The sequence below is a fragment of the Pseudomonas sivasensis genome, from assembly GCF_052938085.1.
Window position 1 is genome coordinate 3,521,131 of the sequence record NZ_CP176442.1, and the last position, 114,930, is coordinate 3,636,060.

The following is a 114,930-nucleotide window of genomic DNA, read 5'->3' on the forward strand; positions in this document are numbered from 1 at the left end:
ATCATTCGACGGCCACCGGAATCACCGAACCGGCGTATTTCTCAGTAATGAACTTGGCCACCGCTGGCGAACGCAGATCGTTGGCCAGTTGTTGGATGCGCGGGTCTTGCAGCAGCTTCGGTGTGGTCACCAGGATATTGGCGTAGGGGTTGCCCTTGGCCTGCTCCAGGCCCAGTGCATCCTTGGCCGGTTCCAAGCCAGCTTCGAGGGCGAAGTTGCCATTGATCACAGCCAGGTCTACATCGTCCAGAGCGCGAGGAATTTGCGGCGATTCGATTTCCAGAATCTTCAAATGCTTGGGGTTTTCGGCAATGTCCTTAGGTGTGGCCTGGTCCTTGGAAGCGTCGTTGAAACCGGGCTTGAGCTTGATCAAGCCATTGGCTTGCAGCAGGTACAGGGCACGGCTGAGGTTGGTGACATTGTTCGGCACAGCGACGGTGCCTTTGTCCGGCACCTGAGCGAAGTTGGTATGGCGGCGGGAATAGATGCCCAGTGGCTCGATATGCACGGTGGCGGCCACCGCGAACTTCTGGCCCAGGGCCTGCTCCTGGGAATTGAGGTACGGCAAGTGCTGGAAGTAATTGGCGTCCACATCGCCATGGGCCAGCAATTCGTTGGAATTCACGCCGCTGGGGATTTCGATGATCTTCAGGTTCAGGCTCGGGTCGAGCTTCTGCACGTATTCAAGGATCTGTGCATGGGGAATCGGGTCAGCGGCCACGCGCAATGCATCAGCGGCCGACACACTGAATGAGGCCAGCAACGCCGCCAGGGTAAGGGTGGTGGTTTTCAACATGGATGATCTCCTGATCAGGCGGACAGTGCGTGGGGTAACGTGGCGTCGGCGTAGAAGCGTTGGGCGACATCGGGGTGGGAGCGCAGGCGGCCCTTGAGGTAATTCCAGCCCACGTCACGCAGTAATGGGTTGCGCGGATCGCTCTCTGGGCCATGGGCGTCGCGCAACAGTTCGGGCGTCAGTTGGTACACCGGCACCACCGCGTCCAGTTGCGCACCAAGGAAAAACGCCAGGGACAAGCGCTCGCTGCCCACCGGCGGCGACACCACCCGGTGCACGGTGGCGCGCAGGTAACCGTTACTGGCCAGTTCAAGCAGCTCGCCGATGTTGACCACGAGGGTGTCGGGGCGCGGCGCGGCATCGATCCAACGGCCCTCTTCCACTTCCACCTGCAAACCGGCCTGCTGGTCTTGCAGCAGAAAGCTGAGGAAACCCGAGTCCTTGTGTGCGCCCACGCCTTGGCGACTTTGCTGGGCGTGGCGGCCGGGGTAGCGGATCAGCTTGATGTGTTCGTTGGGTTTGTCGCCATACAACGCGTCGAAAGCGTTTTCCGGCAGGGACAAGGCCTGGGCGAAGGCGCGCAGCAGGCGCAGGGCCATTTGTGTCATCGCCTGTTGCCAGCCCAGTACCAGCGGTTTGAGTTGGGGTAACGCGGTCGGCCATTGGTTGGGGCCTTGCAGGCGTGCCCAGGCGGCCGGGTATTGACCCAGCGCCAACGGCTCTCGTTCTGCGCCGACGTCGAACTGTTCACGCAGGTCCGGCTGGCCACGGGTGATCTCGGACGCCGCGCGGTTGTAACCGCGAAAATGCGGCGAATTGAGCATGCCCACCGCCAGCTTGTCGGCCTCGGGCAAGGCAAAAAATGCGCGCGCCTGCTGCTGCACCTCGGCCAGCAGCGACGGGTCGATGCCGTGGCCGGTGAGGTAGAAAAATCCGATATGCCGCGCTGCCAGGCGCAGCTCATCGAGAAACTGCTGGCGCTGCTGCGGGCTGCCGTCGAGTTGCGACAGGTCCAACAGCGGCAAGGTGGTGATTGACTGCACGTGGGCCATCGGCGGCTCGCTCCTTGAACAGAATCCGTTAGAAGCATCCAAGCTAAACGATCTTAAAAACCACCAATAAATATCTTTTTGGAATTAGCTTAGGCGCGCCGTAGAGCCTTCCCGCGGCCCATGGCCCCTGCGACAGTCAAGCCATTGTTGTTCGTTGACCAACCTTGTTACACACCATATAGTGTGCCCACAAACAAAACAGACCACTACATAGTGTGCAGTATCGGTATTTACCGACCACACTATGCGCACTATTTCAATGCCTAGTAGCCTGCAAATCGCATATTTTTTGGACGGCTTTACAGGCCGTCAAAACAGAACAGAAGGGAGTATTTCAATGCTGAGTTGGGATGAAGTCGACAACGAAGACACCGGTGCAGCGGTGATCAAGGGCGCCAACGCCGGCCACGCCAGTGAAGCCAACATGGACCGCCTCGACGGTGCCGGCGCCGCTGCCGCGCTGGAAGCACGCCATGTGACTGCCAACGACTCCGCCGCCATCGTGCGCGCCAAGGCTGCCCTGGACAAACTCGACGTCGCCGAAGGCCTCGCCGAACTCGAAGGCGCCTCCGCCCGCGTCGCCGTTGACGAAAAACGCATGATCAACTGCCGCGCCGACCTCAACCAACTCGTGCCCTTCAAGTACGACTGGGCCTGGCAGAAGTACCTCGACGGCTGCGCCAACCACTGGATGCCGCAAGAGGTCAACATGACCGCCGATATCGCGCTGTGGAAAAACCCCGAAGGCCTGACCGACGACGAACGCCGCATCGTCATGCGCAACCTGGGCTTCTTCTCCACCGCCGACTCCCTGGTTGCCAACAATCTGGTGCTGGCCGTGTACCGCCTGATCACCAACCCGGAGTGCCGCCAGTACATCCTGCGCCAGGCCTTCGAAGAAGCGATCCACACCCACGCCTACCAGTACTGCATCGAATCGTTGGCCATGGATGAAGGCGAGATCTTCAACATGTACCACGAGATCCCATCGGTCGCTAAGAAAGCGGCTTGGGGCCTGAAGTACACCCGTTCGATCTCCGATCCGAAGTTCGAAACCGGCACCGTTGAGACCGACAAAGAACTGCTGCGCAACCTCGTTGCTTACTACTGCGTGCTGGAAGGCATCTTCTTCTACTGCGGCTTCACCCAGATCCTCTCCATGGGCCGCCGCAACAAAATGACCGGCGTCGCGGAACAGTTCCAGTACATCCTGCGCGATGAGTCGATGCACCTGAACTTCGGTATCGATGTGATCAACCAGATCAAAATCGAAAACCCACACCTGTGGGATGCCGAGATGAAAGAAGAAGCGACCCAGATGATCCTGCAAGGGACTCAGCTGGAGATTGAATATGCTCGCGACACCATGCCGCGCGGCGTATTGGGCATGAACGCGGCGATGATGGAGGATTACCTCAAGTTCATCGCGAACCGTCGTCTGTCGCAGATCGGTCTTAAAGAAGAGTATCCAGGGACCACTAACCCGTTCCCGTGGATGAGCGAAATCATGGACTTGAAGAAAGAGAAAAACTTCTTCGAAACCCGTGTGATCGAGTATCAGACTGGCGGCGCGCTGAGCTGGGACTAATTAACAGCACAGATCCAATGTGTGGGAGGGGGCTTGCTCCCGATAGCAGTGGCTCAGTTAAAACACCTTTGACTGATACACCGCATTCGGGAGCAAGCCCCCTCCTACATTGGGAACGCGGTGTTCCATCAACTTTGCAAATTGCCTTTTATGCCCAACCAAACCATTAAAACCCCGTGCGTCGGCCTGTGCTCTACCGTTTACGGTGACCTGGTCTGCCGAGGCTGCAAGCGTTATCACCATGAAGTGATCCAGTGGAATGGCTACAACGCCGAGGAAAAGCAGGCGGTATGGCTGCGCCTTGAGCAGTTGCTGGTGCAAGTGATGACCAGCAAGCTGGAAGTGTTCGATCCGCAGCGCCTGCGCCAGCAACTCGAAGACCGCAAGATTCGGTTCATGCCGCATCAGTCGCCGTATTGCTGGGCTTACCAACTAATTGCCCGAGGTGCGCGGGTGATTTCCAAACTCGACGCTTACGGGTTGGCGTTGTTGCCGGAGTTTCGTGAGCGACACCTGGCGGATTTGCGCGATGCGATCGACCGCGAGTTTTTTCTGCTGTCAGAAGCGCATTACGAGCGGTATATCGCCCCGGGTTTTATCCGCGAGGCATTTGGTCCACCGTTGATCGCTGCCTTTTAAACCCTCAATTGTGGTTAAAATGCCGCCCGCTCAACGACCGACGCTCAACGATGACCCCAGACGCACTTGCCACTCTGCACGCCCACCTGCTTACCGCCCTGGCCAGCGCACCGGCTGAAACCCGACGCCTATTCCATGGCCGTGGCCGCTGCTGGCCTGGGCTGGAACAGTTGACGGTGGACTGGCTGCAAGGGGTTATTCTGATCGCGCTGTTCAAGGAGCCCGAGCCGGCGCACCTGCAGGCGTTGCAACAGCTGCTGATCGACTTCGACTGGGCTCGATTCGGCGCCCACACCGTCGCGCTGCAACACCGCTACCTGCCGCAAAGCACCACCGAATGGCTGGTGGGCGAGGCCATCGACGAATTGACCATCACCGAAGGCGGCCTGCGCTACCTGATTGACTTGGGCAAAAAGCAGAACAGTGGGCTATTCCTCGACATGCGCTACGGTCGCAACTGGGTGCGCGAACAAGCCAAGGGTCAGCGCGTGCTCAATCTGTTTGCCTATACCTGCGGTTTCTCAGTGGCAGCCATCGAAGGCGGCGCCGACCACGTGGTTAACCTCGACATGGCCCGTGGCGCCCTGAGCCGCGGCCGTGACAACCATCGCCTGAACGGTCATGACTTGAGCAACGTCACCTTTCTGGGCCACGATTTGTTCAAGTCTTGGGCCAAGGTCACCAACAGCGGTCCCTACGACCTGGTGATCATCGACCCGCCGTCCTTTCAGAAAGGCAGCTTCCTGCTCACCAAGGACTACCAGCGAGTACTACGCCGCCTGCCGGATTTGCTCACGGCGCAGGGCACGGTGCTCGCCTGCATGAACGACCCGGCCTTTGGCGAAGACTTCCTGATCGACGGCGTGACCCGCGAGGCTCCAGGCCTGCGATATGTAGAACGCCTGGAAAACCCGCCGGAATTTCCGGATATTGACGCGCAAAGTGGCCTCAAGGCCCTGGTGTTCCGTCAAGGCTGATGCCGAAACGTCCTACGCTTGCTACGCTAAGTGATACGCCGGGCGGTGAACCTTATGACCCCCTTCCCGGTCGATACCTGCATTCCCCGGCCAGACTCGACGGCGTCACGTTGTCGGCTGCCCCGTTTCACCCTTTGGAGAACCGCCCGTGATATCGACCCTGCATGTAGCCAGAATCAAAGCCTGGGGCGCCCACGGCTTCACCGCCACCGGCGTGGTGCTGGCGTTTTTGGCCACTCTGGCGCTGCTGGAGAACTCACCCAAGGCCTGCCTGCTGTGGCTGGGCCTGGCGCTGGTGGTGGACGGCGTGGACGGTTCCCTGGCGCGACGGTTGAATGTCAGCACGGTACTGCCCAGCTTTGACGGCTCGGTACTGGACCTGGTGATCGACTACCTCACCTATGTGTTCATCCCGGCACTGTTCATCTACCGCTACATCGACCTGCCGGAATTCACCCATCTGTTCACGGTGTCGGTGATCCTGGTCTCGTCGCTGTTCTGCTTCTGCAACGTCAACATGAAGAGCAAGGACAACTACTTCGTCGGCTTCCCCGCCGCCTGGAACGTGGTTGCCCTGTGCGTATACATCATCCAGCCGGAGGCCTGGGTCACGCTGCTGACCGTGATCGGCCTGGCCCTGCTGACTGTGACGCCGATGAAGTTCCTGCACCCGTTCCGGGTCAAGCGCTTCATGCCAATCAATATCGCCGTGACCACGATCTGGTTGCTGTGCAGCTTTTTGATGGTGGTGGATTACCCCAATACCAACCCGTGGACGTTCGGGTTGTGGTCGCTGATGTCGGCGTATTTCCTGGGGATTTGCATCTGGCGCACGGCGCTGGAATGGTTGGGCACCCACAAATAGCCAACCGGACACGGTAAAACATGTGGGAGGGGGCTTGCCCCCGATGACGGTGCATCAGTGACAGATAAGCTGACTGGCACACCGCAATCGGGGACAAGCCCCCTCCCACATTTGGTTCTGCGTCCCTCTGGGAGGTAAGATGGCGGCCCTTCGCACAGCGCTTTGCTGCGCACTGCCAACCATAAGCCCTGCCCAATGCCTTTCGAACTTAGCGTAGACCTCACCACCCTCGCCATTCTCGCCGTCGTGGCCTTTGTCGCCGGTTTCATCGACGCCATCGCCGGTGGCGGCGGCCTGCTGACCACGCCCGCCCTGCTCACCGCAGGCATGCCACCGCACTTGGTATTGGGCACCAACAAGCTCAGTTCCACCTTCGGTTCCGCCACCGCCAGCTTTACCTTCTACCGCCGCAAGCTGTTCCACCCACGCCAGTGGGTTCATGCCATCGTCGGCACGTTGATCGGTGCATTGACCGGCGCGGTCGTCGCCCACTACCTGCCCGCCGAAACCCTGAACAAAATGCTCCCGGTAATCGTCTTCGGTTGCGGCCTGTACCTACTGTTTGGCGGAACGCCCAAGGCAGCGCTGGATAACGACGCGCCGATCAAGAAGAAATGGCAGTCCACCCAAGGCTTCGGCCTGGGTTTCTACGATGGCGTGGCCGGCCCCGGTACCGGCGCGTTCTGGACGGTCAGCACCATGTTGCTGCACCCCATTGACCTGGTGAAGGCCAGCGGCGTTGCGCGCAGCATGAACTTCGTCAGCAACGCGGCAGCGCTGTCGGTGTTTATCTTCAACGGGTCAGTGGACTGGATAGTCGGGCTGGCGATGGGCGTGTCGGTGATGTGTGGCGCATTCTTTGGCGCGCGCAGCGCAATCAGCGGCGGCGCCAAATTCATTCGCCCGGTGTTCATCACCGTGGTCCTCGGCCTGACGGTGCGCCTAGCCTGGCAGCACTGGTTCAGCGTGGCCTAAGCGACGGGCCAAATAGAGGTCGATCAGGTAGCGCGCAATCGAACGTGAAGCGGGCAACGGCGGCAGATCGTGGATGTTGAACCACTGCGCGTCCTCGATCTCGTCAGCCTGGGGCACGATATCGCCACCGGCGTACTCGGCGTGAAAGCCCAGCATCATCGAATGGGGGAACGGCCAGCACTGGCTGCCCATGTACTGAATGTTCTTGACCTCCACCTGCACTTCCTCGCGCACCTCGCGAATCAGGCAGTCCTCGGCCGACTCGCCCGGCTCGGCAAACCCCGCCAGCGTGCTGTACACGCCAGTGACAAAACGCGGTGAACGCGCCAACAGAATCTCGTCGCCGCGGGTCACCAGCACGATCATGCTCGGCGAGATCCGCGGGTAACTGCGCAGGTCGCAGGCCTGGCAGAACATCGCTCGCTCCCGCGGCACCTGGACCATGGCCTGGCCGCAACTGCCGCAAAAACGATGCTCCCGCGCCCAGGTGCCGATCTGGGCGGCGTATCCGAGCACTTTGTACAGGGTGTGATCGCCTTGCAGCATAAAGCCGCGCAGGCCTTGCCAGCCGCAGCCCGGCACGTCAGCGGCGGAGTTAAGTTCCAGCAAGTACACCGGCTCCCCGTCGAGGTGTCCGATACCGTGCTCGGCGAACACCGACAAGTCCTGGCGCTTGAGCCATTCCCGAGGGAACAGCGGGCCATTGGTGTCATGTAAAAAGCCGTCGCGGCTGCGGGCGACAGCCCAGCCGCCGGGAGTGTCGTTGTCCAGCAACGTTGTGGTAATCCAGCCTTGGGTCATGTCAGTCAATCCACGAATTCGGGTTTCTGCTTACTCATATGGGCCGCGATGGCCACGCGCAGGTCGTTGGATTGCAACATAGCCGAGTTCCAGGTGGCAACGTATTCGAGACCATCATTGACCGTATGGTCACGCATATAACTGATCATGGCCTTGGTGCCGGTCACAGCAATCGGCGACTTGGCGGCGATCTGATGGGCGATTTCCATTACGCCGGCCAGCAGTTGCTCGTGATCGGGATAAACGCGGTTGACCAGGCCAATGCTGCGCGCTTCCTCGGCACCGAATTGGCGACCGGTATAGGCCAGCTCACGCAGCATGCCGTCACCGATGATGCGTGGCAGGCGTTGCAGGGTGCCGACGTCGGCAGCCATGCCGATGTCGATTTCCTTGATGGAAAACTGTGCGTCTTCAGCCGCGTAGCGCATGTCGCAGGCGCTGATCAGGTCGATGGCGCCGCCGATGCAGTAGCCGTGGATCGCCGCCAATACCGGCTTGCGGCAGTTGTCGACCGCGTTGAACGAGGCTTGCAGCTCCAGGATTTTGCGGCGCAGCAGCCGCGCGTTGCGGCCCACGTCCTTGCCAAAGGCGTTGGCCACGGAGGCCAACATCATCAGGTCGATACCGGACGAGAAATGCTTGCCGGCGCCGCTGAGCACCACGGCACGCACGGCGTCGGTGTCTTCGACCCATTGGAAAATGTCGATGATCTCGGTCCAGAACACCGCGTTCATCGCGTTGATCTTTTCCGGGCGGTTGATCTGCACATGGGCAACGTTGCCAGTGACTTCGACGACGAACGCTTGGTATTCGGACATGGCAGTGATCCCTGACTGGCGAGTGATAAGGCCCGAACTATAACAAGGGTCCACCACGGCGCATCGGCCAAAAGCGGGACTGGCAAAAAACCCTGCCAGGCGCCATCCTTGGCGCTTTAAGCCGCCTTCTGTGCGGCGCTCGACGTTTTAAGGAAATGCCATGCACGCCCAACCCCTTGCCCCCGCCGATTTCGACTTCATCGAAGAAACCCTGCTCAAGTACGGCGATGACCATTCGGTGCTGAACCTGGCGGAGCTCGACGGTTACTTCACCGCATTGGTGTCCAGCCCGGCACAGGTGGATGTAGCCGAGTGGTTCCCGGCAATCTGGGGTGGTCAGAACCCTGAATGGGACAGCATGGACGACGCCCAGCGCTTTCTGGAGTTGTGCGTACGTCACAGCAACACCCTGGCCGCCCAACTGGCGACCGACGCACAAGGCTTCAAAGCACGCTTCGACGACACCGAACATCAAGGCCAAACCGTAACCCTCGCGGAAGAATGGTGCTTTGGCTATATCCGAGGCGCAGCCATCGGCAACTGGCCGCAACTGCCTGCCGAACAGGCCGCGCAGTTGGAGAAAATCTCCTGGTGCGCCGAGCAGGACAACTTCGAGTTGCCGGCCGACTTGGATGTGCAGGCTCACCAGCAACGCGTCAGCGAGATCGAACCGGCCGCGCGGGCCCTGCATGATTACTGGTTGAGCCGGCGCTAAACCTCGACAAGCACTGCACCTTTGGCCGATTATTCGGGTCCGCCCGTCGGCCACTCCGTCCCACCTTGCCTTGATCAGGAGCCTTGTACCTTGAGTTCGCAGAAAACCGTGACCGTTACACCGCCCAACTTCCCCCTGAACGGCAAGGTCGCACCGCCCGGCTCCAAGTCCATTACCAACCGCGCCCTGCTGCTGGCCGCCCTGGCCAAGGGCACCAGCCGCCTCAGTGGCGCGCTGAAAAGCGACGACACCCGCCACATGTCGGTGGCCCTGCGCCAAATGGGCGTTACCATCGATGAGCCGGATGACACCACCTTTGTCGTCACAGGCAGCGGCAAGCTTCAGTTGCCTGCGCAACCGCTGTTCCTGGGCAATGCCGGCACGGCGATGCGCTTTCTCACCGCCGCCGTCGCCACCGTCGAAGGCGCCGTGGTGCTGGACGGCGACCACTATATGCAGAAGCGCCCGATCGGCCCGCTGCTGACCACCCTCAGCGAGAACGGCATCCAGGTCGACAGCCCGACCGGTTGCCCACCGGTGACCGTGCACGGCGTGGGCAAGGTCCAGGCCAAGCGTTTTGAGATCGACGGCGGTTTGTCCAGCCAATACGTCTCGGCCCTGTTGATGCTGGCCGCGTGCGGTGAAGCTCCGATTGAGGTGGCGTTGACCGGCAAGGACATCGGCGCCCGTGGCTACGTGGACCTGACCCTGGACTGCATGCGTGCCTTCGGGGCGCAGGTTGATGAGGTCAACGACACCACCTGGCGTGTAGCCCCCACTGGCTACACCGCCCATGACTACTTGATCGAACCCGACGCGTCCGCTGCCACGTACCTGTGGGCTGCTGAAGTGTTGACCGGTGGCCGTATAGACATCGGCGTGGCCGCGCAGGACTTCACCCAACCGGACGCCAAGGCCCAGGCCGTGATCGCCCAGTTCCCGAACATGCAGGCCACCGTGGTCGGCTCTCAGATGCAGGACGCGATCCCGACGCTGGCCGTGCTGGCCGCGTTCAACAACACCCCGGTGCGCTTCACAGAGCTGGCCAACCTTCGGGTCAAGGAATGTGATCGCGTGCAGGCACTGCATGACGGCCTCAATGAAATCCGTCCGGGCCTGGCGACCATCGAAGGCGATGACCTGCTGGTGGCCGCTGATCCTGGACTGGCCGGTACATCCTGCAACGCGCTCATCGACACCCACGCCGACCACCGCATCGCCATGTGCTTTGCCCTGGCTGGTTTGAAAGTGTCGGGTATCCGCATCCAGGATCCGGACTGCGTGGCCAAGACCTATCCTGAGTACTGGAAGGCCCTGGGCAGTCTTGGGGTCGCGCTGAGCTACTGAGTCAGCGGCGCCGAAATGGGGAGGGAATGCACATGACAATTCGCCAACCCTGCCCACCCGGCGCCTGTGTCTGCGACCGCGAGCAATTGCTTGAAGCCCCCGGCGCCGACCTGCGCATCCTCAACCTCACGCGCCAGGAAGAAAAACGCCTGCTCGACCGCCTCGAAGACCTCAAGAGCCTGCAAGACCTGGAGCGCATGCAACAGCTGATGTACCAGCAACTGGGCATTCGCGTGCATATCGCGCCGGGACACACCGAGGTCAAAAGCATGCGCGGGATCCAGATCGTTATCGACGAACTACCGGGCATGTGCCGCAAGACTCGGCAATCGATCCCGGCGGCGATTCGCCGAGGCCTTGAGAAACGCCCGGAAATCGCCTACCGCCTGCTGGATGCCCACGACCTGTTTCGCGAAGGTTGACTCAACCGGCGACTGTCTCGGCTTCGAACAGCCGCTGCCCGATGGCCTTTGCCGTTTTCAGATGCGCCTCGGCTGCTCCGCCCTCTGAGTCCAACAACAACTCGGACGTCACCACCTTCGCCCCACAGTAATCAAAGATGCCGTAGTCGATCTGCGTGCGCATCGCCGTGGCATAGCCGTGGCGGTCAAACGCGCCGGCATCCGCAGCGCCGAGGGCCAACAGGTGCACCTGCAAATGCCGCAGTTTTTTCACCACTGGGGTATCCGGGCCGTAGTCGATCGCCCAGCCATTGACGAACACTCGATCGACCCACCCCTTGAGCAGCCCCGGCAGCGACCACCAGTAGATAGGGAAAGCGAGTACCAAGGCGTCGGCGCGGTCGAGGCGCGCCTGTTCAGCGAGCACATCGGCCGGTGGCGTGGCGTGGTTACGGTGTACGCGGTGGTCGGCGGCGGTGTAGCGCGGGTCGAAACCTTCGGCGGCGAGGTCGGCGATTTCGTAGGTGTGGCCGCAACTGCTGAGGCCTGCAGCGACTTGCGTGGCGATGCTGTGGGTGAGGGATTGTGGGTCGTGATGAGCAACAACGATCAGTGCGTGCATGACATTGACTCTCTTTCGGTTTAGGCTGGGCTTAGTTACTTTTGGTAAGTTAATTCAAATAAGTTACTTTTGGTATATAAGCATGTCAAGCACTGAATCCCCTGCCCCACGTCGTCGTTTGTCCCGTGAGGATCGCCTGCATCAATTGTTGGAAGTGGCCTGGCAACTGGTGCGCGAGGAAGGCACCGACGCCCTGACCCTGGGCCGCCTGGCGGAACTGGCGGGCGTGACCAAACCGGTGGTCTATGACCATTTCGTCACCCGTGCGGGGTTGTTGGCGGCGCTGTATGAAGACTTCGACGGGCGTCAGAACCAAGCCTTCGCCGATGCCATCGAGGCCAGCCGTGCAACCCTGCAAGACCGCGCCTGGGTCATCGCCGCGTCCTACGTGGACTGCGTGTTATTGCAGGGTCGGGAAATTCCGGGCGTGACCGCCGCGTTGAGCGGTTCACCGGAATTGGAAGCGCTGAAGCGCAAATACGAGGCCATTTTTCTCGACAAATGCCGTGACGCCCTGGCGCCCTTCGCCCCCAACGGCACGCTGTCACAAGCCGGCCTGCGGGCCATGCTGGGCGCGGCGGAAGCCTTGTCCCACGCAGCGGCCGACGGCGAAATCAGCCGAGAAGAAGCCCAGCACGAATTGTTGGCGATCCTATTGGCGATGGTTAACCGCGCGCCTGTTTTGTCGCCTGACCCACTGTAATCGCTGCCTCGCTAAAGCTCGGGAGCGCCTACAGGGGATCGGTGGTTGGCGCTCTGTTTCAGCCCCGCTCCTGCAAGAACAACCGGACTTTGCGCGTCAATTGGTCAAGATGCCGATCCCGCTGCTTCTCCGCGTCGACCATCGCCCGCTTGCCGTGTTTTTGCAGCAGGTAGGTATGGATCTGCCGCACTTCGAGGGAGCTATAGATCGCGGCTACGTCCAGCACGCCCATCAGGCCATCCGTGCCGTAGTCGCGGGTGTTCATCAGCACCTGGGTGCCACGTGCGGCGCGTACTTGAAAGCCCAGGGCTTCGAACGCAGGCACCTTTTCCACGACACACGCCAATTCGGCATGGGGATAGCGCGCCAGCACGTCTTGCATCATCCCCCGTGCCACGCCCTGGCGGCGCAAACCGGCTTTTACAGCCATGAAGGCAATGCCACAGGCTTCGGGATCATCCTTCACCGGTAGGCAAAGCAAAAAACCGATGACGGTCTCCGAGTCCTCGGCGTCGGTAGCCACGATCAGTTCGACGTCAATGCCCTTCTCCCCATTCAGCGCCTGCAGGTAAAGGTGCACTTCAAAGCCAACCGCATACTGGTAGATGTTGTAGAGCAGGTTACTCGGCGGCAACGCGACGCTGCTGATGTCAGTGAGGTTGTCTACCACCATCTGCAGGATCTGGCCGTTGATGGGCTCGGGGCATGGTGTGGTGTAGCGGGTAAGGCTGAACATGCAAATTCCTGGGGGTTCACGTCTAGGCAGCGGGGATTGTACCTGTTGCGCACGGTCTATTGCCCGCAGACCTCACGCAGGCATCCGCGCAGCCAGCGGTGCGCCAAGTCCGCGTTCAGCCGTGGGTGCCAGAGCATCGCCACAGTAAAGGTCGGCAACGTCAGCGGCAGGGCAAAGCAAAACAGGTCGCGACGGTGGGCGGTGTAGCGTTCCGGCACACTGGCGATCAGGTCGGTGTCGCGGGCCAGGGAGATGGCAGTGGAGAAACCCGCGACGATGCTGGTGATCTGCCGCGTGAAGCCCAAGGTTTCGAGCGCATCGTCGATCTGACCGCGCGCCTGCCCACGCCGCGAGACATAGACGTGCTGGCCCTCGGCATAACGCGCGACGCTGATTTCACCGCGACTCAGGGGATGGCCGTTACGCACTACGCCAATCAAGCGGTCGCGGAACAAAGCCTGGGTCAGCACTTCAGGGCTGGCAGTGGGATCGACCACGCCGGTTTCCAGATCGACACTGCCGTCGCGCAACAGCGTGCTGTCCTTGTCGTTTTTATTGATGAAACGCAGGCGCACGCCGGGCGCCTCTCGGGCGATGCGTGCCAGCAGCGCCGGGCCAAAGTTTTCGACGAACTCTTCACTAGTGCGCAAGGTGAAGGTGCGCGCCACCACCGCCATGTCCACAAACTGCGCAGGCCGCAGCACCGCGTGGGCAGCCTGAACCAAATCACTGACCTGTTCACGCAGCTCCACCGCCCGTGGCGTGGGCACCAGGCCGCGACCGGCGCGCACCAGCAATGGGTCGCCGGTGGTTTCACGCAGGCGGGCCAAGGCGCGACTCATGGCCGAGGGGCTCAAACCCAGGCGCTTGGCCGCGCCGGCGACGCTGCCTTCGGCAAGCAGCACATCCAGGGTGATCAGCAAATTCAGATCAGGCATAAGAGGTTCTCATCAGGCGTTTGGTGCAGGTATTCACTGCAACTCCTGCGTCTTCCGCCATGTTAGGCGACGCCGTAGATTTGTGACAATTGCCTTCATTCAAGGAATTGCCCATGTCTACGTCCCCGCGCGGCAGCCTCATCAGCCTGTCGCTGTCCATGCTGCTGGCCTCACTCGGCACCAGCATCGCCAATGTGGGCCTGCCCAGCCTGACGCAGGCGTTCGACGCGTCCTTCCACGCCGTGCAGTGGGTGGTGCTGGCGTATCTGCTGGCGATCACGGCGGTGATCCTCAGCGCCGGTCGCCTGGGTGATCGCCTGGGGCGGCGTCGGTTGTTAATAGGCGGCTTGCTGCTGTTCAGCCTGGCCTGCGGGCTGTGCGGCGGCGCGTCCTCGCTCAACGCGCTGATTGCCGCGCGCAGCCTGCAAGGCCTTGGTGCAGCCATCATGATGGCCATGACCTTGGGCATGGTCGGCGATACCGTGCCCCAGGGCCGCACCGGCCGAGTGATGGGTTTGCTGGGCACCATGTCGGCGGTCGGAACCGCCATGGGCCCCAGCGTCGGAGGCGTGTTGCTGAGCCTGTGGGGCTGGCGTGCATTATTTCTGGTGGGCGTGCCGCTGGGCCTGCTGGCCGTCGCCCTTGCCTGGCGTTTTCTGCCGGTGGATCAGCGACACACGCCGGCATCCAGCGACCTGGGTATCTGGGCGTTGTTAAAGGATTCGTCATTGCGCACGGGCTTGGCGATGAGCGCGCTGGTAGCGGCGGTGATCATGGCCACCTTTGTTGTCGGGCCGTTTTACCTGTCCCGTGGTTTGGGGCTCGACCCAGCCTCGATGGGTCTGGCCATGGCGGTCGGGCCCTGTGTCGCAGCAATCACCGGCATACCGGCGGGCCGCCTGACCGACCGCCTGGGCAGCCAACGCATGACCTGCAGCGGACTCGGCATTCTGCTGTGCGGCGCCCTGCTGCTGACGTTGGCTTCGGAGTTGTTCACCTACCTGGGCGCGCTGATTGTTTTGACGGCGGGCTACAGCCTCTTCCAGGCGGCGAACAATACCGCCGTGATGCGCAATGTCGCTGCGATTCGGCGCGGCACGGTCTCGGGTCTATTGAACCTGTCGCGCAACCTCGGCCTGATTGTCGGTGCTTGGGCACTCAGCGCCGTATTCGCCTGGACTGCACCCGATATAACCCACGCCACCCCACAATCACTGGCGAATGGCCTGCACGCCACCTTCGCCGTCGCGTGCGGCCTGATCCTCCTGGCCGCAGTGATGGCATCGGGCCGCAACCGCGCCGTGAACGGCCTTCATAACCCCCACTGAGGCAAAAAAACAAAAAAGGCGTTGCGCCAGATGGGGTTACATCGCGCATCATGGGCACTTTCAAGCTCAAGGGTAACGTCCATGCGCGTTCTGTCATTGATGATGGGTCTTACGACGCTGGCCGCCAGTACGGTGTTCTGCGCCAGCGCGATGGCGAATGAAGAAAGTCAGCTGGTGCAACAGATCAACGAGTACCGCAGCCAGGTGCAGCGCTGCGGTGACCAGGGTTCCCAGGAACTGCCGCCACTGGCGAGCGACACACGGCTGGTGCTGCCGGCCACTAACGTCGGCGACCTTCAGCAGGCGCTGGCCCGGGCCGCGTATCCGATGGTGAACGTGCAGGCCATCAGCCTGTCCGGTCCCAAGGATGCTCAGTCCGCCATGAAGGCGGTGCGCGAGAGCTTCTGCCGGGTGGTGCTGGATCCGCAATTTATCGACATCGGCGTGAGCAACAGCGGTCAGGACTGGCGCATCGTGCTGGCCCGGCCCTTACTGTCCAGCGGACTGGGGGATTGGCAGACTGAAGGCCGGAAACTGCTGGACTTGATCAACGCCGCCCGTACACAACCTCGCCAATGCGGCACCCAGGCATTTACCGCGACCACCCCGTTGTCGTGGAACGACACCCTGGCCAGCGCCGCCAACAGCCACACGCGCAACATGGCCAACGGCAATTTCTTCGACCATCTGGACCACGACGGCCGCACGCCCGGCGACCGCGCCGAGCTGGCCGGTTACATCGCCAAAAACATCGGCGAAAACATCGCCGCCGGTCTGGACACCCCGCGCAAGGTTGTCGATGGCTGGCTCGCCAGCCCCGGTCATTGTGCCAACCTGATGAACCCGCAATTTCGAGAACTGGGCGCGGCCTACGCCATGGACCCGAAGAGTGATGCGGGCATTTACTGGACCGGTTTGTTCGGCACGCAATGAAGGTTGGGCAAGCGCCCAACCTCGGCGGATCCAAACGACTCAAATGAGTAAAGCATCAAAACGCCATCTATCGGATAATTGCGCTGAACTGGCAGCGTTCAACCGGGTCTGTAGCTTTGCGCCACCCACTGAAAGGCGCGCTGAAGACTCTCGATAACAAGGTGTTCCCCCAATGATGAATTGGCTGCAAAGCAGCAGCGACATGGCTGAACGGGTAATTCAGCATGATTGGGCCAACACGCCTCTCGGTCCGCTGGAGCAATGGCCGGACGTTCTGAAGACCACCGTCGCGCTGTGTTTCGCGTCGAGCTTTCCCCAGGCCATTGTCTGGGGGCCCCAGTTGATCACGATCTACAACGACGCCTTTATTCCGATACTGGGCAATAAGCCCTATGCCTTGGGAAGACCGTTCAGTGACATATGGCGCGAGGTGTGGGCTGACGTCAGCCATATCGCCGACGCGGCGTTCCAGGGGCATGCCACCTATATCGAAAACTTTCCCCTCGTGGTTGAACGCGGCCAGGCGCGGGAACAAGCCTACTTCACTTTCTGCTATAGCCCGATCCGTGATCCCCAAGGCCACGTGGTCGGCTTGCTCGACACCGTGACCGAAACCACTGCCACGGTGTTTCTCGCCAGACGCCTGGAAGTGCTGGATGCCATTGGCAACGCCGTGGTCAATGCGGCCGATGCCGAAGCCATCATGACCCGCACTACCCAGTTGCTCGCCGAACACCTGCAAGTGAGCAATTGCGCCTACGCCGACATGGACGCCGATGAAGACGGCTTTACCATTCGCGACAACTGGACCGCGCCCGGCTCGCCGAGCATTGTCGGTCGCTACAGCCTGGCGGCGTTCGGCGAGGCGGCCGTCAACTGCCTGCGGGCTGGCGAGCCTCTGGTGATCTGCGACAACCTGCGCGAGCTGCCACCCGAAGAGTCTGCGGCCTTCCAGTCCCTGGGGGTGACTGCGACTATCTGCATGCCTCTGATCAAGAACGGACGCCTGACTGCATTGATGGCCGTCCACGACAAATCCCCACGCCCATGGTCACCCTACGACCTGGCCTTGTTGAGGGAAGTCACCGAGCGCTCCTGGGCCCATATCGAACGCGTGCGCGCCGATGCCGAGGTCCGTGAAGGTCTGGCAGCGTATGCCGAGCTGAACACCTACCTGGAACAGCGGGTGGAGGAACGCACGCAGGCGCTGGCCCAAGCCGAAGCCGCGTTGCACCAATCCCAGAAACTCGAAGCCATCGGGCAGTTGACCGGCGGGGTCGCCCATGACTTCAACAACCTGCTCACGATCATTCGCTCCTCGGTGGATTTTTTGCGGCAGCCAGGCCTGTCGGAAGAGCGCCGCCAGCGCTACATGAGCGCCGTTTCGGATACCGTGGAGCGGGCCAGCAAGCTGACCAGCCAGTTGCTCGCCTTTGCCCGTCGACAACCGCTCAACCCGGAGGTCTTCGACGTAGGCCAGCGGGTACAGAACATTGGCGAGATGCTGGAAAGCGTCACCGGCGCACGCATTCAGGTGCAGGTCGAGATGCCGTCACAGGCCTGTTTCGCCCGCATCGACGCGAGCCAGTTTGAAACCGCGCTGATCAACATCGCCCTCAATGCCCGGGACGCCATGGGCGGCCAGGGTACGCTGAGCCTACGGGTGGTCGGGCGCAAGCCGCTGCCACGTATCCGTGGCGATGCGGGGTCACGCCAACCCTATATCGCCATCTCCATGGCTGATACCGGGCCGGGTATTGCCGCCGACACCGTGGAGCGGATTTTCGAGCCGTTCTTTACCACCAAGGCCGTCGGCAAAGGCACCGGCCTGGGTCTGTCGCAGGTCTTCGGGTTCGCCAAGCAGTCGGGGGGCAATATCGATGTGTCCAGCACGCCCGGCCAAGGCAGCGTATTTACCCTGTATTTGCCCCAGGTCGAAGCACAGGATGTGCCGCCCCAAAGCCCTCAGGGAACGCTCGCCATGCCCCACGACACAACCCAGTGTCGGGTGCTGATCGTGGAAGACAACCTGGAGGTCGGCCGGTTTGCCCGACAAATCCTTGAAGACTTGGGCTATCAGACCGCCTGGGCGACCGATGCCGAACAAGCCCTGAGCTTGGCCGGCCAGGATGGAATGGCCTTTGACGTCATCTTCTCCGACGTCGTGATGCCCGGTATCACCGGCGTCGCCATGGCCAAGCTGCTACGCCAGCGTCGTGCCGACCTGCCGGTGGTGTTGACCTCGGGTTACAGCGAGGAGCTGGCAGAAAGCGGCTATGAAGGCTTCGAGTTTCTGCCCAAGCCTTACTCGGCCGAACAACTTTCGCAGGTATTGATCAAGGCAACACTCAAGGACTGAGCGTCGCCCTACTCCGCCACGGCCACTTGGTTGCGGCCCAGCGCCTTGGCCCGGTACAGCGCCTTGTCGGCGGTGTTCATCAGGCCATGCAAGTCCCCATCCAGCGCATGGGCCGAGGCAACACCCAAGCTGGCTGAAAGCCCCGTGACCGGTTCGGCCGGCAATCCGGAAATAGCCTTGATCAATTGCTCGGCGATACCCCGTGCGGTTTCCAGCGAGGTATTGGGCAGCAATACCGCAAACTCCTCACCACCCAGACGACCATACACATCAGACTTGCGAAACGACGCACTGATCACCCCTCCAATCTGGCGCAACACTTGGTCGCCGGCCTGGTGTCCGTAGGTGTCGTTGATGTGCTTGAAGTGGTCCATGTCCAGCATCAGCGCGCACAGCGGCTGTTGGTTGTGTCGGCATTGTGCGTACAGCGAATGGGCATGTTCGAAGAATGCACGACGGTTCATCAGCCCGGTCAGCTCATCGGTCTGTGCGGCACGGGTTGAAATGTTGTGGGCTCTTTCCATTTGCCGAGTCAGGCGAAACGCCTTTTCCAGCGCATCGGACAATTTGCGCGTGGCGCTGGCGACAAAGGTCGTGAACACCAGCACCGCGATGGCAACACCCACCTGCATGGGAGCCGGCTGGAACAGCAGCCAGAAGGTGCACGGCAGCAATACCAGGCCGATAGACGCCAGCGTCATGTAGCGATAGGCCGAGTAACACGACACCGCGCTGACCGACATGCCCACGGTGAACAACATCACCAGCACCTGGGACAGCCGATCATCCGCTGGCATCACCGCTAACGCACCGGCGCCCCAGATACCGGCAGAGAGCACGAGAGTGACCCAGTAGCGGCGCTCCCAGCGAGCCGGCGTGCGCTCGCTGTTGGGGCAGCGAAACCAGTCCATGAACATCTTCACTCGCAGCAGCGACGACGCTGTGAGCAACAGCATCCAGACCAGCATAACGTCGTGGTCGAAGCGATCCCAACACAGCCAGCAGAGCATGGTAGCCGCCAGGTAACTGCCCAAAATGGCGGCAAATGACTGCCGGAACAGCTGGTGCAGACGGTCAGTCCGCACCTGCTCCTCTATAACGCAATCCTGGTCCTGCTCACGCCCAAGGCCATTCATGAAATTCGCCTGATTCGACTGCCATGACAAAGGCGCCATTGTGGCACCCTGCCAGCACCGCGGACAACTGAATCCCGCGCGGCAGAGCGGTTAACCCCCTTCAGGTCGCAGAATCAACACCCCCAGCGGCGGCAAATTCAGCGACAGCGACACCGGTTGCCCATGGCGCGGTTCATCCTGGGTAAAGACTTCGCCGCCATTACCGAAGTTGGAACCGGCATACATGTCCGCATCACTGTTGATCACCTCACTCCAGCGCCCGGCAAACGGCACACCAACGGAATAGGACTCGCGCGGCACCGGTGTGAAGTTAGCCACCACCAGCACGGGCTTGCCGTCTTTGCTCCAGCGCAGCCACGCGTAGACACTGTTGATCGCGTCATCGCCGATCAGCCATTGGAAACCTTGCGGCGCATCGTCCTGCTCGTGCAGGGCCGGCTCTTCGCGGTACAGACGGTTCAAGTCGCCGACCAGCTTCTGCACGCCTTTGTGCTCGGCGTACTGCAACAAGTACCAGTCCAGTTGCTGGTCGTGGTTCCACTCGCGCCACTGGCCGAATTCGCAGCCCATGAACAACAGCTTCTTGCCGGGATGCATCCACATGAACGCCAGGTAGGCACGCAGGTTGGCAAATTTCTGCCAGCGGTCGCCGGGCATCTTGTCGATCAACGAGTGCTTGCCGTGCACCACCTCATCGTGGGAAATCGGCAGGATAAAACGCTCGGACCAGGCATACACCAGGCCAAAGCTCAGCTCGTTGTGGTGATGGGCGCGATACACCGGGTCTTGCTGGATGTAATGCAGCGAATCGTGCATCCAACCCATGTTCCACTTGTAGTTGAAGCCCAGGCCGCCCTGTTGGGTCGGCTGGCTCACACCGGGCCAGGCGGTGGATTCCTCGGCGATCACCAACGCGCCGGGAGCTTCCAAGGCCACTACGTCGTTCAGGTGACGCAGGAAGTCGATGGCTTCCAGGTTCTCCCGACCGCCGTGGCGGTTGGGCACCCATTCACCAGCCTTGCGCGAGTAATCGCGGTACAGCATCGACGCCACCGCATCCACACGCAGCCCGTCGATATGGAAGTGTTTAAGCCAATGCAGGGCCGACGCCAGCATAAAGCCGTGAACTTCGGTGCGGCCCAGGTTGTAGATCAGCGTGTCCCAATCCTGGTGGAAACCTTCCAGCGGGTTGGCGTATTCGTACAGCGCCGTGCCGTCAAACTGTGCCAGCCCGTGGGTATCGGTGGGGAAATGCGCCGGAACCCAGTCAAGGATCACGCCGATATCGGCCTGGTGCAGCGCATTGACGAAATAAGCGAAATCTTCCGGCGAGCCAAAGCGCGCACTCGGGGCGAACTGCGACAACGCTTGATAGCCCCAAGAGCCACCAAACGGGTGCTCCATGATCGGCATCAGTTCGATATGGGTGAAACCCAGTTGCTGCACGTACGGGATCAGCCGTTCCGTCAGTTCACGCCAGCCGTATTGGCGGGCGACTTCGCCGGCATCGTCCAGCTCGCATTGCCAGGAACCCACGTGCAACTCATAGATCGACAGCGGTGCAGTGGATTTCTGCTTTTCGCTGCGCGACTGCATCCACTCATGGTCCTGCCAATCCACCTGCAACGGCGGAGCGACTTTCGACGCAGTGTCCGGCGGCAGTTGAGTGGCCAATGCCATGGGGTCAGCCTTGAGCGGCAAAATCCCATTGGCACCCAGGATCTCGTACTTGTAGGCCGCACCCGGTTGCAGACGCGGGATAAACAGCTCCCATACGCCCGAAGGATGGCGCAGGCGCATCGGATGGCGGCGACCGTCCCAGATATTGAAATCGCCCACCACCGACACCCGCCGCGCATTCGGCGCCCACACGGCAAAGCGCACACCCTGCACGCCATCGACGCTGGTCACCTGTGCACCCAGGCAGCTGCTGAGGTCGCGATGGTTGCCTTCGGCAAACAGGTACAGGTCCATTTCGCCCAGCAACAACTGGCTGAAACTGTAGGGGTCTTCGGTAATTTGCTCACCGCCGGCCCACTGGATCTTCAGCAGGTAGGCCTGGCGCGTGGTGAAGTGCCCGACAAACAAGCCCGGCACCTGGGTCGCGTCCAGGCTGCCGATCGGCTCGCCACTGTCCTGCGCCAACACCTGGACGCTCAGAGCTTCCGGCAGGAATGCGCGGATAAATTGCCCACCCTGCTCGTCATCATGTGGCCCGAGGATCGAGAACGGGTCATGGTGCTCGGCGCGCACCAGCGCTTCGACGTCCTTGGACGCCGGCATGGCAGTCAACTTGGGCTGCAGCGGTTCTTTATGCGTGTAATTCATGACGTCTCCCCACCGCGTGCAGTTTTAGATAGAGGTGCTAGCCCGCTGAGCAACCCGTGCAGCCCTTGCAGGGGCACCGGTAGCCAGGTCGGGCGATTCTCCGCTTCGTAAGCCACTTCGTACGCGGCCTTCTCCAGGCTGAACAAGGTCAGCGCGGCGTCCTGGCCTTTGGCATCCTGCCAGTCATGCGCCAGTGTAGACGTAGCTGCCTGATAAGCCTGGATAAATGCCTCGCGTGCTTCATTCAGATAGCGATCGGTCACGCGCCTGCGGGCCAGATCGGCTTGCGGCGAATGATCCACACCTTGCACATTCAAGGCCATGGCCGCCGCGTAATCAAACGAGCGCAGTACGCCGCTCACATCTTTATACGGGCTGTGCTTGCCACGCCGCTCATGCAATGGCCTGGCTGGCTCGCCTTCAAAGTCGATCAGATAAGCATCGCCCTTCACCACCAGTACCTGGCCCAGGTGCAAATCACCGTGAACCCGAATACGCAGCCCGCCCAACGTGGCTTTCGCCAACGCCTGGACATGGGCGCCGATGGCTTTTTTCTGCGCCAGCAAGTCACTGACCAGTGCCTGATCCGCCGGGTTCAATGTGTGTTGATGCAACTTGAGCAATTGCAGCGCGCGGTCAAGCTGTGCGCCCACGTCCTTGGCCCAGGCCTGAGTGTCCTTGGCCGTAGTGACCTCGGGTTTGAAGTCCTTGTTGTCAGTCTTCGCGCCTAGCACCAGGTGCATTTCCCCCAAGCGCTGGCCGAGCAACCCGGCAAAGTCCGCCAGTTCACCCAAGGCGTTGTAGTGCTGTTCCTGCTCGGAGATGGCCTGCGCCAGTTCATCGCGAATCGCGCGTTCCAGGTTGTTCTGAGTCCAGCTCCAAGCGTCGCCCTGATTGCTCAAGTAACCCTGGGCAATCATCAGCAGGTTGTCCTGGCCGTCGGCGTCGCGACGAATCATCGAGCCCAGCAGCGGCGAGATATTCGGGTAATCGGCGGCGGTGAGGTAGGCGCTCATTTCCAGCTCCGGGTGTACGCCGGCGCTGACTTTGCGGATCAACTTGAGCACCAGGCTCTCGCCTACCACCACCGAACTGTTGGACTGCTCGGCGGACAAGTAGCGTACTTGGGCGTCGTCCGTCAGTTGCAGCGGGGCCAGGTGCGGCGTGGCTTCAAAGCGTAAATCGCCTTCGCTGGAAGTGAGCACCGTACCCGCCTGCAGACCCTGGATCACCGCGCGGATGAAGTGCTCCAGGCTGAAGGCATCGGTGACCAGCCCCACCTGCCGCGTACGCCGCACACGAGCCAGGGCCAATTGTTGCGGCAAGGCACTGGTGAACTGATCTTCACCCAGGAAGCCAAAGGGCAGTTGATAGCGACTGACTTGGCCGCCGCTGGTGACATCAATTTCACTGAGCAACACCGGATGCTCCGGGTCGCCAAACCGCACGCCGTAAGCGATGTTCACGCTGTCGATGGCGGTGTCCTTACCGGCGAACCAGCGCCGCTTGGGCAGCCAGGCCGGCAACGAGGTCTGCTCCAGGGTGGTGCGACAAGGTTCTTCGAGCAATTCTTCCATGCGTTTTTTCAGTACCAGAGTGGTGAAGTCAGGGATGCTCTGCGCCGGTTCCACATGCCAACTGGGCATCTGGTTTTCCGCCGCCAGTACAAACCAATAGAAGCCGTAGGGCGCCAGCGTCAGCAGGAAATTCAACTGGCCAATCGGCGGGAAAGCGTTTCCGCCAAGCATCTCCACCGGCACCATTCCCGCGAAGGCAGAGAGGTCCAATTCCGCCGCCTGGGCGCTGCGGGACACGTTGGCCACACACAGGATAATTTCCGTACGGCCGTCTTCCCCGGTGTATTCACGGGTATAGGCCAGGATGCGGCGATTGCTCGGCGAGAGCATTTTCAAACTGCCCCGCCCAAACGCCTTGGATTGCTTGCGCACCGCCAACATGCGCCGATTCCAGTTGAGCAGTGAGTGCGGGTCTTGAGTCTGGGTTTCGACATTGACCGACTGGTAGCCGTACAGCGGGTCCATGATCGGCGGCAGCACCAGGCTGGCCGGATCGGCGCGGGAGAAGCCGCCGTTACGGTCGATGGACCACTGCATCGGCGTGCGCACACCGTCGCGGTCGCCGAGGTAGATGTTATCGCCCATGCCGATTTCATCGCCGTAATACAACGTCGGCGTACCGGGCATCGACAGCAGCAGGCTGTTAAGCAATTCCACGCGACGGCGATCCCGCTCCAGCAACGGTGCCAGTCGGCGACGAATCCCCAGGTTGATGCGCGCGCGCCGATCTGCGGCGTAGTAATTCCACAGGTAATCGCGCTCTTTGTCGGTGACCATTTCAAGGGTCAACTCATCGTGGTTGCGCAGGAAGATTGCCCATTGGCAGTTGGCAGGAATCTCCGGGGTCTGGCGCAAAATATCGGTGATGGGGAAGCGATCTTCCTGGGCCAGGGCCATGTACATGCGCGGCATCAGCGGGAAGTGGAACGCCATGTGGCATTCATCGCCGTCGTCGCCCTTTTTGTCACCGAAATACAGCTGAGTGTCTTCCGGCCATTGATTGGCTTCGGCGAGCAACATGCGGTCCGGGTAGTTGGCGTCGATTTCGGCGCGGATCTGCTTGAGCACATCGTGGGTTTCGGGAAGGTTCTCGTTGTTGGTGCCGTCGCGCTCGATCAAGTACGGGATGGCGTCCAGGCGCAGGCCATCAATGCCCATGTCCAGCCAGTAACGCATCACCGACAGCACGGCCTTCATCACTTGCGGGTTGTCGAAATTGAGGTCGGGCTGGTGAGAATAAAAACGGTGCCAGAAGTACTGGCCGGCGACCGGGTCCCAAGTCCAGTTGGACTTCTCGGTGTCGAGGAAAATGATGCGCGTGCCATCGTACTTCTGGTCGTCATCGGACCACACATAGAAGTCCCGCGCCGCCGAACCTGGCTTGGCCTTGCGGGCGCGCTGGAACCACGGGTGCTGGTCGGAGGTGTGGTTGATCACCAGCTCAGTGATCACCCGCAATCCACGCTTATGGGCCTCGGCGATAAAGCGCTTGGCGTCGGCCAGGGTGCCGTAGTCGCTGTGTACGCCACGGTATTCGGCGATGTCGTAGCCGTCATCGCGGCGAGGCGAGGGATAAAACGGCAATAACCAAATGGTATTCACGCCGAGGTCGGCGATGTAATCGAGCTTGGCGATCAACCCGGGGAAGTCACCGATGCCGTCGTTGTTGGAGTCAAAAAAGGATTTGACGTGAACCTGGTAGATCACCGCGTCCTTGTACCAGAGCGGGTCTTTGATAAAGGTGGCAGGGTTAGGTTTCTTCGCCATTGGAAACTCCTGAATGACTTAAATTCTGCGGACGCGATGCGATCGTTGTGGGAGTGGGCAAGCCCCCTCCCACAATGGATCTGCGCAAGACTTAGGCAACCGTGATGCGCCAGATTCCAAACGGCATCTGCGGATCAAGGCGTGTCCATTGGGTCTTGCCATACCAGGTCCAGCGATGGCCGTTCATCAGGTCTTCGCCTTGGGTCTGCGCATCATCCGGCAGCCCCAGTTCCCACAGCGGCAACTCAAAGTGCGCTTCCTGGGCGTTGAATGGATCGAGGTTGATCGCCACCAGAATGAAGTTACTGCCATCCTCACTGCGCTTGCCGAAGTACAGGATGTTGTCATTCCAGGCGGTGTAGAGCTTCAACCCCAAATGCGTCTGCAACGCCGGATTTTGCCGGCGGATACGGTTGAGCTGGGCAATCTCGGCAATGATGTTGCCGGGCGCGGTGAAGTCCCGTGGGCGGATTTCATATTTCTCCGAGTCCAGGTATTCCTCTTTGCCCGGCACCGGCGCTGATTCACACAGTTCAAAACCGGAATACATGCCCCACAGGCCCGAGCCCATGGTCGCCAGCGCGGCCCGGATCAAAAAGCCTGGGCGGCCGGACTCGTGCAGGAAGGCTGGGTTAATGTCCGGCGTATTGACGAAGAAGTTCGGCCGGTAGCACTCGCGCCACGGCGACTGGTTCAACTGAGTGAAGTACTCGCTCAGTTCAGCCTTGGTATTGCGCCAGGTGAAGTAGGTGTAGCTCTGGGAATAACCGACCTTGCCCAGCCGCGCCATCATCGCAGGCGTGGTGAAGGCTTCAGCCAGGAAGATCACCTCGGGGTACTTTGAACGAACATCGCTGATCAGCCATTGCCAGAACGGCAGCGGTTTGGTGTGGGGGTTGTCGACGCGAAAGGTCTTCACGCCCTCTTCCACCCAGCCCACTACGATGTCGCGCAACTCCGTCCAGAGACTGGGAATCGCGTCCGCCGCATAGAAGTCGACGTTAACGATGTCCTGGTACTTTTTCGGCGGGTTTTCGGCGTATTTGATCGTCCCGTCCGGACGCCAGTTGAACCAACCCGGATGCTGCTTGAGCCACGGGTGATCCTGGGAGCACTGGATGGCAAAGTCCAAGGCGATTTCCAGGCCATGATCAGCGGCAGCCTGGACCAGGCGGCGGAAATCATCGCGACTGCCCAGTTGCGGGTGGATGGCTTCGTGGCCGCCCTCCTCACTGCCAATGGCGTACGGGCTGCCCGGATCGTCAGGGCCGGCGGTGAGGGAATTGTTCCTGCCCTTGCGGTGGCTGCGGCCGATGGGGTGGATCGGCGGGAAGTACAGCACGTCGAAGCCCATGTCATGGATCATCGGCAGGCGTGCGTGCACATCGTTGAAGGTGCCGTGACGGGCCGGATCATCAGTGATCGAGCGCGGAAACAGCTCGTACCAGCTGGCGAATTGCGCCGCTTCACGCTCCACATCAATCGGGTATACGGCACTGATGCTCAAATAGGCGCGGTGATCGGCCTGAGTCATCAAATGTGCACTGTCTTCGTGCAGAAACATTGCGACCTGCTCGGTTTCCAGCAGGCCGGACAGTTCGTGGTGCAGCAGCATCAAGCGATCGCGCAGTTCGTTGTCACTGCGTTCCGCGGCCTGCAACACCAGGCTGCGGCCTTCCTGCAACTCCAGGCTGACCGGCACACCGGCCTCGTGTTTTTTGCGCAACTCGTAGCAAAAGCTGGCGAAGGTATCGATCCAGGCTTCGATGCAGTATTCGTGAGGGCCCTGGTCGGTGACGGTAAATGCGCCCTCCCAACCGTTGTTGCCCACATCCGCCATCACCACGCTGTGCCAGCTTTCGTCCTGCAGCGGGCGCCAGCGGATTAATACCGCGAGTTTGTCATGGCCATCGGCGAACACCTTGCTGGTCACGGTAACCCGCTGGCCCACTGCGGCCTTAACGGCGAATTCACCGCCATCAATCACAGGCATGGTGCTTTCGATTGCAATCCTGGGCAGCAACAGCGCCTGGGACAGCGGCAATAAGGAAACATCTGGAACCTGAGTTTCAGCAGTCATCGAGCATCTTCCCCTTACGCCCTGTGGACGCTCTTTGCTTGATCCGAATTCTGAGACGGCGACGCTCTCCCTGAGCAAGGCCGTAATAGGTCCGAGCCTGAGGCTTGGTCAAAAGTTCAGGTGGATGTTCCGCCATTGAGCGGGGAATCAAATCGCCCGGGCGGTTGTCCACCGGTAGAGCAAAGCACAAAGGAGGCCACACCGATGAATATCCCGATCCCGGCTGAAACCCCTGATCCTAATATCGACAATCCGACCCTGCCGCCCACCGAACCGGAGCCGATTCCAGAAAAAGAGCCGCCCGAAAATGAGCCGCCACCGGTGGAAGAGCCGCCGACAACCATGCCCCCTGTGATCGTCAGTCCTTCTCGAAACGCTTGACGATTTTCGGCATCACGCTGAACACCGCCAAGGCCAGCAACGTACTCAGGACCGCTGTCGATTCCCGGCCCAACCCGGCCGAGACCCCAATCGCAGCGGTCATCCACAGGCCGGCGGCGGTGGTCAGGCCTTTGACATGCCCCTCCTCATCATCCTTGCCTTTGATAATCGTGCCTGCGCCGAGAAAGCCGATCCCCGCGATCACGCCCTGCACCACGCGACTCATAGCATCCGCCTGATTACCTGACATCTGCGGCACCATCACAAACAGCGCGGCGCCCAACGCCACCAGCATGTGGGTCCGTACCCCGGCGGCCTTGCCCTTGCTCTCGCGCTCAAAACCCAGGATGCCGCCGAGTACGGCGGCGATCAGCAGGCGCACGGTGATCTGGGTCAGTTGTTTGGCATCGCCGATATCGGCGAACTCGGCCTGCAGGGTTTGCCACACTTCATGCCACCAAGCGTCCATGGATCCTGTCCTTTAAAGAAGCGGTTAAGTCATGGACAGCGCCTACCGCCAGTCAGTTGCCTTGAACCACGCCACGGCACCATCCCCTAAGGTTCATAGCCGATGAGAAAGGAGTTCGACATGACCCTGCGTATTGAAAACCACCTGTGCTATTTCACGCTCGACGACAATGGCCAGGAACAGAGCGTCCCCGCCACCCGAGTGAAGATATTGACGGACGATGACAAGTCCATGTCCTACGTAGAACTTGCGGGCGAGCGCACCTACATCACCGAAGCTGAAGCAGACGCCTTGACCGTCGAAGGCGCGACAGACGGACGCAACCATGTGAAGGCCACTGAGCCTGGTTCGCTGATTTGATTGATCTGTATCATTACCGCTGAAATGCCCCTGCACCCCAGGCGCGCCGGGGTGCAGCAGATTGTCGCAGAGCTCACCACACGGACCATCTGATCCGCTTTTTATCGCGCTAGCTGAGTCTGTTATGCAAACAGTCCCCGGCCCATAGTTCATCCGCCTGATGGAGGCTGATGAGCGAACGACCATGAGCGAACGAATCCCAACCGTGGAAACCTTTGAGCCCATACACCCAAAGAAGGTGAAGGCCAAATCCAGCGACACCCTGATCCATACCCGCAGCTTCACCGGACTGTTCCGCACCTTGCGCGTAGCCGGTGCCGGCTTTCTGTTCCTGGCGTTTTTCGGCACCGTGTGGCTGAACTGGGGCGGGCGCCAAGCCGTGCTGTGGGATCTGGCGGAAAGCAAATTCCATATTTTTGGCGCGACGTTCTGGCCCCAGGATTTCATCCTGCTGTCGGCGCTGCTGATTATCTGCGCCTTCGGCCTGTTCGCGATCACCGTGTTCGCCGGCCGCGTGTGGTGCGGCTATACCTGCCCGCAAAGCTCGTTCACGTGGTTGTTTATGTGGTGCGAAAAGGTCACTGAGGGCGAACGTAACCAACGCATCAAGCTGCAAGCCGCGCCCTGGAGCCTCAACAAACTGGCAAGGCGCTCGGCCAAGCACACGCTGTGGCTGGGCATCAGCGTGCTGACTGGGCTGACCTTTGTCGGATACTTCACGCCTATCCGCCCGTTGGCCGAGGACCTGCTGACTTGGCAAATGGGGGGCGTGAGCCTGTTCTGGGTACTGTTTTTCACCGCCGCGACCTACATCAATGCCGGTTGGCTGCGTGAGGCGGTGTGCATGCACATGTGTCCGTATGCGCGGTTCCAGAGCGTGATGTTCGATAAAGACACCCTGACCATTTCCTACGACAGCGCCCGTGGCGAGAACCGTGGCCCGCGCAAACGCGAGGTCAAGCCGGCCGATGTCGGCCTGGGTGACTGCATTGACTGCCACCTGTGCGTGCAGGTCTGCCCCACCGGCATTGATATCCGCGATGGCCTGCAAATGGAATGCATCGGCTGCGCGGCCTGCATCGACGCCTGTGATTCGATCATGGACAAAATGGGTTATGCCCGTGGTCTGGTGAGCTATACCAGCGAGCATCAACTGCAAGGCGGCAAAACCCGTCTGCTACGGCCCCGTCTGATCGGCTACAGTGCGGTGCTGCTGGTGATGATTGCCGCGCTGGTAGTAGCACTGGTGGAGCGGCCGATGGTGTCGCTGGACGTGACCAAAGACCGTGGCATGTTCCGCGAAAACGCCCAGGGCCAGATCGAAAACATCTACAGCCTCAAGGTCATCAACAAGACCCAGCAACGCCAGGATTATCGGGTGGAGCTCGTGGAGGCCGACGGCTTCCAACTGCAAGGCAAGACCGAGATCAGCCTGGCGCCGGGGGAAATCATAGATGTGCCGGTGTCGGTGGCATTGCTCGCGGAGAAACCCGCGAGCAGTTCCCAGACGTTGCGCTTCAAAGTGATGGATCTAGATGAGCCGGGGATCTATAGCGTTGCCGACAGCCGCTTTGTGGCGCCGTTGAACCGCTGAGATCTATCTAAATCAGTGAGAATCCGATGTGGGAGCGGCTTGCCCTCTCCCGGATTGGATCTGCGCTCGTATAAACATTGTTAAGGCCCCTATGAAACGCTACGAAAAATTCGCCGAAGACATTGCCGAACTGATCCGCTCTGGCGTCCTGGGGCCTGGCCAACGTGTGCCGTCGGTGCGCTACGCCAGCCAAACCTACGGCGTCAGCCCGTCCACGGTGTTCCAGGCCTATTACCTGCTGGAACGCCGCGGCCTGATCCGTGCGCGGCCGCGTTCCGGCTACTTCGTCAACACCCATGCACCGAGCCCGTTCTCTGAGCCGGCGGTGAGCGAGCAGGTGCACGAGTCCACCGAGGTGGATGTCAGCGAGTTGGTGTTTTCCGTGCTCGACTCGATCAAAGACCCCAATACAGTGCCCTTCGGCTCGGCGTTCCCCAGCCCGATGCTGTTCCCGTTGCAGCGCCTGGCCCGATCCCTGGCCAGCGCCAGCCGTGAAATGGACCCGCGCCTGGTGGTCACCGACATGTCGCCGGGCAATCCGCAGTTGCGTCGACAAATTGCCCTGCGCTACATGGTCGGCGGCCTGATGCTGCCGATGGAAGAACTGCTGATCACCAATGGCGCCCTGGAAGCCCTGAACCTGTGCCTGCAAGCCGTGACGGAACCCGGCGATCTGGTGGCCATCGAGGCTCCGGCGTTCTATGCCTGCCTGCAAGTGCTGGAACGCCTGAAGCTCAAGGCGGTGGAAATTCCGGTGCACCCGCGCGACGGCATCGACCTCGGCGCCCTGGCGCAAGCCCTTGCGCGTTATCCGATCAAGGCCTGCTGGACCATGACCAGTTTCCAGAACCCCATGGGCGCAACGTTGCCGGAAGAAAAGAAGCAGGCGCTGGTTGAGCTGTTGCGCAGTCACCAGGTGCCGCTGATTGAGGACGATGTGTACGCCGAGCTGTATTACGGGCAACAGGCGCCCAAGCCGGCCAAAGCCTTCGACACCGAAGGACTGGTGATGCACTGCGGTTCCTTTGCCAAGAGCCTGGCGCCCGGCTACCGCGTCGGCTGGGTCGCCGCCGGGCGCTATGCGCAAAAGGTCGAACGTCTCAAGCTGATGACCTCGCTGTGCCCGTCAATGCCGGCCCAGGCGGCGATTGCCGACTACCTGCAACATGGCGGCTATGACCGCCACCTGCGCAAATTGCGTTATGCCCTGGAAGAACAACAAAGCGCCATGCTCGCCGCCATCGCTCGGTATTTCCCGGCGCAAACCCGCGTCAGCCAGCCGGCCGGAGGGTATTTCCTGTGGCTGGAATTGCCGGAGCAAACGGACTCATTGAAGTTGTTCCAGATGGCGCTGGCGCAAGGCATCAGCATTGCACCGGGGCCGATTTTTTCGGCGACCCAGCGCTTCAGAAACTGTATTCGCCTGAACTATGGCAGCCCGTGGACCGAGGCCTCGGAGAAGGCGATGGAGACGTTGGGGCGGATTGTGCGGTCGTTTTGAGGGAGGGGGGTTGCTCTTTCTGACGCCATCGGGAGCAAGCCCCCTCCCACACTTGGACTGTGTGAACCCGATCAAAATGTGGGAGGGGGCTTGCTCCCGATGGCGCCCGCACAGACGCTGCCGACTCAACGGCCGCCACCCAAATCTAAAAAAGTCCCGGTGGCATACGACGCCTTATCCGACAACAACCAGATAATCGCTTCCGCCACTTCATCCGGCCGCCCTCCACGGGCCATGGGAATGCCGGACTCCAGCTTGCTGACCCGATCCGGGTCGCCGCTCAGGGCGTGGAAGTCGGTAAAGATATAGCCGGGGCGTACTGCGTTGACGCGGATACCCTCACCTGCCACTTCTTTGGAAAGGCCGATGGTGAAGGTGTCGAGGGCGCCCTTGGAGGCTGCATAGTCCACGTATTCACCCGGCGAACCCAGGCGCGCCGCCACCGAGGACACGTTGACGATGCTGCCACCCTGCCCGCCATGTTTGGGCGACATGCGCAACACCGCGTGCTTGGCACACAGGATCGGCCCCAGCACATTGGTCCTCATGATGTTAAGGATGCGGAATTCGGACATCTCATCGACCCGAGACTTGTGCGCCACGGTGCCGGCATTGTTGACCAGGGCGGTCACGCGGCCCAACTCGGCGTCGACGCGATGAAACAACGCAATCACTTCATCTTCGATGCTGACATCAGCTCGCACAGCAATCGCCTGGGCACCCAGGCCACGGACCTGCTCCAGTACGCCCAGGGCGGCTTTTTCATCGGAGCGGTAGTTGATGCAGATGCGATAGCCTTCGCGCGCCGCCAGCAGTGCCGTTTCGGCGCCAATACCGCGACTGCCCCCGGTGATGATGACAACTTTGTCCATGCGTACGGTCTCCTGATCCAACCTGGCGTTAGGGTTGGATCCGATACTAACCGTCAGGCACTGTTTTTGTCAGGCGCCTGTGCGTCCTCGGCCCGCAGAATATCCGCCATGAAACCATCGGCCGGCAGCGGATGCCCCAGCAAGTAACCCTGCAGGGAGTTACAGCCCAGCCGCGTGAGGAAACTCTGCTGCACGTCCGTTTCCACGCCTTCGGCGACAATCCGCAATCCCAAGGCCTGGCCGAGGGCAACGATGGCCGAAACGATGGCGGCGTCATCGCTGTCGTGCTCAAGGTCGCGCACAAAACCGCGGTCGATCTTCAACTCGTTGGCCGGCAGCCGCTTGAGGTACATCAGGCTGGAATAGCCGGTGCCGAAGTCATCGATGGACAGGTCGACGCCCATGTCCGAGAGCTGCTGCAACACCGTCATACTCGCGTCGGCATCGCTCATGGCGGTGGTTTCGGTGATCTCCAGGGTCAGGCTGTTGGCCGGCAACTGATGACGATCAAGGGCGTCGGCCACACTCTTGACCAGCCCCGCATGGCAGAACTGCAACGCCGACAGGTTCACGGCGATGCGCCAATGCTCATAACCCAGCGCGTACCACACGCTCATCTGACGGCAGGCTTCATTAAGCACCCACTCGCCGATGGGAATGATCAAGCCAGTCTTTTCCGCCAGTTCGATAAAGGTGGCCGGCAACAACAGGCCCTGCTGCGGATGCTCCCAGCGCACCAGCGCTTCGGCGCCCACCGCAATACCACTGACCGCATCGAACTTGGGTTGGTAGTACAAGCGAAATTGCTCTTGGTCGAGGGCGTTGCGCAGGTCCTGCAACAACTGCAATTGCTTGCGCGCATTGGTGTTCATCGACACGTCGAAAAAGCTGTAGCCGTTCTTGCCCATGCCCTTGGCGTGGTACATCGCGGCGTCGGCGTTCATCAACAATTCCTGGGGGTTGCCACCGTTACCTGGGAACACAGCGATGCCGATACTGGCCGAGATTTTCAGCTCATGCTCGGCCACCTGGAATGAGCGGTTGATCAGCCCGACCTGCCGCTCGGCCAAGCGCAGGGCATCGTCTGGCTGGCTCAGTTGCACCAACAGCACAAATTCATCACCGCCGATGCGCGCCAGGGTGTCGTGGCCGCGCAAGTCTTCGCGCAGGCGCAGGCCGACTTCGCGCAGCAACTGGTCGCCCATGTGATGGCCAAAGGCATCGTTGACTGGCTTGAAGCCATCCAGGTCGATAAACATCAAGGCGAAGCAACCGCCCTGCTCGTTAACCGCCTGTATGGCCTGTTGAATCCGATCGGCCAGCAACGTGCGGTTAGGCAGACCGGTGAGCATGTCATGCAGGGCCAGGTGGGTCAGCTCCTGATTGGCCAGGCTGAGGGAATCGGCGAGCACCGCGGTGCGGGCCTCCAGCCGAGCGTCGAGCAACGAGGTCAGCAATGCGATGGCAAGCACCGCCAGGGTGGTGACCAGCACCAAGTTATCCAGGCCCTTGCCGGTCAAGCCGTCCAACGCGGCAGCGCAGTAGCTTTCATCGGCAAAGCGTGCTGCGGCCATTCCGGTGTAATGCATACCGACGATGGCAAACCCCATCACCACCGCCGCCCCGCCGCGTGCCAGGCGTACATACGGCGTGTTGCGCCGCAGGTTGAAAGCTATCTGCAAAGCGGCGCCCGAGGCCACGACCGCTATTAACAGAGAAGCTCCAAACAAGGTGGGGTCGTAGTCGATACCGGGGGTCATGCGCATCGCGGCCATGCCGGTGTAATGCATGGTGGCAATGCCGGTGCCCATGACCAGCGCGCCAAACACCAATTGCCAGGCGGGCAAGCGCGGTTGGCTGACCAGCCATAAGGCAAAGCCGCTGGACATCACCGCGATCAACAACGACAGCGCGGTAATGCCGATATCGAAGCCCAAGGCAAACGGCAGGCGCAGGGCCAGCATGCCGATGAAGTGCATCGACCAGACGCCCACGCCCATGGCCAATGCCCCGCCGGCCATCCACAAATAAACCGCGCGGCCCTTGGCGGTCGCAATGCGGCCAGTCAGGTCCAGCGCGGTATAAGAGGCCAGGATCGCAACGCACAGGGAGATCACGACGAGGGAGGTTGAATAACTACCGATGAGCATGGGATTTCTCGCGGGCAACAGTTTTGAGACGTCCGTGCCAGGGTGGCAAAGCGCGCGATTGTAGCGAGATTAATTCTGGTGCAGGTGATTAATTATCATAGGGCCATCACCTGTAATTTGACGTCAAACTACTGGCCAGGTCCGGAGTGGTCTATAGCTCGTGTGCGACGTCACCTGCGTATCAAAGGCAGTGTGTCGCTTCAGTGTTGGCGGGTCTCGGGATAACAAAAACTAAAAATTTTAGAGAATTGTTACCCCTTTTCCAGTATAGACGCCCGTATTTAGAAATCGGGTTTAACACAAACTCCCAGCATCCTGCACTCCATAAAATAAAATTTTTATTCCGTAAGGATATATAAAACTGTCATATCTTACAGGTGACTTTCATGCTGAGAGCGATAAACTTTACTCCACATGACATTCGGAGTTTCAGAAATGGCCATCATCGCACTTCTATACCCTAATAACACTGAGAACACTGGCCACCTGAAAGGCACTCAATGTATTCGAGACAAAGGCGGCGAAATCAAGTCTTATAGAATCGAAAACATCGGAGATGCTCAAGCAGTGACCGATATAACACCCTATGTAGAGCGAAAAATTGCTGAACGCGGCACTTTCCCCATTGACGATGGCGAGTACGTAGTAAGCACTCATCTATGTTATGACAAACAAATATGTTATGAAAAACAAAAAATATATGAAGTCTGGGGGAGAATCGACGCTTTCGAGGACACGGTCATTACCTATCATTTTCCCGGTGGAAAAGAATACCAATTAACCGACGGAGATAACCGAGTATTGAAATTTCGAGTCGCTTGTAAAGTTGACCAAATTCTAAAATACCTACCACGGTACACAAAAATAATTCTGGAATACAAAGGTCGCTCTACAACAGAATTTGGGAGTTTGATATCGTATAACCATGACTCTTTAGAGCTGCATGTTGAGAACAACTCCAAGTCATACAAATTTGCTGATTTAATATCTCTCAGAGCCATTTAACTCAGGTTGGCAAACAATGATGAGTGAGCCGAACAAAGAGCCCTTTCGTTCGGCTATCGCGCGTTGGCCTGTTGATCTTCGCTCAGCAACTACAGACTCAATTGGCTAAGACCGCACCAAGTGCGCGCAACAAGTCCTGACCACGTAGCATTATTCCCCCTCACGCCTACTCGGCTATTGACGTCTGCCCATCCCAACCGCCCCCCAACGCGGCAATCAGTTGCACGCTGGCTACCAACCGGCTCTGCAGCAGCGTTAACACCGTGCGTTCATTGCTGAGTGCGGTCGCCTGTACCGTCACCACATCCAGGTAGGCAATCAACCCCGCCTTGTACTGGTTCTGAGTCAAGCGCAGGGATTCGCGCGCCGCTTCCAGCGCTTCGTTACTGACCACCGCCTCGTCTTCCAGCACCTTGAGTTGCACCATGTAGTTTTCCACTTCACGGAAGCCGTCGAGCACCGTCTGGCGATACTTGGCCACGGTTTCGTCGTAGGACGCCACAGTGCGGTCGACTTCCGCCGAGCGCTGGCCGCCGTCGAACAAGGTCATGGCCAGCTTCGGGCCCACTGACCAGAAGCGGTTTGGCAGGCTGATCCAGTCAGCGTACGTGCTACTGGAATAACCACCGGCCAGGCTCAGGCTCAAGTCCGGGTAGTAGGCGGCCTTGGCCACGCCAATATTGGCGTTGGCAGCGATCACCGAGCGCTCGGCCGAGGCGATGTCCGGGCGGCGCTCCAGTAACTGCGACGGCAGGCTCACCGGAATCTGTGGCAGTGCCGGGATGTCCTTGCTCACGGCCAGGTTGAAGTTGGCCGGCGCTTCACCGATCAACACCGCAATGGCGTTTTCCAGCTGCGCACGCTGCCAGATCAGGTCGATCAGACTCGCCTGGGTGCTCTTGAGCTGGGTTTGCGCCTGGGCCACCGCATCTTTGCCGGAGACACCAGCGCGGTATTGGTTTTCGGTCATTTGCAGGGAGCGCTGGTAAGTGTCCAGCGTGGCTTGCAGCAAGCGGGTCTGTTCGTCCATTACGCGCAATTGCAGGTAGCTCTGCACCAGCTCCGATTGCTGGCTCAAGCGCATGGCCGCCAAGTCCGCAGAGCTGGCTTCGGCGCTGGCTTCATTGGCTTCCAGACCACGGCGCAATTTGCCCCAGATGTCGGCTTCCCAGCTCACGCCCAATTGCGCGTTGAGGGTGTCGCGGATACCACTGCTGGAACTGCTGAGGCTTGCGCTGCTGCTGCCGGTGCCCTGGCTGGCGCGGGTTTTACCGGCGCTCAGGTCGACAGTCGGGTAAAACGCCCCGCGCGAACTGCGCACCAGAGCCTGGGCCTGGCGAAAACGCGCCTCGGCCTGTGCCACCGTCTGGTTAGCCGTATTCAGGCGCACCACCAGGTCGTTGAGCTGGCGGTCGCCGTACAACTCCCACCAAGCGCCACGGGCCAAGGAATCACTCGGCGTGGCCTGACGCCAGCCCTGGGCCTCCTTGAATTGCACGGGTTCGATAACATCCGGGCGCTTGTAGTCCGGGCCGACGGCGCAGGCGCTGAGCAATACGCCGCAAAGCACCAGGCTCGCGACACGGGAACCGCGGGTCATGGCCAATTTGGCAAAGGTTGAATCGGTCATAGCGCAGTGTCCAGGGCAGCATCGGTACGCACGCCGCGCCATTTATTGAAACGATGGCGCGCGCGGTCGAGATAAAGGTAAACCACCGGGGTGGTGTAAAGGGTCAGGACCTGGCTGAAGACCAGGCCGCCAATGATGGTCAGGCCCAGGGGGCGACGCATTTCGGCGCCGTCGCCGGCGCCGAGCAGCAAGGGCAAGGCACCGAGGATGGCCGCCAGCGTGGTCATCAGGATCGGCCGCAGACGCAACAGGCAAGCGCTGCGAATCGACTCCAAGGGGCCCAAGCCGTCGTTACGCTCCAGTTGCAGGGCCAGATCGATCATCAGGATTGCGTTTTTCTTCACCACGCCGATCAGCAGGAACAGCCCCAGCAAGGAGATCAGGCTGAACTCGCCCCCTGTCAGGTAGATCGCGAGCATGGCGCCGACGCCGGCCGACGGCAGGGTCGAGAGGATCGTCAGCGGGTGAATGTAGCTCTCATACAGAATGCCCAACACCAGGTACACCGCCACGAGCGCGCCGAGGATCATGAACGGCTGGCCTTTCTGGGTGGCTGCGAAGGCATCGGCAGTGCCGGCCATCTTGGCGATCACGTCCTCGGGCAAACCGACCTTGGCAATCGCCCGTTCGATGGCGGCCGTGCCCTGCTCCACCGTCACCCCTTCGGCCATGTCGAAGGCGATGTTTTCCGAGGCGAACTGGCCTTCGTGACTGACCCGGTCATCGGCCAGGCTGTTCTCGTAATGGGCAATGGTCGACAACGGCACCCGTGCGCCATCGGCAGTAATCACCTGCATCTGGTTGAGGGTGATCGGGTCCTGGGCGTATTTGGGGTTGACCTCCATGACCACCTGATACTGGTTAAGGCTGTCATAGATCGTAGAAATCTGCCGTTGGCTGTAGGCGTTGTTCAACACCCCGGTGACCATGTCCATGTCGATGCCCAGGCGCTTGGCCTGGTCGCGGTCGACTATCAGCGTGACCTGGGCTGCGCCCCGGCCTTCACGGGCGTCGATGGCGGTGAGTTGCGGCAGTTCACGCAACGCAGCGACGACTTTCGGGTACCACAGGCGCAATGCGGCCAGATCACCGCTTTGCAGGATGTAGGAGTACTGCGCGCTGGTCTGGTCGCGGCTGCCGCCAAATTGCAGGTCTTGGTCAGCCATCAGGAACAGGCGCCCGCCCGGCACCAGCGGCACGTCCTTGCGCAGGCGCTCAATCACCGCCTGGGCAGAAATCTTGCGTTCGCTGATCGGCTTGAGGCGTACCAGCATTACCGCGTTGTTGGTGCCGTTGTTGCCGCCGATAAAGCCCGCCACGCTGAGCACCGCCGGGTCCTTGAGCACCGCCTTGCGGAAAGTCTCCATCTTCGGCTGCATCACGCTGAACGACAGCCCGTCATCGCCGCGCACAAAGCCGATTAACTGGCCGGTGTCCTGCTGGGGCATAAAGGTTTTTGGCACCACCACGTACAACGCCACGTTCATGCCGATGGTCAGCAACAAGCTGAGCAAGGTCAGGCGTCGATGGCGCAGTACCCAGTCCAGACTGGTGGCATAACCGGCGACCATCCGGTCGTTGATCCTCTGGCTCCAACGCTGCAAACCGGTCATCCGGTCTTTGACGTGGGGCTTGAGCCAGCGAGCGCAGAGCATTGGGGTCAAGGTCAGCGAGACAATCAACGACACAATGATCGCTGCGGACAAGGTGATGGAAAACTCGCGGAACAGGTTGGTGACAATCCCGCCCATAAACAGAATGGACAAGAACACCGCCACCAGCGACACGTTCATCGACAGCAAGGTAAAGCCGACTTCCTGGGCGCCCAAGTACGCCGCCTTCATGGGCGGCACGCCATCGTCGATATGCCGGGAAATGTTCTCCAGCACCACAATGGCATCGTCCACCACCAGGCCGGTGGCCAGGATCAACGCCATCAGCGAAAAGTTGTTCAGCGAGAACCCGTACAAGTACATCACCGCGAAAGTGCCCACCAGCGACACCGGCACCGCCAGGGTCGGGATCAGCGAGGCGCGGAAGTTACCGAGGAACAGGTAAACCACCAGAATCACCAGCCCCACGGCAATCAGCAGGGTCATCTCGGCTTCGTGCAAGGTGGCGGTGATGACCGGCGAGCGGTCCATGGCCAGGCTGAGCTTGACGCTGGACGGCAGCACCGCCTGCAACGCTGGCAGTTGAGCCTTGATCTGTCGGACGGTCTCGATGATGTTGGCGCCGGACTGGCGGTTGATCACCAACAGCACCGCCGGCTCGTTGTTGAAGAAGCCGCTGTTGTAGCGGTCTTCAACGCCGTCGCTAATCTTCGCCACATCCGACAGGCGCAAGGCCGCGCCATTCTGGTAGCGAATCAGCAGCGGCTCGTAGTCCTTGGCTTTTTCCAACTGGTCATTGGCCTGGATCTGCCAGTTGCGCTCGCTGTCTTCCAGCGACCCCTTGGGCCGCCGCTGGTTGGCGTTGGCAATGGTGTTGCGCACATCGTCCAGAGCCACGCCGTACTGGTCGAGGGCCTTGGGCTCCAGCTCGATGCGCACCGCTGGCAGGGAACTGCCGCCGATCTGCACTTCGCCCACACCCGGCACTTGGGACAGGCTTTGGGACAGGATGGTCGAGGCCAGGTCGTAGAGCTGGCCCTTTTGCAACACGTCCGAGGTCAGCGACAGCACCATGATCGGCGCCTGGGACGGGTTGATTTTCTTGTAGGTGGGCATGCTGCGCATGCCGCTGGGCAGCAGGTTGCGTGACGCGTTGATCGCCGCCTGCACTTCACGCGCCGCGCCGTTGATATCACGGTCGGAGTCAAACGCCAGGATCACTCGGGTAGAGCCCTGGCTCGACGAACTGCTCATGGTGGTGATGCCGGCAATCGCGCCAAAGGAGCGCTCCAGCGGCGTGGCCACCGTGGACGCCATCACCTCGGGGCTGGCACCCGGCAAGCTGGCCGAGACCACGATCACCGGGAAGTCGATCTGCGGCAGCGGCGAGACCGGCAACAGGTTAAAGCTCACCCCGCCCAACAGCATGATCGCCAGGCTCAGCAGCAGGGTCGCTACCGGTCGGCGGATGAAAGGTCCGGACAGGTTCATGACTCAACCGGCTCCAGGCTTTGCGGTTCTTTGCGCCAGCGACGACCCAGGCGATCGAAATACAGGTAGATCACCGGTGTGGTGAACAGCGTCAACACCTGGCTCACCAGCAGGCCGCCGACCATCACCAAACCCAGCGGCTGGCGCAATTCAGCACCGGAGCCGGTGGCCAGCATCAGCGGAACCGCACCGAACAGCGCGGCCAGGGTGGTCATCAGGATTGGCCGGAAGCGCAACAGCGCGGCCTGGTAGATCGCGGTCTGCGGGTCGAGACCCTGGTTGCGTTCGGCGTCGAGGGCGAAGTCGATCATCATGATCGCGTTCTTTTTCACGATACCGATCAGCAGGATGATGCCGATGATCGCGATCATGCCCAGGTCATTACCACTGAGCAGCAGGGCCAGCAATGCCCCCACCGCCGCCGAAGGCAAGGTCGACAGGATGGTGATCGGGTGGATATAGCTCTCGTAGAGCACGCCGAGCACGATGTACATGGTGACCACCGCCGCCAGGATCAGCAGCAAGGTGCTCGACAGCGAGGCTTCGAACGCCTGGGCTGCGCCCTGGAACTGGGTCTGCACGCCCACGGGCATGCCGATGTCTTTCTGCGCCTGGTTGATCAGCTCCACGCCCTTGCCCAGCGCCACGCCGGGAGCCAGGTTGAACGACATCATCACGGCCGGAAACTGGCCGATATGGGCAATGGCCAACTGCGCCTGACGCTGTTCCACACGGGCCAGGCTCGACAGCCGCACTTGGCCGCCGTCGGTGGTTTTCACATGGATCTGGTTCAGTGCATCCGGGCCGAGGGTCTCGCCGGACTGGGCCTGCAACACCACGCGATATTGGCTGGCCTGGGTGTAGATGGTGGAAATCTGGCGTTGGCCGAAGGCGTCGTACAGCGCGTCGGTGATGGTCGACACACTGACGCCCAGGCGCGAGGCCGCATCGCGGTCGATCACCAGGTACACCTGCAGGCCTTTGTCCTGCAGGTCGCTGGCGACGTCGGTAAGCTCCGGCAACTGGCCGAGGGCGTGCACCAGCTTGTCACTCCACAGCGCCAGCAACTCAGAGTCCGGGGAGGACATGCTGAATTGGTACTGGGTGCGGCTCACACGGTCTTCGATGGTCAGGTCCTGCACCGGCTGCATAAACAGGCGGATACCCACCAACTTGTCGATTTCCGGTTGCAGACGCGTGATTACCTGGGCTGCGCTCAAGTCGCGCTGGCCGTGGGCCTTGAGGTTGATCAGCAAGCGTCCGCTGTTGAGGGTCGCGTTATCGCCATCCACACCGATGTAGGACGACAGGCTTTCCACCGCCGGATCCGCCAGGATGATTTTGGCCAACGCCTGCTGGCGCTGACTCATGGCCGCAAAGGAAATCGACTGCGGCGCCTCGGAAATACCCTGGATCACCCCCGTGTCCTGCACCGGGAAAAAGCCCTTGGGCACCACCAGGTACAGCACCACGGTAAGACCCAACGTGGCGATGGCCACCAGCAGGGTCAGCGGCTGGTGCTTGAGCACCCACTGCAACTTGCGCCCGTAGGCTTCGATCATCCAGTCGATCCAGGCGCCACTGGCCTTGTAGAAGCGGCCCTGTTCTGCCTCTTTCGGCTCACGCTTGAGCAACCGCGCGCACATCATCGGCGTGAGGGTCAGGGACACCACCAGGGAAATCAGGATCGCCACCGCCAGGGTGATTGCAAATTCGCGGAACAGACGCCCCACCACATCGGCCATGAACAGCAGCGGAATCAGCACCGCGATCAGCGAAAGGGTCAGGGAAATCAGGGTGAAACCAATCTGCTTGGCGCCCTTGAGGGCGGCGGCCAGGGGGGTCTCGCCTTCTTCGATGTACCGGGAGATGTTCTCCAGCATCACGATGGCATCGTCCACCACAAACCCGGTGGCGATGGTCAAGGCCATCAGCGTGAGGTTGTTGATGGAGAACCCAGCCAGGTACATCACGCCGAAGGTGCCCACCAGAGACAACGGTACGGCGATGGACGGAATAATCGTGGCGCTGACGCGGCGCAGGAACAGGAAGGTCACCATCACCACCAGGGCAATGGCGATCAGCAATTCATGTTGTACGTCCTTGACCGAGGCGCGGATGGTCTGAGTGCGGTCGGTGAGGACGGTGACGTCGAGGCCTGCAGGCAGATTGTCGGTGATGCTCGGCAGCAACGCCTTGATGCGGTCCACCACCTCAATGACGTTGGCACCCGGCTGGCGCTGGATGTTCAGCAGCACCGCCTGGTTTTCATTGGCCCAAGCCGCGAGGCGCTCGTTTTCGGCGCCGTCGACGATCTGTGCCACATCTTTAAGGCGCAACGGCGCGCCATTGTTGTAGGCCAGGATCAGTTCGGCGTATTGCTGGGGCGAGACCAACTGGTCGTTGGCGTCAAGCATCGACACCCGGGTCGGGCCGTCGAAGTTACCCTTGGGTTGGTTGACGTTGGACGCCGCGATCAAGGTGCGCACATCCGACAAGTTCAGGCCATTAGCCGCCAGGGCTTCGGGGTTGACCTTGATACGCACGGCCTGACGCTGGCCACCAGCGATGCTGACCATGCCGACGCCACTGATCTGGGCAATTTTCTGCGCCATGCGCGTGTCGACCAAGTCATTGAGCTTGGGCAGCAACATGGTCTTGGAGCTGATAGCCAGGGTGAGCACCGGGGTATCCGCCGGGTTGACCTTGTTGTATACCGGCGGCGCCGGCAGGTCCTTGGGCAGCAAATTGGTGGCGGCGTTGATCGCGGCCTGCACCTGTTGCTCGGCGACATCCATATTAATGTCGAGGTTAAAACGCAGGGTCAGTACCGAAGCGCCGCCGGAACTGGTGGACGCCATCTGGGTCAAGCCGGGCATCTGCCCGAACTGGCGCTCAAGGGGCGCGGTAACCGCGCTGGTCATCACGTCGGGGCTGGCGCCGGGGTAGAGGGTCATCACCCGAATGGTCGGGTAATCCACCTGGGGCAAGGCCGAGACCGGCAGCAAGCGGTACGCGATGATGCCGGCCAGGACAATGGCCAGCATGCTCAACGTGGTGGCGACAGGGCGAAGGATAAACAGCCGCGACAGGTTCATGCGCCGACCTTTTGCGCCTTGCCAGCGTCAGCGCCGGTCTCCCCTTTCGCTGCCGGTTTGCCTTGCAGGTGCTCAGTCGGGGTGGTCGGGACTTCAGTGCTGTCGTTGACCACTTCGATTTCGCTGCCTTCCTTGAGGCGGTCGGTGCCTTCCAGCACCACACGGTCGCCAGCGACCAAGCCTTCCTTGATCACGGTGTTTTCACCGTCGGTATCACCGACCACAAGGGGCTGTACCTTGACCTTCTTGTCGCCATCAAGCTTGTAGACAAAGGTGCCAGCATTGCCGAACTGAATCGCCGCGGACGGCGCCAGCACCACGTTGTGCAGGGTGTCGGCCAGCAGGTGCACGTTGACGAACTGGTTGGGGAACAGCGCTTTGTCCTTGTTATCGAAACGCGCCTTGAATTTCAGAGTGCCGGTGGTGACGTCGATCTGGTTGTCCAGGCTCTGCAACACGCCGACGGCCTGCTGTTTCACGTCGCCACGGTCCCAGGCTTCCACGGGCAGTTTGTTGCCAGCGTGGTAACGGGCGAGCACGGTTTCCAGGGTGTTTTCCGGCAGGGTAAAGGCCACGCTGATCGGCTGGGTCTGGGTGATCACGGCCAGGGCGGTGGTGTCGTTGGCGGCCACCAGGTTGCCGACGTCGAGCTGGCGCAAGCCGACGCGACCAGCGATCGGCGCGCGGATCTTAGTGAATTCAAGGTTGAGCTTGGCGTCGTCGACCGCGCCCTGATTGGTCTTGACCGTGCCTTGGTATTGCAGGACCAGCGCTTCGGCGGTGTCCAGGGTCTGCTTGGCGATACTGTCCTGGGCATACAACCCACGATAGCGTTCCACATCGACCTGGGCATTTTTCAGCTGGGCCTGGTTCTGCATCAGCGTGCCCTGGGCCTGGAGCAAGGCGTTCTGGTAGCTGCGCGGGTCAATCTCGGCCAGCAGATCACCGGCCTTGACCATCTGCCCTTCTTCAAAGGCGATCTTCATCAATTCCCCGCCCACCCGGCTGCGTACATTAATGGTGTTGAGCGCAGTAACAGTGCCCAATGCCTTGTAGTACACCGGAAACTCTCCCAACACCGCCGGCGCCACGCGCACCGGTATCGGGCCCGTGGAACCGCCGAAACCAGGGCGTGCCATGCCGGTTTTGCTGGTGTGCCCGGCCGGTGCGTCTTTTTGGGCCGCGCCGCCGGGCCAGAATTTCCAGCACAGACCGGCGATAACCAGCAGCACAAGCAGGCCGAACAGCCAGCGACGGGAGTTGCGGGGGGAGGATTGCATGGAATGATCAACCATTGGGCGCGAGAGCTTCTTCTTTGGGAGGCTGAAAGATAAGCACTGGGGCGCATTAAGAAAAGCGCCTTTACCGGCTATTTACCTTGGGCTTACAACTTTTAACGTCTGGGTCTAGTCCGTCGGCTATTTGCCTAAACGTCTGAAGCACAAATGAAAACGGCCTGGACTAGGCCAGGCCGCAATCATGTATCACGCGTGTTACTGCAAAACGACAGCATCCACGCAAACAGTTACTTCAGAACAGCCAGAACGGCTTCGTAGTTTGGTTCTTCAGCGATTTCAGAAACCAGTTGGGTGTGCAGGACGTTGTTGTTTTCGTCCAGAACCACCACGGCGCGGGCGGTCAGGCCGCGCAGCGGGCCATCAGCGATTGCCACGCCAAAGTCCTGAGCGAAAGCAGGATCGCGGAAATCCGACAGGTTCTTCACGTTTTCCAGGCCTTCGGAGCCGCAGAAGCGTGCTTGGGCGAATGGCAGGTCGGTGGAGATGCACAGTACAACGGTGTTGTTCAGTTCGTTGGCCTGGGCGTTGAACTTGCGAACCGACGTCGCGCAAGTCGGGGTATCAACGCTTGGGAAGATGTTCAGCACTTTGCGCTTGCCGGCGAAGGTCGCCAGGGTGGCGTCCGACAGGTCGTTGGCAGTCAGGATGAAGTCTGGAGCCTGGGTGCCGACTTGCGGCAATTCGCCTTCAACCTTGACCGCGTTGCCTTTAAGGGTGACTTGAGCCATGAACAGAATCCTTATGCTGGGTTTAGTTAAACGAATTCGAGAGGCGGAAGTTAACCACAAAGTGCCGTGCCTACCTACCGCCAGACACAAATTGTCATGCCCACAGGTTGTGGTTTAATTGCGCGCTTTTCGCCTGCCTTTAAAGGAAACCGTCGTCGATGAATCCGCCTGCCACCAAAGTTCTGGTCATTGGTTATGTCTGGCCGGAGCCGCGTTCTTCGGCCGCTGGTGGGCATATGATGCAGATTCTTGAGACCTTTCTTACGCAAGGTTGGGACATTACCTTCAGCAGCCCTGCTGCACTCGGCGAGCACAAAGCCGACCTGCTCGCCCTGGGCATTGCCGAATGCGCCATCGAGCTCAATAACAGCAGTTTCGACGACTTTATCCGCGAGCTCGCTCCGGATATCGTGCTGTTCGACCGTTTCATGATGGAAGAGCAGTTCGGCTGGCGCGTGGAAAAGTGTTGCCCCGACGCATTGCGCGTGCTGGAAACCTGCGACCTGCAAAGCCTGCGCGACGCCCGCCAGCAACGGCTCAAGAACCACCTTAAGAGCCATCCCGACAGCGACGACTTCAGCGCTCTGTTTGCGCCCGCCCTGGAAGATGAGTTCCAACTGATGGCCGACACCGACGTGGCCAAGCGCGAGATCGCGGCGATTTACCGCTGTGACATCAACCTGATGATCTCCGACGTGGAAATGCGCCTGCTGACCGAGCAGTTCAAGGTGCCGGCCGCCCTGCTCCACTGGTGCCCGCTGATGCTGGAGCCCGTGACCGAAACCTTCGTCCCGTTTGACGACCGCGCGCATTTCCTCAGCATCGGCAACTTCCGCCACGCGCCCAATTGGGACGCTGTGCTGTGGATGAAGAACAGCCTGTGGCCGCTGATTCGACAACAATTACCCGGCGCGCAGCTGCATATCTATGGCGCTTACACCCCACCCAAGGCCACCGCCCTGCATAACCCGGCCCAGGGCTTTCATGTGATGAACTGGGCTGAAGATGCGCTACAGGTGATGAGCGCAGCACGCATCTGCCTGGCCCCCCTGCGCTTCGGCGCGGGCATCAAGGGCAAACTGGCGGACGCGATGCTGTGCGGTACGCCGAGCATCAGCACGCCGATCGGCGCCGAGGCCATGGGCGATGAGCAACCATGGCCCGGCATGATCGAAACCAGCGCGCCTGCCTTGGCCGCCGCTGCCGTGGCTTTGTACCAGGACCGCGAGCGCTGGACCCAGGCCCAGGAAGACGGCCGCCAGTTGATTGCCCGCCGCTATGACCAGAACGTCCACGGGCCTGCGCTGGTGGAATGCCTGGAGCACTGCCGTCGCCACCTCGCCGCCCATCGCCGCGACAACTTTACCGGCAGCATGCTGCGCCATCACGCCCACAAAAGTACCCAGTACATGTCCCAGTGGATCGAGGCAAAAAACCGCGTGCTGTAAACACCGGCGCTGGCAGGGTCGCGCACAAGGGGGCATTATTCGGGTCGCAACCAACAATAAAAGCGACGGCAGCATGACCCGAGCAGCGCGAATCACCGACCCTTCCTACGAGCTGATGGACGATCACAACGGTCTGTCCATCATCTATCGCCAGCATGGTTTCCCCTGTCCGCTGGTGCGCTGGCATTTCCACAAGGAATACGAACTGCACCTGATCGTCGCCAGCTCGGGCAAGGTGTTTATCGGCGACTACATCGGTAATTTCTACCCTGAAAGCCTCTTCCTCACCGGCCCCAACCTGCCCCATAACTGGATCAGCCAGGTGGAAGAAGACGAGGTGGTGCCCAAGCGCGACATGCTGGTGAACTTCACCGATGAATTACTGGAAAACGGCAGCCATATCTTCACCGAGCTGAAAACCCTCACCCCACTGCTGGAACGCGCCCAGTACGGCATCGAGTTTCGTTGCAGAAAGACCATTGCCCAAGCCATGACCCTGATGCAACGCATCGAGGACGCCCAGGGTATGGCGCGCCTGGGGCACTTCTTTATCTTGCTGGAAGTGTTGAGTACCTGTGAGGACTACCAACTGCTGTCCGGCGTGACCACGCCGCAACTGGCCGATGAACACAGCATCGACCGTACCAACCGGGCGGTGGATTACATCTTCGCTCACTACGCGCGGGAGTTGCCGCTAGAGGAAGTGGCGGAACACTTGGGCATGAAGCCCACGTATTTTTCCCGGGTGTTCAAGCAGGCCACCGGGCGCACATTTATCGAATTCGTCAACAGACTGCGCATCAGCAAGTCATGCGAGTTACTGGCAGATGGCGACAAGGCCGTCACCGATGTGTGCTTTGAGTCGGGTTTCAACAATATCTCCAACTTCAACCGACGTTTTCAGCAGCTTAAAGGCATGACCCCTTCCCACTACCGGCGCCTGGCGGTGCAACGGCTGACCGAGCAGAACCTGGCTTGAAGGTTTCAAAGGCTGTGTGACCGAGTGCAAAAAAGTATCAGTCCAAGTGCTCCCAAGGATTTGTCACAACCCCATTTGAAGGCTGTAATCAACGCACACTCTTCCTGACTCCTCGTAGGAAGACACAACAACAATAACTGTCCTTCTGTAGCCCCTGGGCGCGGAAATGGAGTGCGCGATGAAGTTCACAGCAAAAGCACTGCTTGTCTCCACCTGCATGACAACCTGCATGACCCTCAGCGCCGTCAGCTTTGGCGCGCAGACCCTGACCATTGCCACCGTCAACAACAGCGACATGATCCGCATGCAAAAGCTCTCGAAGACCTTCGAGGCCGAGCATCCAGAGATCAAGCTGAATTGGGTGGTGCTCGAAGAAAACGTGCTGCGCCAACGCCTGACCACCGACATCGCCACCCAAGGCGGACAGTTCGACGTGCTGACCATTGGCATGTACGAAGCCGCACTCTGGGGCGCCAAAGGCTGGCTGGAACCGATGAAGGATCTTCCGGCTTCCTACGACCTCGACGACGTTTTCCCTTCTGTGCGTGACGGTTTGTCCGTCAAAGGCTCGCTGTACGCCCTGCCGTTCTACGCTGAAAGCTCGATCACGTATTACCGCACCGACCTGTTCAAGGACGCCGGGCTGACCATGCCCGAGCATCCGACCTGGACCCAGATCGGCGAATTCGCGGCCAAACTCACCGACAAAACCAAAGAGCAATACGGCCTGTGCCTGCGCGGCAAAGCCGGTTGGGGTGAAAACATGGCGCTGATCACCACCCTGGCCAACGGCTATGGCGCGCGGTGGTTCGATGAAAAGTGGCAGCCTGAATTCAACGGCCCCGAATGGAAAGACGCGCTTAACTTTTACGTCGACAACATGAAGAAATCCGGCCCGCCGGGTGCGTCCAGCAACGGTTTCAACGAAAACCTGGCGCTGTTCAACAGCGGCAAGTGTGCAATTTGGGTCGACGCCAGCGTGGCCGGCTCGTTTGTCACCGACAAGTCCCAAAGCAAGGTGGCCGACAGCGTAGGCTTCACCTTCGCGCCCCACGAGAAGACCGACAAAGGCACTTCGTGGCTGTACTCCTGGTCCCTGGCGATCCCGACCAGCTCCAAGGCCAAGGACGCCGCCAAGGTGTTCACCAGTTGGGCAACCTCCAAGGAATATGGCGCATTGGTCGCCAAGACCGACGGCGTGGCCAACGTACCGCCTGGCACCCGCAAGTCGACCTACAGCGACGAGTACATGAAGGCTGCACCGTTCGCCAAGGTGACCCTGGAATCGCTGAAAGTCGCCGACCCGACCAAACCGACGCTCAAGCCGGTGCCGTATATCGGTATCCAGTTGGTGACCATTCCTGAGTTCCAGGCGATTGGTACCCAGGTCGGCAAGTTCTTCTCCGGTGCGCTGACCGGTCAGCAAACGGTCGATGCTGCACTGACCGCCGCGCAGACCACCACCGAGCGTGAAATGAAGCGGGCGGGTTACCCCAAATAACCCGGGTCTCACCACAGTCAAATGTGGGAGGGGGCTTGCTCCCGATAGCCATCTACCAGTTGATGATTCAGTGACTGATACACCGCTATCGGGGGCAAGCCCTCTCCCATCCTGACCGCATTCCGATCCTTGCTTCGCAATGGCCTTGATTATCATGAATACACCACCCAAAAACCGCCTGGCCAACCCCGGCTGGTTCCTCGTCACGCCCTCGGTCGCCATGCTGTTGCTTTGGATGATCGTGCCCCTGGGCATGACCCTGTACTTTTCCCTGATCCGCTACAACCTGCTCTACCCCGGCGAAAACCAATTCGTGGGGCTGGAGAACTTCACCTACTTCATCACCGACTCGGGCTTCTTGCCCGGTGCCTCCAACACACTGTTGCTGGTAGGTAGCGTATTGCTGATCAGCGTGGTGTTCGGCGTGCTGATCAGCGCGCTGCTGGAAGCCAGTGAATTCTTCGGTCGCGGCCTGGTGCGGGTGTTGCTGATTTCTCCGTTCTTCATCATGCCCACCGTCGGTGCGCTGATCTGGAAGAACCTGATTTTTCACCCGGTGTCGGGAATCCTCGCTGCCGTGTGGAAGTTCTTTGGCGCAGAACCTGTTGACTGGCTGGCGCACTACCCGCTGCTGTCGATCATCATCATTGTGTCGTGGCAATGGCTGCCCTTCGCGATCCTGCTGCTGATGACCGCCATGCAGTCCCTCGACCAGGAACAAAAGGAAGCGGCACGTCTGGACGGTGCCGGCGCCATTGCGATTTTCTGGCACCTGACCCTGCCCCACCTGGCCCGCCCGATTGCCGTGGTGGTGATGATCGAAACGATCTTCCTGCTCTCGGTATTCGCCGAAATCTTCACCACCACCAACGGTGGCCCCGGCTACGCGTCGACCAACCTGGCCTACCTGATCTACAACCAGGCGCTGGTGCAATTCGACGTGGGCATGGCCTCGGCCGGCGGCTTGATTGCCGTGGTCATCGCCAATATCGCGGCGATCATCCTGGTGCGGATGATCGGCAAAAACCTGACTGACAAGCCTTGAGGGCCGCGCCATGACGCTTCAACAATCCCGCCGCCTGCAAAGCCTGTTGCTCGGCACGTTGGCCTGGGCCATCGCAATCCTGATTTTCTTCCCGATCTTCTGGATGGTGCTGACCAGCTTCAAGACCGAAATCGATGCGTTCGCCACGCCGCCGCAGTTCATCTTCACGCCGACGCTGGAGAACTACCTGCACATCAACGAGCGCAGCAACTACTTCAGCTATGCCTGGAACTCGGTGCTGATTTCCTTCAGCGCTACCGCCCTGTGCCTGCTGGTCTCGGTGCCGGCGGCCTACTCCATGGCGTTCTACGAAACCAAGCGTACCAAGGGCACGCTGCTGTGGATGCTCTCCACCAAGATGCTGCCGCCGGTAGGCGTGCTGATGCCGATCTACCTGCTGGCCAAGAGTTTTGGCCTGCTGGATACGCGCATTGCGCTAATCATCATCTACACCCTGATCAACCTGCCGATCGTGGTCTGGATGGTTTACACCTACTTCAAAGACATCCCCAAAGACATCCTCGAAGCAGCACGCCTGGACGGCGCCACCCTCTGGCAGGAAATGGTCCGGGTACTGCTGCCGATCGCCAAGGGCGGCCTCGCTTCCACGGTGTTGCTGTCGCTGATCCTGTGCTGGAACGAGGCGTTCTGGTCGCTGAACCTGACCTCATCGAACGCGGCGCCGTTGACCGCGCTGATCGCCTCCTACTCCAGCCCCGAAGGTTTGTTCTGGGCCAAATTGTCGGCCGTCTCGACCCTCGCCTGTGCGCCGATCCTGATCTTTGGCTGGATCAGCCAGAAACAGCTGGTGCGCGGTTTGTCCTTCGGCGCAGTTAAATAATAATTTCTAGCGGAGGGCCCATCATGGCCAACCTCAAAATCAAGAATTTGCAAAAAGGCTTCGAAGGTTTCTCGATCATCAAAGGCATCGACCTGGAAGTGAACGACAAGGAGTTCGTGGTCTTCGTCGGCCCGTCGGGCTGCGGTAAGTCCACCCTGCTGCGCCTGATCGCCGGCCTGGAAGAAGTTACCGAAGGCACCATCGAACTCGATGGCCGCGACATCACCGAAGTGACCCCGGCCAAGCGCGACCTGGCGATGGTGTTCCAGACTTACGCGCTGTATCCGCATATGAGCGTGCGCAAAAACATGTCGTTTGCCCTGGACCTGGCCGGCGTCGACAAGAAGCTGGTGGAGAGCAAGGTCAACGAAGCGGCGCGCATCCTCGAACTGGGCCCGCTGCTGGAGCGCAAGCCCAAGCAACTCTCCGGTGGCCAGCGTCAGCGCGTAGCGATTGGCCGCGCCATTGTGCGCAACCCGAAGATCTTCCTGTTCGACGAACCGCTGTCCAACCTCGACGCTGCCCTGCGTGTGCAAATGCGCCTGGAGCTGGCGCGCCTGCATAAAGAGCTGCAGGCGACCATGATCTACGTGACCCACGACCAGGTCGAGGCCATGACCCTGGCTGACAAGGTGGTGGTCTTGAACAGCGGCCGTATCGAGCAGGTGGGTTCGCCGCTGGAGCTGTATCACCAACCCGCGAACCTGTTTGTGGCAGGCTTTCTAGGCACGCCGAAAATGGGCTTCCTCAAGGGCAAGGTCACGCGTGTCGAGTCCCAGACCTGCGAAGTGCAACTGGACGCCGGCACCTTGATCAACCTGCCGCTCAGTGGTCCGACCTTGAGCGTCGGCAGCGCGGTCACCCTGGGCATTCGTCCGGAGCACTTGGAAATCGCGTCGCCTGGCCAAACCACCCTGACCGTCACCGCCGACGTCGGCGAACGCCTGGGCAGTGACACCTTCTGCCACGTCAACACCGCCAACGGCGAGCCGTTGACCATGCGCATCCGCGGCGACATGGCCAGCCAGTACGGTGAAACCCTGCACCTGCACCTGGACCCGGCGCACTGCCATCTGTTCGACACCGATGGCGTGGCCGTGGCCCGTCCACTGCGCGCTGCCGCCTGATTTCGCGAGTATTACGTTATGAAATTGAACACACAGAACCTCACGCAACTGGCTGAGCAGGTGAAAATCCCGGCCTACGCCATTTCCGACACCCGTCAGGGCATCGCCCATATCGGCGTCGGCGGCTTCCACCGCGCGCATCAGGCGTATTACACCGATGCGCTGATGAACACCGGTGAAGGCCTGGACTGGAGCATCTGCGGCGTCGGACTGCGGGCCGAGGACCGCAAGGCCCGCGACGACCTGGCCGGCCAGGACTACCTGTTCACCCTGTATGAACTGGGCGACACCGACGACACCGAAGTGCGCGTAATCGGTGCCATCAGCGACATGCTGCTGGCCGCAGACAGCGCCCAAGCCCTGATCGACAAGCTCGCCAGCCCTGAAATCCGCATCGTCTCGCTGACCATCACCGAGGGCGGTTACTGCATCGACGACAGCAACGGCGAGTTCATGGCCCACCTGCCGCAGATCCAGCACGACCTGGCGCACCCCATGGCGCCGAAAACCGTGTTCGGTTTTATCTGCGCGGCGCTGACCCAACGCCGCGCCGCCGGCATTCCCGCGTTCACCGTGATGTCCTGCGATAACCTGCCCCACAACGGCGCCGTCACGCGCAAGGCATTGCTGGCGTTTGCCGCCCTGCACAATGCCGAGTTGCATGACTGGATCGAAGCCAATGTGAGCTTCCCGAATGCCATGGTCGACCGCATCACCCCCATGACCAGCACCGCCCACCGCCTGCAATTGCACGATGAACACGGCATTGACGATGCCTGGCCAGTGGTGTGCGAACCCTTCGTGCAGTGGGTGCTGGAAGACAAATTCGTCAACGGCCGCCCGGCGTGGGAAAAGGTCGGCGTGCAGTTCACCGACGATGTGACGCCCTATGAAGAGATGAAGATCGGTTTGCTCAACGGCAGCCACCTGGCCCTGACCTACCTGGGGTTTCTCAAGGGTTATCGGTTTGTGCACGAGACCATGAACGACCCGCTGTTCGTAGCCTACATGCGTGCCTACATGGACCTCGACGTCACGCCAAACCTCGCGCCGGTACCGGGCATCGACCTGACCGACTACAAGCAGACGCTGGTGGATCGCTTCTCCAACCAGGCGATTGCCGACCAGTTGGAGCGCGTATGTTCGGACGGCTCGTCGAAGTTTCCCAAGTTCACCGTGCCGACCATCAATCATCTGATTGCCGATGGGCGTGAAACAGAGCGCGCGGCGCTGGTCGTCGCAGCCTGGGCCTTGTATTTGAAGGGTGTGGATGAGAATGGGGTGAGCTACAAAATCCCCGATCCGCGGGCGGAATTCTGCCAGGGGTTGGTGACTGACGATGCGCTGATCAGCAAACGCCTACTGGGCGTAGAAGAGATTTTTGGCACGGCTATTCCCAACTCGCCGGCGTTTGTGGCAGCGTTCGAGCGGTGCTATGAGAGTCTGCGTGATAACGGCGTCACCGCTACCCTGAAGCACCTCCTGAAGAAACCGGTTTAAATGTGAGAAGGGGCTTGCCCCCGATGAGGGTGTGTCAGTCAAATATCCTTCACTGACCCACTGCCATCGGGGGCAAGCCCCCTCCCACACTGGACCGGGTTGCCAATCCAAAAAAAATAACACTGCTGAGCACACCATCATGACCCAGCAAAACCTGTTCCTCGGCATCGACTGCGGCACCCAAGGCACCAAAGCCATCGTCCTCGACGCCTCCAGCGGCAAGGTGCTGGGCCTGGGCGCCGCCGCGCACACGTTGATCAGCGGCGCCAATGGCCGTCGCGAACAGCACACCCAGGAGTGGCTGGACGCCTTTACCGAAGCCACCCACCGCGCCCTGCAACAGGCTGGCGTGGACGGCCAGGACATCCTTGGTATCGGCGTTTCCGGCCAGCAGCACGGGCTGGTGCTGCTGGATGACCAAGGCCAGGTCTTGCGCCCGGCCAAGCTGTGGTGCGACACCGAAACCGCGCCGGAGAACGACCGCCTGCTGCAACATCTGGGCGGCGAAAGCGGTTCACTCGAACGGCTGGGCGTGGCCATCGCACCGGGCTACACCGTGTCCAAGCTGCTATGGACGCGCGAACAACACCCGGACATCTTCAAGCAAATCGCCCATATCCTGCTGCCCCACGACTACCTCAATTACTGGCTCACCGGCCGTGCCGTCGCAGAATACGGCGATGCGTCCGGCACCGGCTATTTCAACGTGCGCAGCCGTGACTGGGATGTGGCACTGCTCAAGCACATCGACCCCAGTGGTCGCCTGGAACAAGCCTTACCGCAACTGATCGAAGCCGATCAAACCGTGGGCAGCATCCTGCCTGCCATCGCCGAGCGCCTGGGCATCAACCCCAACGCCATCGTCGCCAGCGGCGGCGGCGATAACATGATGGGCGCCATCGGCACCGGTAATATCGCGCCCGGCGTGATCACCATGAGCCTGGGCTCATCGGGTACCGTCTATGCGTTTTCGGACCAACCCAACGTCAGCCCCCAAGCGTCGGTCGCCACATTCTGCTCATCCAGCGGCGGCTGGTTGCCGTTGATCTGCACGATGAACCTGACCAACGCCACAGGCGTGATACGCGAGCTGTTCGAACTCGACCTGAACGCCTTCAACAGCCTGGTCGAGCAAGCGCCGATTGGCGCCGACGGCGTCAGCATGCTGCCGTTCCTCAACGGCGAACGCGTACCCGCCCTGCCCCACGCCACTGGCAGCCTGCACGGCCTGACCATGACCAACCTGACACGCGCCAACCTGTGCCGCGCCGTGGTTGAAGGCACCACCTTCGGCCTGCGCTACGGGCTGGACCTGCTGCGCCAAACCGGCCTGCAAAGCCAGAGTATCCGCCTGATCGGCGGCGGCTCGAAAAGCCCCGTGTGGCGGCAGATGGTCGCCGATATCATGAACACCGAAGTGATCTGCACCGAACAAAGCGAAGCCGCCGCCCTCGGCGCGGCGATCCAGGCTGCGTGGAGCCAGTCCGGCGAATCCCTGGCCAGCCTCTGCGACAAATGCGTGAGCGTCGACCCGGCCAGCCGTACCTTGCCGGTGGCGGCCCATGTCAGCGCCTATCAACTGGCTTACGAACGCTATCAACAGCACGTGGCAACCCTTTAAGAGCGAACGACTATGTATCTGGTGTGTGGTGAAGCGCTGTTCGATTTTTTCAGCGAGGAAGATGCCAGCGGGCAGGCCTCCAAGGTCAACTACAAGGCGATTGCGGGTGGCTCACCGTTCAACGTCGCGGTGGGGTTACGCCGCCTGGGCATCGAGGCGGGGTTGTTCGGCGGCCTGTCCACCGATTTCCTCGGCCGACGCTTATTGCAGGTGCTGAAAGATGAAGGCGTCAGCGAACAGTTCCTGGTGGAATTCGCCGCGCCGACCACCCTGTCCATGGTCGCCGTGGGTGCCAATGGTTCACCGCAGTACAACTTCCGGGGTGAGGGCTGTGCGGACCGGCTGCTGCAAGCCGAGCATTTGCCGGTACTCGGTGATGACGTGCGTGGGCTGCATATCGGCTCGTTCTCCCTGGTGGTGCAACCGATTGGCGACACCCTGCTGGCCCTGGTACAGCGCGAAAGCGGCAAGCGCCTGATCAGCCTCGACCCCAACGTGCGCCTCAACCCGCAACCCGACATCCAGCTGTGGCGTGACCGCGTCGCCGAGCTGGTCAAACATGCCGACCTGATCAAGGTCAGCGATGAAGACCTGCACCTGCTGTACCCCGACCAGTCGCCGGAAAGCTTGCTGCAAGGCTGGTTGCAACACCGTTGCCAGTTGGTATTCCTCACCCGTGGCGGCGACGGCGCCAGTGTGTTCAGCCGCCAACATGGCACCTGGTCGCAACCTGCGGTCAAGGTGGTGATGGCCGACACCGTGGGCGCCGGCGATACCTTCCAGGCTGCGTTGATTGCCTGGCTGACCGAGCAACAGTTGGATTCGGTAGACGGCCTGCAACAACTCACCCGCGCGCAGATTGACGCCATGCTGGGCTTCGCGATTCGCGCGGCGGCAATGACCTGCACCAAAACCGGCCCGGACCTGCCGTATCGTAAACAGTTGGGCTGAGCACCCGGTTTCATGAAGGTTTTGTCAGCCAGGCCTCGATTAATCGATGGTTAATCCCGCAAGCCGACAGTGAAGTCGAACCCACTTGCGGAGCACCTTCATGAAACTACGTACTTTACTGTGTGGCGGCGCGCTGGCACTGGCAGCCGTCTCGGGCCTGGCCCAGGCCGACAACCAGAAACCCGTGCCTTACCAATACGGCATGCCGTTGAACATCAAGCATGTGATCGCCATGAACGAAGCGCCGACCAATGACTGCAAAGTCATCGACGCCGATATCAAGTTCGTGGACAAGGCTGGGAAAGTCGAAGATGTGGGCTATCGGAAGCTGTCCGACGCGTGCAGCTTCCAGAATTGAGCGTTGCACTGTCACACAGCAAGCCCGCGTAGATAGGCGTATTCTTGCGGGCTTGTCCCAAGGCCGAAAGGAATCGCCATGTCGTTCAGTTTTCGTACCCTCGCCACCACAACCGCCCTGCTGTGCTTTGCCCTCGCACTGGTCTGGGGGTTACGCCCCGATCTGCTGCTCGGTATGTGGGGAGTGAATTCTTCAGACGCCACAGGCCTGGTCGCCCGCCGCAGCGCCGCGCTGTTCCTGGCCATCGGCATCATGTTTTACCGGGCCCGCCATGCGCCGCCTTCGGACACGCGTCGCGCCATGACCAGTGGCTTTGCCATCGGTTGCCTGGTGCTGGCTGTGCTGGGCTTGAGTGAGTGGTTCAATGGCAACGCCGGGCCGGGGATCTTCCTGGCCGTGGCGACCGAAACCGTATTGGGCCTGGCGTTTATCCAAGCCCACAGGTCTTCGGTGGTTCACCCTCAGGCGTCTGCCTAGTAATAGGCTCGACCTCCCGCTCTTTGCAGGGCGGGTGCAGGGGTATTTTTCAGATCTTCACGCAACCCGGCGATCAGGTTGCAAATCGCTCGACTGCTGTCGAGTTTGTCCGTCTTGATGCCTTTGACCTCCAAATCCACCCGGTCACGGTCGCGATCGTCATAGATCTTGATCGTCAGCGAAGCATCTTCGGCTTTGGTGCATTCGCACCGTTTGGGCAGGAAACTTCCTTCAATAATGCTGCGAAGCTCTAATTCCGAAAGCATGGCCAACCTCTCCTTTTTTGAGACTGCCAACAGAGTCTTATGGGTGTGGCAGACGCCTGCCTGCCGCGTCTTGCCGACCTTGGAAGACGTTTCAACTACCAGCCTACTCGGCAAAATACGCTTGCGTTGTAACCATTCCTCATAAGGAACGCGAAAGTTTATATAACTTAAACAGGTCCCCGTCCGTAGTGTTTATAACATCGTCGAACAGCCACGATTAAACGTTTAACCCTGCACTTCGTGTGCGTATGCCATCACTCTTTCAGCAACATGTCGCAAACTATCAAAGTTAATATTCGCCCCGGAATTCACCGCCACCAGTGTCTGCCCATGCACGCCTCGTTGCGCCACGTACTTGCGAATGCCCGCCACCGCCAACGCGCCAGAGGGTTCGGTGATGGAACGGGTGTCGTCGTAGATCAGCTTGATGGCGCTGCACAGTTCGTCATTGCTCACGGTGATGACTTCATCCACCCACTCCCGGCAGATTTCAAAACCGTAGGCGCCGATCTGCGCTACGGCGGTACCGTCGGCAAACCCGTCGACGCTCGGCAACACCACCCGCTCACCGGCGCGCAGGGCGGCCAGCAGGCAACTGGAGCCTTCGGGCTCGACACCGACGATGCGCACCTCAGGCCGCAGGTATTTGACGTAGGCCGCGATACCTGCGATCAGACCGCCGCCACCCACCGGCACGAAGATGGCGTCCAACGGGCCCTGTTGCTGGCGCAGGATTTCCATGGCCACGGTGCCCTGGCCGGCGATCACGTCCGGATCATCGAAGGGCGAAACGAACGTGCATCCGGATGTCTCGGCCAGTTGCAGCGCATGGGCCAGGGCAAACGGGAAACTCTCCCCGTGCAACACCGCTTCGGCGCCTCGGGAGCGCACGCCCAACACCTTCAACTCGGGCGTGCTGCACGGCATGACGATCCGCGCCTTGATCCCCAACTCCTTCGCCGCCAGTGCCACGCCTTGCGCATGGTTCCCCGCCGATGCGGTCACCACACCGCGCGCCTTTTGCTCGGCGGTGAGCTGCACCAGCTTGTTGTAGGCGCCGCGAATCTTGAAGGAAAAGGTCGGTTGCAGGTCTTCGCGCTTGAGCAGCACCTGGTTACCCAGCAGCGCCGACAATGCCGGCGCGGCTTGCAGGGGCGTACGCAACGCCAGGTCATAGACCGGCGCGGCGAGGATCTTTTTTACATAGTGTTCAAGCAATGCCGTATCAGCGGTGTGGGGGACGGGGCACGTGCTCATGGGTGTCTCCTGGTTTTCAAGGGCCCTGGAGACGGAAAAACAAAACCCGCCTCTAAGGCGGGTTTGGGTGCAGCCGTGTGCTATCCCGCCAAATGAGGAATGGCGGTAATAATGCTTGGCTGGCTGCGGAAGGTTTGAAATGTCATGTCACGAAATTAACCGGGCGTCACCGGGCAAGTCAATGGCCAAGCGCCATTTAGCGTTTGGGGGTTTACGATAGATATACGAAACATATACGCTTTGTATATCAACTTTTAAACAGTGAACCCCATGGGCATCGTCAAAATCACCGACCAACTGCATGAACAACTCCGCCTGGCCAGCGCGGCCATGGACCGCTCCATCAACGCCCAGGCCGAGTTCTGGATCAAGATCGGCCTGCTCGCCGAACTCAACCCCAACCTGCCGTACAACGAGCTGATCAACAAACTGTTGCTGGACAAGCCCGACCTGATCCGGGGGCGCAGCTGATGATCAAGACTGCCGCTCAACTGGCTGTGATGCGCGAATCCGGGCGCCTGCTGGCTCAAGTGTTCGACATGCTCGACGGGTTTGTCGCCGCCGGCCGTTCCACCTTGGAGCTGGACGCCGCCGTCGAAGCCTTCATTCGTAACGACCTTAAAGCCCGCCCCGCCAGCCTCGGGCAATACGACTACCCCTTCTCCATCAACACCTCAATCAACGAAGTGGTGTGCCATGGGATGCCCAGCCCCAAGGAGATCCTCAAGGACGGCGACATCATCAACATCGACGTCACCCTGGAAAAAGGTGGCTTTATCGCCGACTCCAGCAAGATGTACATGATTGGCAACGTCGCCCCCAAGGCGCGGCGCCTGGTGGAAATGACCTTTGAGGCGATGTGGGCCGGGATCCGCCAGGTCAAGCCCGGCGCACGCCTGGGTGATATCGGCCATGCGATCCAGAGCCATGCACAGGCCAATGGCTATAGCGTGGTGCGCGAATACTGCGGCCACGGTATCGGCAAGCAGATGCATGAAGAGCCGCAAATCCTGCACTTCGGCCGACCCGGCACCGGGCTGGAACTGCGCGAAGGCATGGTGTTTACCATCGAACCGATGCTCAACCAGGGCAGTTCCAAGGTGCGCAGCCTGAAAGATGGCTGGACGGTGGTGGACAACAGCCTGTCGGCGCAGTGGGAGCATACGGTGGCGGTGACGGCGGATGGCTTTGAAGTGCTGACCTTGCAAACACAGCCAGGCGAATAACCTGTGGCGAGCGGGCTTGTCGAAGAAGTACTCCCTCGCCCCCTTACATCGTCGCGCCCGCCATCCGTTTGAGCGCCAGTACCATCAAGCCGGCGCCCAACCCCATCGCTGCCAGGAACAATGGGTACGACACCCACCACGGCGTACCCGCGGTCATCATGCTGAACTCCGACATACCGCCAATGCTGGCGATCAGGTTGAGCGGCAAGAACACCACGTTGATCAGCGTCAGCTTGCGCAACAGGTTGTTCATGCTGTTGTTCATCAGGTTGCCGCGCGCATCGATCAGCCCGGAAAACACGTTGGAATAGATCTCCGCCTGTTTGTAGCACTGGTGGTTCTCGATGATCAGGTCATCGATAAGGCCGAGAATTTCAGCACTGAAGTGCTCTTTTTCCCCATGGTTACGCAGCCGCGACAGCACGGCGCCGTTGCTGTGCAGCGCGTTGATGTAATAGATCAGGCTTTCGCTGAGGCTGAACATCTGCATCAAGTGATGGTTGCTCATGGACGCGTTGAACTGCTGCTGCAACTCCCGTGCAACCAGCTTGATCACCTTGAGGTGGCCCAGGTAGTGGTGGATGTTGTTGAGCAACAGGTCGAGCAATACGTCCAGCGGCGTGTGCAACGGCCGGCGCTGGCCCAGGCCACTCAGTGGGGTCTCATCAGTGGCGATCACCAGCAGGCGGCCGGGTGAAAACAGCAGGCCGCACGACGCCACTTCGAACACCAGGTTGCCGCCACCGGAATAGTTCTCCGGGCGCTTCCAGATCAGGAACAGGTTGTCGGGATGAAACTCGATGCGTGAGACTTCATCCGGGTCGAGCGCCGACGCCAACGCGTGCTCGTCGAGCTTGTGGTGATCACGCAGCCACTCGCGCTCGGCCAGGTCGGGGTTGTTGAACAACAGGATCGGGGCCGCGTCGCTGTGCCCCGGACGTAACTTTCCACCGTTCAGTTCAAAGCGCTGGATCATCGCGCGTCACCACACCTGACCCTGGCGTTTCAGCTCCAGGCGCCGCACAAACTCTTCCAGCACCAGGCTGTACAGGTCGTCCTGCAAGTAGGCATCTTCGATTCCAGCATCCAGGTTCGGGTTGTCGTTGACCTCGATCACCACCACCTTGTCGCCGGACTGCTTGAGGTCCACACCGTAAAGGCCATCGCCGATCAGGTTGGCGGTCTTCACCGCCAGTTCCACCACCGCCTTGGGCGCTTCATGGACGGCCAGGGTGCGGCATTCCCCGTTGATGGCCTGGCCGATGGCCTTGTGGTTATAGATCTGCCAGTGGCCCTTGGACATGAAGTACTGGCAAGCGAAGATCGGTTTGCGGTTGAGTACGCCGATGCGCCAGTCGTACTCGGTGTAGAAGAATTCCTGGGCCAGCAGCAGCACCGAATGCTCGAATAACTCGGCGGTGGCCTTGAGCAAGGCTTCCTGGCTTTCGACCTTGATCACGCCTCGGGAGAAACACCCGTCGGGAATCTTCAACACCAGCGGAAACCCAAGGCGCTCGCCGACCCGTTCGAAATCTTCCGGTCGCTCCTTGTAGAGAATCTCGGTGGCGGGCATGCCCAACTGATGGCTGTTGAGCAGGTCGGTGAGGTAGACCTTGTTGGTGCAGCGCAGGATCGACGCGGGGTCGTCCATCACCACCAGGCCTTCGCTTTCGGCTTTTTTGGCAAAGCGGTAGGTATGGTTGTCAACGCTGGTGGTCTCGCGGATCAGCAAGGCGTCGTATTCGGCCAGCCGCGCGTAGTCCTTGCGCTCGATCAGCTCCACATCGATGCCCAGGCCCTTGCCCACGCGGATGAAGTTCTCCAGGGCACGGGCGTTGGAGGGTGGCAGCTGCTCCTGTGGATCGTGCAGGATTGCCAGGTCGTAACGGGCCAGGCGCCGCGAACGGGGTTGGCGCCAGATCTTGCGGCTGAAGTTATCAAGGGCATGGGCGAACTGATCTTCCTGATCGTCGCGCAATTTGTGCAATACGCCGGATTTCACCCCTTCGATATGCCAACCGTTATTCTTTCTGAATTCAACCAAGAGGATCGGACACGGGAATGTTTCAAACAACTGGCGGGCCAATTCCTGCAACGGTTCTATATTGGTCCTGCCGAAGTAAAGTGTCAGGGTAAACCCTTCGGTATTACTGTAGAGGTGATGACTCAAGGCTTTATCAAGGGTTTTATCCAGGTCATCCAGCGCCAGGCCGTACAGCGACTTCTTAGTCAACTCACTGATGGTGCGCACCGAAGGAATCACCTTGTGTCCGCGCGCTTCGGCCAGCAACGAGCAGTAGTAGCCGTGCCCCAGGTACTTGTAGCTGCGGCACAGGTTGATCACCTGCACACGCTTGCCAGTCTCGTTTTGCCGTGTTTGCTCAAGGTATTCCTGGGCGGTGACGATGTCTTCGCTGGGAAAGTAGGAGGCCCAATCTTCCTTGCGCTCAACAATAATCACCACTTGACTGTTACTTCGAGGCGACGCAGAAAAAAAGCCCTTCGAAGTTATTGTCGCCGCGACAATTTGCTCGGATACTTCACGCCAATGACCTTGTACCGCCGACATAATATTTGATCCGCTTTAGAGAACTCGACCTTTTCTATTAAGCACGATCTTTTAGGGAAGTCCCGTTTCGTTACGCAACTTTTACGGCGGTTATATGGCTCTTTTCTCTCGCGTTGCATTACCCGGTGATGTACCGGCATTGGTCGCATTGGAACAACAGTGTTTCACCAGTGACCGGCTCTCATCGCGCAGTTTTCACTGGATGATCAGCCGCGCCCACGGCCAGTTGCTGGTAGCGGAACAGGACGGGCAGTTGCTCGGTTATGCGCTAGTGCTGTTTCGTCGTGGCAGCGCGTTCGCGCGCTTGTATTCCATCGCCATTGCCGCCCACGCACGCGGCCTCGGGCTGGGCAGGCAGTTGCTCAGCCATGTCGAGGCCTGCGGGGTGACGCACGGGTGCGCGCACCTGCGCCTGGAGGTGCGCACCGACAACCCCGGCGCCCTTGCGCTGTATGAGCGCAATGGCTACCGGCGCTTCGCCCAGGTCAACGACTACTACGCAGACCACACCCCGGCCCTGCGCCTGGAAAAAACCTTGGTCAGGCCACCTGCTTGATCCCGGCCTTGGCTTCCAGCTCACGCACCAGCGGCAGTACGCGTTTGCCGAAGTACTCCACTTCTTCCTGGAAGTGCAGGAAGCCCGCCAGCACCAGGTCCACGCCTACGGCCTTGAGTGCAACGATGCGCTCGGCGATCTGCTGCGGAGTGCCGATCAGGTTGGTCTTGAAGCCATCGTTGTACTGCACCAGGTCTTCAAAGCTGGACTTGGCCCAGTTGCCCTCGCCTTCGGGTGACGCCTTGCCTGCTTGCTTGGCCGCGTCGCCAAAGGCATTCACGGCTTCCGGGTCGGCCTTGTCGATGATCTCTGCGAGCACGGCGCGGGCTTCTTCCTCGGTGTCGCGGGCGATGATGAATGCATTCACGCCGACTTTGACCGAGTGGTTATTTGCGGCAGCCTTGGTGCGAATGTCATCGACCTGGGCCTTGATGCCTTCCGGGGTGTTGCCGTTGGTGAAATACCAATCCGACACCCGCGCCGCCATGTCCCGCGCGGCCCGTGAACTGCCGCCCTGGAACACTTCCGGCTGGCCCAGCGGCTTGGGTTTGAGGGTGTAGTTGTTGAAACGGTAGAAGTCGCCCTTGAAGGTAAAGTCGTCCTGGGTCCAGATGCCTTTGAGGGCACGGATAAATTCCTCGGAACGGCGATAGCGCTCGTCGTGTTCCAGCCAGTGTTCGCCGATGGCCTGGAACTCGCCCTTGAACCAGCCACTGACGATGTTCACCGCAATGCGGCCGTTGGTGAGTTGGTCGATGGTCGCCAGTTGCTTGGCCGCCAGCGCCGGCTGCCAAGGGCCGGGCAGGATCGCGGCGATGACCTTGAGCTTGGTGGTCGCCGCCAGCAGCGCATGGCTGAACGCCACGGATTCATGCTGGTTCTCGGCGCCGTAGCCAGCGGTGAAGCGGATCTGGGTCAGGCCGTATTCGAAGCCGGCTTCTTCGGCCAATTGCGCCAGTTTACGGTTGTAGTCGATGCCCCAGTGGGTGCGTTGTTCGATCTTACTGACCACCAGCCCACCGCTGACGTTGGGCACCCAATAGGCAAATTTCACGGCTTGCTGACTCATCGAACGGTACCTCGTGCAAAAGGGATGTATCGAGGCTTGAGCAGCAAGCGTGCCAGTCAGTGGCAAAGGCCCATGCCATGGGCGTTGCGCCCAAAAAAACGCCCTCGGCGGGCGTGCAGGCACATGTCATGGATCACGCCGGTTTGTCGGAATGCTGTTGCTGGAGCAACAGTAATCAACGCAAATCCCCCGTAAACATTGGGCCACGAACCCGGCACGGACTGTGCAATCCCCCTTGCATTGACCACTGCCCCGGAGCCTTGCCCATGACCGAACATCACGTCATTAACCCGCTGTCCATCGGCGTCGATTACCCCACCTTGGCCGCGCGCTTCCGGCCGATCTTCCAGCGCATCGCCGACGGTGCGGTGCAGCGCGAACTCAGCCGTACCCTGCCCCATGAGCCGATCCAATGGCTCAAGGAGGCCGGTTTCGGCGCGGTGCGCGTACCGGTGGAATATGGCGGTGGCGGTGCTTCGCTGCCGCAACTGTTCGAACTGCTGATCGAACTGGCCGAAGCCGACTCCAACGTACCCCAGGCGCTGCGCGGGCATTTCGCCTTTGCCGAGGACCGCCTGAACGCGCCGCCGAGTGCCGGCCGGGACCTGTGGTTCAAGCGGTTTGTCGACGGCGATATCGTCGGCTGCGCCTGGACTGAAATCGGCAACGTGGCCATCGGTGATGTGGTCACCCAGGTCAGCCCCGACGGCGATAAGTGGAAGCTCAACGGTGAAAAGTTCTACAGCACCGGCAGCATTTTCTCTGATTGGATCGACGTGTACGCCCAACGCAGCGATACCGGCGGCGATGTGATCGCTGCGACCCGTGCACGCCAGCCTGGCGTGGTGCACAGCGACGATTGGGACGGCTTTGGCCAGCGCACCACCGGCAGCGGCACCTCGCGCTTTACCGATGCTGAAGTCGAGGCGGATAACGTCATCGACTTTGCCACCCGTTTCAAATACCAGACCGCGTTCTACCAACTTGTCCTGCTGGCCAGCCTCGCCGGTATCGGCCGTGCGGCGTTGCGCGATGTGGCCCACCAGGTGCGCAGCCGCAAGCGCATCTACAGCCACGGCAATGCCCAGCATGTGAGCCAGGATGCACAGATTCAACAGGTGGTGGGCGAAGTCGCAGCACTGGTGTATGCCGCTGAAGCCAGCGCGTTAAGGGCGACATTGCCAGCGCAACGGGCTTACGTGGCGCGGTTTGGCGGGGATGACGCCGTGGAGCGCGAAGCCAACGTCGCCGCCGAAATTGAATCGGCCACGGCGCAGGTGGTGGTGTCGGAGTTGATCCAGCGGGCTACCAGCGAGTTGTTCAACGCACTGGGGGCGTCGGATGTGCGCCAGGGGAAAGCCCTTGATCGGCATTGGCGCAATGCGCGGACTGTGTCGTCCCACAACCCGGTGATCTACAAGGCGCGGATCGTGGGGGACTGGGTGATCAATGGCACCGAGCCGCCGTTTGTGTGGCAGATCGGCAATGGCCCGGCGAAAGCCTGAGGCTGAGCGGGGTCAAAACTGTGGGAGGGGGCTTGCCCCCGATGGCAGTGGGTCAGTCACTGTATTCAAAAACTGACCCACCGCTATCGGGGGCAAGCCCCCTCCCACATTGGATATTGCGCACGCCTCAGAAGGCCAGTTTGTAACCAACCGCCATCAACATGATCGCCAGGCACGGGCGAAGCACGCCGTCCGGGATCTTGCCGGTCATGTGGCTGCCGAAGTAAATGCCCGGCAACGAACCCATCAGCAGAAAGCCCAGCAGGTGCCAGTCCATATTGCCCATGCCAGCATGGCCTAGGCCTGCCACCAGGGTCAGGGGCACGGCGTGAGCAATCTCGGTGCCGACCAGGCGGCGCGTGGCGAGGAACGGATAGAGGATAAACAACGCGACCGTGCCCAGGGCGCCGGCGCCGATTGAAGTCAGGGCGACCATGGTGCCGAGGATGGCGCCGGTGACAACGGTCAAGCCGTTCAGGTTGCGCGGGTTCATGTGGTAGCTGTCGCCCGCGTGACGCTGGGCGAAGGCCAGCAGGCGTTGCTTGAACAGGATCGCCAGGGCCGTCAACAGCAACACGACACCGAGGGCTTGCTTGATGACCGCGTTCATCGCCGTAGGATCGGTATGCAAGGTGGCGAGAAACCACAGGGTCAGCAGCACCGCAGGCACACTGCCCAGGGTCAGCCAGCCGGTGATGGTCCAATCGATGTTCTTGTTCTTGCTGTGTACCAGCACGCCACCGGACTTGGTGATGGCCGCGTACAACAGGTCAGTGCCCACAGCCGTGGCCGGGTTGATGCCGAACCACAACAGGATCGGGGTCATCAACGAGCCCCCGCCGACACCGGTCATGCCCACGATAAAACCTACGATCAGGCCGGCAATTACGAAACCAAAGTTACCCACTTCCATTACAGCTACCCGCGGCCTTATAAATTTCTGGCGGCAGGATAGCGATTTTTCTTATAACGACTTATACCAATATGATCTGACTTTAGATCTTTTTCGCTTAATGCAATTTTTTTTGCTGATCACTGCATCCAGTTGGCGTGCCCATGGGTAGTCCTTGCAGCAACCCTGCTGTTTCATCTAATGGAGAAACACCCATGAACGCTAAAGCCCTGCTCTGCCTCACCGGTTTGCTCGTTGCCAGCCCCGCCGCCTTTGCCCAGGCCGGTTTGCCGGACAGCATTAAAGTGCCGGACGGCCACAAAGTGGCGATGGAAACCACCGGTGTCGGCGAAATCACCTACGAGTGCCGCGACAAAGCCAACGCCGCTGGCCAGACCGAATGGACTTTCGTCGGCCCCAAGGCGGTGCTCAATGATCGCAGCGGCAAGCAAGTCGGCACCTACTTCGGCCCACCCGCCACTTGGCAGGCCAAGGACGGTTCGAAAATCACCGGCACCCAGCTGGCCGTGGCGCCATCGAGCCCGGGCAACTTGCCATATCAACTGGTCAAGGCCAACCCGGCCGAAGGCAAGGGCGCGATGAGTGGCGTGAGTTACATCCAACGGGTCGCCCTTAAAGGCGGTGTAGCGCCGAGCACTGAATGCACGGTCGCCAACAAGGGCAAACAGGAAGTGGTGAAGTACCAGGCCGACTACATCTTCTGGGCGGCCAACTGATCAAACTGCGCTACGCTGCCTGTGGCGAGCAAGCTCGCCACAGGGGTTCAGCCATTTGAGGGATGTGCGTGTTTGATTACGAAGCCTGTCTGCTGGCCTGTGCCCGTGGCGACCAACGCGCCTTGCGCCGACTGTATGAGCAGGACAGCAGCCATTTGCTCGGCGTAGCCCTGCGTATCGTGCGTGACCGGGCGCTGGCCGAAGATATCGTGCATGACGCGTTTATCAAGATCTGGCGCGGCGCCGGCAGTTTCGACCCCAGCCGTGGTTCGGCGCGGGGTTGGGTGTTCAGCGTGACCCGACACTTGGCGCTCAACGTGGTGCGCAACCAGTACCGTGAGGTGCCGCTGGACGACGAACACGAGCACGTCACCGCACCCACCGACACCTTTGAGTTTTCCGCGCGTTCCGGGCAGATCCACACCTGCCTGGAGCAGCTCGATCCGGCCCGCCGCACGTGCATCCTGCATGCGTATGTCGACGGCTATTCCCATAGCGAAATCGCTTCGAGGTTGGACACCCCCCTGGGGACCGTCAAAGCCTGGATCAAACGTAGCCTCGCCGCGCTGCGGGAGTGCATGGCATGAACAACCCCTTGGACGAACTGGCCAGCGAATACGTGCTGGGCACCCTGCCCGCCGAACAACGGGCCGACGTGGAACAACGCCTGCCCCACGATGCCGAGTTACGCGCGGCGGTGGATGCCTGGGAGCAGCGCCTGCTGCCCCTGACCGCGTTGGCCGAACCGGTGCTGCCCTCGGCACAGTTATGGCGGCGCATCGAACGTAACACCGCAAACCCGGACGCCCACGTACCGTGGTGGAACCTGCTGGCCTTGTGGCGCGGCCTGGCCGGTCCCGGGCTGGCGGCGAGCGTGGTGCTGGGGACGTTATTACTGACCCGCCCGCCTATCGCGGACCCCACCTTTGTGGTGGTGCTGGTGGCCCCCCAAAGCCAGGCGCCCGGCTGGGTGATCCAGGCCAGCAACAATCAGCAGATTCAGTTGATCCCGTTGGGCGTGATGGAAGTCCCAGCGGACAAGGCGCTGCAGTTCTGGACCAAGGGTGATGGCTGGCAAGCCCCCGTGTCCCTGGGGCTGGTCAAGCCGGGGCAAACCCTGTCGCTGCCGCTGGACAGGCTGCCGCCGCTGTCGCCTAACCAATTGTTCGAACTGACCCTGGAAGACCCGAGCGGCTCGCCGACCGGCAAACCCACCGGGCCGATCCAGGCCATCGGCCGCGCGGTCAAGGTGCTCTGATCAACCCTGATCAACCGAGGCTGGGCAGCCACACGCGAAACCGCGCACCACCCAACGGCGACGCCTGGGCGGTCAACGTCCCGCCCTGGGCTTCCAGGGCGCGGCGGCTGATCGCAAGACCCAGGCCGAAGCCGCCGGTGCTGCGGTCGCGGCTGCGGTCGAGGCGATAGAACGGTTCGAAGATACGTTCACGCTGGTCCAGCGGTATGCCGATACCATCGTCATCTACCCAGATTTCACAGCCCTTTGGACACACCTTGACCCCCACCTGGATGCGCTTGTCGCAGTAACGCGTGGCGTTGCGCAGCAGGTTCTGCAAGGCACGGGCGGTGAGGCGCGGGTCGAGGCTGAAGCGTTCTACAGCGCAATCAAGCACCACGTCGATGACGATCTCGGGGTTTTCCAGCTCGTCGTCGACGCTGCCCAGTACGCTGTCGATAAACTCATCGAGCACCACCTCGACCCGCTCCGGCAATTGCGCCGGGTTTTGCAGGCGGCTGTAGGAGAGCAACTCCAGCACCAATTCATCCAGCTCACGAATATGCGCCACCAGGCCGTGCAGACGTTCGCGACTGGCCTCGGGCAAGTCTTCGGACAGCGCAAGGGCCAGGCCGAAATCCAGGCGCGTCAACGGCGTGCGCAGTTCATGGGAGACGGCGTTGAGCAGGTCTCGCTGTTGGTTGAGCAGGTGTTCGATGTCGTCGGCCATGGTGTCGAACACCGCCGCCAGGCTGCCGATGTTGGAGCTGGGCGGAATACGGGTGCGCTCGGCCAGGTTGCCCTTGCCGAGTTGAGCGGCGGTGCTTTTCAGGCGTTCCAGATCACGCCAGTGCGGGCGCAGCCAGAACAGCAGGCAGGCGAGCAACGCCGCGCCGATCAGCACATTCATCGACCAGTACAGCAGGTTCATGTCCAGCGGGTCTGGCGGGATGGTCAGCTTGACCACGAACTGCTGGTTGAGCGGCGAGCTGATCTCTTCCATCCAACCCCATTCTCCCAGGCGAATCACCGGCTTGCCCTGCTCCAGCAGCTTGGCTTCTTGCGGGGTATAGCTGGCATCCTGACGTAGCAGCAGTTGCACTTTGAGCGGCGCAAAGTCGCGGCCCAGTTGCTCGGTGACCTGGGACCAACGCTCCACCGGCGCCCGCAGGTATTGCTTGACGATGAGGGTTTGCTGGCCACGGGACTGCTCAATGTTGTAATCCAGGTAACGGTGTTCGAACAGCTGAATGACCAGTTTGGGAATCAGGTAAATCGCCGCACTGTAGGTGACGATGGTGATCAGGTAGAGGCGCAGCAGTACACGAAACATGGCTCAGCATTCCCACTCGGAACGGCTGAACAGGTAGCCCTTGCCCCACACGGTCTTGATCTTGCGCGCCTCGCCGGCATGGTCGTCGAACTTGCGGCGCAGCTTGGAGATGGCCACGTCTACCGAGCGATCGGTGCCGTTGAACTCGATCCCGCGCAGGCGTTGCAGGATCTGGTCGCGGCTGAGCACTTCACCGGCATGCCGCGCCAACACCACCAGCAGGTTGTATTCGCCGCTGGACAGCTCCACCGGCTGCTCACGCCACACCACGGTGCGCTCCGACAGGTCGATGCACAGGTTGCCCATGTGGATCTGATCGTTGGCCACCTGGGGCTCCGACAAACTGCTGCGCCGCAGCAAGGTGCGCACGCGGGCCAATAGCACGCGCGGCTCGCAGGGTTTGGTCACATAGTCGTCGGCGCCCATTTCCAGACCCAACACCTGGTCGTGGCTGTCGTCGCGAGCGGTGAGCATCAGGATCGGCAGCCCTGCCGAATCGGCGCGCAGCAGGCGGCACACTTGCAGGCCGTCGAGCCCCGGCAGCATGAGGTCGAGGATCACCAAGTCCGGCGGATTGAGGCGTGCGCGCTCCCGTACGTGGTCGCCACGGCTGAGCACACTGACGTGATAGCCATTGCGCTCCAGGTAGCTGGCAATCAGCTCCGAGAGTGCGGCGTCGTCTTCCACCAGGAGGATGTTGGGCATGAAGGTGTTTCCAAAAAATACAGTGATAGGTCGTACACAAATCCAATGTGGGAGGAGGCTTGCCTCCGTTGGCGGTGCTTCAGATGCAGAGTCGTTGACTGATTCACCGCCACCGGGGGCAAGCCCCCTCCCACATTGGATCGTCAGTTTTTGCAAGGTTGTGCAAGGATATACGCCCTCGGCGCCCCGCGCGCCGCACCTTACATTTCTTCACAGACCACCTACACAGCTTCACAGCACCGCGGCGCAGGTGAACTTAGGATGCGCCAGTCACTATTGGGATAAGAGCATGTCGAAGAATCTGTTTGCGCCGTTTTGCCTGTTGGCCCTGACGCTGGCCCTGAGTGCTTGTGACAAATCAGCCGCCGAAGCGCCGGAAATGCCCCTGGCCAAAGTGCGCATCGAAACCCTTGAGGCCAAGCCTCTGTCCATCACCAGCGAGCTGAGCGGACGCATCGCCGCGCCGCGTGTTGCCGAAGTGCGCGCGCGGGTGGCCGGCGTGGTGATGCAGCGGGTATTCAAGGAAGGCCACGACGTCAAACAGGGCGACGTGCTGTTTCGTATCGACCCGGCCCCGTTCAAGGCCGATCTCGACAGCGCCCAGGCCAACCTGAGCAAGGCCCAAGCCAACGCGTTCCAGGCACGCCTGCAAGAGCAGCGCTACAGCCAATTGGTGGAAGGCAACGCCATCAGCGGCCAGGACTACGACAACGCCCGCGCCAACCTGCGCCAGACCAACGCCGAAGTCGCCGCCAATAAAGCCGCCGTCGAACGCGCCAAGTTGAACCTGGGATATGCCACTGTGACGGCCCCAATTTCCGGGCGTATCGGCCGGGCGCTGGTGACCGAAGGCGCACTGGTCGGCCAGAACGAGGCCACGCCCCTGGCGATCATCCAGCAACTGGACCCGATTCACGCTGACCTCACTCAATCCACCCGCGAACTGAACGACCTGCGCCGCGCCTTCCGCGCCGGCAGCTTGAAGCAGGTCGGTCAGGACCAGGCCAAGGCCACGCTGATCCAGGACGACGGCAGCCTGTATCCGCTGCCGGGCAAATTGCTCTTCGCCGACATCAGCGTCGACCCCGGCACCGGGCAGATCATTCTGCGCAGCGAGTTCCCCAACCCGGACCTCGACCTGTTGCCCGGCAGCTTCGTGCGAGTGCGCCTGGAGCAAGCGGTCGACAAACAAGGCATCAGCGTGCCGCAACGCGCTATCAGCCGTGACAGTGCCGGTATCCCGATGGTGCTGCTGGTGGATGCCGAGCAGACCGTCAGCCAGCAACCGGTGCAATTGGGTGCGGTGATCGACGATCGCTGGATCGTTAGCAGCGGCCTCAAGCCCGGTGATCGCATCGTCGTCGAAGGCCTGCAACACGCGCGCCCCGGTGAAAAAGTCCAGGTAGACGACAGCCCGACGCCACTCGCTCAGGCTTCCGGCCAATAAGGATTATTCGACCATGCCGCAGTTCTTTATTGACCGCCCGATCTTCGCGTGGGTGGTTGCCCTGTTTATCCTCCTGGCCGGTTTACTGGCCATCCCGCAGTTGCCGGTGGCCCAGTACCCCAACGTGGCGCCGCCGAAAGTCGAGATCTACGCGGTGTACCCCGGCGCCTCGGCCCAGACCCTGGATGAAAGCGTGGTCAGCCTGATCGAGCAGGAGCTTAACGGCGCCGATCACTTGCTGTACTTCGAATCCCAGAGCAGCCTGGGTTCGGCCACCATCACTGCCACCTTCCAACCCGGCACCGACCCGGAAATGGCCCAGGTCGATGTGCAGAACAGGCTCAAGGCCGTGGAGCCACGCCTGCCCCAGGCGGTGACCCAGCAAGGCTTGCAGGTAGAAAAAGTCTCCGCGGGTTTCCTGCTGCTGGTGACCCTGACCTCCAGTGACGGCAAGCTCGATGACGTAGCGCTCAGCGATTACCTCGCGCGCAACGTAATGAACGAACTCAAGCGCCTGGACGGCGTGGGCAAGGCGCAGTTGTACGGCGCCGAACGGGCCATGCGCATCTGGATCGACCCGCAGAAGCTGATCGGTTTCAACCTGACCCCGGCCGACGTCAACAACGCGATCAGCGCGCAGAACGCCCAGGTTTCCGCTGGCAGTATTGGTGATTTGCCGGGCACCAAGACCCAGGAAATCACGGCGGCTATCCTGGTCAAGGGCCAGCTTTCCACCCCGGCGGAGTTCGCCGACATCGTGCTCAAGGCCAATCCGGACGGTTCCACCGTTCGCGTCGGCGACGTGGCGCGGGTAGAAATCGGCAGCCAGGAATACCAGTTCTCCACGCGCCTGAACGGCAAGCCATCCACCGCCGTCAGCGTGCAACTGGCGCCCGGTGCCAACGCGCTGAACACCGCGACCCTGGTGCGGGCAAAGATGGATGAGCTGTCACGCTACTTCCCGGCCAATGTGGAATACAAGATTCCGTACGACACCTCGCCCTTCGTCAAAGTCTCGATCACCAAGGTGGTCTACACCTTGCTGGAGGCCATGGCGCTGGTGTTTGCGGTGATGTTCCTGTTCCTGCAGAACGTGCGCTACACGCTGATCCCCACCCTGGTGGTACCGATTGCGCTGATGGGCACCTTTGCCACGATGCTGTTGCTGGGTTTCTCGATCAACGTGCTGACCATGTTCGGCATGGTGCTGGCCATCGGCATTTTGGTGGACGATGCGATTGTGGTGGTGGAGAACGTCGAACGGATCATGGTCACCGAGGGCCTCTCGCCCAAGGACGCGACGAAGAAAGCCATGGGCCAAATCACCGGCGCCATCGTCGGCATTACCCTGGTGCTGGTGGCGGTGTTCCTGCCGATGGCGTTCATGGCGGGCTCAGTGGGGGTGATTTACCAGCAGTTCTCGCTGTCGATGGCCACTTCGATCCTGTTCTCGGCATTCCTCGCCCTGACCTTGACCCCGGCCTTGTGCGCCACCCTGCTCAAGCCGATAGCCAAGGGCGAGCACCATGCCAAGGGCGGTTTCTTCGGCTGGTTCAACAAACGCTTCGAGCAACTCACCGACCGCTATGAAGGCTGGGTGGCCTATGCCCTCAAGCGTAGCGGCCGCTACCTGCTGATCTACCTGGTGCTGCTGGTGGGCCTGGGCCTGATGTTCATGCGCCTGCCCGCCTCGTTCCTGCCGGTGGAAGACCAGGGCTACACCATCACCGATATTCAGCTGCCGCCGGGCGCGAGCAAAAACCGCACGGTGCAGGTCGCCGAGCAGATCGAAGCGCACAACGCCGAGGAGCCTGGGGTGGGTGACACCACCATGATCATGGGCTTCAGCTTCTCCGGTTCGGGGCAGAACGCCGCGTTGGCGTTTACCACCTTGAAGGATTGGTCCGAGCGCAGCAGCGAGGATTCGGCCGCATCGATTGCTGAGCGCGCCAATATGGCGTTCAGCGAATTGAAAGACGCGATTGCGTACTCAGTGCTGCCACCACCAGTAGACGGCCTGGGCACGTCCAGCGGTTTCGAGTTCCGCCTGCAGGACCGCGGTGGCGTCGGCCATGCCGCGTTGATGGCAGCGCGCACCGAGTTGCTGGCGGCAGCCGAGAAAAGCCCGATCCTGGCCAACGTGCGCGAAAGCGCCCTGGCCGAAGCGCCGCAAGTGCAGCTGGAAGTGGACCGTAAGCAAGCCAACGCCTTGGGCGTGTCGTTTGCGGATGTGGGTAATGTGCTGTCGTCGGCGATTGGCTCGGCCTACGTCAACGACTTCCCCAACCAGGGCCGCATGCAGCGCGTGGTGGTGCAAGCCGAACGCGACCAGCGCAGCCAGGTGGCGGACCTGATGAAAATCAACGTGCGTAATAACGCCGGGGAAATGGTGCCGCTGTCGGCATTTGTCGAAGCCAAATGGACCCAAGGCCCGGCGCAACTGACGCGGTATAACGGCTACCCTGCCATCGCCATTTCCGGCGAGGCGGCCCCCGGGCACAGCACCGGCGAGGCGATGGAGGAAATCCAGCGCCTGGTCAGCCAACTGCCAGCGGGCCTGGGTCAGGAATGGACCGGGCTGTCGTTGCAGGAACGCTTGTCCGGCGCACAGGCACCGATCCTGCTGGGCCTGTCGCTGCTGATCGTGTTCCTGTGCCTGGCCGCGCTGTATGAAAGCTGGTCGATCCCGACCTCGGTGTTGCTGGTTGTGCCACTGGGCGTGCTCGGCGCGGTATTGGCCGTGACCTTGCGCGGCATGCCCAACGATGTGTTTTTCAAGGTCGGCTTGATCACCATCATCGGCCTGTCGGCGAAGAACGCGATTTTGATCATCGAGTTCGCCAAGGACCTGTATGACCAGGGAGAAGACCTGATCGAAGCCACGTTGAAGGCTGCGCGCTTGCGCCTGCGGCCGATCATCATGACCTCGCTGGCGTTTATTCTCGGCGTGGTGCCATTGGCGATTGCCACCGGGGCCAGTTCGGCAAGCCAGCAGGCGATTGGTACGGGCGTGATTGGCGGGATGATTACCGCGACGTTGGCGGTGGTGTTTGTGCCGGTGTTCTTTGTGGTGGTGATGAAGCTGGTGCGCAAAAAGCGCTGATGCGGACAGCCGGCGGGTTGTAGCGAGCCACCCGCTCGCTACAAAAAATGCGCTAAGGTGCTCACAGGTAACCATCTGTGAGCTGCCATGCCCTTCCTCGCCCGTACCCACCCTCGCCTCTCCGCCGCCGCCGTACTGGGTCTTGCCGCAGGCATCCTGATGCCCGCCGAAACACTCATCAGCAAAATCCTGATCGGCTGGAACGCTGGGGTCTGGACCTACCTGGTGCTGATGCTGTGGCTGACCAGCCGCGCCAAGGCCGAAGACGTCAAACGCATCGCCGAAGTCGAGGACGAAAACGCCGGGCTGGTGCTGTTCATGGTGTGCATCGCCGCCATCGCGAGCCTGGCGACCATTACTTTCGAATTGGTGGGCAGCAAGGAGTTGGCCACCGGGCAACGCCTGTTGCACTACGGTTTCACCGGGCTGACGGTCATCGGCTCATGGCTGCTGATCGGGGTGATTTTCAGCGTGCATTACGCCCGGCTCTATTACACCTGGACAGGCAAGGAACCGGCGCTGCGTTTCGCCGAAGGGTTGCTCACGCCCAACTACTGGGACTTCCTGTACTTCTCCTTCACCATCGGCGTGGCCGTGCAGACCTCGGATGTGGGCGTCGCCACCCGTGGCCTGCGCAAGGTTGTACTGGCGCAGTCGTTGATCGGGTTTCTGTTCAACACCGCGATACTGGGGTTCTCGATCAATATCGCCGCCGGCCTGTTCGGCTAGCCTTGCACAAACCTTCTAGACGCTCATTAGCGGATGGGCGCCAATAGCCTCACTTATTCCTCAACGGTGATGTATGGCCGCGCACAATTGGATCGACCTGTCCCAGGACGCCGACACTGGCATCGAGACCCTGCGCGCGCATTTTGAAGGCCATGCCTATGACCCCCATTGGCATGACAGCTACCTGATCGGCGTCACCGAACAAGGCGTGCAGCAATTCAACTGCCGCCGTGCCCGCCACAACAGCGTGCCCGGCCAGGTTTTTTTGGTGGAGCCTGGCGAAGTGCATGACGGCGACGCGCCCACGGCGGACGGCTTCACCTACCACATGCTGTACCTCGACCCACAGTGGCTGGCGCGGGAAGTGAGTGCGGTATTTGAAGAAGCGCCGGTCAACAGTCAATTGGGCTTCGCCAGCACCCTGGCCAACGACCCACGCCTGGCGCTCTCCACCAGCCAAGCCTTCCAGACACTGCACAGCGGTGAACTGCGCATCGTGCGGCAACGGGCAATGGACCACTTGCTGGAATGCCTCACCGACCAACTCTACTGGCGCACCCGCTACCGCGAAGATCCGCGCCTGCCGCGGGTGGCCCACAAGGCGCGGGAATACCTGCATGACCACCTGCATCAGGACGTGGGCATGGACGAACTGGCCCTGGCCTGCGGCGTCGACCGCTTTCGTCTGAGTCGCGCCTTCAAAAGCGCTTTCGGCCTGCCGCCCCATGCCTACCTGGTGCAACTGCGCCTGGCCCGCGCGCGCCACTTGCTGGGCAAGGGCGCGCAACCGGCCGATGTGGCGATTGCCTTGGGCTTCGCCGATCAAAGTCACTTGGGCCGCTGGTTCGTGCGCGCCTATGGCCTGACACCGGCGGCGTACCGCAAGCGCTGCTCAAACGTTCCAGACAGCTAAGTCACGGGCTTGCAAGGATGGACACCACTGATCTGTTCACTGGAGTCCCGTCCCATGCTGTCCACCTTACTGCCCTTCGCGTTATTTGCCTTCGTCGCCTCCATTACGCCCGGCCCCACCAACATCCTGGTGCTGAGCAACAGTGCCCGCTATGGCCTGCGAGCGGCATTGCCGATCATCCTCGGGGCTTGTGCCGGTGCAGCGGGCATTGTGCTGATAGTGGGTTCGGGGTTCGGTGAGTCGCTGATTCATCTGCCCAAGGTACAAGCCACCCTGCAGTGGGTCGGCGTCGCATGGCTTAGCTACCTCGCCTGGCAGATTTTCAGTGCGCCCGCCCAGGCCGTTGAGCGCGATGCATCCCACAAGCGCCTGGGCCTGCTCGGCGCCGCCAGCTTGCAACTGGTCAACCCCAAGACCTGGATGATGGCGTTGGCGGTGGTCAGTGTGTTTGCCGGGCAGGGAGACGGGCGTCAGGCGCATGTGCTGACCCTGTCCCTGATGTTTTTTGTGGTGTCCCTGCCGTGTCTTGGCATGTGGGCGGTGCTGGGCGCCGGATCGACCCGGCTGCTGGGCTCGGCCAGGGCCATGCAACGGTTCAATCGGTTGATGGCGATCTTATTGCTGGTGTCGGCCTGGATGAGTGTGTGGACACAGGGCTAGAACCGACGAATGGCAGAGCGAACCTGTTAGTTCTGACAGTTGCCAACCCTGCTCTTATAGCGCGCAATAGCTTCACCCACAGGGATTCATCGGAGCTGGCGAGATGCCTGGACAGAGTACGTTGATCAACAATTTGCTGCGCAACGGCAACTTCAGCAAATTTGGCGCCGACTGGACCACGCAAGACAGCGTGGACTACTCACGCCAGTATTGCCGCGTACTCACCGGTCAGGCTTCCCAAGTCATTGACGCCAGTGCCGAAACAACCTATCTGCTCGAGTTCTGGAGCCAGGTCCTGTTTAAAGGTAACGGCACGCTTTCTATCCGTTCCAACGTGCCCGGTGCCGACTTGGAAGTTGAGCTCAACGACTTCCATGTTTGGAGATGGCAGCAAATCAGCTTCACCACTCCACCGGCGACAACCCTCCTCACCGTGGCTATCACCGGCACCAGCGGAGAAGTGTGTGTCGACGAGATGCAACTGACCCTGGATACGGGCATCCCGCCCCGACCTGAGTTGGTGCTTAACGGGGATTTCTCCAACAACATGGATCACTGGAGTACCGAAGGCTCCCCGATCGGCTCCGGCACTCATTTTGACGGTAGTACCTTTCAGTGCACCCTGGGCGGCCGCGCCCGGCAAACCGTCCCTGTCACCGGAGGAAACACCTACGAATTTTCCTTTCGCTCGCGCAGTGATTTTGGCGGGCATGGGTTCTGCCGATTCGAAGTAGAGCCATCCGGCACGTTTGCGGAAATTCGCGTAGATGCGTCGAGCTGGACCACCTATCCAGAGGAACTGGCGATGCCCGCCAGCGCTACCGCGCTAACCATCATTCTTATTGGCATTGATGGCGCAGAATTTTTCGATGATGTCTCGTTGAGACGCAAAGCTTGAGCCTATCCGCAACCACTGCGCCTCCATCCAGGACGTGAACCGGAGTCGCGATCACTATGTAGAGGAGATGTCGCCATGACAGCCGTTCAAGAAATACTCACCCCAAAATCATCCCAAGAGCTTAATCATTTCAAAGGAACAATCGACGGGAAGGACTTTACTGCCACTGTGTTTTCCATCTCCAAGACGGCGGACCGATGGACTGTTTCCGGCACTCAAGTCGTCGTTCCGGGTGTCCGTCATAAAATCCAGCTTTCGTTTCCGACGGCTTTAACGGAAGGCGTTTACAAACTGGAAGACGAACGTCATCAGATTAGGCTGACCTATACAACAGATGACTTGTTGGATCCCATCTTTATACGCGGTGATACAGGCCTCATTGACTTGACCACCATAGACCCAGCCAATGATCACGTTGAAGGCGGATTGCTAAACATCCTCACACACGATGATGGAAATCCTGTCTCTACCATCACTGCGTTGTTCAGGGTGCGTTGAGCCCTGAGCGATAACCTAAAGCCATCGCCCAGACACCCAAAAAGGAAGCCGAAGCTTCCTTTTTGGATTACCGCACAGGCTTTTACCAGCTATAGCGCAACCCCACGTTAACGCCCCACGGTTGATCTACATGCTTGCCTTGGCTGTGTTCAAAGTCGCCATGCAACTGCAGGTTCTGCGAGAGCGACACCGCCACACCCGCGCCAAACTCGGCACGCGAGCCCGACAGATCATTCTTGAAGACTTGGCCGTTCACCCGCGCTTTGTTATCGCTGGCAAACTCGTGGGCCACTGCAGCGCGAAGATATGGCTGAACCACACTGCCGTCATTCATGATGAAATCGCGGCCTACCGTCACACCCAATTTACCCAGCACAGAGTGAGTATTTTCACCTTTTGCCTGGAGGCCGTTGTCCAGATCATACTTCTTGCCCTTGACCACCACCGTAGAGGCCTGAGCAAAGGGCTCAATGAAGAACGCATCATCCAGTTTGATGTGGCGCCCCACTTCCGCCGACGCACCAATACCGTTGGTTCCGTACTTGCCTTTAGCCTGGGCACCATCGCTCATGCCGACCTTGGATTCGTTCTCGAAGCGGTTGGCTTTGACCACACCGTCGAAGTAGTAACCGCTGTCCGCATCCATCCACGTCGCGTAGAGACCGGCGTAGTAGCTTTTCACTGTTCCGGAGGTGCCACGGCTCAAGTCCAGATCCGAGGTGCTGTGCCCCGCCATGACACCGACCAGCCAATTGCTGTCTTCGCTCAGCGGTGTATCTGCACCGAGGGAGAACCCGCGCTGAGTCTGTTTGAAACCCGTACCGTTGGCATCAGAGACTGTGTATTTATTGCCATAACTACGAATCCAACCACCGGCCTGGGCATCATTGTGCCGCAATTCGCCCATGCGACTGCGCAACGAGGTCATCTCGCCGTACCACACGGTAGGCGCGGTATTGAGCAGCGCCAGTACCGAACGCGTGCCCGGGCTGATAGTGCGTGCGCTGGGGTCGAGAAACCAGTCGTTGCCATCCTGCTTAAGGCCATAAGACCAGGCACCGATATCCACGGCGCCTCCCGCCAGAGAGAACTCCGCGTCGCCGCCACCGGTATGCACGATGTGCACGTCACCGGGGGAAACAGGTTCCAAACCACTGCTGGCCACTAACAAACTGTGTTGGCCGGTAGCTTCTCCGGTGATATTCAGGAAATCGTTCGAGCCGACCGCAAAGTCGGCGCCCATCACGAACGTGCCGTTACCACTGAGGGTGTCCAGGTTCAACTGGTAAAACGCATCGGTCTCACCGAATTTCACCGTACCGCCAGCGAGATCCAGGTCCCCCACCAAGCTGTCACCGGTCAGGTTCCAGAACGACCCATCAGCAATGCTCAACGTGCTGACGTTCAACAAAGCGCCCGTCAACGATGCGTTGTTGTGCAAATTCAAGTTGGCATTGCTGCCAGCTTCAACGATGACATTGCCGTTCAAGTGGCTGTTATTGACGTTCATATTGGCCGTCGCACCACCGGTCACTTCCAGCAGGTTGCCGTTGCCGCCGATCAATTGAGAGCCGTTGTTCACCTCGATGGTTGCCGTCGGCACCCGACCCGGCAAGCCGGCGACCAGAATTGCCGCGCCGGTTCGACCTTCGACTGTCGTCTGATCCAGGACCAGTGAGCCATCTTGAGTGGTTCCGGCCACACGGGTAAAACGAACCCCATTTTGCTCACCCAACAGCACACTATTCTGGGCAAACGCAGAACCGCCGATTAACAACACGCCGGTGCTGCCGACGGCAGTCCCTTGTACCAGGGAATCCTGCAAATACAGTTCACTGAATTGAGTCGCCGATGCACCCGCTTGTGCGCCCTTTATCGTGCTGTGACTGACGTCTGCACGAGAACCATCCGGCGTCGAGCTATAACGATTGAGTACCAGGCCGATAGATTGGGCACTTTCCAGGTGGCTGCCGGAAATGGTCGCGCTGCCGTTGGTCAGCTCCATCGCTGACGCGCCCGCAGCACTGGCTTTAACAGTCGCGGCGTCCAGGCTCACAGTGGAACCTTCCTGGGCAACAATACGTTCAATGGCGCTGCCACTATTCACGGTCAATTGCGCACCCAGGCTAAGGATGGCACCGGTAGTTGCTCCGTTGACGGTCAGGCTGGAGCCGGCCTGCAGCGCCCAGTTTTTTACTGCCTCTCCAGACTCAATAACTTTGGATTCACCTGGGGCGACGACTTCCTGACTTGCCTGGCTTTGTACCGATACGCCCAGCAACAGGCCCAGTGAAGACACCTTGACAGCCGCACTTATGGGGGAAAGTTTAAAAAAATACTTGATGGACATGCTGTAACACTCGCTCTAACTAAATGCCATGAATCAGTGGCATGACTCGTTCCGAAGGAGTGGAGCCAGACCTGTAGAGGCCGCGAGGTTATAGTTGGGGGAGGTAGGCGTAAGTAGGATAAATCTGAAGAGCGCAGAAGAACTGAGTGGTGCAACCGTAGTAAAAAGCACCGAGACACATCATGTCTCGGTGCTTGTCGCACGCCTTGGGTTACACGGGCGTTCCATCGCAATAGTTATTGGACGTCACCATGCGAATCGGAACAACCGCAGGTATCGATCGTGCCGGAGTTCCGGCGATGTCCAGAGAGTATTGGAGCCAGAGCGTATTCCACGGCGCGGTCGCACCGACCACTTTGAGATGCGGATCGAACGGTTTGAGTTCGAAGATAAAGCCTTTCGCCGCCATCTCCGCGTCCAGCGTAACTGAAGCTGTACCGCGTGTAGCCTCGATAGGGATATCGCCTAGAAGTCCCGTGGAAGCAACAAACTCAACGGTGACTTGTTTTCCATCCGCAAAGAACTCAGGACTGGGGGGAATCCTCACCTCAACGTGTCTATCACTCCACGGCGTGCCGGCATCTGTCGGCCGCAAGGACTCACAGCGAAGCCTGCCTCTAGAATCCTGGCTCCAGGGTCCCAAATGGAGAAACTCCGCCGGGTCGAGTTGATGAGTAATGGCATCGTCCACTCTCACGGACGTGCTATCCGAGTAGTTGCTATTGCTTGCCCCGGAGCGGCTCACACCATAGAACACCGGAATATCGTCGCCATTGCCTCCCGCAGCAATCGCAGTTTTATCTACCTCGATTTCAACCTCAGTGCCAGGCCCATCGCCAGGCCCAACGGTGTATGAGCCTGCCGGGTTCAACTTGCTCCCCCAATACAGCGTAACGACGTCGTCTACTTCCGGCTCAGGGTCGACAGACCACAAATCGCAGGTGGCCAGGATGGGGCCAACGTGATCGATGTCGGCGGAGTTCAGATAGTTCGTCGTTGGGGCCGACGCGGGGCCGGTGATGGTGACGATGTCCAGGTCTGGGCTAGGTTCGCCCGGAACCGGACCCGGAGGCCCAACAACGCTTAAATCAACACTCACCAGAGTGTCATCGGTCGGAGAATTGGTAGAGCCGGTCCTGATGATGTCATAACTGGCCGTCACCGAAACCGGGCCTTCCTGATCGGCGTACTCGTCCACAATCAGTTGGCCAGGGACCGTGAATTCGAACGGAAAAACCCCGCTTAGAGGCGCCAGAGCGGTGGTCTGGTCGCCCCAATGCAACCTGTATTGATCGCTCGGCTCCCATGCATATTGTGGAATGGCCCCCTTCACGCCGGCCTGCCATGCTTCGATATCCACCATCCCACCAGAGGGTGGTGCAACGATTACAAGAGGATCCAGGTTCAGGTTTGCACTGCGCTTAAGCCTGCGCCCGGTGGGGATTCTGGAAATCTCGCTGTAATTGCCGGCAGCGTCTACGAATTGGCAGTAGGCAAATAAAATGCCATCAGCCATAGCAGCAAAGACTGAAATAGGTACGTTGAACACTGTTCCACCAGCCTCCATGGGTTTACTGCCCAAAGAGGGCGCGTCGTCAGGCGGCTGGGTGGCGGTAACCCAGACCCGGGCCACGGTGTCCCCCGCCTCATAATCCCCGTAGCCCGGAATACCGAGCTCAATCCCTCCGGGGTTCAGGTCCAAGGTCTCTTGCGTAATATCAACACCGAGAGGCAATGAAGCCGGCCAAACAACTCTTGCAGGTGCTTCACTCTTACCGGGCGCTTTGTAAGGACCGTACAGATCAATCTTGACCCGTTGTTGGGCAGAGAAGTCTAAATAATCACTGCCCGAACCGGGCCTTACTTTAAACCTGAGATCAAACTCACCATGGCCGAGGGATAAGGTACTGACGGTAATTTGAACGAAAGGTCCCGTCGGTTGAACATCAAAGTGAATAAGATCCAGCGGTATCCAGAGGGCTTCCCCAACCTTGCTGTAATACATCTGCAGCTCATCCCCGTCATCCGGGAAACTCCAGATCGGGCAGTCAACCCTCAAACCGCCATCGCTGTCCAAGTGCGGTCGCCAGATCAAACCACTTGTACCATTGAGGGCCTGAGGAAAAATCGGCGCAGCCAGGTTGGGGGTTTCCCAGTCCGCCACACGTGCTTTTTTTGAACGGTTAATTGCCATCTCAGTTTCTCCTTGCCAGTAGTAAGGCGCTCAAGAATGACCCGGGTATATTGTCGGCCGCTCAGCAACCGAAACAGCCGCCAGCCCGTACATAACCAAGTTCAAATCAAGCACGATGAAGAACGATCAATTAATCTTTAATTACCCTTCACAGCCACGAATGGAAACTTCGCTTTTTAGTCCGGACCATCACCACCAGGCCCACAAAACAGTGGCAAATCATGTGATCTACGCCGATCAATTTTTATATAACGAATCAATGAGCTGCCTATGCGATTTTTATTACGCCATACCGTGAACTCAGCATAAGCGCCTGCATCGTCTTTCATGGGTTTTACATAAGGAACATAAGGCACGACACATTCGTAATAACCCTGAGCCTCATGGGCGGCCGACCAATAATCCACAAACACCTCAGTGGTTTCCGGGATAGGCTGGTCGCCGCCGAAGCCAAGCGTACCCTGCCATTTCAACCGAACTTCGTCCCCTATCTTGATATCAGCATGTTTGAGCACGTGAACACGAACCCCGTCCCAGATGGGTGGCTTGGTGTCACAGTTCAACCAGGCGTTACTGTTTGCATTTGGAAATTCGGGCCGAGGAAATCTAACCGGCGGGGCTATATTTATATTCACCAGTTGACTGGGCGCCAGTTGGTCATTCACACCATTACGCGTTCGATAACTCACTGGGAACGCCGGGTTATTGGGTGTTTCAGCAACCACCGACCAGGCAATAGGGGTAAATGTCACCAAGGCCCCTGCTACGTCCCCGGGCTGTACATGATAGGAGGCCACTGGCTCTTCTTTATCTCCCCAATACAAGTCCAACCACTTACCGACACTCGGACCGTCGGGCAGCGCGACGGTCGCCGTGACAGGTTGATCCGAATCACTGAAATCCAAGTGGTTGGCCGTATCGGAAACCGCACCGCGAATCTCGACCCGCTCCAAGTGTCGATTCAACTCATCAGGTGCCTGATCATGATCCACGCCAAAGACCCGGAAGTCGGCATCGACATGCCGCACGGGCGATGGAATGGCCGTCGGAACGCCTGCACGATAAATGAAGTATTGGACCGGTAGATGGGTCTGCAGGTAACCCTTCTGGATCAACGTAGACCAGGGCACCGGCACCACTTTCGGGAAACCCTCGACCCCCTCTCTTGCCAGAACAATACTGTCCCAGCTGACCACTACCTCGTCTGCCGGATCCCAACCGGAATAGGCTTCAAACCTCACATTGACGCCCGCACGTGCATCCGCGCGATCAATCAGGCCGTCGAATTCGTAGGCAAGGACTTGGGGTGGTTTAAGCCCACTTGGAGACGGTTTCAAATTGATGTAGACGGGCGTAGGCCCCGAATAATTGGTTTGCTGGTTACCTGCCCGGTCACGCAGGCCATAACGAATAAACCGCGGGCCATTCGGTAATTGTCGAAACAAAATAGAAGGCATAGTGACTAGCAACGGATCCTGAACAGTCGTGAGCGTGTACGTATAGTTGGCCTCGAAGGGGTTTGACTCTTCGTTCAATAATAGAAATATCAATATATCGTCATAGGGTTGGGCATCTATATACCTGGGAATACGCAGACCCGTGTTCTCATACTTGCTCAAATACTCTTCAGTGACGCCGTGCTCGATGATCTCGTTGTTTATGAAGGTCGCAGGCTGCAAAGGCCCCGTCCCACCGGGCGGTATCCAGTCCAGTGTGAAGGTCGTGGTATATGGGCAGTGTTCTATGCCGCCGGGTCCGTCAACATAATAGGTAAGGTCATACGAGCCGCTGATCTTCAGCCAGTTTCCGCCTATGGTCAGCTCCACAGGGAAATCGTCTTCCTGGCTCAGTGGCCCTTCTAATGGAATCGGTGTCAGCGGATAGGCTGGCTCAGGCGTATGAGGTTTGATGAAGAAGTGGACATAGTCCGTCTCACCCTCTTGGGCAGGGAACCTCCAGATGTTCTTCAACTGAATTTTTATCGGGTGGTACAAAAACTCAGTGGGAATCAATCCGACTGGATCACCCTCAATGGCATCCACTACTACAGCGGCCTCAAGTGACGATACCTGCCCTTCTGAACGGCCGCAGAAGGATTTTTGGGTGGTCTTCGAAAGCGTCATCGTGCGCTCCTTGATGCTCAGACAGACAGGTAGAAAACCATGGCTGGATCAAATTAAGCGCCCATTTCGAACCTCTGGATACTGTCATAAGTAACAGGTAGGCGACCCCTTTCGTCGGATTCCACAGGAGCCTCCCGACGAGCGCCCCCTTGACGCAAGGGTTGTGTTGGTGTTTCCTGAAACCGGTTTCAAGGCAACCTCCAAACTAATAAAAAAGGCTCTACCGTGACTTCCTTTTCCGATGCCCAGCGCTCTCGCGTCACCATGCTCGACGTCGCCCAACACGCCGGTGTATCCAAGGCCAGCGTGTCGCGCTTTATCGGCGACGACCGTGCCCTGCTCTCCGATGCCATTGCCTTGCGCATCGAGCAAGCCATCGAACAGCTTGGCTACCGCCCCAACCAGATGGCCCGTGGCCTGAAACGTGGCCGCACCCGTCTGATCGGCATGCTGGTAGCCGATATCCGCAACCCCTATTCCATTGCCGTGATGCACGGCGTCGAAACCGCCTGCCGCCAGCACGGCTACAGCCTCGTGGTGTGCAACACCGACCGCGACGACGAGCAGGAACGCCAACACCTGGCTGCACTGCGCTCGTACAACATCGAAGGGCTGATCGTGAATACCCTCGGCCATCACCTCGACCAACTGCTGGAACTGCAACGGGAAATGCCTCTGGTGCTGGTGGACCGCAAGGTCGAGCCGCTGCACAGCGACCTGGTGGGGCTGGATAACCCGGCAGCAGTGCGCATGGCGGTGGAGCATCTGGAACAACAGGGTTATCGCGAGGTATTGCTGGTGAGCGAAGCCGCCGATGGCACCAGTTCACGGGTAGAACGCTTGGGCAGTTTCAAGGCCGAAATTGCCCGGCGCCCGGCGCTGACCGGCGCGGTGCTGGAGTTGGATGGCAACCTCGAAACCGGCCTAAAGAATTTTCTCGCCAAGCCCGGCCCCAAGGCGGTGTTCTGTGCCAACGGCGTCGCCGCGCTGGCCTGTACTCATGTGCTCAAGACGCTGGGCTGCAACTTGTTTGAAGACGTGGGCCTGATCGCCCTGGATGACCTGGATTGGTATCCATTGGTGGGCAACGGCATCACCGCCCTCGCCCAGCCGACCGAGGCAATTGGCGCCAGCGCGTTCGACTGCCTGCTCAAGCGCTTGCGCGGTGACGATGCACCCACGCGCACCCTGGACTTCCTGCCACAACTGATCGTTCGCGGTTCTACCCGCCGTCGATAATTTTTTTGCACAAAAATGAAACCGGTTTCAGAGGTAAACAACAATGCATAAATACCCCGTCTCCATCAGCCTTTCCAGCTACGGCGCCGACTTGGTCCGCCAGCAAGGCCAGTTGAGTTTTGTCCAGCTATTGGCCGCCGCCGGTGCCCAACGCATCGAGTGGCGAGAAGAGTTGCTGACCGGCGAAAACGCCGCCGAACTCGCCCAGGCCGCTGCCGAAAAAGGGCTGGAAGCCGTGTTCTCATCGCCCCTGGAACTGTGGGTCGCCGGTCGCGCCCAACCCAACGCCGAACTGAACGCGACTCTGGACCGCGCCCAGGCTTTTGGCGCGCGCTGGTTGAAAGTCTCGCTCGGTTACTTCACCGACACTAACGATCTGGAAAGCCTGCACGCCCTGCTCAACCGCCACCCGGTCCATCTGTTGGTGGAAAACGACCAGACTCTGCACGGCGGGCGCATCGAACCCATGCAGCGGTTCTTCACCGAGGTCGAGCGCCTGGGCCTGCCGGTGAAAATGACCTTCGACATCGGCAACTGGCAATGGCAGGACCAATCCGCCCTCACCGCTGCCCGCCTGTTGGGCCGGCATGTGGACTACCTGCACTGCAAGGCCGTGGCCCGCCGCCCGGACGGCAAGTTGGTCGCGCTGCCGCCTGGCGCCACCGACCTGCACCTGTGGGAACAACTGCTCAAGCACATGACTCAAGGCATTACGCGGGCGGTGGAATTTCCGCTGCAAGGCGATGACCTGATTGATGTCACCGCCCAACAGGTCGCCACCCTTGCCCTGCTCGGCCAACCCCGCCAGGAGAATGCCCATGTCTGAGATCGATATCCTGTCGTTCGGTGAAACCATGGCGATGTTCGTCGCCGAGCAGACCGGTGATTTGGCGCAGGTCAGCCAGTTTCACAAACGCATCGCCGGAGCCGACAGCAATGTCGCCATTGGCCTCTCGCGCCTGGGCTTCAACGTGGCCTGGCTGAGCCGGGTAGGCAACGACTCACTCGGCCGCTACGTGGTCGACACCCTGCAAAAGGAAGGCCTGGATTGCCGGAATGTGGCGGTCGACCCGCTGCACCCCACCGGCTTTCAGTTCAAGTCGCGCGAAGAAGCCGGCGCCGATCCCCAGGTGGAGTATTTCCGCAAAGGCTCGGCTGCCAGCCATTTGTCCATCGCCGCCATCAGCCCTGCGCTGCTGCAAGCCCGCCATTTGCACGCCACCGGGATTCCGCCGGCGTTGTCCGAGGCCACCGGTGAACTGTCCGTCGAGTTGATGACCCAGATGCGCAAGGCCGGGCGCAGCGTGTCATTCGACCCGAACCTGCGGCCGTCGCTGTGGGCCAGCCAAGCCCAGATGATCCGCCAGATCAACGCCCTCGCCGGCCTGGCCGATTGGGTGTTGCCGGGCTTGAGCGAAGGCCGCCTGCTTACCGGTTTCGACGACCCGGCCGACATCGCCGCGTTCTACCTGGACCAGGGCGCCGAAGCCGTGGCCATCAAGCTCGGCCCGGACGGCGCCTACTACCGCACCCACCTGGACCAAGGCTTCGTCGCCGCCGTACAGGTGGACAAGGTCGTGGACACCGTCGGCGCCGGCGATGGGTTTGCCGTGGGCATGATCAGTGCCCTGCTGGAAAACCTGAGTTTCCCCGAGGCGGTACAGCGCGGTAACTGGATCGGCAGCCGCGCCGTGCAAAGCCGTGGCGATATGGAAGGCCTGCCCACCCGCGCTGAATTACCCACCCGATCCGTTGCGTGACCCACACCCTGTTGCCACAACTACAACAAGCTCAGGAGCAACCTTATGGAAACCGTGAAATTCGCCACCCGTCGTTGGTGGTACATCATGCCCATCGTTTTTATCACCTACAGCCTGGCCTATCTGGACCGCGCCAACTACGGCTTCGCCGCCGCCTCCGGGATGGCCGAAGACTTGATGATCACTCCCGGCATGTCGTCGTTGCTGGGCGCACTGTTTTTCCTCGGCTACTTTTTCTTCCAGGTGCCGGGTGCGATCTACGCGCAGAAGCGCAGTGTTAAAAAACTGATTTTCGTCAGCCTGATCCTCTGGGGCGGCCTGGCCACCCTGACCGGCGTGGTGTCCAACGCCTACATGCTGATCGTTATTCGTTTCATGCTCGGCGTGGTCGAAGCCGCAGTGATGCCGGCGATGCTGGTGTACCTGTGCCACTGGTTCACCCGCGCCGAACGATCGCGGGCCAACACCTTCCTGATCCTCGGCAACCCGGTGACCATGCTGTGGATGTCGGTGGTGTCGGGCTACCTGGTGCAGCATTTCAGCTGGCGTTGGATGTTTATCATCGAAGGCCTGCCGGCGGTGTTGTGGGCGTTTATCTGGTGGAAGCTGGCCGATGAGCGTCCCAAGGATGCCAAGTGGCTGAGTGACAGCGAAAAGCACAGCCTGGAAACCGCCCTCGCCGCCGAACAGGTGGGCATTAAAGCGGTTAAAAATTACGCCGAAGCGTTCCGCTCGCCCAAGGTGATCATCCTGGCGCTGCAGTTTTTCTGCTGGAGCATCGGCGTGTACGGCTTTGTGCTGTGGCTGCCGTCGATCCTCAAGGCCGGTTTGCAGATGGACATGGTCGAAGCAGGCTGGCTGTCGGCACTGCCGTACCTGGCGGCAGTGATCGGCATGCTGGTGGTGAGCTGGGGGTCGGACAAACTGCAAAAACGTAAACGCTTTGTATGGCCGCCGCTATTGATTGCCTCCATCGCGTTCTATGCCTCCTACGTACTCGGCGCCGAACACTTCTGGTGGTCCTACACCCTGCTGGTGATTGCCGGGGCCTGCATGTATGCGCCTTATGGACCGTTTTTCGCGATCGTCCCGGAAATCCTGCCCGCCAACGTCGCCGGCGGCGCCATGGCGCTGATCAACAGCATGGGCGCGCTCGGCTCGTTCGGCGGTTCGTACTTGGTGGGCTACCTCAATAGCAGCACGGGTTCACCCGGCGCTTCGTACCTGCTGATGAGCGGTGCGTTGATGCTGGCGGTGGTGCTGACGATTTTCCTCAAGCCAGGCGCCAGCGACCGTGAGCGCGTGCCCCTGCAAACCCTCGAATTGAAGGTAAAAGCCCAATGAAAAAGTCTGTGGTGTTGTACAAGAAACTCTCCGCGCCGCTGATGGCCCGCCTGCATGAACAGGCCGAGGTCACGCTGATCGAAGCCCTGGACGACACCGGCCTGGCCAAGCTGCGCGACGCCCTGCCGACCGCCCATGGCCTGCTGGGCGCGAGCCTGCGCCTGGATGCCAAATTGCTGGATCTGGCGCCTCACCTGGAGGCGGTAGCCAGCGTGTCGGTCGGGGTCGACAACTACGACATCGACTACCTGACCCAGCGCGGCATCCTGCTCAGCAACACGCCGGACGTGCTGACCGAAACCACCGCCGACACCGGCTTCGCGCTGATCCTCGCCACCGCCCGGCGCGTGGTGGAACTGGCTGATATGGTGCGCGCCGGCCAATGGAACAAAAACATCGGCCCCTCGCACTTTGGCAGCGATGTGCACGGCAAGACCCTGGGCATCATCGGCATGGGCCGCATCGGCGAAGCCCTGGCCCAGCGCGGGCATTTTGGCTTTGGCATGCCGGTGATCTACCACAGCCATTCGCCCAAGCCGGCGGTGGAACAACGCTTTGGCGCGCAATACCGCAGCTTGAACGACTTGCTGGAGCAAGCCGATTTTGTCTGCCTGACGTTGCCGCTTACGGCTGAAACCGAAAAACTGATCGGCGCGCAAGAGTTTGCGCGGATGGGCCCCGAGACGATCTTCATCAATATCTCGCGGGGCAAGGTGGTCGACGAAGCGGCGCTGGTCGAGGCATTGCAGCAGCGCACAATTCGGGCAGCGGGGCTGGATGTGTTCGAAAAGGAACCGCTGGATCACGGCTCGCCGTTGCTGCGTTTGAACAACGTGGTGGCAACCCCGCATATCGGCTCGGCGACCCATGAGACGCGGGAGGCGATGGCCACCTGTGCGGTGGATAATCTGCTGGCGGCATTGGCGGGCGAACGGCCAAAAAACCTGGTGAACCCAGATGCCTGGAAACACTAGTTTCTAACACTGCAGAGAACACATGTGGGAGGGGGCTTGCCCCCGATAGCGGTGGATCAGTTATAGATATCTTGACTGACACACCGCCATCGGGGGCAAGCCCCCTCCCACATTTGATTGCTTTGCACAGTGGGTCAGATCACAAACTTGGCCACCATCCCGTTCAAATCCACCGCCAGGCGTGACAGTTCATGGCTGGCAGCGCTGGTCTGGTTGGCTCCCGCCGCCGACTGGGTGGCCAGGTCGCGGATATTCACCAGGTTGCGGTCCACCTCGCGGGACACCTGAGCCTGTTCCTCCGAGGCGCTAGCGATCACCAGGTTGCGCTCGTTGATCAGGCTGATCGACTGGGTAATCTGCTCCAGCGCCACCCCGGCGGCGCGGGCCATTTCCAGGGTGCTTTGGGTACGTTGATTGCTCTGCTGCATCGATTGCACCGCTTCACCGGTGCCGTTCTGGATGCCGGCGACCATTTTTTCGATTTCCTGTGTCGACTGGGCGGTGCGGTGAGCCAGGGCCCGCACTTCGTCCGCCACCACCGCAAAGCCACGCCCGGCTTCACCGGCGCGGGCCGCTTCAATGGCAGCGTTGAGCGCCAGCAGGTTGGTCTGCTCAGCGATCGCGCGGATCACATCAAGCACCTTGCCGATATCGCGGCCCTGAGTGGCCAGGCCTTCGATCATCGCGGCGGTGTTCTGCACGTCCTGGGTCATGGTCTGGATCGCGCCGACGGTTTCCACCACCCGGTCGCGGCCTTCCCGTGCAGCCTGGTTCGACTGGCTGGACGCCTCAGAGGTGGACACCGCATTACGTGCCACTTCTTCGACTGCGGCGGTCATCTCGTTAACCGCGGTGGCCGCCTGATCGATTTCATTGTTCTGTTGCTGCAAGCCTTTGGAGGCTTCTTCGGTGACCGCGCTGAGTTCCTCCGCGGCAGACGCCAGTTGGGTGGCCGAACCGGCGATGTGCTGGATGGTCTGGCGCAGGTTCGCTTGCATCGCGGCCAGGGCGCCGATCAAGCGAGCCGGTTCGTCGTTGCCGTCGTCTGCGATGGTGCTGCTGAGGTTGCCGGCGGCGATGGTTTCGGCCACGGTCACGGCTTTGCGCAACGGCGTGACGATGCTGCGGGTCAGCAACCAGGCCAGTAATACGGTAAGCAACGCGGCGGCGACCGAGACCATAATCACGCCGGTGATGGCACTGTCGTACCCTCGCCCAGCTTCAGCGTCGGCGGTCTTGGCGTCAGCGGCGTTGATGGCAATCAACTTGTTCAGCTGTTCGCCCATCTGATCGGTGCCGTCCTTGATACGGGTGTTGATCAGCGCACGCATTTCATCGACCTTGCCTTGCCTGGACAGGGTCAGCATGTCGGCCTGGGCCTTGAGGTAGTTGTCCAGGGTCGTACCAAATGTCTTGTACAAAGCCGCCTCTTCCGGCCCGGCGGGCAGCGTGGCGTAACCGGCCTGGGCGGTCTTGACCTTGTCGGCCAACACACCGATGCGGGTTTCGGCTTCCTGCAAAGCGGCCGGTTCACGGTTGACCAGTACGCGAAAGGACAGGATGCGCAGGCGCAACACGTTTTCCGTGATCGTGCCCAGGTACGTCACGCTGGGCAGCAGGTTGGCACTCATGGCCACTGACGCCTCGCGAATCAGTGTCATGCGGTTGACCGCAAACACACCTAGAACAACCACTAACAACGCGATGAACGCGAAACCCAGAGAAGCACGAGGGGCGATATTCAGGTGACGGAGGGACATAGGCGAGACTCTCAGGAGTAGTGTTTGCGCGCGTCCCTGCCGCGAAACGATCCGCCGGTGTCAACGCACCGCTCAGACCTTGGCCCACTGTTGTTATTGAGGGGTGGGCCTATAAACGGTATCGGCCGGCTGCAGCATTTTATGCAGGGGGTTCATAAATATTTTTTTACACTTCTGACGACTAGCGGTTTCTGGCATCCTGCGCCTCCATTTTCTGACCCGAGCCCTCAACTTGTCTGACGCTCAAGCCCCCCGCCCGCGCTATAAATCCGACCTGATCTACGGCCTGGAAGACCGCCCACACTTCACCGCAGCGATCTTTGCCGCGTTGCAGCATGTGCTGGCGAGTTTCGTCGGCATCATCACCCCAACCCTGATCGTCGGCGGTGTGCTCGGGCTGGAAAGCGAAGTGCCGTACCTGGTGAGCATGGCGCTGTTTGTGTCGGGGCTCGGCACTTTTGTGCAGGCACGCAAGTTCGGCCCGATCGGTTCGGGGCTGCTGTGCCTGCAAGGCACCAGTTTTTCGTTTATCAGCGTGATCCTCAGCGCGGGTTTCATGGTCAAGGCCCGGGGCGGCGGCACCGATGAAATCCTTTCGACCATCTTTGGCATCTGCTTTTTCGCGGCGTTTATCGAAGTGGTCCTGAGCCAATTCATCGGCAAACTGCGCAAGCTGATCACCCCGGTGGTCACCGGCACCATCATTACCTTAATGGGCTTATCGCTGATCAAGGTGGCGGTCACCGACATGGCCGGCGGCTTCGGCGCCAGTGACCTGGGTGCCGCGAGCAATATGGGCCTGGCGGCGCTGGTGCTCGTGACCATCGTGGTGCTCAACCGCTTCAACAACCCGTTCCTGCGCCTGGGCTCGATCGTAATCGGCCTGACATTGGGCTTTGTGGTCGCCTGGTGGATGGGCCGCGTCGACCTGGCCGCCTTGCCCCACGTGCCCTTGATCAGCGTGCCGGTGCCGTTCAAGTACGGTTTCTCTTTCGACTGGGTGGCGTTTATCCCGGTGGCAGTGATCTTCCTGATTTCGCCGCTGGAAGCGGCGGGTGATCTGACAGCCAACTCAATGATTTCCCAGCAGCCGGTCAAGGGTCCGCTGTATATCAAGCGCATCAAGTCCGGCTTGCTGGCCGACGGCCTCAACTCGGCGATGGCGGCCACGTTCAACAGCCTGCCGATGGTGACCTTTGCGCAGAACAACGGCGTGATCCAGCTGACCGGCGTGGCCAGTCGCTACGTGGCGTACTTCATCGCGGGTTTACTGGTACTGCTGGGGCTGTTCCCGATGATCGGCGCGGTGCTGCAACTGATGCCCAAGCCGGTGCTGGGCGGCGCAACCCTGATCATGTTCGGCACCGTGGCCGTGGCCGGCATCAAGATCCTCGCCGAAGCCGGGCTGCACCGGCGCAATGTGCTGATCGTGGCGATCTCCCTGGGCATGGGCCTGGGCGTCGCCGCCGTGCCGGAAGTACTGCGTGACCTGCCCAAAGCCCTGCACAACATCTTCGAGTCGCCGATTACCGTGGGCGCGTTCTGTGCGATCCTGCTGAACATTTTCCTGCCGGAAGAGTTCATAGAACTGCAAGAAGATGAATTTGATCCGGAGTCCTCCACCCTCAAAGTGATGCAGGACCCGGACGTCACGAAATAGGAGCACTTTTGTATGCGCAAGCTCATGGTTCTATCACTGTTGCTGCTGACCTTGAGCGCCTGCGCGCTGTTCCCCAACCGCGACCCGGTCAACATCAATGTGGTGGGCATCGAGCCACTGCAAAGCCAGGAACTGGAAGTGCGCTTCGTCGTGAAACTGCGGGTGCAAAACCCCAATGAAACGGCGATCGACTACAACGGCGTGGCCCTGGACCTGGAGGTCAATGGCCGGCCGTTGGCGTCGGGTGTCAGTGATCAGGCCGGAAGCATCCCACGCTTTTCCGAGGCCGTTCTGAGGGTCCCCGTCAGCGTTTCTGCGTTCTCGGTGTTGCGCCAGACCCTGGGTCTGAGCCAGACCCAAAGCTTGAACAATCTGCCGTATGTGCTGCGCGGCAAACTCGCGGGTGGGCTGTTTGGCACGATGCGGTTTGTGGATCGCGGTACCCTGGACCTACCCAATACTGCCACTTGGTAAACCTGGAGTTTCTGCAACATGGATGCGTTGCCTACCCTTTACACCGAACGCCTGATTCTGCGCCCGCTGACGCTGGACGATGCGGACGCCGTCCAACAGCACTTTCCCCACTGGGACGTGGTGCGTTACCTCAACGCCCTCGTGCCCTGGCCCTACCCGGCCGACGGCGCCCTCGCCTATCTGCAAAACGTGGCCTTGCCGGCCATGGCACGGGGCGAGGAATGGCATTGGTCAATCCGCCTCAAAACCGCGCCTGAACAACTGATCGGCAATGTCAGCCTGATGGATGAAGTGGATAACAACCGTGGCTTCTGGCTGGCGCCCGCATGGCAAGGCCAGGGATTGATGACCGAAGCCAGCGCGGCGGTGACCGACTATTGGTTCGGCGTGCTGCAACGCCCCGTGATGCGTGTCCCCAAGGCCGCGCCCAACCTGGGGTCGCGGCGAATTTCCGAGCGTACGGGGATGCGCTTGATCAGGACCGATGAGGGGCAGTTTGTCGAAGGCACCTTCCCACGGGATATCTGGGAGATGACCCGCGAGGAGTGGTTGGAATCCCAATGACCCAAACGCTGAAATCAACTGTGGGAGGGGGCTGCCCCCGATGGCAGTGGGTCAGTCACACATGCACCCATTGACACAGCGTCTTCGCGAGCACGCCCGTTCCCACATTTAGACCCGGTTCAGTCTGTAACAAAGCGCACTCCCGGCTTGGCCCGCTCATCCACCGTCAACTCAAACACATCCGGGCGAGCGTAGTGCCCCACCACGTCATAGTCGTACCGCGCCTTCACCAAGTCATCGGTGTTGATCTGCGCCGTCAACAGCCCAGCCCCACCCAGCAACGGCCCCGCGAGGATGTCGCCCATGGGGCCGACAATCACACTGCCGCCAGCAATCAACGGACGGCCTGCTGGCCAGTTGGCAATCTCCAGCCCCAATGCCTCGGGCGAAGCTTGCACCTGGCACGCGCTCACCACAAAACAGCGCCCTTCATGGGCCACATGACGCATGCTCACCTGCCACATTTCGCGCTCATCCACTGTTGGCGCGCACCAGACCTCGACGCCCTTGGCGTACATCGCCGTGCGTAGCAGCGGCATCATGTTTTCCCAGCACACCGCTCCACCGAGACGCCCTACTGCGGAGTCGATCACTGGCAAGGTGGAGCCATCGCCCTTGCCCCAGATCAGCCGTTCGGTGCCGGTGGGCATCAGCTTGCGATGCTTGGCCACCAGACCACCCAAGGGTTCGAAATACAGCACGGTGCAATACAGCGTGCTGCCACTGCGCTCGATCACACCCAGGACCAAGCTGGCGCCGGTGCGCGCCGACAAGCCGGCCAGCGCCTCGGTTTCAGCGCCTGGGACATCAATAGCGTTGGCAAAGTAACGGGCAAACGCCTCGCGCCCCTCGGGCAGGCGGTAGCCCAGTTGTGTGCCGAAGCCTTCGCCTTTGGGATAGCCGCCCAACAGCGCCTCGGGCATGACCACCAATTGCGCGCCGCTGCGTTTGATCTCGTCCTCGTAGCCCAGGATTTGTTCAAGGGTTGCCGCCTTGCCGTCCGGCAACGAACCCAGTTGCAAAGCTGCCACAGTAGAAACAGGCATTACGATCACTCCGAATTAGGGGGGTTGCCCATTCTCCGGCCAGCCGTGATCATGAATAAAGCCCACCTCAGCACTGAATGATATGAGCCAAATGAATATCGCCCAGGTCGATCTGAACCTGCTGAAGACCTTCGAAGCGCTGCACGACGAATCCAGCGCCAGCCGCGCGGCATTGCGCCTGGGCGTCACGCAATCGGCCATCAGTGCGGGCTTGCGACGCTTGCGCGAGGTGTACGGCGACCCGCTGTTCGTGCGCACCGGCCGAGGCTTGGCGCCGACGTTGCGGGCCAATCAGTTAAAGCCGGTGATCAGCGAGGCGCTGGACCGTTGCCGGCAGAGCCTGGCGATGGTCAACCCGGATAACCCGCATTACCAAGGGCGTTCCGTGGTAGTGGGGTTGTCCGATGATTTCGAGATCGCCTACGGTCGCCGCTTAATGCAGGAGATCGCTCAACGTTTACCGAAACTGCGCGTGATCTTTCGCCAGACCCACAGCCAGATCGTGGCAGGCGCCCTGCTCGACCGCACGCTCGATCTGGCAATTACCGCCGGCGGGTTTGCGCAGAACCGTTTGAGTCGACAGGTATTGGCGGAAGGAGACTACCGTTGCCTGGTAGACCCCGGCAGTCTTGCGCCGGACCAGAACAGCATCGGCCTGGAAGAGTTCGTCAGCCGCGAGCATGTGCTGGTGTCGTCCGGCGGTTTTATTGGGATTACGGATGAGGGCCTTGCAGCGCTGGGGTTGAGCCGGCAGGTGTGTGCGTCGACCAGCCACTTTGCCGCGCTGCCGTTTTTGCTCAAGGGCAGCCACGCGGTTGCGACCATTCCGGGGCATGCGGCACAGGCGATCGCCGAGATGACAGGCCTGCGCGTACTGCCCTGCCCGGTGGCGCTGCCGCGCTACCCCGTGGAACTCGGCTGGCGGACACAGGCCCAGTTGGACCCTATGTTGCTCAAAGTACGTGAGGCGATTGCCGCCAGCTTTACTTCGCCGCTGCCATCAGCTTGTTGACTTCGCTGCGCACCATATTGGAAAACTCTGGCGGTGACATGCCATCAAGCTCTGCGCGGACCCACTCGGCCCACTTGCCCTTGCGCTTGGCACGCTCACCGAACAACCGCGCCGCTTCGCCCTTGGCCTTGCCCAGATTGGTTTGCCACAGGTCATAGAGGCGGGACTTTTCATCTTCCAGCTCGGCACGTTCGGCGAGGGTCTTGTTGGCGAGATTGAAGCTCATGTTGAATTACCTGCTGCACAAATAGGCGACATCTTACACTGTAGGTCGAAATTTCCTGATTCGGATTTTGGCTGGAACTGCGCTCAAGCAAAAAAACTGCAACTTTTGCCATCGCGCGATACTCCATTGTTCACTGTCACATTCACTCGCAAGGAGTCACACAATGGCCCGCAAAACTGCTGCCCAAGCTGTCGAAGACCAGATCAAGGATCAAGCCTTCAGCGAACTCACCGCGCTGATCGAAGAGTCGGACAAACTGCTCAAAAGCAGCGCCGCCCTGGTAGGCGAAGAAGGCGAAACCCTCCGTGAGCAGGTCGCGATCAAACTCAAGCAAGCCCTGGACTCAGTGTCCAACGTGCGCGAGCGTAGCAAGCCGGTGGTGGATGCAACCGAAACCTACATCGGTGGCCACCCGTGGCAAACCGTGGCCATTTCCGCAGGTTTTGGCCTGGTAGTGGGTTTGTTGCTGGGTCGTCGTAACTGATCAAGCAAGCGGCGCAATAGCAACCACACCGCTGATGCTATTGCGCCGTTGCCCTGGCTCTTGATCTGTCTGTGATCTTGATCTAAGGCCCCCCGACAAACGGCTATCGCTGACAAACCAGCGCCTACACTCAAGCTGCGCCAAACCCTTCTCAGTCAGTCACCAGCGCCTGTAATCGCGCCAGATCCTCAGCCTCCAGCTCAATCCCCACCTCCAACGACTTCGCCCGCGTGCGATGACGTCGATCCCCGGGCAACCTGCGCAACCCTGCCGCATGCATCTGCCGCACCAGTTCCTGGCTGCGCTCGGCAAAGCTTTGCCCAGCGGTTTTACTTGGGTCGATCACGATCAGCAACTGCCCAGTCCACGGCGTGCGGGCGCCTGGGTGATCTGCCCAATCAAACTCAAAGGAGAAGTTGCCTCCGGTCAACGCCGCCGCCAACAGCTCGACCATCATCGACAACGCCGACCCCTTGTGCCCGCCAAACGGCAGCAACGCGCCGCCTTCGAGCACGGCTTTAGGGTCAGTGGTGGGTTGGCCGAGGCTGTCGACGCCCATGCCCGGCGGCAATCGCTCGCCCTTGCGCGCGGCTATTTGCACGTCGCCATGGGCAATGGCGCTGGTGGCCAGGTCGAAGACAATGGGCGCGCCATCGGCACGCGGTGCGGCGAAGGCGATGGGGTTGGTGCCGAACAACGGGCGGTCGGCGCCATGGGGCACCACGCAGGTCATGCTGTTGACTACGCTCAGCGCCACCAGGCCTTCTTCGGCGAAGGGTTCGACGTCGGGCCACAGCGCCGCAAAGTGATGGGAGTTGTGAATCGCCAGCAACGCAATACCGGCGCTGCGGGCCTTGTCCACCAGCAAGCCACGCGCTGCCGCCAGGGCCGGCTGAGCGAACCCGTTGCCGGCGTCGACCCGCACGAAGCCGGACGCCACGTCGGTGACCACCGGCACCGCCTGGCCATTGACCCAGCCGCTGGCCAGGGTGCTGAGGTAACCAGGGATGCGGAAGATGCCGTGGCTGTGAGCGCCATCGCGCTCGGCGCTGGCGCAGTTGTGCGCAAGGATCGCCGCGACGTCGGGCGAGGTGCCGTGCTTGACGAAGATCGCCTGCAGCAACGCCTTCAGCTCGTTGAAACCCATGAATGCTGTAGCACTGTCGATGATCGGGGACTGGGCAGACATCTGTAGCTCCGATTTTATAATTGGAAGAGACAACAACAATCCAGACCCGTCGATTAAACAACGCCTCCTGTGCTTGCTGTCAACGTCCGCTTGCCGCCGAAGCAGTTATCTACCGCCCCGCCCCTGGCGCAAGCGCCTACCGTGGAGCCTCGTAACTGCCAGTTTGATGGAGCGAGCACCATGACGACGCTTTCCCCTCCGTACTTTTTCGACGAATTCCTGCTGCCTGCCGGGCGTAAACAGCCGACGCCACGGGAGCGGGCGTTGGGATTTACCGTCAAGGATCTGGAGTGGCTGCATACGCTTTACTACGCCACGGATGCAGCCCGCCAGGATGCGGCCCTGCACACGCACCCCATGCAGGTGGAGCGACTGCTGATCAACCGTCCTGGCAAACCCGCGCTGACCCTGACTGGCGCGTTCCTAATGAGTCCGACACCGGACGACAATAAAGCCGTGCTCTATACCCCCTACGGCGGGCTGGAGCTGTTCGACAGCCGCGCCGTGCTGCTTGCTGCGGTGCACGAGCGCTTGCAGTTGCCAACGCAGCGAGATGACCTGCTGTGCTTTATATCCATCGCTGAACGTGACGCGCTGCCGGTAGACGCGCCGGTAACAATCACCACCGCCATCATCCAGGGCGCGGTGATGCAGGATCAGGAGGACGCCATTATGGCCAGCCAGCAGCAGAACGTAGCTGCCCTACTCAATGAGCTGCGCAAGCTGCCGAGCCTGCACGGGATGCTTGATAGCCTGCTCGGCATCATGGCCCGTTCCTTCTTTCCTAAGTTGAAACAGGCCGACACGCGGGTGGATTTTTTCAGCCGCGCCTCGCAGCAAAAAGACCGTCGTTGGCTGGCCTCACTACCGTTGCGCGATGCACTGCTGCAGTTTTATGCCAAACAAGCCTGGCCCCAGGATCAAACTCATTCGTTCGTCAATATCGGCTACGACAGCAGCGCCTTGACCGCGGACCAACGCGCCCTCGACCAGCAGCGCTGGGACAGTGTGATCGAACAAACCAGCGGCATTCTTTCCTCGTTACTGAAAAGCCTGCTACAGACCTACTGGAACGAAGACGTCACCACGGGCCAGTCGCGCCTGACGTTTTGTGCGCGGGTGATGCGCGAAAAATTTCGCGCCGATCTGTTGCTCAAACGCCAAAACGCGATTGTCTCCACCCCAGAGAGCCAGCAACTGCGCGCCGCGTTCCTGCTGGACTCGGCCGCGAGCACAGCGCCCGCGGATGATTTGCGCATAGAAAAGGTGCGTATTCACGCGCCCTATCAACATTACGTCGACCTCGCCAGCACGTTGATGATCAGCAAGGCCCACACCTACCTCTACACCCAGTCCCGCGGTCTGCAAGTGCTCAAGGATCTGAACGACCTCAACGACACGCTGCTGGCGATGCTCAAGGCCGCCGGCCATCAGGATGAGCTGCTCAACTTTCTCTCGCTGGATGAACGCAGCGTGTATATCGGCATGGATCACGTTCAAGTCAGCGGGCAACCGATGCAGGGCGATGTCTTCCAGGACATGCTCGAAGACATCGTCGCCAAGCAGTTCGACAACCTTGAGCATGCCCTCGGCGTGTACCGCCGCAGCGCCAGCGACATCGACCTCGCCGCGCTGCTCGACCATGCGCTGGACGTGCGCACCCTGCTCGATAGCCGTCTGCTGGTGCAGGACGCCGGCGGGCGCTGGTCGGTACACCCCGTGTCCAGCGGCAATGGGCACCCCAGCACCGTGCTGGCGGAAACCGCCAAACGTCATCTCCAGCGCCTGCAAGCCGTTGAGACCGCCATGGCTATGGGGCGCAGCAAACATCCGACCTTGGGCGTGCTGGCGGCCCATGCGTTGGACCTGGAGCTGGCGAAAAGACAGCTGGCGCTCTACGCCGACGATGTCTGCATCAATACCTATGCCACCCCGGCTCAGGAACGTGAGGAGCGCTTGCCCGTGGCGTCTTCGAGCATGGTCGCGCACTTTATCGCGCGGGTGACCGGTCAGGCCGAAGCACTTACGCCCTTGGCCCTGACCTGGTTCTACGGCCTTCGCAGTGAAGGCGTCGCCCGGCAACTGCACAACCTGAGCATCGATAGCTTCAATGCCATCATCGAGCAGGTGATGAGCACCTTCGCCCAGCACGAGCTGCGCGAACTGCCGCACCTGCTGCTGGACAACAACCAGGCCCATCTAAGCCACGGCCTGTTGCAGGGGTTGAGCGGCGAGGCCGAGATGAGCCGGTTATACAAAAGTTTGTCGCCGCAGCAACTGGCGCTGCTCGACTGCGTGCTCAACGCCGACAGCCTGCGCAGCCGCGCCAGCCGTCACGGGCTCAACGGCTTCCTGCCGGACGCATACGCCCTGAGTCTCTGCAGTGACGCAGCCGCCCTGCCCCAGCCCCTGGCCAACTGTTTTGTACTGACCGAACGCGGAGGCCTGGACCCCGATCACTCCGGCGCGGCCCTGCTGTGGACCCCGCGCTCTGGGTTTGAGGCGTTTGCATCCATCCAGGCGCTGGGTGAGGTGCTGGGGCAACGCTTGCAAGATCCGCTGGTCTGCTGGCCCTTGCTCGAAAACCTGCCGGTATCCAGCCGCATGCCCCACCAGACCTACCGCTTGGGCCCGCTGCAACGCATTGACGATCATCTGCTGGATAACCGCCAACGCTCCTACAGCGCCTGGCTGCGCGACGAGATTGACCATCTGCTGGCAATGAAACCCGGCGTGCAGCGCTTCCAGGATTGCATGGACGCTTTGATCCGCCGCGCGCCACCGTCCAACCTGCCCAGGGCGATTGCCATGGCGCACGCGATGATCCACCAGCAGTCACTGCCGGTCTGGCTGGGCATGGCGTCGCCGGATGAACAGATACTGCACGCCGAACTGCTTGAGCAGTACCGCCTCAGCGCGCCGCAGGAGCGTGACTATCTGCACAGCATTACGCCCCTGCGCGAGCAGGTCGCTAACACGCTGACGAGCCTGCTCGATGCTCGCTTTGCCCAACAAGCGCTCAACCCCGATAACATCCTGATTCCCTGCCGTATTGACCTGGACGGCCACACGCAGACCCTCACCGATTTCGCCCTGCGGCACTTGCCGGACCTGCATGCCGAGCGCATCCGGCCAAGCTCGCGCACCGCCACGCCGTTACCGGCGGCGCTGGACGGCGATGCCGTCGTGCAACTGGTGCGCCAACTGGACTTGAAAGGCATCTACCAGCAACGGCTTATCACCCACCTCAAGCAACCAAGCGAAGACGCGCGCGCGCGGCGAACCCTGTTTTGCCGGCAGTTACCCTGGCAACTCCTGCAATACGCCCATGAGCAGATGCTCAATGAGCGACTGTCTGCCAACGCCTGGAGCCTCATCCAGCAAGTGTTTGACATGCCCGATGCAGTGGCGCGTGCCAGCGTGAGTGGCAGCTCGGCCACCGTCCGCCACTTGGAGTTGATCGCCACCGAAGGCGCAGCAAGCGCCAGGGCGCTGGGTTGCTACCTGATAGGTCCGCAGGCCGGCGCGTCCGGGCCGCTGGTGCTGTACGCGCCCTTCAGCCCCCAGCATTTGCTGAAGGAATTCGCCAGCGAAGCGGCACTGCTCAGTGAGTTCACCAACCCCGGCGCACTGCAGGACTGGATCGTGGGGCAACTGGAGGGGGCGCAGCGCGCCACATATCGCAACCTGCTGGACAAGGGCTGGCACGTCGGACTGGCAGAAATCACCCTCGGCGCAACGCCCATGGGCGGCAACCTGCTCAAGCAACTGTTTGAGGACAACGTGCAGATGCTGCTGCAGATGCTAGGCGCGCAGTTTGCCCCGTCGGGCAAGACCCATTGGGATGCGATCACTTGCCTGCTCACTCAGGAAATCCCCAACGGCCTCCAGTTCCTGGCCGGCAAACTGGCCTATCCGCTGGTGGTGTGGCGCAGCTATCAACTGTTCAAAGACTCCGCCGAAAACCTGCAGGCGCACCGCTGGAGGCACGCACTGAAAACCTTCGCCCTCGGCGTGGCTGAATTGGCCTCGTTGCGCAAAGCGCTGGACAGGCCCCTGCAACAGACGCCGCCACCTGCAGAGCAGCCCTCAGTGGAGCGGTGGCTGCAAGCGCCTGCCCCCGCAGCCGCCAACCTGGACGAGTTGGCAATAACCGCGCCCGAACGCACGCAGTTGCGCAGTTTTGAACACCACGATGACGCCCTCGGCGACTTGTCATTCAGCTCAGCCAACCAGGTGTACCGGGATGACACCACCTCGCGCAATTTCCTGCCGCTGGCGGGAAAAGTCTATCCGGTAAAACGCGCCGGCGAACGCTGGCGCCTGAGCAAGGGCGAGCGGCTGGGCCCCTATGTACAGCGCAACGCCCACGGCCAGTGGACGCTGGACCTTGACCGCCATCACCCACGCTACGGCAAAACCATAAGCCGCTACGCCGGCAAAATGAGCACACGCCTGGCCGAACGGGACGCCATCAACATTGAAGCCGTGGGCATGCGCGAGATCGCCGCGCTATCCAGTTGGAAGGCCCAGTGCATTGATGAAGCGCTAAATGTGGCGACTTACTATGCGGTGACCTGCAAGCGCAACTTGCTGCACTTCGCCACGCTTCGTGAACCGAGCAGCCGCCTGGGGCGTTTTTTCAGTGAATTTTTCGGCGTTGTCTCGCTGGCGCCCGAACAAGTGCGAAGGGTCGAGCGGCGCATTGACGAGGTGCTTGATGAGCTGATCAATCACACCCTGATCGGGCCCGACTCGATGCGGTTTGTCAGCGGCACCCATCGGTACAGCCCCCACGATTCCTTTGCCTTCGTCGTGCCCGACGATGCCGACCACAAGATCTACCTGCTGGACCGCTTCTTCGACCCGCCCATGGACATCTATCAGAACCGCCTGACCACGCCGTTCAACATCTGCGCCCATGCGCGCGCCACGGTGCTGATACACGAGATCACCCACATCAAATCCCTGACCGAAGACCTGGCTTACTTGGACAGCATGCGGCCCTTCCCGGACCTCATCAACGTTGCCATCAACGGCGCCACGCTGATGAAAACCGACCTGGATAACCTGCGGGATAACGCACTGTCGATCTCCACCCCTGCCAGCATGCTGTTCAGAACCTGGGATGCGTTTTCCCAGCAATCGGAGGATTTCGGCAGCCGCCGCTTGACCGCGCCGTTGCGCGATAAAGTCCTGAGCACCACCGGCGCCCGCACACTGGAGGAGGCGCGATCGGTGTTCATGAGCAACAGCGACAAGCGTATCGACACGATTCTGGCCAACGCCGACTCGGTGACCTGCATGATCAGCGAGCTGGGGCGCAGTCTGGATGCGGGAGCCTGAGCAGGCTCCCGGCGGGGTAGATCAGTCTTTCTGGTCGCGCAGGATATTGCCCGAAGCGCCGTCGATACGTGCTTCATAAACGGTGCCGTCGGACTTGCGCCCTTTGACTTCCCAATAACCGTTGTCGTCGGCTTCAGCGGCGTAGACCTCGACATAGCCTGCCTTGGTCTTGGCCACTTCGATGGCCTTCTCGATGGTGATCCAGCCCGCACCCGGTTTATCGGCCAGCGCGGCGCCGGCGCTGAGCAGCGCGGTGGTTGCACACAGGGCGACTAAGGTTTTCTTCAGCATTTTCGTTCTCCATTGTAGGAATGTCCTGAATTTTTTAGGTGCCTCCAAACGAGAATAAGTTCCAATTGATGTGCAATCGCCATGATGGATGTTCTCGCGATGCACCCTGGGGGTTAGAATGTGGGAAATCAGGATGAGTTAATGAGCGAAAAGTCCCTTTCAGAAGCCGAATATGACGCCATCACCGACGCCGCTGCGCATTGGTGCATGCGTATGCATGCAAGTGATTGCACCCCCGGTGAACGTAAGGCTTTTGCCCAATGGCACGATTGCGACCCGCTGCACGCCTTCGAATACGCCGCGATGCTGGAAATCTGGGACGTCGCCGACCATCTGCCCCGCCACGAACCCACCGCCTTGGTGGTGCCGTTCAAACCGCGCAGTCGGCTACGTACCTACGCCGCCGCGGCAGCCATATGCCTGGCAGCCTTACCGGTGGCGGCCTTTACCGGTTGGGAAGCGGGCTGGCTGCCCAATGCCTACGAGCGCTTTGAAGCCGCCGATGGTTTGCGCCAGGTGACGTTGGGGGATGGCAGTCAAGTGGAGCTGAACCTCGGCACTGAACTGGTCTACAGCAACTACAAGGACCAACGTCGGGTCACGCTGAAAAAGGGCGAAGCGTTTTTCAAAGTCAGCCACGACCGTGAGCATCCGTTCGTCGTGCGTGCCGGCGAAGGCCAGGTGCAGGTGACGGGCACGCAATTCAATGTGTGGAAATACGGCGATCAGGTGCGGGTCATGCTGCTTGAAGGCGCAGTCCAGATTTCCAGCGACCGGATCCACGGCAGCGTGCCGCTTACCCCCGGGATGCAGGCCAGCTATCAACTGGGCGACGCCACACCGCGTGTCGCCACGATCAGCCCCAACGACAGCGCGCTGGCCTGGCGCCAGGGCAAGCTGATCCTCGACAACCTGGCCCTGGTCGACGCGTTGCCGCTGATCAACCGCTACCTGAACAAACCGGTGATGCTCGCAGATGCCAGCACCGGGGCGATTCGCATTGGCGGGATCTACAACATCAATGAAGTCAATAACCTCATCCCCTCCCTGCCCAAGGTGCTGCCGGTCTACCTGACCCAGAACCAGGATGGCAACCCCGTGCTCAACTCCATTCCGCGTCAATCCCCCAAAGGCTGAGCCTGATCCACATCCCCGGGCCTCTTTGCGCCCGCAGTGTCCATTTTTGAAACACACGGCGCCTCTGAAGCGCCCGTACTGTGCGGATTCATCGATTTGTCATGGGCGGTGTTACAGCGGTGATACAACAGGGTGAATCGTTTGTGGTACGGCCGCGTGCGCGTGCCGTGACCGCAGGTGTATCAGCCATGAAACAGCACTGACATCACTTTGCCCTCGATTCATTCCAACCTATTGAAAATAAACACTAAATAAAAAGCGGCACGGCTTCTGCTCTATCCCTTACAGCGCTGTTTAGGGTCAGCGCGAAGAATAGGGAATGCCGCCGTGATCACACTCACTCAAGGTCCGATGAACGTACTGCTGATCAGCTGTGTACTCAGCGTCGGCATCAGTGTTCCAAGCTTTGCAGGCGATGGCGTGATCGTGACAGGGCGCAACGTACAGGCTCACATGTACGGTCGCGCCGCCTTCGGTAAAGACCCCTACCCCACCACGGCCAACGCCAATCCCAGCCGCGACATCATCGGTGCAACCGGCGAGCTCAGTGATATGGATATCGGCGGCATCAGCAGCGGCTCCAGCATCGTCGGCGCGATTCCGACGAACAACACCTTGACCGGCCTGCATGCCACGCAAAACAGCATGTCCACCCTGGGGGCCGGCTCTGCCGCCGGCCACGGTGCGGGCAGCAGCATGGGTGGACAGATCAGCGACTCGATCCAGCGCGGCATGGCGCCGCTGAACAACATCGGCAGCATGATGGGGGGCAAGTAATGAACCGCTCCCTGCTCGTTCTCGCCCTGCTGGCCGCCGCTCCGGTCTTCGCCGACAACACCGCGGTGATCAACAACAGCGGCCAACAATACGAAGGTGTCGTGTCGATCAACCAGGCGGCCGGCAACCAGCAACAAATGTCCAACAGCCGTGCCATTGCGCTCGGTGGCCAGGCCACCAACGTCAACATCCAGCGCCAGAACGGCAGCGTCGACCCGTCCCTGAACGCCAAAGCGGCGATTCATGGCACCTCTTTTACCAACGGCAACGGTGTGCTGGGTATCAACCAGTCGGCCGGGGCCAATAACCAATCAGTCAATGCCGTGCGGATCAGCATCAACCCTGGCCCGCAAAGCATTGATGACAGCGTCCTGTTGCAACAGAACTCGACGCAGTTGACCGACTCAGGGCTCACCCCCACCACTGGCAGCCGCCAGGTCGCTACCAGCGACCAGGCCTTCACAGGCAGCCGAGGAGTGATTCAGGTGAACCAGAGTGCCGGGGTGGGGAACCGAGTGGCTAACACCCTAGGCATCACTATCAAGTAAACGCTTGGTAGTACTCGTTAGACCGTACCAACACTTAACCAACTAATTAGAAGCAAGGATAAACACCATGAAACCTCAAATGGCTCTGAAACCAATGGTTTTCGCTCTCGCCGCACTCATGGCTGCTGCTGCTCAGGCAGGTGGCTGGCACCCTGCGCCTCAACCAACTGGTGTGGTTGCGTCCGTGGTTACCGATGTACAAAACAGCGTAGGCAACAAGTTCGACGACACCAAAACCGAAAACAATGCCTCTGCCGATAACTCGGTAAACGGCAACAGCGGCAACACCGGTGTTAACGTTCAGTCGGGCAGCGGTAACCAGGGGGACAACTCCGGCGCCATCTCCAGCGCCAAGGGTGACTTTGCAACAGTATTCGCTGTCGTCGATGTCAATCAAAACAGCGCGCTGAACAACTTCGTCAACAAAGGCACCCAGAACAACGCCTCTGCGGATAACTCCCTTAACGGTAACTCCGGCAACCTGGGTTACAACGGCCAGGCCGGTCAAGGCAACCAGGGTAAAAACAACCTGGCAATCACCACTGCTGATGGCAAAAACATCGCAGCGGCCGCCAACACCGAGCAAAACTCCCTCGCCAACAGCTACCTGAACACTGCCGCTACCAGCTACGGGTATGGCCATGGCAAGGCTCAATACGTGTCCAACAACTCCAGCCTCGACAACTCGGTTAACCGCAACTCCGGCAACGTGGGTGTGAACCTGCAATCCGGCGGCGGCAACCAAGGCAGCAACAGCCTGTCGATCGGTCAAGGTTGCACCGTCTGCGCCAGCGGCGTGCGCTTCTGATCCAACGGGGCCTTGGCAACAAGGCCCTTTTTTATTCCAGTGTCCAGCAGGTCACACGATCATGCGCGTCGCGACCCTCACCCTCCTGATGTTACTCACCGGCCCAACGTGGGCAGGCAACATGGCGATCTCCGCCCTGCCTGGCGGTGCAGTGATCTACAAGAAGGTCGAGAGTATTCGTGAGCGCCGGTTCGCCAACCTGGTGGAACAGAAAACCGATTTCAGCTGCGGTGCTGCGGCACTCGCCACCATTCTGCGCCAGGGTTACTGGCTGGACGTGGACGAAGATCACGTCATCAAAGGCATGTTGGTCAATGCAGACCAGGACCTGGTACGTACCCAGGGCTTTTCCATGCTGGACATGAAGCGCTACCTCGAAAGCATCGGCATGCGTGCCCGGGGCTACAAGATCGGACCAGAGACCCTGGTCACCGTGAAGATCCCTGTGGTGGTGCTGTTGGAAATTCGTGGCTACAAGCACTTCGTGGTGATGCAGCGCGCCGACAAGGACTGGGTCTATATCGGCGACCCGGTATTGGGCCACAAGCGCTATTCGCGTGACGACTTCCTCAAGGGCTGGAATGGCATCGTCTTCGCTGTGCTGGGTGAAGGTTACGACAAGGCCAATGCCTTGCTCGACCCGCCTACTCCGCTGACCGCCAAGAACCAGTTGAATGAGTTCAGGCCCGTAGGCGATGCCGAGCTGATGGACTTCGGTTTTATCCAGAGCGACTTCTTCTAAGAAGCGCAATAAGGGGCAGGACGCTCCAGGAGCAGAAGATGAACACTTCCCGTTGGCTGACGGTCATGTGTCTGGCAGCCTCAATGCCCGCTTATGCTTCATCGGGGTTCAAACCGATCGAACTCAAGGATTCGGAAATGGCCGACCTGCGCGGCCGCTACGTCATGCCGGGGCGCATCATTAGCTTCGGCATTGTCATGAGCAGCACGTGGACCAACGCCGTGGGTGACACCATCACCGGCAAGGCCAGCATGCAGGTCGACTCGTCGACCATCACCCCACAATTCTACGTACAGACCACCGGCTCGACCGGCAACGGGACCAACCCGAACACCGGCACCGGCACAGTCACAGGCGGCGCCGGGCTGGGCAGTGGCCAAGGCGTGACCCAGAGCGTGCGAACCGCTGGCGATGGCAACACCGCCTATAACAACGTAGGCATTACCGTCGAGAACGGCTTCGCGCCTTCCAACGCAGTGCAATCGGGGCAAGTACTGGTCGCCGGCGGTACCGTTACCGGGGACAGCGCAGCAGGTCGAGTCAGTGTGTCGGCCAACAATGGCGGCTTGCAGATGGCGATCCAGGCCAACCATAACCAGGGCAACAGTTTGCAGCAGATCGGCGGCGGTACTGTGCTGCAAGGTACGGTTTTGACCGGCAACACCAACTTCGTCAACAACATGACCCAGCTCAACGTCGTGATGAATAACAACGGTTTGAACAACGGTGCGCTGAACTGCAACTTGGACCAACTCAAAGGCCTACGCACCCTCGGTTATTGAACTACGCTGACCCTCGACACTTACGCATTAGAAAAGGACGGCTTATTTCATGCATCGATCGTTATCGCTTCATGCGGTGGTCTGTTTAAGTACGCTCTTGCCTGCATCCGTTCTGTATGCCGCGCCAGACGCCGATATAGAAACGCTCAAACAGGAACTTCTAGAACTCAAGCAGCGGTATGACGTTCAGCAAAAAGCTTTGGCGGTACTGGAACAACGGGTACGACAGGTCGAAGATCAACCGTCGGCACCGGCGCCCAAGCGCCTGGCCAAATCGCCGGCAGACTTTCAGAAAGCCAGTGGTGCAACGGTCGCAGGCACGGGCGCCGCAGCAGCATCCGGCGGCGCCGGTGGTGGTGGCGGGAGTTCCTACGGCCAGTCCCTCAAGGACGACTCGGCCCCTGCGCAAAGTGTGAGTAACCTCTATAACGAAGCCAGCGGCTTTTTCGGGAATGGCAAGTTCAGCTTTGAAACCGGCATTACCTATGCCCGTTACGATGCTCGCCAGTTGACCCTCAACGGCTTCCTGGCGCTGGACTCGATTTTCCTCGGCAATATCAACCTGGACCGGATCAAGTCCGATAACTGGACCCTAGACCTGACCGGGCGCTACAACTTCGATAATCGCTGGCAGTTCGACGTGAACGTGCCCGTGGTGTACCGCGACTCCACCTACCAGTCCGCCGGCGCCGGCAACAACGGCACGGCGACGTCGGAAGCCTCGGTCACGCGCGACCCGACCATCGGCGACGTCAACTTTGGTGTGGCGTACAAATTCCTCGACGAAACGCCCAATCTGCCGGACGCCGTGGTGTCGGTGCGGGTCAAGGCGCCTACGGGTAAAGAACCGTTTGGTATCAAACTGGTCAACACACCCGGCAACGACAACCTGTTCGTGCCGGAAAGCCTGCCTACGGGTAACGGGGTCTGGTCGGTCACGCCGGGGATTTCCCTGGTCAAGACCTTCGACCCGGCGGTGTTGTTTGGCTCGCTGTCGTACACCCACAACTTCGAGGGTTCGTTCGACGACATCAGCAGTGACGTCAACCAGAAGGTCGGCGGCAAGGTCAGCCTGGGCGACAGCTTCCAGTTTGGCGTTGGTGTGGCCTTTGCCCTCAACGAGAAGATGAGTATGTCGTTCTCGGTGTCGGACCTGGTGCAGCGCAAGAGTCGGCTCAAGCCTAATGGCGGCGACTGGCAGTCGGTGGTGTCCAGTGATGCGAACGCCGGGTACTTCAACGTGGGGATGACGATCGCGGCATCGGATAATTTGACGATCGTGCCGAACCTGGCGATTGGGATGACGGATGATGCGCCGGACTTTACGTTTAGCCTGAAGTTTCCGTATTACTTTTAACTGATCCGACGGCGTATTCCTGAGGCGAAGGAGCTTGCTCCGATAACGTAATAAAAGGAAAAGCCCCGCAACGATAAGGGTCGTTGCGGGGCTTTTCGGTTTACCCGCCCTAGCGGATCTGGTGTTTGTGCAGCAACCGATAGAACGTTGGCCGGGAAATTCCCAGGACGCGGGCAGCGACACTCAAGTTATCGCTGTGCCGGTTGAGCACATCGCACAGCGCCTGGCGTTCGGCGCGGTGTTTGTAGTCTTCCAGTGTAGACAGGGGTGGCGAAATTGCCTGTTCGCTGATCAATCCCAGATCAATAGCCTCGATCTGCCGCCCTTCGGCGAGTACCAGGCCACGACGCACGCGGTTGGCCAACTCGCGCACATTGCCCGGCCACGGGTGTTGCCCCATCGCCACCAGCGCGTCTTCGCTGAAACTGCGCGGACGGCGGCCGGTTTCCTGGCTGTAGAAGCGTGAGAAGTGGTTGGCCAGCATCGCTACGTCGCCGTGACGCTCGCGCAGCGGCGCAGTGACCACTTGCAGCACATTGAGTCGGTAGTACAAGTCCTCACGAAAAGCCCCCTTGGCCACAGCGGCTTCGAGGTCGACGTGAGTTGCCGCCAGTACCCGCACATCCACGGGGATAGGCTGGCTACCGCCGACGCGCTCAACCTGTTTCTCCTGGAGAAACCGCAGCAGATTGGCTTGCAGTTCCATGGGTAAATCGCCGATTTCATCAAGGAACAGCGTGCCGCCATGGGCCGCTTCGATGCGCCCGACCTTGCGCTGATGGGCGCCGGTGAAGGCGCCCTTCTCATGGCCGAACAGTTCGGATTGGATGAGGTGTTCAGGAATCGCGCCGCAGTTGATCGCGACAAAGGGCTTGGCGTGGCGTTGGGATTGGCGATGCAGGGTCTTGGCCACCAGTTCTTTACCGGTGCCACTGTCACCACGGATCAAAACCGGGGACTCGGTGGGTGCGAGCTTGGCCAATAGCTTGCGAAGTTCGCGAATCGGCCGACTGTCGCCGAGCAGTTCGTGCTCCGGCTCATTTACAGGTGTATTGCCCTTGCCGCGCAAGCGCGCCATGCCAAAGGCCCGGCCGAGGGTGACCTGCACGCGCGCGACGTCAAACGGCAGGGTATGGAAGTCGAAGAACCACTCGCAGACAAAATCACCGACATTCTGCAAACGCAGCACATCCTGGCTGAGCACAGCGATCCACTCGGTGCCGCTGCGGCCAATCAATTCCTTGACTGCTTCCGGTCGCTCCAGGTGATAGGGCTGCAACCGCAGCAAACCCAAGTCACACGACCGGTCGCCCACCGCCTCCAAAGCACAGCTGTCCACCTCCCAACCTGCCGTGCGCAAACCGGGCAATAGCCCATGGCAGTCATCACAGGGATCGACCACGAGCAAGCGGCGTTGCGCAGGTGTAACAACCATGACTATTCCTTGGCGCCAAAATTGTTGATTGCTGGAGGTAAAGTTATTTAGAAACAACGGTTTGTGGCGCTCAGCGCTAACACTAGCAAAATCTTGACGCGGGCCTTGTACCGTTTCGCTATAAGTGCGGGCAAAAAGCCACCCACTGTCGCGCCCATCAAAAAAAGTTGGGCACGGCTAAAACTTTCATTCAGCTTTCAAAACAGCCGCTTACATGACAGTCATCAGGAAAAGTTAAAATTTGTTGCTCTAACATGTGACCCGTACCCCGTCATCGTGCATCAGTACAAGTAACCCGCCGCACGGTCAGCCCAACCGCCGGTACTCACTTGAATGGGCATTTAGAGAGAGACCCACATGAACGCCCCGCTCCGCATCAACGAAGCTCTTTTGATCGCAGACCGTGCTTTTCAGCCCTTTCAGTGCGTGGCCTGGCACGATGGCAACGGCGCCTTGAGCCTGAGCGTCATCGACCGCACCAATACCCGTATTGGCAGCAAACAACTGTCATCGAACACCTACAGCGACCCGGCGCAATTGGAAGACCTGCTGTTGCAGGCCCGTGCCGAACTCGACAAAGATGGCTACCAGTTGCAGTCCTGGGCCATGCCTAAGTAAGTTGCTGCACCAACTTCCGATCACTGCAAGACACTGATCGGAAGTTGGGCAACTGAACTTAAAACGTTTATTGCGCGGCGAGAATAAACCGCTCGATTGCCTCTGCAGCACCGTCATCAATATTACTACCGGTGACCACATTGGCCTGGCGCTTGACGGTTTCTTCCGCCTGCCCCATGGCAATCGATAATCCGGCTACCTGAAACATCGCCGGGTCATTTCCCCCATCGCCGATGGCCGCCGTCTGCTCCAGCGGGACCCCAAGGTGCGCCGCCAGGGTCTTCAAGGCCTCGCCTTTATTGGCCAGCATGGCCGTCACATCCAGATAAATCGGTTGCGAACGCGATACCTGCGCCAGGCCTTGCACCTTGGGCTGTAAACGCGCCTCCAGTTCCACCAACAACTGCGCGTTGTTGCTGGCGGCGACGATCTTGTCGATCCGATCCAGGTACGGCTCGAAACTCTCCACCACCACTGGCCCATACCCCAGCCCATGGGCTTCGCGCGGTTCCATCGGGCCTGGCGGGCCACGGCGCAGCCAATCACCGTCGGCAAATACCCATGGTTCCACGTCCGGCTCGGCCGAGAACATCGCCAGTGCGACCAGCGCCGCCTCCGCCGGCAGATGGTGGGCAACCAGGATGCTGCCGTCCGGGTTGATCAAGGTGCCGCCGTTAAAACCGGCTACCGGCACATCGATCCCGAACGTCTCGATCAGGTGCAGCATGGCTTTGGGCGGTCGCCCGCTGGCGAGGCTGAAAAACACCCCCGCCTCGCGCAACGCACTGACCGCATCGACCGTACGCTGGCTCAGACGGTGATCTGGGTGCAGCAACGTGCCGTCCACGTCGCTGAGGATGAAACGGATGGGATGAATCGCGGCATCACTCATCCCAGGGTGTGCCAAGTGCGACCATCGCGGGCCAGCAACGCATCTGCAGCAGCAGGACCGTCTTCACCGGCCTTGTAAGCCTGGATTCCATCGTCTTCCTTCCACGCATCGAGAAATGGCTGCACGGCACGCCAGCCGTTCTCGATATTGTCGGCCCGCTGGAACAAGGTCTGATCGCCGGTCATGCAGTCGTAGATCAGGGTTTCGTACCCGGTCGACGGTTGCATCTCGAAGAAGTCCTTGTAGGCAAAGCCCAACTGAATGTTGGCCATATCGAGGGTCGGCCCTGGCTTTTTAGCGAGCAGGTCAAACCACATGCCTTCGTTGGGCTGGATCTGGATTTTCAGGTAGGTGGGCTTGAGCTCATCAACCTCGGTATCGCGGAACTGCGCATAAGGCGCCGGTTTAAAGCAGATCACGATTTCGGTGTCGCGCACGCTCATGCGCTTACCGGTACGGAGGTAGAACGGCACGCCGACCCAGCGCCAGTTGTCGATCATCACCTTGAGGGCAACGAACGTCTCGGTGCTGCTGTCGGGCGCGACGTTGGCTTCTTCCCGGTAGCCCGGCAACGACTTGCCGCCGATTTCGCCAGCGGTGTACTGCCCACGCACCGAGTTGGCCCGCGCATCTTCCAGGGACCACGGCCGTACCGCGCCAATCACCTTGGCCTTTTCAC

Annotated in this window: 99 protein-coding genes and 1 pseudogene (2 of these 100 cut by a window edge); 61 read left to right on the forward strand and 39 right to left on the reverse strand. The window is 60.3% G+C overall.

What is annotated here, in order from left to right; genetic code table 11:
* The 3 genes in view from ACKZ62_RS16405 to ACKZ62_RS16415 are tightly spaced (at most 14 nt apart) and all read right to left on the reverse strand, a layout consistent with a single transcriptional unit that may run on beyond the window.
* Positions 1–5: the beginning of a methionine ABC transporter ATP-binding protein gene (locus tag ACKZ62_RS16405; protein ID WP_122763763.1), read on the reverse strand. It extends 742 nt beyond the left edge of the window; 5 of the gene's 747 nt are visible here — the first part of the coding sequence; its start codon is at positions 3–5; the stop codon falls past the left edge of the window.
* Positions 2–796, reverse strand: a complete 795-nt coding sequence (locus ACKZ62_RS16410) for a MetQ/NlpA family ABC transporter substrate-binding protein (RefSeq protein ID WP_032891093.1) — start codon at positions 794–796, stop codon at positions 2–4. Before ACKZ62_RS16410 ends, ACKZ62_RS16405 begins: the two co-directional genes overlap by 4 nt.
* A 14-nt stretch (positions 797–810) precedes the next feature.
* On the reverse strand, positions 811–1,848 hold the full coding sequence (locus ACKZ62_RS16415) for an isopenicillin N synthase family dioxygenase (protein ID WP_401383094.1): 1,038 nt from the start codon (positions 1,846–1,848) through the stop codon (positions 811–813).
* Between the two features lie 337 nt (positions 1,849–2,185).
* Between ACKZ62_RS16415 and ACKZ62_RS16420 the strand changes: the two genes are divergently transcribed.
* From ACKZ62_RS16420 to ACKZ62_RS16440, 5 genes are all read left to right on the forward strand, one after another.
* Positions 2,186–3,436, forward strand: coding sequence for a ribonucleotide-diphosphate reductase subunit beta (locus tag ACKZ62_RS16420; RefSeq protein ID WP_122681677.1), 1,251 nt, complete (start codon positions 2,186–2,188; stop codon positions 3,434–3,436).
* A gap of 150 nt (positions 3,437–3,586) precedes the next feature.
* Positions 3,587–4,075: a DUF1289 domain-containing protein gene (locus tag ACKZ62_RS16425; protein ID WP_032886826.1), complete on the forward strand. Its 489-nt coding sequence runs from the start codon at positions 3,587–3,589 to the stop codon at positions 4,073–4,075.
* A gap of 50 nt (positions 4,076–4,125) precedes the next feature.
* On the forward strand, positions 4,126–5,052 hold the full coding sequence (locus tag ACKZ62_RS16430; RefSeq protein WP_447095530.1) for a class I SAM-dependent methyltransferase: 927 nt from the start codon (positions 4,126–4,128) through the stop codon (positions 5,050–5,052).
* Between the two features lie 148 nt (positions 5,053–5,200).
* Positions 5,201–5,917 carry a phosphatidylcholine synthase gene (gene pcsA, locus ACKZ62_RS16435; RefSeq protein WP_181643657.1) on the forward strand — a complete coding sequence of 239 codons (717 nt, stop codon included), beginning with the start codon at positions 5,201–5,203 and terminating at the stop codon, positions 5,915–5,917.
* Between the two features lie 195 nt (positions 5,918–6,112).
* Complete coding sequence (locus ACKZ62_RS16440) at positions 6,113–6,892, forward strand: TSUP family transporter (protein WP_032886830.1); 780 nt, start codon at positions 6,113–6,115, stop codon at positions 6,890–6,892.
* Here ACKZ62_RS16440 and nudC read toward each other — a convergent pair.
* Complete coding sequence (gene nudC / locus ACKZ62_RS16445; protein WP_032886832.1) at positions 6,860–7,693, reverse strand: NAD(+) diphosphatase; 834 nt, start codon at positions 7,691–7,693, stop codon at positions 6,860–6,862. The genes ACKZ62_RS16440 and nudC overlap by 33 nt on opposite strands.
* A gap of 5 nt (positions 7,694–7,698) precedes the next feature.
* Entirely contained in the window at positions 7,699–8,511 is an 813-nt protein-coding gene (locus tag ACKZ62_RS16450; protein ID WP_095185851.1) for a crotonase/enoyl-CoA hydratase family protein, read from the reverse strand.
* Between the two features lie 160 nt (positions 8,512–8,671).
* On the opposite strand from ACKZ62_RS16450, the gene ACKZ62_RS16455 reads away from it, so the two are divergent.
* The 3 genes from ACKZ62_RS16455 to ACKZ62_RS16465 all read left to right on the forward strand — a co-directional run bounded on the left by ACKZ62_RS16455 (position 8,672) and on the right by ACKZ62_RS16465 (position 10,995).
* Positions 8,672–9,226 (forward strand): UPF0149 family protein, encoded by a 555-nt coding sequence (locus ACKZ62_RS16455; protein WP_032886834.1) that lies wholly within the window; start codon positions 8,672–8,674, stop codon positions 9,224–9,226.
* A gap of 90 nt (positions 9,227–9,316) precedes the next feature.
* Complete coding sequence (locus tag ACKZ62_RS16460) at positions 9,317–10,573, forward strand: 3-phosphoshikimate 1-carboxyvinyltransferase (protein WP_032886836.1); 1,257 nt, start codon at positions 9,317–9,319, stop codon at positions 10,571–10,573.
* A 32-nt stretch (positions 10,574–10,605) separates the two neighbouring features.
* Complete coding sequence (locus tag ACKZ62_RS16465) at positions 10,606–10,995, forward strand: hypothetical protein (RefSeq protein WP_032886837.1); 390 nt, start codon at positions 10,606–10,608, stop codon at positions 10,993–10,995.
* Between the two features lies 1 nt (position 10,996).
* On the opposite strand, the gene ACKZ62_RS16470 is transcribed toward ACKZ62_RS16465, so the two are convergent.
* Positions 10,997–11,596 carry an NAD(P)H-dependent oxidoreductase gene (locus ACKZ62_RS16470; RefSeq protein ID WP_442116996.1) on the reverse strand — a complete coding sequence of 200 codons (600 nt, stop codon included), beginning with the start codon at positions 11,594–11,596 and terminating at the stop codon, positions 10,997–10,999.
* 82 nt (positions 11,597–11,678) lie between these two features.
* Here ACKZ62_RS16470 and ACKZ62_RS16475 point away from each other — a divergent pair, with 82 nt between their 5' ends.
* On the forward strand, positions 11,679–12,299 hold the full coding sequence (locus ACKZ62_RS16475) for a TetR/AcrR family transcriptional regulator (RefSeq protein WP_447095531.1): 621 nt from the start codon (positions 11,679–11,681) through the stop codon (positions 12,297–12,299).
* A 58-nt stretch (positions 12,300–12,357) separates the two neighbouring features.
* On the opposite strand, the gene ACKZ62_RS16480 is transcribed toward ACKZ62_RS16475, so the two are convergent.
* Both ACKZ62_RS16480 and ACKZ62_RS16485 read right to left on the reverse strand, forming a co-directional pair.
* Positions 12,358–13,035 (reverse strand): GNAT family N-acetyltransferase, encoded by a 678-nt coding sequence (locus tag ACKZ62_RS16480; RefSeq protein ID WP_447095532.1) that lies wholly within the window; start codon positions 13,033–13,035, stop codon positions 12,358–12,360.
* A gap of 56 nt (positions 13,036–13,091) precedes the next feature.
* Positions 13,092–13,973 carry a LysR family transcriptional regulator gene (locus ACKZ62_RS16485; protein WP_447095533.1) on the reverse strand — a complete coding sequence of 294 codons (882 nt, stop codon included), beginning with the start codon at positions 13,971–13,973 and terminating at the stop codon, positions 13,092–13,094.
* Between the two features lie 113 nt (positions 13,974–14,086).
* On the opposite strand from ACKZ62_RS16485, the gene ACKZ62_RS16490 reads away from it, so the two are divergent.
* The 3 genes from ACKZ62_RS16490 (at position 14,087) to ACKZ62_RS16500 (ending at position 18,593) form a co-directional block, all read left to right on the forward strand.
* Entirely contained in the window at positions 14,087–15,301 is a 1,215-nt protein-coding gene (locus tag ACKZ62_RS16490) for an MFS transporter (RefSeq protein ID WP_447095534.1), read from the forward strand.
* 81 nt (positions 15,302–15,382) lie between these two features.
* On the forward strand, positions 15,383–16,234 hold the full coding sequence (locus ACKZ62_RS16495) for a CAP domain-containing protein (protein ID WP_032886845.1): 852 nt from the start codon (positions 15,383–15,385) through the stop codon (positions 16,232–16,234).
* A 172-nt stretch (positions 16,235–16,406) separates the two neighbouring features.
* Entirely contained in the window at positions 16,407–18,593 is a 2,187-nt protein-coding gene (locus ACKZ62_RS16500; RefSeq protein WP_095185858.1) for a GAF domain-containing protein, read from the forward strand.
* Between the two features lie 8 nt (positions 18,594–18,601).
* Here the strand turns inward: ACKZ62_RS16500 and ACKZ62_RS16505 are convergent, their stop codons facing one another.
* The 4 genes from ACKZ62_RS16505 to ACKZ62_RS16520 all read right to left on the reverse strand — a co-directional run bounded on the left by ACKZ62_RS16505 (position 18,602) and on the right by ACKZ62_RS16520 (position 27,481).
* The gene (locus ACKZ62_RS16505; protein WP_032886848.1) at positions 18,602–19,768 is read right to left on the reverse strand and encodes a GGDEF domain-containing protein; all 1,167 of its coding nucleotides are present in this window, start codon (positions 19,766–19,768) and stop codon (positions 18,602–18,604) included.
* A gap of 51 nt (positions 19,769–19,819) precedes the next feature.
* Positions 19,820–22,057 (reverse strand): 1,4-alpha-glucan branching protein GlgB, encoded by a 2,238-nt coding sequence (gene glgB, locus ACKZ62_RS16510; protein ID WP_447095535.1) that lies wholly within the window; start codon positions 22,055–22,057, stop codon positions 19,820–19,822.
* Positions 22,054–25,401 carry a maltose alpha-D-glucosyltransferase gene (treS, locus tag ACKZ62_RS16515; protein WP_179179132.1) on the reverse strand — a complete coding sequence of 1,116 codons (3,348 nt, stop codon included), beginning with the start codon at positions 25,399–25,401 and terminating at the stop codon, positions 22,054–22,056. The genes glgB and treS overlap by 4 nt, the downstream gene beginning before the upstream one ends.
* Before the next feature lie 91 nt (positions 25,402–25,492).
* On the reverse strand, positions 25,493–27,481 hold the full coding sequence (locus ACKZ62_RS16520) for an alpha-1,4-glucan--maltose-1-phosphate maltosyltransferase (protein ID WP_447095536.1): 1,989 nt from the start codon (positions 27,479–27,481) through the stop codon (positions 25,493–25,495).
* 204 nt (positions 27,482–27,685) lie between these two features.
* Here ACKZ62_RS16520 and ACKZ62_RS16525 point away from each other — a divergent pair, with 204 nt between their 5' ends.
* A complete protein-coding gene (locus tag ACKZ62_RS16525; RefSeq protein ID WP_163033259.1) occupies positions 27,686–27,862 on the forward strand; it encodes a hypothetical protein in 177 nt (58 codons plus the stop codon).
* On the opposite strand, the gene ACKZ62_RS16530 is transcribed toward ACKZ62_RS16525, so the two are convergent.
* Positions 27,840–28,331 (reverse strand): MgtC/SapB family protein, encoded by a 492-nt coding sequence (locus ACKZ62_RS16530; protein ID WP_032886852.1) that lies wholly within the window; start codon positions 28,329–28,331, stop codon positions 27,840–27,842. The two genes, ACKZ62_RS16525 and ACKZ62_RS16530, sit on opposite strands and share 23 nt — an antisense overlap.
* Before the next feature lie 120 nt (positions 28,332–28,451).
* On the opposite strand from ACKZ62_RS16530, the gene ACKZ62_RS16535 reads away from it, so the two are divergent.
* The 3 genes from ACKZ62_RS16535 (at position 28,452) to mapR (ending at position 31,786) form a co-directional block, all read left to right on the forward strand.
* Entirely contained in the window at positions 28,452–28,691 is a 240-nt protein-coding gene (locus ACKZ62_RS16535; RefSeq protein ID WP_032886853.1) for a DUF3203 family protein, read from the forward strand.
* Between the two features lie 184 nt (positions 28,692–28,875).
* Positions 28,876–30,285: a cytochrome c oxidase accessory protein CcoG gene (gene ccoG / locus ACKZ62_RS16540; protein WP_447095537.1), complete on the forward strand. Its 1,410-nt coding sequence runs from the start codon at positions 28,876–28,878 to the stop codon at positions 30,283–30,285.
* A gap of 91 nt (positions 30,286–30,376) precedes the next feature.
* The gene (mapR, locus tag ACKZ62_RS16545) at positions 30,377–31,786 is read left to right on the forward strand and encodes a GntR family transcriptional regulator MpaR (RefSeq protein ID WP_032886855.1); all 1,410 of its coding nucleotides are present in this window, start codon (positions 30,377–30,379) and stop codon (positions 31,784–31,786) included.
* A gap of 125 nt (positions 31,787–31,911) precedes the next feature.
* On the opposite strand, the gene ACKZ62_RS16550 is transcribed toward mapR, so the two are convergent.
* Positions 31,912–32,658 carry an SDR family oxidoreductase gene (locus ACKZ62_RS16550; protein ID WP_032886857.1) on the reverse strand — a complete coding sequence of 249 codons (747 nt, stop codon included), beginning with the start codon at positions 32,656–32,658 and terminating at the stop codon, positions 31,912–31,914.
* Between the two features lie 53 nt (positions 32,659–32,711).
* Positions 32,712–34,808, reverse strand: a complete 2,097-nt coding sequence (locus ACKZ62_RS16555; RefSeq protein ID WP_122764273.1) for an EAL domain-containing protein — start codon at positions 34,806–34,808, stop codon at positions 32,712–32,714.
* Positions 34,809–35,243: 435 nt separating this feature from the next.
* On the opposite strand from ACKZ62_RS16555, the gene ACKZ62_RS16560 reads away from it, so the two are divergent.
* Entirely contained in the window at positions 35,244–35,813 is a 570-nt protein-coding gene (locus ACKZ62_RS16560) for a hypothetical protein (protein ID WP_095185864.1), read from the forward strand.
* 166 nt (positions 35,814–35,979) lie between these two features.
* Here ACKZ62_RS16560 and ACKZ62_RS16565 read toward each other — a convergent pair whose 3' ends face one another.
* The 5 genes from ACKZ62_RS16565 to tpx form a co-directional block, all read right to left on the reverse strand.
* A complete protein-coding gene (locus ACKZ62_RS16565; RefSeq protein WP_032886861.1) occupies positions 35,980–37,443 on the reverse strand; it encodes an efflux transporter outer membrane subunit in 1,464 nt (487 codons plus the stop codon).
* Positions 37,440–40,547, reverse strand: a complete 3,108-nt coding sequence (locus ACKZ62_RS16570) for an efflux RND transporter permease subunit (RefSeq protein ID WP_447095538.1) — start codon at positions 40,545–40,547, stop codon at positions 37,440–37,442. Before ACKZ62_RS16570 ends, ACKZ62_RS16565 begins: the two co-directional genes overlap by 4 nt.
* A complete protein-coding gene (locus tag ACKZ62_RS16575; RefSeq protein ID WP_032886863.1) occupies positions 40,544–43,645 on the reverse strand; it encodes an MdtB/MuxB family multidrug efflux RND transporter permease subunit in 3,102 nt (1,033 codons plus the stop codon). Before ACKZ62_RS16575 ends, ACKZ62_RS16570 begins: the two co-directional genes overlap by 4 nt.
* The gene (locus ACKZ62_RS16580; RefSeq protein WP_032886865.1) at positions 43,642–44,940 is read right to left on the reverse strand and encodes an MdtA/MuxA family multidrug efflux RND transporter periplasmic adaptor subunit; all 1,299 of its coding nucleotides are present in this window, start codon (positions 44,938–44,940) and stop codon (positions 43,642–43,644) included. The genes ACKZ62_RS16575 and ACKZ62_RS16580 overlap by 4 nt, the downstream gene beginning before the upstream one ends.
* A 230-nt stretch (positions 44,941–45,170) precedes the next feature.
* On the reverse strand, positions 45,171–45,671 hold the full coding sequence (gene tpx / locus ACKZ62_RS16585) for a thiol peroxidase (protein ID WP_095185866.1): 501 nt from the start codon (positions 45,669–45,671) through the stop codon (positions 45,171–45,173).
* Between the two features lie 158 nt (positions 45,672–45,829).
* Between tpx and ACKZ62_RS16590 the strand changes: the two genes are divergently transcribed.
* From ACKZ62_RS16590 to ACKZ62_RS16640, 11 genes are all read left to right on the forward strand, one after another.
* A complete protein-coding gene (locus ACKZ62_RS16590; RefSeq protein ID WP_447095539.1) occupies positions 45,830–47,119 on the forward strand; it encodes a glycosyltransferase in 1,290 nt (429 codons plus the stop codon).
* Positions 47,120–47,192: 73 nt separating this feature from the next.
* The gene (locus ACKZ62_RS16595; protein ID WP_099602877.1) at positions 47,193–48,098 is read left to right on the forward strand and encodes an AraC family transcriptional regulator; all 906 of its coding nucleotides are present in this window, start codon (positions 47,193–47,195) and stop codon (positions 48,096–48,098) included.
* 217 nt (positions 48,099–48,315) lie between these two features.
* Positions 48,316–49,599, forward strand: coding sequence for an ABC transporter substrate-binding protein (locus ACKZ62_RS16600; RefSeq protein ID WP_371260725.1), 1,284 nt, complete (start codon positions 48,316–48,318; stop codon positions 49,597–49,599).
* A gap of 154 nt (positions 49,600–49,753) precedes the next feature.
* Positions 49,754–50,644 carry a carbohydrate ABC transporter permease gene (locus ACKZ62_RS16605; RefSeq protein ID WP_339483909.1) on the forward strand — a complete coding sequence of 297 codons (891 nt, stop codon included), beginning with the start codon at positions 49,754–49,756 and terminating at the stop codon, positions 50,642–50,644.
* 10 nt (positions 50,645–50,654) lie between these two features.
* Complete coding sequence (locus ACKZ62_RS16610) at positions 50,655–51,485, forward strand: carbohydrate ABC transporter permease (RefSeq protein ID WP_447095540.1); 831 nt, start codon at positions 50,655–50,657, stop codon at positions 51,483–51,485.
* Between the two features lie 23 nt (positions 51,486–51,508).
* Positions 51,509–52,612, forward strand: a complete 1,104-nt coding sequence (locus ACKZ62_RS16615; RefSeq protein ID WP_095185869.1) for an ABC transporter ATP-binding protein — start codon at positions 51,509–51,511, stop codon at positions 52,610–52,612.
* A gap of 18 nt (positions 52,613–52,630) precedes the next feature.
* Positions 52,631–54,112, forward strand: coding sequence for a mannitol dehydrogenase family protein (locus ACKZ62_RS16620; protein WP_447095541.1), 1,482 nt, complete (start codon positions 52,631–52,633; stop codon positions 54,110–54,112).
* A gap of 139 nt (positions 54,113–54,251) precedes the next feature.
* Entirely contained in the window at positions 54,252–55,733 is a 1,482-nt protein-coding gene (gene xylB, locus ACKZ62_RS16625) for a xylulokinase (RefSeq protein ID WP_032886875.1), read from the forward strand.
* A 12-nt stretch (positions 55,734–55,745) separates the two neighbouring features.
* Entirely contained in the window at positions 55,746–56,684 is a 939-nt protein-coding gene (locus ACKZ62_RS16630) for a carbohydrate kinase family protein (RefSeq protein ID WP_447095542.1), read from the forward strand.
* Between the two features lie 100 nt (positions 56,685–56,784).
* A complete protein-coding gene (locus ACKZ62_RS16635; RefSeq protein WP_095185872.1) occupies positions 56,785–57,042 on the forward strand; it encodes a DUF2790 domain-containing protein in 258 nt (85 codons plus the stop codon).
* A 78-nt stretch (positions 57,043–57,120) separates the two neighbouring features.
* Entirely contained in the window at positions 57,121–57,519 is a 399-nt protein-coding gene (locus ACKZ62_RS16640) for a hypothetical protein (RefSeq protein WP_181643672.1), read from the forward strand.
* Here ACKZ62_RS16640 and ACKZ62_RS16645 read toward each other — a convergent pair.
* Together ACKZ62_RS16645 and ilvA are read right to left on the reverse strand one after the other, a co-directional pair.
* Positions 57,516–57,785 (reverse strand): DUF1652 domain-containing protein, encoded by a 270-nt coding sequence (locus ACKZ62_RS16645; protein WP_095185874.1) that lies wholly within the window; start codon positions 57,783–57,785, stop codon positions 57,516–57,518. The genes ACKZ62_RS16640 and ACKZ62_RS16645 overlap by 4 nt on opposite strands.
* Positions 57,786–58,010: 225 nt before the next feature.
* Positions 58,011–59,042, reverse strand: a complete 1,032-nt coding sequence (gene ilvA / locus ACKZ62_RS16650) for a threonine ammonia-lyase, biosynthetic (RefSeq protein ID WP_179179138.1) — start codon at positions 59,040–59,042, stop codon at positions 58,011–58,013.
* Between the two features lie 270 nt (positions 59,043–59,312).
* On the opposite strand from ilvA, the gene ACKZ62_RS16655 reads away from it, so the two are divergent.
* A complete protein-coding gene (locus ACKZ62_RS16655; protein WP_025855286.1) occupies positions 59,313–59,513 on the forward strand; it encodes a ParD-like family protein in 201 nt (66 codons plus the stop codon).
* Positions 59,513–60,268 (forward strand): type I methionyl aminopeptidase, encoded by a 756-nt coding sequence (gene map / locus ACKZ62_RS16660; RefSeq protein WP_447095543.1) that lies wholly within the window; start codon positions 59,513–59,515, stop codon positions 60,266–60,268. The genes ACKZ62_RS16655 and map overlap by 1 nt, the downstream gene beginning before the upstream one ends.
* Positions 60,269–60,311: 43 nt before the next feature.
* Here map and ACKZ62_RS16665 read toward each other — a convergent pair whose 3' ends face one another.
* Both ACKZ62_RS16665 and ACKZ62_RS16670 read right to left on the reverse strand, forming a co-directional pair.
* Positions 60,312–61,244: a magnesium transporter CorA family protein gene (locus ACKZ62_RS16665; protein WP_032886884.1), complete on the reverse strand. Its 933-nt coding sequence runs from the start codon at positions 61,242–61,244 to the stop codon at positions 60,312–60,314.
* Between the two features lie 6 nt (positions 61,245–61,250).
* Positions 61,251–62,837 (reverse strand): RimK family ATP-grasp domain-containing protein, encoded by a 1,587-nt coding sequence (locus ACKZ62_RS16670; protein ID WP_032886887.1) that lies wholly within the window; start codon positions 62,835–62,837, stop codon positions 61,251–61,253.
* Positions 62,838–62,931: 94 nt separating this feature from the next.
* On the opposite strand from ACKZ62_RS16670, the pseudogene ACKZ62_RS16675 reads away from it, so the two are divergent.
* Positions 62,932–63,381: pseudogene (locus ACKZ62_RS16675) on the forward strand (GNAT family N-acetyltransferase); the annotation flags it as partial.
* Here ACKZ62_RS16675 and sfnG read toward each other — a convergent pair.
* Positions 63,377–64,462, reverse strand: a complete 1,086-nt coding sequence (gene sfnG, locus ACKZ62_RS16680; protein WP_032886892.1) for a dimethylsulfone monooxygenase SfnG — start codon at positions 64,460–64,462, stop codon at positions 63,377–63,379. The pseudogene ACKZ62_RS16675 and the gene sfnG sit on opposite strands and share 5 nt — an antisense overlap.
* A 266-nt stretch (positions 64,463–64,728) precedes the next feature.
* On the opposite strand from sfnG, the gene ACKZ62_RS16685 reads away from it, so the two are divergent.
* Entirely contained in the window at positions 64,729–65,967 is a 1,239-nt protein-coding gene (locus ACKZ62_RS16685; RefSeq protein WP_099602885.1) for an acyl-CoA dehydrogenase family protein, read from the forward strand.
* A gap of 127 nt (positions 65,968–66,094) precedes the next feature.
* Here ACKZ62_RS16685 and ACKZ62_RS16690 read toward each other — a convergent pair whose 3' ends face one another.
* A complete protein-coding gene (locus tag ACKZ62_RS16690) occupies positions 66,095–66,880 on the reverse strand; it encodes a sulfite exporter TauE/SafE family protein (RefSeq protein WP_032886896.1) in 786 nt (261 codons plus the stop codon).
* A gap of 194 nt (positions 66,881–67,074) precedes the next feature.
* Between ACKZ62_RS16690 and ACKZ62_RS16695 the strand changes: the two genes are divergently transcribed.
* From ACKZ62_RS16695 to ACKZ62_RS16705, 3 genes are all read left to right on the forward strand, one after another.
* Positions 67,075–67,596 (forward strand): DUF3455 domain-containing protein, encoded by a 522-nt coding sequence (locus tag ACKZ62_RS16695; protein WP_032886898.1) that lies wholly within the window; start codon positions 67,075–67,077, stop codon positions 67,594–67,596.
* Between the two features lie 62 nt (positions 67,597–67,658).
* The gene (locus ACKZ62_RS16700; protein WP_095185881.1) at positions 67,659–68,183 is read left to right on the forward strand and encodes a sigma-70 family RNA polymerase sigma factor; all 525 of its coding nucleotides are present in this window, start codon (positions 67,659–67,661) and stop codon (positions 68,181–68,183) included.
* Positions 68,180–68,854, forward strand: a complete 675-nt coding sequence (locus tag ACKZ62_RS16705; RefSeq protein ID WP_447095544.1) for an anti-sigma factor — start codon at positions 68,180–68,182, stop codon at positions 68,852–68,854. Before ACKZ62_RS16700 ends, ACKZ62_RS16705 begins: the two co-directional genes overlap by 4 nt.
* A 10-nt stretch (positions 68,855–68,864) precedes the next feature.
* Here ACKZ62_RS16705 and ACKZ62_RS16710 read toward each other — a convergent pair whose 3' ends face one another.
* Both ACKZ62_RS16710 and ACKZ62_RS16715 read right to left on the reverse strand, forming a co-directional pair.
* Positions 68,865–70,166: an ATP-binding protein gene (locus tag ACKZ62_RS16710; RefSeq protein ID WP_032886902.1), complete on the reverse strand. Its 1,302-nt coding sequence runs from the start codon at positions 70,164–70,166 to the stop codon at positions 68,865–68,867.
* Between the two features lie 3 nt (positions 70,167–70,169).
* Positions 70,170–70,871, reverse strand: a complete 702-nt coding sequence (locus ACKZ62_RS16715; protein WP_032886904.1) for a response regulator — start codon at positions 70,869–70,871, stop codon at positions 70,170–70,172.
* Between the two features lie 289 nt (positions 70,872–71,160).
* Between ACKZ62_RS16715 and ACKZ62_RS16720 the strand changes: the two genes are divergently transcribed.
* The 7 genes from ACKZ62_RS16720 (at position 71,161) to ACKZ62_RS16750 (ending at position 79,119) form a co-directional block, all read left to right on the forward strand.
* The gene (locus ACKZ62_RS16720; RefSeq protein WP_099602888.1) at positions 71,161–72,318 is read left to right on the forward strand and encodes an efflux RND transporter periplasmic adaptor subunit; all 1,158 of its coding nucleotides are present in this window, start codon (positions 71,161–71,163) and stop codon (positions 72,316–72,318) included.
* Positions 72,319–72,331: 13 nt separating this feature from the next.
* A complete protein-coding gene (locus ACKZ62_RS16725) occupies positions 72,332–75,421 on the forward strand; it encodes a multidrug efflux RND transporter permease subunit (RefSeq protein ID WP_447095545.1) in 3,090 nt (1,029 codons plus the stop codon).
* Positions 75,422–75,508: 87 nt separating this feature from the next.
* The gene (locus ACKZ62_RS16730) at positions 75,509–76,150 is read left to right on the forward strand and encodes a DUF1345 domain-containing protein (RefSeq protein WP_442116983.1); all 642 of its coding nucleotides are present in this window, start codon (positions 75,509–75,511) and stop codon (positions 76,148–76,150) included.
* Between the two features lie 73 nt (positions 76,151–76,223).
* A complete protein-coding gene (locus ACKZ62_RS16735; RefSeq protein ID WP_032887015.1) occupies positions 76,224–77,063 on the forward strand; it encodes an AraC family transcriptional regulator in 840 nt (279 codons plus the stop codon).
* Between the two features lie 54 nt (positions 77,064–77,117).
* Positions 77,118–77,723 carry a LysE family translocator gene (locus ACKZ62_RS16740; protein WP_122753584.1) on the forward strand — a complete coding sequence of 202 codons (606 nt, stop codon included), beginning with the start codon at positions 77,118–77,120 and terminating at the stop codon, positions 77,721–77,723.
* Between the two features lie 121 nt (positions 77,724–77,844).
* Positions 77,845–78,621, forward strand: coding sequence for a carbohydrate binding domain-containing protein (locus tag ACKZ62_RS16745; RefSeq protein ID WP_143521245.1), 777 nt, complete (start codon positions 77,845–77,847; stop codon positions 78,619–78,621).
* Positions 78,622–78,696: 75 nt separating this feature from the next.
* Positions 78,697–79,119: a hypothetical protein gene (locus tag ACKZ62_RS16750; RefSeq protein WP_032887019.1), complete on the forward strand. Its 423-nt coding sequence runs from the start codon at positions 78,697–78,699 to the stop codon at positions 79,117–79,119.
* Between the two features lie 82 nt (positions 79,120–79,201).
* On the opposite strand, the gene ACKZ62_RS16755 is transcribed toward ACKZ62_RS16750, so the two are convergent.
* From ACKZ62_RS16755 to ACKZ62_RS16765, 3 genes are all read right to left on the reverse strand, one after another.
* Entirely contained in the window at positions 79,202–81,469 is a 2,268-nt protein-coding gene (locus ACKZ62_RS16755) for an autotransporter outer membrane beta-barrel domain-containing protein (protein ID WP_447095546.1), read from the reverse strand.
* 211 nt (positions 81,470–81,680) lie between these two features.
* Complete coding sequence (locus ACKZ62_RS16760) at positions 81,681–83,663, reverse strand: hypothetical protein (RefSeq protein ID WP_447095547.1); 1,983 nt, start codon at positions 83,661–83,663, stop codon at positions 81,681–81,683.
* 176 nt (positions 83,664–83,839) lie between these two features.
* Positions 83,840–85,786: a hypothetical protein gene (locus tag ACKZ62_RS16765; protein ID WP_447095548.1), complete on the reverse strand. Its 1,947-nt coding sequence runs from the start codon at positions 85,784–85,786 to the stop codon at positions 83,840–83,842.
* 225 nt (positions 85,787–86,011) lie between these two features.
* On the opposite strand from ACKZ62_RS16765, the gene ACKZ62_RS16770 reads away from it, so the two are divergent.
* From ACKZ62_RS16770 to ACKZ62_RS16790, 5 genes are read left to right on the forward strand one after another with little or no spacing between them, the layout of a single operon-like run.
* Positions 86,012–87,025: a LacI family DNA-binding transcriptional regulator gene (locus tag ACKZ62_RS16770; protein ID WP_447095549.1), complete on the forward strand. Its 1,014-nt coding sequence runs from the start codon at positions 86,012–86,014 to the stop codon at positions 87,023–87,025.
* A gap of 43 nt (positions 87,026–87,068) precedes the next feature.
* On the forward strand, positions 87,069–87,851 hold the full coding sequence (locus ACKZ62_RS16775) for a sugar phosphate isomerase/epimerase family protein (RefSeq protein WP_095185893.1): 783 nt from the start codon (positions 87,069–87,071) through the stop codon (positions 87,849–87,851).
* Positions 87,844–88,785 (forward strand): sugar kinase, encoded by a 942-nt coding sequence (locus ACKZ62_RS16780; protein WP_095185894.1) that lies wholly within the window; start codon positions 87,844–87,846, stop codon positions 88,783–88,785. The genes ACKZ62_RS16775 and ACKZ62_RS16780 overlap by 8 nt, the downstream gene beginning before the upstream one ends.
* A 45-nt stretch (positions 88,786–88,830) precedes the next feature.
* Positions 88,831–90,129 carry an MFS transporter gene (locus ACKZ62_RS16785; RefSeq protein WP_032887028.1) on the forward strand — a complete coding sequence of 433 codons (1,299 nt, stop codon included), beginning with the start codon at positions 88,831–88,833 and terminating at the stop codon, positions 90,127–90,129.
* A complete protein-coding gene (locus ACKZ62_RS16790) occupies positions 90,126–91,103 on the forward strand; it encodes a 2-hydroxyacid dehydrogenase (RefSeq protein WP_032887030.1) in 978 nt (325 codons plus the stop codon). Before ACKZ62_RS16785 ends, ACKZ62_RS16790 begins: the two co-directional genes overlap by 4 nt.
* Positions 91,104–91,237: 134 nt before the next feature.
* On the opposite strand, the gene ACKZ62_RS16795 is transcribed toward ACKZ62_RS16790, so the two are convergent.
* The gene (locus ACKZ62_RS16795) at positions 91,238–92,863 is read right to left on the reverse strand and encodes a methyl-accepting chemotaxis protein (RefSeq protein ID WP_032887031.1); all 1,626 of its coding nucleotides are present in this window, start codon (positions 92,861–92,863) and stop codon (positions 91,238–91,240) included.
* 232 nt (positions 92,864–93,095) lie between these two features.
* Here ACKZ62_RS16795 and ACKZ62_RS16800 point away from each other — a divergent pair, with 232 nt between their 5' ends.
* The 3 genes from ACKZ62_RS16800 to ACKZ62_RS16810 are packed head-to-tail and all read left to right on the forward strand — an operon-like array spanning position 93,096 to position 95,561.
* Positions 93,096–94,523, forward strand: a complete 1,428-nt coding sequence (locus ACKZ62_RS16800; protein ID WP_099602898.1) for a nucleobase:cation symporter-2 family protein — start codon at positions 93,096–93,098, stop codon at positions 94,521–94,523.
* 12 nt (positions 94,524–94,535) lie between these two features.
* A complete protein-coding gene (locus tag ACKZ62_RS16805) occupies positions 94,536–94,997 on the forward strand; it encodes an LEA/WHy family protein (RefSeq protein WP_032887033.1) in 462 nt (153 codons plus the stop codon).
* 18 nt (positions 94,998–95,015) lie between these two features.
* Positions 95,016–95,561, forward strand: coding sequence for a GNAT family N-acetyltransferase (locus ACKZ62_RS16810; RefSeq protein WP_032887035.1), 546 nt, complete (start codon positions 95,016–95,018; stop codon positions 95,559–95,561).
* A 119-nt stretch (positions 95,562–95,680) separates the two neighbouring features.
* On the opposite strand, the gene ACKZ62_RS16815 is transcribed toward ACKZ62_RS16810, so the two are convergent.
* Positions 95,681–96,607: a carbon-nitrogen hydrolase family protein gene (locus ACKZ62_RS16815; protein WP_447095550.1), complete on the reverse strand. Its 927-nt coding sequence runs from the start codon at positions 96,605–96,607 to the stop codon at positions 95,681–95,683.
* 91 nt (positions 96,608–96,698) lie between these two features.
* On the opposite strand from ACKZ62_RS16815, the gene ACKZ62_RS16820 reads away from it, so the two are divergent.
* On the forward strand, positions 96,699–97,619 hold the full coding sequence (locus ACKZ62_RS16820; protein ID WP_179179149.1) for a LysR family transcriptional regulator: 921 nt from the start codon (positions 96,699–96,701) through the stop codon (positions 97,617–97,619).
* Here the strand turns inward: ACKZ62_RS16820 and ACKZ62_RS16825 are convergent.
* The gene (locus ACKZ62_RS16825) at positions 97,591–97,845 is read right to left on the reverse strand and encodes a hypothetical protein (protein WP_003190904.1); all 255 of its coding nucleotides are present in this window, start codon (positions 97,843–97,845) and stop codon (positions 97,591–97,593) included. The genes ACKZ62_RS16820 and ACKZ62_RS16825 overlap by 29 nt on opposite strands.
* A 163-nt stretch (positions 97,846–98,008) precedes the next feature.
* On the opposite strand from ACKZ62_RS16825, the gene ACKZ62_RS16830 reads away from it, so the two are divergent.
* On the forward strand, positions 98,009–98,329 hold the full coding sequence (locus ACKZ62_RS16830; RefSeq protein ID WP_032887039.1) for an ElaB/YgaM/YqjD family protein: 321 nt from the start codon (positions 98,009–98,011) through the stop codon (positions 98,327–98,329).
* A 151-nt stretch (positions 98,330–98,480) separates the two neighbouring features.
* On the opposite strand, the gene ACKZ62_RS16835 is transcribed toward ACKZ62_RS16830, so the two are convergent.
* Complete coding sequence (locus tag ACKZ62_RS16835; RefSeq protein WP_095185901.1) at positions 98,481–99,518, reverse strand: Ldh family oxidoreductase; 1,038 nt, start codon at positions 99,516–99,518, stop codon at positions 98,481–98,483.
* Positions 99,519–99,698: 180 nt separating this feature from the next.
* Here ACKZ62_RS16835 and ACKZ62_RS16840 point away from each other — a divergent pair, with 180 nt between their 5' ends.
* Complete coding sequence (locus ACKZ62_RS16840; protein WP_447095551.1) at positions 99,699–104,864, forward strand: dermonecrotic toxin domain-containing protein; 5,166 nt, start codon at positions 99,699–99,701, stop codon at positions 104,862–104,864.
* 21 nt (positions 104,865–104,885) lie between these two features.
* Here the strand turns inward: ACKZ62_RS16840 and ACKZ62_RS16845 are convergent, their stop codons facing one another.
* Entirely contained in the window at positions 104,886–105,155 is a 270-nt protein-coding gene (locus ACKZ62_RS16845; RefSeq protein ID WP_016979404.1) for a PepSY domain-containing protein, read from the reverse strand.
* Between the two features lie 141 nt (positions 105,156–105,296).
* Here ACKZ62_RS16845 and ACKZ62_RS16850 point away from each other — a divergent pair, with 141 nt between their 5' ends.
* From ACKZ62_RS16850 to ACKZ62_RS16880, 7 genes are all read left to right on the forward strand, one after another.
* Positions 105,297–106,292 carry a FecR family protein gene (locus tag ACKZ62_RS16850; RefSeq protein ID WP_447095552.1) on the forward strand — a complete coding sequence of 332 codons (996 nt, stop codon included), beginning with the start codon at positions 105,297–105,299 and terminating at the stop codon, positions 106,290–106,292.
* Between the two features lie 327 nt (positions 106,293–106,619).
* Complete coding sequence (locus ACKZ62_RS16855; protein WP_032887045.1) at positions 106,620–107,069, forward strand: fibril amyloid chaperone protein FapA; 450 nt, start codon at positions 106,620–106,622, stop codon at positions 107,067–107,069.
* The gene (locus ACKZ62_RS16860; RefSeq protein WP_032887046.1) at positions 107,069–107,617 is read left to right on the forward strand and encodes a fibril amyloid subunit FapB; all 549 of its coding nucleotides are present in this window, start codon (positions 107,069–107,071) and stop codon (positions 107,615–107,617) included. Before ACKZ62_RS16855 ends, ACKZ62_RS16860 begins: the two co-directional genes overlap by 1 nt.
* Positions 107,618–107,684: 67 nt before the next feature.
* Entirely contained in the window at positions 107,685–108,425 is a 741-nt protein-coding gene (locus tag ACKZ62_RS16865; RefSeq protein WP_447095553.1) for an amyloid-like fimbrin subunit FapC, read from the forward strand.
* A 61-nt stretch (positions 108,426–108,486) separates the two neighbouring features.
* Complete coding sequence (locus ACKZ62_RS16870) at positions 108,487–109,167, forward strand: fibril amyloid maturation endopeptidase FapD (RefSeq protein ID WP_122764295.1); 681 nt, start codon at positions 108,487–108,489, stop codon at positions 109,165–109,167.
* 38 nt (positions 109,168–109,205) lie between these two features.
* Positions 109,206–109,949, forward strand: a complete 744-nt coding sequence (locus tag ACKZ62_RS16875; RefSeq protein WP_095185906.1) for a fibril amyloid subunit FapE — start codon at positions 109,206–109,208, stop codon at positions 109,947–109,949.
* Between the two features lie 49 nt (positions 109,950–109,998).
* Positions 109,999–111,306 carry a fibril amyloid transporter FapF gene (locus ACKZ62_RS16880; protein WP_032887051.1) on the forward strand — a complete coding sequence of 436 codons (1,308 nt, stop codon included), beginning with the start codon at positions 109,999–110,001 and terminating at the stop codon, positions 111,304–111,306.
* A gap of 109 nt (positions 111,307–111,415) precedes the next feature.
* Here ACKZ62_RS16880 and ACKZ62_RS16885 read toward each other — a convergent pair whose 3' ends face one another.
* The gene (locus ACKZ62_RS16885; RefSeq protein WP_032887052.1) at positions 111,416–112,741 is read right to left on the reverse strand and encodes a sigma-54 dependent transcriptional regulator; all 1,326 of its coding nucleotides are present in this window, start codon (positions 112,739–112,741) and stop codon (positions 111,416–111,418) included.
* A gap of 357 nt (positions 112,742–113,098) precedes the next feature.
* Between ACKZ62_RS16885 and ACKZ62_RS16890 the strand changes: the two genes are divergently transcribed.
* The gene (locus ACKZ62_RS16890) at positions 113,099–113,359 is read left to right on the forward strand and encodes a hypothetical protein (protein WP_032887053.1); all 261 of its coding nucleotides are present in this window, start codon (positions 113,099–113,101) and stop codon (positions 113,357–113,359) included.
* 67 nt (positions 113,360–113,426) lie between these two features.
* Here ACKZ62_RS16890 and ACKZ62_RS16895 read toward each other — a convergent pair whose 3' ends face one another.
* The gene (locus tag ACKZ62_RS16895; RefSeq protein WP_447095554.1) at positions 113,427–114,251 is read right to left on the reverse strand and encodes an HAD family hydrolase; all 825 of its coding nucleotides are present in this window, start codon (positions 114,249–114,251) and stop codon (positions 113,427–113,429) included.
* Positions 114,248–114,930, reverse strand: the 3' portion of a protein-coding gene (gene zwf / locus ACKZ62_RS16900) for a glucose-6-phosphate dehydrogenase (protein WP_032887056.1). The gene runs 841 nt beyond the window's last position; 683 of the gene's 1,524 nt are visible here — the last part of the coding sequence; its start codon lies beyond the right edge, outside the window; the stop codon is at positions 114,248–114,250. Before zwf ends, ACKZ62_RS16895 begins: the two co-directional genes overlap by 4 nt.

What these genes read in the sequence shown, in the direction of transcription:
- ACKZ62_RS16415 (WP_401383094.1), bottom strand. Translation starts at nt 1,848, where the DNA reads ATGGCCCACGTGCAGTCAATCACCACCTTGCCGCTGTTGGACCTGTCG.
- ACKZ62_RS16630 (WP_447095542.1), top strand. Translation starts at nt 55,746, where the DNA reads ATGTATCTGGTGTGTGGTGAAGCGCTGTTCGATTTTTTCAGCGAGGAA.
- ACKZ62_RS16795 (WP_032887031.1), bottom strand. Translation starts at nt 92,863, where the DNA reads ATGTCCCTCCGTCACCTGAATATCGCCCCTCGTGCTTCTCTGGGTTTC.
- ACKZ62_RS16610 (WP_447095540.1), top strand. Translation starts at nt 50,655, where the DNA reads ATGACGCTTCAACAATCCCGCCGCCTGCAAAGCCTGTTGCTCGGCACG.
- ACKZ62_RS16845 (WP_016979404.1), bottom strand. Translation starts at nt 105,155, where the DNA reads ATGCTGAAGAAAACCTTAGTCGCCCTGTGTGCAACCACCGCGCTGCTC.
- tpx (WP_095185866.1), bottom strand. Translation starts at nt 45,671, where the DNA reads ATGGCTCAAGTCACCCTTAAAGGCAACGCGGTCAAGGTTGAAGGCGAA.
- ACKZ62_RS16695 (WP_032886898.1), top strand. Translation starts at nt 67,075, where the DNA reads ATGAACGCTAAAGCCCTGCTCTGCCTCACCGGTTTGCTCGTTGCCAGC.
- ACKZ62_RS16420 (WP_122681677.1), top strand. Translation starts at nt 2,186, where the DNA reads ATGCTGAGTTGGGATGAAGTCGACAACGAAGACACCGGTGCAGCGGTG.
- ACKZ62_RS16890 (WP_032887053.1), top strand. Translation starts at nt 113,099, where the DNA reads ATGAACGCCCCGCTCCGCATCAACGAAGCTCTTTTGATCGCAGACCGT.
- ACKZ62_RS16455 (WP_032886834.1), top strand. Translation starts at nt 8,672, where the DNA reads ATGCACGCCCAACCCCTTGCCCCCGCCGATTTCGACTTCATCGAAGAA.
- ACKZ62_RS16735 (WP_032887015.1), top strand. Translation starts at nt 76,224, where the DNA reads ATGGCCGCGCACAATTGGATCGACCTGTCCCAGGACGCCGACACTGGC.
- xylB (WP_032886875.1), top strand. Translation starts at nt 54,252, where the DNA reads ATGACCCAGCAAAACCTGTTCCTCGGCATCGACTGCGGCACCCAAGGC.
- ACKZ62_RS16875 (WP_095185906.1), top strand. Translation starts at nt 109,206, where the DNA reads ATGAACACTTCCCGTTGGCTGACGGTCATGTGTCTGGCAGCCTCAATG.
- glgB (WP_447095535.1), bottom strand. Translation starts at nt 22,057, where the DNA reads ATGAATTACACGCATAAAGAACCGCTGCAGCCCAAGTTGACTGCCATG.
- ACKZ62_RS16620 (WP_447095541.1), top strand. Translation starts at nt 52,631, where the DNA reads ATGAAATTGAACACACAGAACCTCACGCAACTGGCTGAGCAGGTGAAA.
- ACKZ62_RS16865 (WP_447095553.1), top strand. Translation starts at nt 107,685, where the DNA reads ATGAAACCTCAAATGGCTCTGAAACCAATGGTTTTCGCTCTCGCCGCA.
- ACKZ62_RS16470 (WP_442116996.1), bottom strand. Translation starts at nt 11,596, where the DNA reads ATGCACGCACTGATCGTTGTTGCTCATCACGACCCACAATCCCTCACC.
- ACKZ62_RS16590 (WP_447095539.1), top strand. Translation starts at nt 45,830, where the DNA reads ATGAATCCGCCTGCCACCAAAGTTCTGGTCATTGGTTATGTCTGGCCG.
- ACKZ62_RS16600 (WP_371260725.1), top strand. Translation starts at nt 48,316, where the DNA reads ATGACAACCTGCATGACCCTCAGCGCCGTCAGCTTTGGCGCGCAGACC.
- ACKZ62_RS16595 (WP_099602877.1), top strand. Translation starts at nt 47,193, where the DNA reads ATGACCCGAGCAGCGCGAATCACCGACCCTTCCTACGAGCTGATGGAC.
- ACKZ62_RS16880 (WP_032887051.1), top strand. Translation starts at nt 109,999, where the DNA reads ATGCATCGATCGTTATCGCTTCATGCGGTGGTCTGTTTAAGTACGCTC.
- ACKZ62_RS16825 (WP_003190904.1), bottom strand. Translation starts at nt 97,845, where the DNA reads ATGAGCTTCAATCTCGCCAACAAGACCCTCGCCGAACGTGCCGAGCTG.
- ACKZ62_RS16450 (WP_095185851.1), bottom strand. Translation starts at nt 8,511, where the DNA reads ATGTCCGAATACCAAGCGTTCGTCGTCGAAGTCACTGGCAACGTTGCC.
- mapR (WP_032886855.1), top strand. Translation starts at nt 30,377, where the DNA reads ATGAAACGCTACGAAAAATTCGCCGAAGACATTGCCGAACTGATCCGC.
- ACKZ62_RS16780 (WP_095185894.1), top strand. Translation starts at nt 87,844, where the DNA reads ATGTCTGAGATCGATATCCTGTCGTTCGGTGAAACCATGGCGATGTTC.
- ACKZ62_RS16665 (WP_032886884.1), bottom strand. Translation starts at nt 61,244, where the DNA reads ATGATCCAGCGCTTTGAACTGAACGGTGGAAAGTTACGTCCGGGGCAC.
- ACKZ62_RS16755 (WP_447095546.1), bottom strand. Translation starts at nt 81,469, where the DNA reads ATGTCCATCAAGTATTTTTTTAAACTTTCCCCCATAAGTGCGGCTGTC.
- ACKZ62_RS16785 (WP_032887028.1), top strand. Translation starts at nt 88,831, where the DNA reads ATGGAAACCGTGAAATTCGCCACCCGTCGTTGGTGGTACATCATGCCC.
- ACKZ62_RS16715 (WP_032886904.1), bottom strand. Translation starts at nt 70,871, where the DNA reads ATGCCCAACATCCTCCTGGTGGAAGACGACGCCGCACTCTCGGAGCTG.
- ACKZ62_RS16670 (WP_032886887.1), bottom strand. Translation starts at nt 62,837, where the DNA reads ATGTCGGCGGTACAAGGTCATTGGCGTGAAGTATCCGAGCAAATTGTC.
- ACKZ62_RS16550 (WP_032886857.1), bottom strand. Translation starts at nt 32,658, where the DNA reads ATGGACAAAGTTGTCATCATCACCGGGGGCAGTCGCGGTATTGGCGCC.
- ACKZ62_RS16480 (WP_447095532.1), bottom strand. Translation starts at nt 13,035, where the DNA reads ATGTTCAGCCTTACCCGCTACACCACACCATGCCCCGAGCCCATCAAC.
- ACKZ62_RS16810 (WP_032887035.1), top strand. Translation starts at nt 95,016, where the DNA reads ATGGATGCGTTGCCTACCCTTTACACCGAACGCCTGATTCTGCGCCCG.
- ACKZ62_RS16640 (WP_181643672.1), top strand. Translation starts at nt 57,121, where the DNA reads ATGTCGTTCAGTTTTCGTACCCTCGCCACCACAACCGCCCTGCTGTGC.
- ACKZ62_RS16570 (WP_447095538.1), bottom strand. Translation starts at nt 40,547, where the DNA reads ATGAACCTGTCCGGACCTTTCATCCGCCGACCGGTAGCGACCCTGCTG.
- ACKZ62_RS16465 (WP_032886837.1), top strand. Translation starts at nt 10,606, where the DNA reads ATGACAATTCGCCAACCCTGCCCACCCGGCGCCTGTGTCTGCGACCGC.
- ACKZ62_RS16700 (WP_095185881.1), top strand. Translation starts at nt 67,659, where the DNA reads ATGTGCGTGTTTGATTACGAAGCCTGTCTGCTGGCCTGTGCCCGTGGC.
- ACKZ62_RS16730 (WP_442116983.1), top strand. Translation starts at nt 75,509, where the DNA reads ATGCCCTTCCTCGCCCGTACCCACCCTCGCCTCTCCGCCGCCGCCGTA.
- ACKZ62_RS16495 (WP_032886845.1), top strand. Translation starts at nt 15,383, where the DNA reads ATGCGCGTTCTGTCATTGATGATGGGTCTTACGACGCTGGCCGCCAGT.
- ACKZ62_RS16615 (WP_095185869.1), top strand. Translation starts at nt 51,509, where the DNA reads ATGGCCAACCTCAAAATCAAGAATTTGCAAAAAGGCTTCGAAGGTTTC.
- ilvA (WP_179179138.1), bottom strand. Translation starts at nt 59,042, where the DNA reads ATGAGCACGTGCCCCGTCCCCCACACCGCTGATACGGCATTGCTTGAA.
- ACKZ62_RS16840 (WP_447095551.1), top strand. Translation starts at nt 99,699, where the DNA reads ATGACGACGCTTTCCCCTCCGTACTTTTTCGACGAATTCCTGCTGCCT.
- ACKZ62_RS16565 (WP_032886861.1), bottom strand. Translation starts at nt 37,443, where the DNA reads ATGACCGATTCAACCTTTGCCAAATTGGCCATGACCCGCGGTTCCCGT.
- ACKZ62_RS16555 (WP_122764273.1), bottom strand. Translation starts at nt 34,808, where the DNA reads ATGCTCATCGGTAGTTATTCAACCTCCCTCGTCGTGATCTCCCTGTGC.
- ACKZ62_RS16605 (WP_339483909.1), top strand. Translation starts at nt 49,754, where the DNA reads ATGAATACACCACCCAAAAACCGCCTGGCCAACCCCGGCTGGTTCCTC.
- ACKZ62_RS16535 (WP_032886853.1), top strand. Translation starts at nt 28,452, where the DNA reads ATGACCCTGCGTATTGAAAACCACCTGTGCTATTTCACGCTCGACGAC.
- ccoG (WP_447095537.1), top strand. Translation starts at nt 28,876, where the DNA reads ATGAGCGAACGAATCCCAACCGTGGAAACCTTTGAGCCCATACACCCA.
- ACKZ62_RS16790 (WP_032887030.1), top strand. Translation starts at nt 90,126, where the DNA reads ATGAAAAAGTCTGTGGTGTTGTACAAGAAACTCTCCGCGCCGCTGATG.
- ACKZ62_RS16530 (WP_032886852.1), bottom strand. Translation starts at nt 28,331, where the DNA reads ATGGACGCTTGGTGGCATGAAGTGTGGCAAACCCTGCAGGCCGAGTTC.
- ACKZ62_RS16655 (WP_025855286.1), top strand. Translation starts at nt 59,313, where the DNA reads ATGGGCATCGTCAAAATCACCGACCAACTGCATGAACAACTCCGCCTG.
- ACKZ62_RS16760 (WP_447095547.1), bottom strand. Translation starts at nt 83,663, where the DNA reads ATGGCAATTAACCGTTCAAAAAAAGCACGTGTGGCGGACTGGGAAACC.
- map (WP_447095543.1), top strand. Translation starts at nt 59,513, where the DNA reads ATGATCAAGACTGCCGCTCAACTGGCTGTGATGCGCGAATCCGGGCGC.
- ACKZ62_RS16425 (WP_032886826.1), top strand. Translation starts at nt 3,587, where the DNA reads ATGCCCAACCAAACCATTAAAACCCCGTGCGTCGGCCTGTGCTCTACC.
- ACKZ62_RS16870 (WP_122764295.1), top strand. Translation starts at nt 108,487, where the DNA reads ATGCGCGTCGCGACCCTCACCCTCCTGATGTTACTCACCGGCCCAACG.
- ACKZ62_RS16850 (WP_447095552.1), top strand. Translation starts at nt 105,297, where the DNA reads ATGAGCGAAAAGTCCCTTTCAGAAGCCGAATATGACGCCATCACCGAC.
- ACKZ62_RS16440 (WP_032886830.1), top strand. Translation starts at nt 6,113, where the DNA reads ATGCCTTTCGAACTTAGCGTAGACCTCACCACCCTCGCCATTCTCGCC.
- ACKZ62_RS16895 (WP_447095554.1), bottom strand. Translation starts at nt 114,251, where the DNA reads ATGAGTGATGCCGCGATTCATCCCATCCGTTTCATCCTCAGCGACGTG.
- ACKZ62_RS16725 (WP_447095545.1), top strand. Translation starts at nt 72,332, where the DNA reads ATGCCGCAGTTCTTTATTGACCGCCCGATCTTCGCGTGGGTGGTTGCC.
- ACKZ62_RS16505 (WP_032886848.1), bottom strand. Translation starts at nt 19,768, where the DNA reads ATGGCGCCTTTGTCATGGCAGTCGAATCAGGCGAATTTCATGAATGGC.
- ACKZ62_RS16520 (WP_447095536.1), bottom strand. Translation starts at nt 27,481, where the DNA reads ATGACTGCTGAAACTCAGGTTCCAGATGTTTCCTTATTGCCGCTGTCC.
- ACKZ62_RS16765 (WP_447095548.1), bottom strand. Translation starts at nt 85,786, where the DNA reads ATGACGCTTTCGAAGACCACCCAAAAATCCTTCTGCGGCCGTTCAGAA.
- ACKZ62_RS16720 (WP_099602888.1), top strand. Translation starts at nt 71,161, where the DNA reads ATGTCGAAGAATCTGTTTGCGCCGTTTTGCCTGTTGGCCCTGACGCTG.
- ACKZ62_RS16430 (WP_447095530.1), top strand. Translation starts at nt 4,126, where the DNA reads ATGACCCCAGACGCACTTGCCACTCTGCACGCCCACCTGCTTACCGCC.
- ACKZ62_RS16860 (WP_032887046.1), top strand. Translation starts at nt 107,069, where the DNA reads ATGAACCGCTCCCTGCTCGTTCTCGCCCTGCTGGCCGCCGCTCCGGTC.
- ACKZ62_RS16575 (WP_032886863.1), bottom strand. Translation starts at nt 43,645, where the DNA reads ATGAACCTGTCGCGGCTGTTTATCCTTCGCCCTGTCGCCACCACGTTG.
- ACKZ62_RS16710 (WP_032886902.1), bottom strand. Translation starts at nt 70,166, where the DNA reads ATGTTTCGTGTACTGCTGCGCCTCTACCTGATCACCATCGTCACCTAC.
- ACKZ62_RS16835 (WP_095185901.1), bottom strand. Translation starts at nt 99,518, where the DNA reads ATGTCTGCCCAGTCCCCGATCATCGACAGTGCTACAGCATTCATGGGT.
- treS (WP_179179132.1), bottom strand. Translation starts at nt 25,401, where the DNA reads ATGGCGAAGAAACCTAACCCTGCCACCTTTATCAAAGACCCGCTCTGG.
- ACKZ62_RS16475 (WP_447095531.1), top strand. Translation starts at nt 11,679, where the DNA reads ATGTCAAGCACTGAATCCCCTGCCCCACGTCGTCGTTTGTCCCGTGAG.
- nudC (WP_032886832.1), bottom strand. Translation starts at nt 7,693, where the DNA reads ATGACCCAAGGCTGGATTACCACAACGTTGCTGGACAACGACACTCCC.
- ACKZ62_RS16775 (WP_095185893.1), top strand. Translation starts at nt 87,069, where the DNA reads ATGCATAAATACCCCGTCTCCATCAGCCTTTCCAGCTACGGCGCCGAC.
- ACKZ62_RS16490 (WP_447095534.1), top strand. Translation starts at nt 14,087, where the DNA reads ATGTCTACGTCCCCGCGCGGCAGCCTCATCAGCCTGTCGCTGTCCATG.
- ACKZ62_RS16740 (WP_122753584.1), top strand. Translation starts at nt 77,118, where the DNA reads ATGCTGTCCACCTTACTGCCCTTCGCGTTATTTGCCTTCGTCGCCTCC.
- ACKZ62_RS16485 (WP_447095533.1), bottom strand. Translation starts at nt 13,973, where the DNA reads ATGCCTGATCTGAATTTGCTGATCACCCTGGATGTGCTGCTTGCCGAA.
- ACKZ62_RS16560 (WP_095185864.1), top strand. Translation starts at nt 35,244, where the DNA reads ATGGCCATCATCGCACTTCTATACCCTAATAACACTGAGAACACTGGC.
- ACKZ62_RS16750 (WP_032887019.1), top strand. Translation starts at nt 78,697, where the DNA reads ATGACAGCCGTTCAAGAAATACTCACCCCAAAATCATCCCAAGAGCTT.
- ACKZ62_RS16500 (WP_095185858.1), top strand. Translation starts at nt 16,407, where the DNA reads ATGATGAATTGGCTGCAAAGCAGCAGCGACATGGCTGAACGGGTAATT.
- ACKZ62_RS16815 (WP_447095550.1), bottom strand. Translation starts at nt 96,607, where the DNA reads ATGCCTGTTTCTACTGTGGCAGCTTTGCAACTGGGTTCGTTGCCGGAC.
- ACKZ62_RS16645 (WP_095185874.1), bottom strand. Translation starts at nt 57,785, where the DNA reads ATGCTTTCGGAATTAGAGCTTCGCAGCATTATTGAAGGAAGTTTCCTG.
- ACKZ62_RS16805 (WP_032887033.1), top strand. Translation starts at nt 94,536, where the DNA reads ATGCGCAAGCTCATGGTTCTATCACTGTTGCTGCTGACCTTGAGCGCC.
- ACKZ62_RS16885 (WP_032887052.1), bottom strand. Translation starts at nt 112,741, where the DNA reads ATGGTTGTTACACCTGCGCAACGCCGCTTGCTCGTGGTCGATCCCTGT.
- ACKZ62_RS16525 (WP_163033259.1), top strand. Translation starts at nt 27,686, where the DNA reads ATGAATATCCCGATCCCGGCTGAAACCCCTGATCCTAATATCGACAAT.
- ACKZ62_RS16580 (WP_032886865.1), bottom strand. Translation starts at nt 44,940, where the DNA reads ATGGTTGATCATTCCATGCAATCCTCCCCCCGCAACTCCCGTCGCTGG.
- sfnG (WP_032886892.1), bottom strand. Translation starts at nt 64,462, where the DNA reads ATGAGTCAGCAAGCCGTGAAATTTGCCTATTGGGTGCCCAACGTCAGC.
- ACKZ62_RS16820 (WP_179179149.1), top strand. Translation starts at nt 96,699, where the DNA reads ATGAATATCGCCCAGGTCGATCTGAACCTGCTGAAGACCTTCGAAGCG.
- ACKZ62_RS16635 (WP_095185872.1), top strand. Translation starts at nt 56,785, where the DNA reads ATGAAACTACGTACTTTACTGTGTGGCGGCGCGCTGGCACTGGCAGCC.
- ACKZ62_RS16705 (WP_447095544.1), top strand. Translation starts at nt 68,180, where the DNA reads ATGAACAACCCCTTGGACGAACTGGCCAGCGAATACGTGCTGGGCACC.
- ACKZ62_RS16830 (WP_032887039.1), top strand. Translation starts at nt 98,009, where the DNA reads ATGGCCCGCAAAACTGCTGCCCAAGCTGTCGAAGACCAGATCAAGGAT.
- ACKZ62_RS16690 (WP_032886896.1), bottom strand. Translation starts at nt 66,880, where the DNA reads ATGGAAGTGGGTAACTTTGGTTTCGTAATTGCCGGCCTGATCGTAGGT.
- ACKZ62_RS16410 (WP_032891093.1), bottom strand. Translation starts at nt 796, where the DNA reads ATGTTGAAAACCACCACCCTTACCCTGGCGGCGTTGCTGGCCTCATTC.
- ACKZ62_RS16685 (WP_099602885.1), top strand. Translation starts at nt 64,729, where the DNA reads ATGACCGAACATCACGTCATTAACCCGCTGTCCATCGGCGTCGATTAC.